General features: G+C 70.1%; 97 protein-coding genes and 1 pseudogene (2 of these 98 only partly in view). 47 read left to right on the top strand and 51 right to left on the bottom strand.

Annotation, left to right across the window (positions count from 1 at the left end):
• The 4 genes in view from ASF94_RS00240 to ASF94_RS00255 are tightly spaced (at most 3 nt apart) and all read left to right on the top strand, a layout consistent with a single transcriptional unit that may run on beyond the window.
• Positions 1-558: the 3' end of a hypothetical protein gene (locus tag ASF94_RS00240; RefSeq protein ID WP_056659851.1), read on the top strand. The gene continues 1737 nt to the left of window position 1, outside the view; only the last 558 of its 2295 coding nucleotides appear in the window; its start codon lies off the left edge, out of view; the stop codon is at positions 556-558.
• Complete coding sequence (locus ASF94_RS00245) at positions 555-1655, top strand: type II secretion system protein (protein WP_056659853.1); 1101 nt, start codon at positions 555-557, stop codon at positions 1653-1655. Before ASF94_RS00240 ends, ASF94_RS00245 begins: the two co-directional genes overlap by 4 nt.
• Positions 1652-2857, top strand: a complete 1206-nt coding sequence (locus tag ASF94_RS00250) for a type II secretion system protein (protein ID WP_056659856.1) — start codon at positions 1652-1654, stop codon at positions 2855-2857. Before ASF94_RS00245 ends, ASF94_RS00250 begins: the two co-directional genes overlap by 4 nt.
• A 3-nt stretch (positions 2858-2860) precedes the next feature.
• Positions 2861-3592: a type II secretion system protein gene (locus ASF94_RS00255; RefSeq protein ID WP_056659859.1), complete on the top strand. Its 732-nt coding sequence runs from the start codon at positions 2861-2863 to the stop codon at positions 3590-3592.
• Positions 3593-3723: 131 nt separating this feature from the next.
• Here the strand turns inward: ASF94_RS00255 and ASF94_RS00260 are convergent, their stop codons facing one another.
• Positions 3724-5874 (bottom strand): molybdopterin-dependent oxidoreductase, encoded by a 2151-nt coding sequence (locus ASF94_RS00260; RefSeq protein ID WP_056660699.1) that lies wholly within the window; start codon positions 5872-5874, stop codon positions 3724-3726.
• A gap of 148 nt (positions 5875-6022) precedes the next feature.
• On the opposite strand from ASF94_RS00260, the gene ASF94_RS00265 reads away from it, so the two are divergent.
• The 4 genes from ASF94_RS00265 (at position 6023) to ASF94_RS00280 (ending at position 11076) form a co-directional block, all read left to right on the top strand.
• Positions 6023-7159, top strand: coding sequence for an ABC transporter substrate-binding protein (locus ASF94_RS00265; RefSeq protein WP_056659862.1), 1137 nt, complete (start codon positions 6023-6025; stop codon positions 7157-7159).
• Between the two features lie 146 nt (positions 7160-7305).
• Positions 7306-8511 carry a M20 aminoacylase family protein gene (locus tag ASF94_RS00270; protein ID WP_056659864.1) on the top strand — a complete coding sequence of 402 codons (1206 nt, stop codon included), beginning with the start codon at positions 7306-7308 and terminating at the stop codon, positions 8509-8511.
• Positions 8512-8814: 303 nt separating this feature from the next.
• On the top strand, positions 8815-10668 hold the full coding sequence (locus tag ASF94_RS21905; protein WP_056659867.1) for a methyl-accepting chemotaxis protein: 1854 nt from the start codon (positions 8815-8817) through the stop codon (positions 10666-10668).
• Between the two features lie 153 nt (positions 10669-10821).
• Positions 10822-11076 (top strand): acyl-CoA-binding protein, encoded by a 255-nt coding sequence (locus ASF94_RS00280; RefSeq protein WP_056659870.1) that lies wholly within the window; start codon positions 10822-10824, stop codon positions 11074-11076.
• A 184-nt stretch (positions 11077-11260) separates the two neighbouring features.
• On the opposite strand, the gene ASF94_RS00285 is transcribed toward ASF94_RS00280, so the two are convergent.
• Together ASF94_RS00285 and ASF94_RS00290 are read right to left on the bottom strand one after the other, a co-directional pair.
• On the bottom strand, positions 11261-11584 hold the full coding sequence (locus ASF94_RS00285; RefSeq protein WP_056659873.1) for a polyhydroxyalkanoic acid system family protein: 324 nt from the start codon (positions 11582-11584) through the stop codon (positions 11261-11263).
• Entirely contained in the window at positions 11577-12812 is a 1236-nt protein-coding gene (locus ASF94_RS00290; protein ID WP_082492912.1) for an aminopeptidase, read from the bottom strand. Before ASF94_RS00290 ends, ASF94_RS00285 begins: the two co-directional genes overlap by 8 nt.
• A gap of 136 nt (positions 12813-12948) precedes the next feature.
• Here ASF94_RS00290 and ASF94_RS00295 point away from each other — a divergent pair, with 136 nt between their 5' ends.
• Entirely contained in the window at positions 12949-13647 is a 699-nt protein-coding gene (locus ASF94_RS00295; protein ID WP_082492864.1) for a DNA-3-methyladenine glycosylase I, read from the top strand.
• 100 nt (positions 13648-13747) lie between these two features.
• On the opposite strand, the gene ASF94_RS00300 is transcribed toward ASF94_RS00295, so the two are convergent.
• Positions 13748-14308, bottom strand: coding sequence for a hypothetical protein (locus tag ASF94_RS00300; RefSeq protein WP_056659876.1), 561 nt, complete (start codon positions 14306-14308; stop codon positions 13748-13750).
• A gap of 309 nt (positions 14309-14617) precedes the next feature.
• Positions 14618-14788, bottom strand: coding sequence for a hypothetical protein (locus tag ASF94_RS21490; RefSeq protein WP_200932990.1), 171 nt, complete (start codon positions 14786-14788; stop codon positions 14618-14620).
• A 226-nt stretch (positions 14789-15014) separates the two neighbouring features.
• Here ASF94_RS21490 and ASF94_RS00305 point away from each other — a divergent pair, with 226 nt between their 5' ends.
• Positions 15015-15344: a DUF1840 domain-containing protein gene (locus ASF94_RS00305; RefSeq protein ID WP_056659879.1), complete on the top strand. Its 330-nt coding sequence runs from the start codon at positions 15015-15017 to the stop codon at positions 15342-15344.
• A gap of 102 nt (positions 15345-15446) precedes the next feature.
• Here the strand turns inward: ASF94_RS00305 and ASF94_RS00310 are convergent, their stop codons facing one another.
• The 10 genes from ASF94_RS00310 to ASF94_RS00350 form a co-directional block, all read right to left on the bottom strand.
• Positions 15447-16529 (bottom strand): tripartite tricarboxylate transporter substrate binding protein, encoded by a 1083-nt coding sequence (locus tag ASF94_RS00310; protein WP_082492865.1) that lies wholly within the window; start codon positions 16527-16529, stop codon positions 15447-15449.
• A gap of 206 nt (positions 16530-16735) precedes the next feature.
• Complete coding sequence (locus ASF94_RS00315; protein WP_056659882.1) at positions 16736-17725, bottom strand: tripartite tricarboxylate transporter substrate-binding protein; 990 nt, start codon at positions 17723-17725, stop codon at positions 16736-16738.
• 214 nt (positions 17726-17939) lie between these two features.
• The gene (locus ASF94_RS00320) at positions 17940-19193 is read right to left on the bottom strand and encodes a phenylacetate--CoA ligase family protein (RefSeq protein WP_056659884.1); all 1254 of its coding nucleotides are present in this window, start codon (positions 19191-19193) and stop codon (positions 17940-17942) included.
• Positions 19194-19453: 260 nt separating this feature from the next.
• Entirely contained in the window at positions 19454-20278 is an 825-nt protein-coding gene (locus tag ASF94_RS00325) for an ABC transporter ATP-binding protein (protein ID WP_156382373.1), read from the bottom strand.
• Between the two features lie 179 nt (positions 20279-20457).
• On the bottom strand, positions 20458-21783 hold the full coding sequence (locus ASF94_RS00330) for an ABC transporter substrate-binding protein (RefSeq protein WP_056659891.1): 1326 nt from the start codon (positions 21781-21783) through the stop codon (positions 20458-20460).
• A gap of 101 nt (positions 21784-21884) precedes the next feature.
• The gene (locus tag ASF94_RS00335) at positions 21885-22949 is read right to left on the bottom strand and encodes a branched-chain amino acid ABC transporter permease (protein ID WP_056659895.1); all 1065 of its coding nucleotides are present in this window, start codon (positions 22947-22949) and stop codon (positions 21885-21887) included.
• 24 nt (positions 22950-22973) lie between these two features.
• Complete coding sequence (locus ASF94_RS21850; RefSeq protein ID WP_255355187.1) at positions 22974-23105, bottom strand: hypothetical protein; 132 nt, start codon at positions 23103-23105, stop codon at positions 22974-22976.
• Positions 23102-24031 (bottom strand): branched-chain amino acid ABC transporter permease, encoded by a 930-nt coding sequence (locus tag ASF94_RS00340; RefSeq protein ID WP_056659899.1) that lies wholly within the window; start codon positions 24029-24031, stop codon positions 23102-23104. Before ASF94_RS00340 ends, ASF94_RS21850 begins: the two co-directional genes overlap by 4 nt.
• Positions 24032-24041: 10 nt before the next feature.
• Positions 24042-24827, bottom strand: a complete 786-nt coding sequence (locus ASF94_RS00345; RefSeq protein ID WP_056659902.1) for an ABC transporter ATP-binding protein — start codon at positions 24825-24827, stop codon at positions 24042-24044.
• Positions 24828-24847: 20 nt separating this feature from the next.
• A complete protein-coding gene (locus ASF94_RS00350; protein ID WP_056659905.1) occupies positions 24848-26794 on the bottom strand; it encodes a long-chain fatty acid--CoA ligase in 1947 nt (648 codons plus the stop codon).
• Between the two features lie 266 nt (positions 26795-27060).
• Here ASF94_RS00350 and ASF94_RS00355 point away from each other — a divergent pair, with 266 nt between their 5' ends.
• From ASF94_RS00355 to ASF94_RS00365, 3 genes are all read left to right on the top strand, one after another.
• Positions 27061-28809, top strand: coding sequence for an AAA family ATPase (locus ASF94_RS00355; protein ID WP_056659908.1), 1749 nt, complete (start codon positions 27061-27063; stop codon positions 28807-28809).
• Between the two features lie 5 nt (positions 28810-28814).
• On the top strand, positions 28815-29648 hold the full coding sequence (locus ASF94_RS00360) for a general secretion pathway protein GspB (protein WP_056659911.1): 834 nt from the start codon (positions 28815-28817) through the stop codon (positions 29646-29648).
• Positions 29649-29848: 200 nt separating this feature from the next.
• Positions 29849-30688, top strand: a complete 840-nt coding sequence (locus ASF94_RS00365) for a Crp/Fnr family transcriptional regulator (protein ID WP_056660703.1) — start codon at positions 29849-29851, stop codon at positions 30686-30688.
• On the opposite strand, the gene ASF94_RS00370 is transcribed toward ASF94_RS00365, so the two are convergent.
• Positions 30678-32420, bottom strand: a complete 1743-nt coding sequence (locus ASF94_RS00370; protein ID WP_056659914.1) for a methyl-accepting chemotaxis protein — start codon at positions 32418-32420, stop codon at positions 30678-30680. The two genes, ASF94_RS00365 and ASF94_RS00370, sit on opposite strands and share 11 nt — an antisense overlap.
• Before the next feature lie 246 nt (positions 32421-32666).
• On the opposite strand from ASF94_RS00370, the gene ASF94_RS00375 reads away from it, so the two are divergent.
• The 3 genes from ASF94_RS00375 to ASF94_RS00385 all read left to right on the top strand — a co-directional run bounded on the left by ASF94_RS00375 (position 32667) and on the right by ASF94_RS00385 (position 37109).
• Entirely contained in the window at positions 32667-33332 is a 666-nt protein-coding gene (locus ASF94_RS00375) for a methylamine utilization protein (RefSeq protein WP_235505184.1), read from the top strand.
• Positions 33332-35893 (top strand): bifunctional diguanylate cyclase/phosphodiesterase, encoded by a 2562-nt coding sequence (locus ASF94_RS00380; protein WP_082492867.1) that lies wholly within the window; start codon positions 33332-33334, stop codon positions 35891-35893. Before ASF94_RS00375 ends, ASF94_RS00380 begins: the two co-directional genes overlap by 1 nt.
• 61 nt (positions 35894-35954) lie before the next feature.
• Positions 35955-37109: a pseudouridine synthase gene (locus ASF94_RS00385; RefSeq protein ID WP_235505185.1), complete on the top strand. Its 1155-nt coding sequence runs from the start codon at positions 35955-35957 to the stop codon at positions 37107-37109.
• A gap of 285 nt (positions 37110-37394) precedes the next feature.
• On the opposite strand, the gene aqpZ is transcribed toward ASF94_RS00385, so the two are convergent.
• A complete protein-coding gene (gene aqpZ, locus ASF94_RS00390; RefSeq protein ID WP_056659917.1) occupies positions 37395-38096 on the bottom strand; it encodes an aquaporin Z in 702 nt (233 codons plus the stop codon).
• 265 nt (positions 38097-38361) lie between these two features.
• Between aqpZ and htpG the strand changes: the two genes are divergently transcribed.
• Positions 38362-40320, top strand: a complete 1959-nt coding sequence (htpG, locus tag ASF94_RS00395; protein ID WP_056659921.1) for a molecular chaperone HtpG — start codon at positions 38362-38364, stop codon at positions 40318-40320.
• A gap of 178 nt (positions 40321-40498) precedes the next feature.
• On the opposite strand, the gene ASF94_RS21910 is transcribed toward htpG, so the two are convergent.
• The gene (locus tag ASF94_RS21910) at positions 40499-41716 is read right to left on the bottom strand and encodes an IPTL-CTERM sorting domain-containing protein (RefSeq protein ID WP_056659924.1); all 1218 of its coding nucleotides are present in this window, start codon (positions 41714-41716) and stop codon (positions 40499-40501) included.
• 490 nt (positions 41717-42206) lie between these two features.
• Between ASF94_RS21910 and xrtH the strand changes: the two genes are divergently transcribed.
• Positions 42207-42824 (top strand): exosortase H, encoded by a 618-nt coding sequence (gene xrtH / locus ASF94_RS00405; protein ID WP_056659927.1) that lies wholly within the window; start codon positions 42207-42209, stop codon positions 42822-42824.
• Positions 42825-42963: 139 nt separating this feature from the next.
• A complete protein-coding gene (locus ASF94_RS00410) occupies positions 42964-43581 on the top strand; it encodes an exosortase H-associated membrane protein (protein WP_056659930.1) in 618 nt (205 codons plus the stop codon).
• 42 nt (positions 43582-43623) lie between these two features.
• Here ASF94_RS00410 and ASF94_RS00415 read toward each other — a convergent pair whose 3' ends face one another.
• The 4 genes from ASF94_RS00415 to ASF94_RS00430 form a co-directional block, all read right to left on the bottom strand.
• Positions 43624-44712 carry a serine/threonine protein kinase gene (locus ASF94_RS00415; RefSeq protein WP_082492868.1) on the bottom strand — a complete coding sequence of 363 codons (1089 nt, stop codon included), beginning with the start codon at positions 44710-44712 and terminating at the stop codon, positions 43624-43626.
• Positions 44713-44878: 166 nt separating this feature from the next.
• The gene (locus ASF94_RS00420; RefSeq protein ID WP_056659933.1) at positions 44879-45295 is read right to left on the bottom strand and encodes an organic hydroperoxide resistance protein; all 417 of its coding nucleotides are present in this window, start codon (positions 45293-45295) and stop codon (positions 44879-44881) included.
• Positions 45296-45365: 70 nt separating this feature from the next.
• A complete protein-coding gene (locus ASF94_RS00425) occupies positions 45366-45854 on the bottom strand; it encodes a MarR family winged helix-turn-helix transcriptional regulator (RefSeq protein ID WP_056659936.1) in 489 nt (162 codons plus the stop codon).
• Positions 45855-46007: 153 nt separating this feature from the next.
• Positions 46008-46856 (bottom strand): 3-hydroxybutyryl-CoA dehydrogenase, encoded by an 849-nt coding sequence (locus tag ASF94_RS00430; RefSeq protein WP_056659939.1) that lies wholly within the window; start codon positions 46854-46856, stop codon positions 46008-46010.
• 123 nt (positions 46857-46979) lie between these two features.
• Between ASF94_RS00430 and ASF94_RS00435 the strand changes: the two are divergent.
• The 3 genes and pseudogenes from ASF94_RS00435 (at position 46980) to purT (ending at position 50699) form a co-directional block, all read left to right on the top strand.
• A pseudogene (locus ASF94_RS00435) lies at positions 46980-48580 on the top strand (GMC family oxidoreductase).
• A gap of 108 nt (positions 48581-48688) precedes the next feature.
• Positions 48689-49132: a cyanase gene (gene cynS / locus ASF94_RS00440; protein ID WP_056659942.1), complete on the top strand. Its 444-nt coding sequence runs from the start codon at positions 48689-48691 to the stop codon at positions 49130-49132.
• 325 nt (positions 49133-49457) lie between these two features.
• The gene (gene purT / locus ASF94_RS00445) at positions 49458-50699 is read left to right on the top strand and encodes a formate-dependent phosphoribosylglycinamide formyltransferase (RefSeq protein WP_056659945.1); all 1242 of its coding nucleotides are present in this window, start codon (positions 49458-49460) and stop codon (positions 50697-50699) included.
• Positions 50700-50809: 110 nt separating this feature from the next.
• Here purT and ASF94_RS00450 read toward each other — a convergent pair whose 3' ends face one another.
• From ASF94_RS00450 to ASF94_RS00475, 6 genes are all read right to left on the bottom strand, one after another.
• The gene (locus ASF94_RS00450; protein WP_082492869.1) at positions 50810-52282 is read right to left on the bottom strand and encodes a methyl-accepting chemotaxis protein; all 1473 of its coding nucleotides are present in this window, start codon (positions 52280-52282) and stop codon (positions 50810-50812) included.
• 161 nt (positions 52283-52443) lie between these two features.
• Positions 52444-53214, bottom strand: a complete 771-nt coding sequence (locus tag ASF94_RS00455) for an SDR family NAD(P)-dependent oxidoreductase (protein ID WP_056659951.1) — start codon at positions 53212-53214, stop codon at positions 52444-52446.
• Between the two features lie 40 nt (positions 53215-53254).
• Positions 53255-54307, bottom strand: a complete 1053-nt coding sequence (locus ASF94_RS00460; RefSeq protein WP_056659953.1) for an alpha/beta fold hydrolase — start codon at positions 54305-54307, stop codon at positions 53255-53257.
• A gap of 27 nt (positions 54308-54334) precedes the next feature.
• Positions 54335-55996, bottom strand: a complete 1662-nt coding sequence (locus ASF94_RS00465; RefSeq protein ID WP_056659956.1) for an NAD(P)/FAD-dependent oxidoreductase — start codon at positions 55994-55996, stop codon at positions 54335-54337.
• Between the two features lie 221 nt (positions 55997-56217).
• Entirely contained in the window at positions 56218-57123 is a 906-nt protein-coding gene (locus tag ASF94_RS00470; RefSeq protein ID WP_056659959.1) for an AraC family transcriptional regulator, read from the bottom strand.
• A 101-nt stretch (positions 57124-57224) separates the two neighbouring features.
• Positions 57225-58211, bottom strand: a complete 987-nt coding sequence (locus ASF94_RS00475; protein ID WP_369818610.1) for a LacI family DNA-binding transcriptional regulator — start codon at positions 58209-58211, stop codon at positions 57225-57227.
• A 232-nt stretch (positions 58212-58443) separates the two neighbouring features.
• Here ASF94_RS00475 and ptsP point away from each other — a divergent pair, with 232 nt between their 5' ends.
• The 4 genes from ptsP (at position 58444) to ASF94_RS00495 (ending at position 64820) form a co-directional block, all read left to right on the top strand.
• The gene (ptsP, locus tag ASF94_RS00480; RefSeq protein WP_056659965.1) at positions 58444-61026 is read left to right on the top strand and encodes a phosphoenolpyruvate--protein phosphotransferase; all 2583 of its coding nucleotides are present in this window, start codon (positions 58444-58446) and stop codon (positions 61024-61026) included.
• Positions 61027-61160: 134 nt separating this feature from the next.
• Complete coding sequence (locus ASF94_RS00485) at positions 61161-62150, top strand: 1-phosphofructokinase family hexose kinase (protein ID WP_235505186.1); 990 nt, start codon at positions 61161-61163, stop codon at positions 62148-62150.
• A 31-nt stretch (positions 62151-62181) separates the two neighbouring features.
• Positions 62182-64002 (top strand): fructose-specific PTS transporter subunit EIIC, encoded by a 1821-nt coding sequence (locus ASF94_RS00490; RefSeq protein WP_255355195.1) that lies wholly within the window; start codon positions 62182-62184, stop codon positions 64000-64002.
• Positions 63999-64820 carry a shikimate 5-dehydrogenase gene (locus ASF94_RS00495; RefSeq protein ID WP_056659971.1) on the top strand — a complete coding sequence of 274 codons (822 nt, stop codon included), beginning with the start codon at positions 63999-64001 and terminating at the stop codon, positions 64818-64820. The genes ASF94_RS00490 and ASF94_RS00495 overlap by 4 nt, the downstream gene beginning before the upstream one ends.
• Positions 64821-64878: 58 nt before the next feature.
• Here ASF94_RS00495 and ASF94_RS00500 read toward each other — a convergent pair whose 3' ends face one another.
• Entirely contained in the window at positions 64879-65436 is a 558-nt protein-coding gene (locus ASF94_RS00500; protein ID WP_056659974.1) for a flavin reductase family protein, read from the bottom strand.
• 25 nt (positions 65437-65461) lie between these two features.
• The gene (locus ASF94_RS00505) at positions 65462-66730 is read right to left on the bottom strand and encodes an acyl-CoA dehydrogenase family protein (protein WP_056659977.1); all 1269 of its coding nucleotides are present in this window, start codon (positions 66728-66730) and stop codon (positions 65462-65464) included.
• A 250-nt stretch (positions 66731-66980) separates the two neighbouring features.
• On the opposite strand from ASF94_RS00505, the gene ASF94_RS00510 reads away from it, so the two are divergent.
• Positions 66981-67451 (top strand): MarR family winged helix-turn-helix transcriptional regulator, encoded by a 471-nt coding sequence (locus ASF94_RS00510; protein WP_369818611.1) that lies wholly within the window; start codon positions 66981-66983, stop codon positions 67449-67451.
• A 31-nt stretch (positions 67452-67482) separates the two neighbouring features.
• Positions 67483-68445, top strand: coding sequence for a LysR family transcriptional regulator (locus ASF94_RS00515; RefSeq protein WP_056659980.1), 963 nt, complete (start codon positions 67483-67485; stop codon positions 68443-68445).
• Here the strand turns inward: ASF94_RS00515 and ASF94_RS00520 are convergent.
• Genes ASF94_RS00520 through ASF94_RS00535 form a run of 4 tightly spaced genes read right to left on the bottom strand, consistent with a single transcriptional unit; the run spans position 68442 to position 71731 of the window.
• Positions 68442-69500 (bottom strand): maleylacetate reductase, encoded by a 1059-nt coding sequence (locus ASF94_RS00520; protein WP_056659983.1) that lies wholly within the window; start codon positions 69498-69500, stop codon positions 68442-68444. The two genes, ASF94_RS00515 and ASF94_RS00520, sit on opposite strands and share 4 nt — an antisense overlap.
• Positions 69500-69844 (bottom strand): Dabb family protein, encoded by a 345-nt coding sequence (locus tag ASF94_RS00525; RefSeq protein WP_056659986.1) that lies wholly within the window; start codon positions 69842-69844, stop codon positions 69500-69502. The genes ASF94_RS00520 and ASF94_RS00525 overlap by 1 nt, the downstream gene beginning before the upstream one ends.
• Positions 69841-70719, bottom strand: a complete 879-nt coding sequence (locus ASF94_RS00530) for an intradiol ring-cleavage dioxygenase (protein ID WP_056659989.1) — start codon at positions 70717-70719, stop codon at positions 69841-69843. The genes ASF94_RS00525 and ASF94_RS00530 overlap by 4 nt, the downstream gene beginning before the upstream one ends.
• 28 nt (positions 70720-70747) lie before the next feature.
• A complete protein-coding gene (locus tag ASF94_RS00535; protein WP_056659992.1) occupies positions 70748-71731 on the bottom strand; it encodes an amidohydrolase family protein in 984 nt (327 codons plus the stop codon).
• Between the two features lie 356 nt (positions 71732-72087).
• On the opposite strand from ASF94_RS00535, the gene ASF94_RS00540 reads away from it, so the two are divergent.
• Together ASF94_RS00540 and ASF94_RS00545 are read left to right on the top strand one after the other, a co-directional pair.
• Entirely contained in the window at positions 72088-73428 is a 1341-nt protein-coding gene (locus ASF94_RS00540; RefSeq protein ID WP_056660719.1) for an MFS transporter, read from the top strand.
• Between the two features lie 41 nt (positions 73429-73469).
• Positions 73470-74543 carry a porin gene (locus ASF94_RS00545; RefSeq protein WP_056659995.1) on the top strand — a complete coding sequence of 358 codons (1074 nt, stop codon included), beginning with the start codon at positions 73470-73472 and terminating at the stop codon, positions 74541-74543.
• Between the two features lie 62 nt (positions 74544-74605).
• On the opposite strand, the gene ASF94_RS00550 is transcribed toward ASF94_RS00545, so the two are convergent.
• From ASF94_RS00550 to ASF94_RS00560, 3 genes are all read right to left on the bottom strand, one after another.
• Complete coding sequence (locus tag ASF94_RS00550) at positions 74606-76321, bottom strand: tannase/feruloyl esterase family alpha/beta hydrolase (protein WP_056659998.1); 1716 nt, start codon at positions 76319-76321, stop codon at positions 74606-74608.
• A 173-nt stretch (positions 76322-76494) separates the two neighbouring features.
• Positions 76495-77976 (bottom strand): AMP nucleosidase, encoded by a 1482-nt coding sequence (locus ASF94_RS00555; protein WP_056660001.1) that lies wholly within the window; start codon positions 77974-77976, stop codon positions 76495-76497.
• Positions 77977-78042: 66 nt separating this feature from the next.
• Positions 78043-80115: a bifunctional diguanylate cyclase/phosphodiesterase gene (locus ASF94_RS00560; protein WP_056660004.1), complete on the bottom strand. Its 2073-nt coding sequence runs from the start codon at positions 80113-80115 to the stop codon at positions 78043-78045.
• Positions 80116-80242: 127 nt separating this feature from the next.
• Here ASF94_RS00560 and dbpA point away from each other — a divergent pair, with 127 nt between their 5' ends.
• The 7 genes from dbpA (at position 80243) to ASF94_RS00595 (ending at position 87346) form a co-directional block, all read left to right on the top strand.
• Positions 80243-81637 carry an ATP-dependent RNA helicase DbpA gene (gene dbpA / locus ASF94_RS00565; protein ID WP_056660007.1) on the top strand — a complete coding sequence of 465 codons (1395 nt, stop codon included), beginning with the start codon at positions 80243-80245 and terminating at the stop codon, positions 81635-81637.
• A gap of 97 nt (positions 81638-81734) precedes the next feature.
• On the top strand, positions 81735-82511 hold the full coding sequence (locus ASF94_RS00570) for a GntR family transcriptional regulator (RefSeq protein ID WP_056660010.1): 777 nt from the start codon (positions 81735-81737) through the stop codon (positions 82509-82511).
• Positions 82512-82560: 49 nt separating this feature from the next.
• Positions 82561-83565 carry a tripartite tricarboxylate transporter substrate binding protein gene (locus tag ASF94_RS00575; protein WP_056660013.1) on the top strand — a complete coding sequence of 335 codons (1005 nt, stop codon included), beginning with the start codon at positions 82561-82563 and terminating at the stop codon, positions 83563-83565.
• A gap of 4 nt (positions 83566-83569) precedes the next feature.
• Positions 83570-84388 (top strand): amidohydrolase, encoded by an 819-nt coding sequence (locus ASF94_RS00580; RefSeq protein WP_056660016.1) that lies wholly within the window; start codon positions 83570-83572, stop codon positions 84386-84388.
• An 80-nt stretch (positions 84389-84468) separates the two neighbouring features.
• Positions 84469-85470, top strand: a complete 1002-nt coding sequence (locus tag ASF94_RS00585) for a cation diffusion facilitator family transporter (RefSeq protein ID WP_056660019.1) — start codon at positions 84469-84471, stop codon at positions 85468-85470.
• A complete protein-coding gene (gene dtd, locus ASF94_RS00590; protein ID WP_056660022.1) occupies positions 85467-85922 on the top strand; it encodes a D-aminoacyl-tRNA deacylase in 456 nt (151 codons plus the stop codon). The genes ASF94_RS00585 and dtd overlap by 4 nt, the downstream gene beginning before the upstream one ends.
• A 200-nt stretch (positions 85923-86122) precedes the next feature.
• Positions 86123-87346 carry an MFS transporter gene (locus tag ASF94_RS00595; protein WP_082492871.1) on the top strand — a complete coding sequence of 408 codons (1224 nt, stop codon included), beginning with the start codon at positions 86123-86125 and terminating at the stop codon, positions 87344-87346.
• A 48-nt stretch (positions 87347-87394) separates the two neighbouring features.
• Here ASF94_RS00595 and ASF94_RS00600 read toward each other — a convergent pair whose 3' ends face one another.
• The 3 genes from ASF94_RS00600 to ASF94_RS00610 form a co-directional block, all read right to left on the bottom strand.
• A complete protein-coding gene (locus ASF94_RS00600) occupies positions 87395-88135 on the bottom strand; it encodes a sulfite exporter TauE/SafE family protein (RefSeq protein ID WP_056660027.1) in 741 nt (246 codons plus the stop codon).
• Between the two features lie 219 nt (positions 88136-88354).
• Positions 88355-88813, bottom strand: coding sequence for an rRNA maturation RNase YbeY (ybeY, locus tag ASF94_RS00605; protein ID WP_056660030.1), 459 nt, complete (start codon positions 88811-88813; stop codon positions 88355-88357).
• Between the two features lie 202 nt (positions 88814-89015).
• Positions 89016-89960: a PhoH family protein gene (locus tag ASF94_RS00610; protein WP_056660033.1), complete on the bottom strand. Its 945-nt coding sequence runs from the start codon at positions 89958-89960 to the stop codon at positions 89016-89018.
• A gap of 49 nt (positions 89961-90009) precedes the next feature.
• Here ASF94_RS00610 and ruvA point away from each other — a divergent pair, with 49 nt between their 5' ends.
• The 5 genes from ruvA (at position 90010) to ASF94_RS20565 (ending at position 96467) form a co-directional block, all read left to right on the top strand.
• Positions 90010-90582 carry a Holliday junction branch migration protein RuvA gene (gene ruvA, locus ASF94_RS00615; protein WP_056660036.1) on the top strand — a complete coding sequence of 191 codons (573 nt, stop codon included), beginning with the start codon at positions 90010-90012 and terminating at the stop codon, positions 90580-90582.
• A gap of 102 nt (positions 90583-90684) precedes the next feature.
• Complete coding sequence (locus tag ASF94_RS00620) at positions 90685-92208, top strand: serine protease (protein ID WP_056660039.1); 1524 nt, start codon at positions 90685-90687, stop codon at positions 92206-92208.
• A 97-nt stretch (positions 92209-92305) separates the two neighbouring features.
• Positions 92306-94297, top strand: coding sequence for a serine protease (locus ASF94_RS00625; protein WP_235505193.1), 1992 nt, complete (start codon positions 92306-92308; stop codon positions 94295-94297).
• 61 nt (positions 94298-94358) lie between these two features.
• Positions 94359-95429, top strand: coding sequence for a Holliday junction branch migration DNA helicase RuvB (gene ruvB, locus ASF94_RS00630; RefSeq protein WP_056660045.1), 1071 nt, complete (start codon positions 94359-94361; stop codon positions 95427-95429).
• A gap of 213 nt (positions 95430-95642) precedes the next feature.
• Positions 95643-96467 (top strand): CRISPR-associated endonuclease Cas3'', encoded by an 825-nt coding sequence (locus ASF94_RS20565; protein ID WP_082492872.1) that lies wholly within the window; start codon positions 95643-95645, stop codon positions 96465-96467.
• Positions 96468-96702: 235 nt separating this feature from the next.
• Here ASF94_RS20565 and ASF94_RS00640 read toward each other — a convergent pair whose 3' ends face one another.
• The 5 genes from ASF94_RS00640 to ASF94_RS00660 all read right to left on the bottom strand — a co-directional run bounded on the left by ASF94_RS00640 (position 96703) and on the right by ASF94_RS00660 (position 100740).
• Positions 96703-97341, bottom strand: a complete 639-nt coding sequence (locus tag ASF94_RS00640; RefSeq protein ID WP_056660051.1) for a histidine phosphatase family protein — start codon at positions 97339-97341, stop codon at positions 96703-96705.
• Positions 97342-97409: 68 nt separating this feature from the next.
• A complete protein-coding gene (locus ASF94_RS00645; RefSeq protein WP_056660054.1) occupies positions 97410-98126 on the bottom strand; it encodes a DUF4136 domain-containing protein in 717 nt (238 codons plus the stop codon).
• 136 nt (positions 98127-98262) lie between these two features.
• Positions 98263-99249 carry a tRNA 2-thiocytidine(32) synthetase TtcA gene (ttcA, locus tag ASF94_RS00650; RefSeq protein ID WP_056660057.1) on the bottom strand — a complete coding sequence of 329 codons (987 nt, stop codon included), beginning with the start codon at positions 99247-99249 and terminating at the stop codon, positions 98263-98265.
• Positions 99250-99450: 201 nt separating this feature from the next.
• The gene (locus tag ASF94_RS00655) at positions 99451-99822 is read right to left on the bottom strand and encodes a dihydroneopterin aldolase (RefSeq protein WP_056660722.1); all 372 of its coding nucleotides are present in this window, start codon (positions 99820-99822) and stop codon (positions 99451-99453) included.
• A gap of 57 nt (positions 99823-99879) precedes the next feature.
• Entirely contained in the window at positions 99880-100740 is an 861-nt protein-coding gene (locus ASF94_RS00660; RefSeq protein ID WP_082492873.1) for an SDR family oxidoreductase, read from the bottom strand.
• A 100-nt stretch (positions 100741-100840) separates the two neighbouring features.
• Between ASF94_RS00660 and ASF94_RS00665 the strand changes: the two genes are divergently transcribed.
• The gene (locus ASF94_RS00665; protein ID WP_056660063.1) at positions 100841-101968 is read left to right on the top strand and encodes a class I SAM-dependent methyltransferase; all 1128 of its coding nucleotides are present in this window, start codon (positions 100841-100843) and stop codon (positions 101966-101968) included.
• Positions 101969-102137: 169 nt separating this feature from the next.
• On the opposite strand, the gene ASF94_RS00670 is transcribed toward ASF94_RS00665, so the two are convergent.
• From ASF94_RS00670 to ASF94_RS00690, 5 genes are all read right to left on the bottom strand, one after another.
• Positions 102138-103226, bottom strand: a complete 1089-nt coding sequence (locus tag ASF94_RS00670) for an ABC transporter ATP-binding protein (RefSeq protein ID WP_056660066.1) — start codon at positions 103224-103226, stop codon at positions 102138-102140.
• Between the two features lie 61 nt (positions 103227-103287).
• Positions 103288-104166, bottom strand: coding sequence for a carbohydrate ABC transporter permease (locus tag ASF94_RS00675; protein ID WP_156382374.1), 879 nt, complete (start codon positions 104164-104166; stop codon positions 103288-103290).
• Positions 104153-105103 carry a carbohydrate ABC transporter permease gene (locus ASF94_RS00680; RefSeq protein WP_056660069.1) on the bottom strand — a complete coding sequence of 317 codons (951 nt, stop codon included), beginning with the start codon at positions 105101-105103 and terminating at the stop codon, positions 104153-104155. Before ASF94_RS00680 ends, ASF94_RS00675 begins: the two co-directional genes overlap by 14 nt.
• A gap of 3 nt (positions 105104-105106) precedes the next feature.
• Positions 105107-106444 (bottom strand): ABC transporter substrate-binding protein, encoded by a 1338-nt coding sequence (locus ASF94_RS00685; protein WP_056660072.1) that lies wholly within the window; start codon positions 106442-106444, stop codon positions 105107-105109.
• A 61-nt stretch (positions 106445-106505) separates the two neighbouring features.
• The gene (locus tag ASF94_RS00690) at positions 106506-107462 is read right to left on the bottom strand and encodes a TauD/TfdA family dioxygenase (RefSeq protein ID WP_056660075.1); all 957 of its coding nucleotides are present in this window, start codon (positions 107460-107462) and stop codon (positions 106506-106508) included.
• Between the two features lie 295 nt (positions 107463-107757).
• Between ASF94_RS00690 and ASF94_RS00695 the strand changes: the two genes are divergently transcribed.
• The 4 genes from ASF94_RS00695 (at position 107758) to ASF94_RS00710 (ending at position 111988) form a co-directional block, all read left to right on the top strand.
• Positions 107758-108678 (top strand): TauD/TfdA family dioxygenase, encoded by a 921-nt coding sequence (locus tag ASF94_RS00695; RefSeq protein ID WP_056660078.1) that lies wholly within the window; start codon positions 107758-107760, stop codon positions 108676-108678.
• A gap of 349 nt (positions 108679-109027) precedes the next feature.
• Complete coding sequence (locus tag ASF94_RS00700; protein WP_235505224.1) at positions 109028-110014, top strand: ABC transporter substrate-binding protein; 987 nt, start codon at positions 109028-109030, stop codon at positions 110012-110014.
• Positions 110015-110069: 55 nt separating this feature from the next.
• On the top strand, positions 110070-111068 hold the full coding sequence (locus ASF94_RS00705; RefSeq protein ID WP_056660729.1) for an ABC transporter ATP-binding protein: 999 nt from the start codon (positions 110070-110072) through the stop codon (positions 111066-111068).
• A complete protein-coding gene (locus tag ASF94_RS00710) occupies positions 111065-111988 on the top strand; it encodes an ABC transporter permease (protein WP_056660083.1) in 924 nt (307 codons plus the stop codon). Before ASF94_RS00705 ends, ASF94_RS00710 begins: the two co-directional genes overlap by 4 nt.
• A gap of 95 nt (positions 111989-112083) precedes the next feature.
• Here ASF94_RS00710 and ASF94_RS00715 read toward each other — a convergent pair whose 3' ends face one another.
• On the bottom strand, positions 112084-112186 hold the end of the coding sequence (locus ASF94_RS00715) for a 6,7-dimethyl-8-ribityllumazine synthase (protein WP_056660086.1). The gene runs 434 nt beyond the window's last position; 103 of the gene's 537 nt are visible here — the last part of the coding sequence; its start codon lies beyond the right edge, outside the window — the gene reads right to left on this strand; the stop codon is at positions 112084-112086.

Consider the following 112186-nt stretch of genomic DNA (forward strand, 5'->3'; position numbering starts at 1 on the left):
GACCCCACCGCCCGTGCGGATCTGGTGAACCGGCGCGACACCCTGCTGTCTCAGAGGGATTCGCTGAACGCCCAGCTCGCCAGCCTGTCGCTGACGGTGGCCTCCGCCCAGGCCACCAAGGACGCCGCGCAGACGGCGCTCAACGACGCCCAGACGGCTCTGGACACGGCCAAGAACAGCGCCGCCGACAAGTTCCAGGCGCTGCCGTACGTGGTGAAGGAATGCACCACGCAGGTCATCGACAAGAAGGACGTCACCACCTGCCGGGACGTCACCTACTACTTCAACGGCCGGCAGCGGGTGCTCGACAAGCTCAATGCCCTCTACGACCTGCGCAGTGGCAAGTACCTCGTCTGGTGGACCCGCAACGAGAACGTGAAGTCCGCGCAGCAGCTCTATGACAACGCGGTCGGCCAGGAAGCCAGCGCCAAGACCCAGTACGAGCGGCTGGCCGCCATGTCCACCGGCGGTTCCAGCGGGGCGGCCTTGCCCAACGAGGTATGGAAGGGCGCGGCAACGATCCTGCAGCAGGTGGATCGGCGCGGAGGTATTCGATGAAACATTGCGCACGGCGCCACAGCGCCGGCTTTTCCGTGGTGGAGTTGTCCGTGGCCCTGGCCCTGGCCGGGGTGGTGGGTCTGGTCGCCTGGCAGATGCTGCCGGCCAGCCGCGGCGTGGCCGAGGGGGATACGCCGCAGCTGCGGTTGCGCCAGGCCCAGGATGCGGTGGAAGGCTTCGTGCTGCGCACCCATCGCCTGCCGTGCCCCGCGACAGTGGGCGGCACGGGCAGCGAGGTCTGCGGTTCGGACTCCTTCGGCGAGCTGCCCTGGCGCACCCTGGGCCTGCCCCGCTTCGACGTGCCCTTGCGCTATGGCGTCTACCGCACGCCCACGGCGGATCTGGCCATGGCCAGCGCGAAGTACAGCCCGACGCTGCCGCCCTCGCCGGTGCTGGCCCCGGCCGCCTACAACCCCTCCCAGGTCAATGGCCTCGACTTGTGCCAGTCGCTGCGCCTGGCGACGGCCGCGCCCGCCGGCCTGCTGGCCGGCGGCGTGCCGGTCGCCTACGCGGTGGCCGATGCCGGCGCCGACCGCGTGTTCAACCTGCCCTACACGGCCACCTTCCCGTTGCCCGGGACGCCCTCCACGCCCACGTTCGACGACCGCATCGCCGCCACCGGCCTGGGCGAGCTGTCCGCGCGGCTGTCCTGCGTCACCCGGATGGGCGAGGCCCAGGCGGCGGCCCGGTCGGCGTATGCGGCATTCGACATCTACCGCGATGCCGACATGTTCGACCGCTTCCGCGGCTTCGCCTACCAGGTGCGCATCTCCGACCGCAAGCTGGCGGAGGCCACCGTCGCGCTGGCGTCGCTCGACATGCTGATCGCCATCGGCACCACGGCCAGCGCCGTGTCCCTGGCGGCCAACAGCGTCGGGGTCGGTGCCGGAACCGTGGCCGCGGCGGTGCTGGGCATCGGCGCCGCTTCGGCCGCGCTGGTGGTGTCCAGCGTTCAGCTGGCGTCTGCCGTGGCGGCCGAAGCCAAGGCCGGCAAGCAGGCCGCCGATGCCACGACCGTCAAGGCGCGCATGCTGGTCGCCCGCGATGCCGCGGTCCGGAACGCTGCGGCGGTCGACACCAAGGGGCTGCTGCCATGAGGCGACTTCACCGTGTGCGGCCCGGCCGCGATCAGGCCGGCTTCAGCTTGGTGGAGATGGGCGTGGCGCTGGGCATTCTGGGGCTGCTGGTGCTGGCCTTCGCGGTCTACTGGCGCATGTCCGCCCAGGAAAAGACGGCAGCCCAGGAGCGTGACCTGCTGGAGATCGCCGAGCGCGCGGCCGTGGGCTTCGTGCATGCCAACTTCCGCCTGCCGTGCCCTGCCGCCGATGCGTCGGGCAACGAGGACTGCAGCGCGGCGCGGCAGGTCGGCTTTCTGCCCTGGCGGACCCTGGGTGTGCCCGACGCGCGCGCAGGCCAGCTGCGCTACGGCGTCCACCGGGCCCCCGACGCCACCCAACCCTGGCTCGACATGGACCTGACGCAGTCCAAGGACCGGCTGCGTCCGGCCTTCACGGTCGGCCTGCCGCCGATCCTGCCGCAGGTGCCGCTGGCGCTCGATCCCGCGAATGCGAACCTGCTCGACTTCTGCTATGCCGCCACGCTCGCCTCCAACGCGGCGGCCAACCCTGCCGCGCTGGGCGTGATGGACACGAGCGGCGTGCGCCGCGCGGTGGCGTTCACCGTGGCGGCGCCCGGCATGCTGGACGCAGATGGCGACGGCAATCCGTTCGACGGCCGGCAGGCCTCTGCGACGAGCGCCTCGCCGACCTTCGACGCGGCCAACCGGCCCGCCTCGAATGGCTACGACGACCGCGTGGTGGCCGTGCCCTTCAACGCCTTGTTCGCGCAGCTGCAGTGCGGGCAGGCGCTGTCGGCCGTCAGCCACTCGCACGTGAATGCGGCCACCGCCGCGGCTTTCATGCAGCGGGCATTGATCGACTACCAGCGCCAGCTCGAGATCGCGGCGCTGCTGGCGGGTGCGGGCGTGGCCTCCGGCACCGCCGGCGTGCTCAGCGCCTCCGCCGGACTGTCCTCGGCCGTCGCGGGGTCTGCCAACGCCGTGGCGTTCACCATCCTGACCTATGGCAGCGCGGCGGGCGTGATGGCGCCCGCCATCGCGGCCATCGTCGCCAACACCGCCGCCGTCGCGGCATCGGCTGCCACGCTGGCCAAGGCGGTCGTCGCCAAGCAGGAGGCCGACCGCCGCGTCACCGAAGTCGTCCCGCTGGTCACCGACAGCGCCGCTCAGGCCATCGCGATCGACACCGACGCCCGCACCGCCGACAACCTGGGTTTCTGACACATGCGCATTCTTTCTCTCGACCGCCGCACCTCGGCAGGCATCTGGGCACCGGCGGCCCGCCAACGCGGCTTCAGCATGCTGGAGCTGTCGATCGCGCTGGTGGTGATCGGCCTCATCGTCGGCGCCATCGCCATCGGGCGCGACCTGCAGCGCAACGCCAGCTATCAGCGCATTTCCTCCAGCTTCGTCCAGGGCTGGCTGATGGCCTACGACGCCTATGTCGCGGGCACCGGCATCGTTCCCGGCGACTCGGCCGCGGCACCCACCGGGCGGGTCAACGGCAACACCAGCGAGCTGTGCGGCAATGCGATGCTCAACGTGTTCCAGGCCGCCGGCATCCGCCTGCCGCAGGGCCGCGCCGAGGGCCAGGCGGACCGCTACGCCTACCTGGATTCCAACGGCAACCCGCAGGAGGTGCAGGTCTGCTTCCAGAACGTGAGCTGGGCCGAGCCCGGCGCGGCGGTCGGCACCTACGTATCGCGGCCGCGCAACGTGATGGTGCTCCGGCAGATGACGCCGGCGCTCGCTTCGCTGCTGGATGCGCAGATCGACGGCAATGCGGATGCGCGCTTCGGCCGCCTGCGGGAAAACTCGCAGGCCAACCAGGTGGCCGTGGTCAATGGCGTGGCCTGGAGCGTGGACGAGCGCATGGCGTTCGGCAGCGCGAACGCCACCACGCTCGACGAAAGCCAGGTGGCCGTGGTGACCGGCTGGCTGGTGATGAACCGCTGAGAGGCAGGTTTTGGAGGTCAAATGTGCCTCCAGCGCTTGATATTGCTAGGTTTTTAGCTATAAAGAAAATAGCAAAATGACAGGGCGGGCCTTGGCCTGCCCGGGCCCGGGCCGGCGCGCTGCCGGCTCCGTCATCCACCCGCGGGCTGCGTTGCCCCGCCTGCGTCGCCAGCCCCGCCAGCCCCTCCCGCCGCCTCCACCTGCACCACACAGTCATAGAACGTCGGCGCGGCCCCCAGGTCGGTCAGCGCCTGGCCCGTCACCTCGTTCACGTTGGTGCCGTTCACGCCGAACTTGCGCCACCAGATCCCCAGCCCGTTGACCACGCCCGGCCGCGCGCGCTGGCTGACGGCGGCGTGGCACTCGTAGCTGCCGCGGTCGTTGAACACGCGCACCACGGCGCCGTCGGCGATGCCGCGTGGGGCGGCGTCCTCGGGGTGGATCTCCAGCACCGGCTGCGTCTCGATGTTGCGCAGGCTCTTGACGTTCACGAAGGTGGAGTTGAGGAAGTTGCGCGCCGGCGGCGAGATCATGGCCAGCGGGTAGGCGGCCGACATGCCCGGCCGCTCGCGGTTGGGCAGGTGGTCGGGCAGCGGGTCCATGCCTTGCGCCGACAGGCGTTCGCTGTGGAACTCGCACTGGCCCGAGGGGGTGGGAAAGCCGCCTTCGGCATACGGCGCATCGGGCACGGGCAGGCTGGCGAAGCCCTGGTCCAGCAGCTGCTGGAAGTCCACGTGGCTGCCGTAGGCCTGGCGGCACAGGTCTTCGTCGCTGTCGGCGAAGCAGGCATCCTGCAGGCCCATGCGCGCGGCCAGGTCGCGGAAGACCTGCGTGTTGGGCCGGGCCTGGCCCACGGGCGCGATGGCCGGGCGGTTGAGCAGCACATCGGTGTGGCCGTAGGACACGTGCACGTCCCAGTGCTCCAGCTGCGTGGTGGCGGGCAGCACGTAGTCGGCGTAGTCGGCCGTGTCGGTCTGGAAATGCTCCAGCACCACGGTGAACAGGTCTTCGCGGGCGAAGCCGACCGCCACCTTGGCCGATTCCGGCGCCACCGCCACCGGGTTGCTGTTGTAGACCACCAGGGCCTCGATGCGCGGGCCGAAGTCGGCCGATGCGGGCCGCAGCAGGTCGTCACCGATGGTGGACATGTTCACCGTGCGCGGCGCGATGCCTGCGGGCACCAGGTCGGGCCGCTGCAGCGCGGCGCGCTGGATGGGAAACATGCCCGAGCTGGACATGAGCAGGCCGCCCGCGCGGTGCCGCCAGGCGCCCACCAGCGCCGGCAGGCAGGCGACGGCGCGGGTGGCGTTGCCGCCGCCGCGCACGCGCTGCATGCCGTAGTTGAGGCGGATGGCGGCCGGGCCGGTGGTGCCGTAGTCGCGCGCCAGGCGGCGGATCTGCTCCACCGGCAGGCCGCAGACCTCGGCGGCGCGTTCGGGCGGCCATTGCAGCGCGCGGGCGCGCAGGCCCTCCCAGCCCAGGGTGTGGCGGGCGATGTAGTCGTGGTCCAGCCAGTCGTTGGCGATGAGTTCGTGCATCAGCGCCAGCGCCAGCGCGCCGTCGGTGCCGGGCAGCAGCTGCAGGTGTTCGTGGCACTTGTCGGCCGTCTCGCTCTTGCGCGGGTCGATGCACACCAGCCGCGCGCCGTCCCTCTTGGCCTGCTGGGCGTAGCGCCAGAAGTGCAAATTGCTGCCGATGGAGTTGCTGCCCCAGATCAGGATGAGCTTCGACTCCGCGAACCACTCGACCTTCATGCCCACCTTGCCGCCGAGGGTCTGCGTCAGGCCCTCGCCGCCCGCCGACGCGCAGATGGTGCGGCCCAGCAGCGAGGCGCCCAGGCGGTGGAAGAAGCGCCGGTCCATGCTTTCGCCCTGCACCAGGCCCATGGTGCCGGCGTAGCTGTAGGGCAGGATGGCCTGCGGGTCGCGCGCGGCGATGGCGCCCATGCGCCGGGCGATGTCGTCCAGCGCCTCGTCCCAGCTCACCGGGGTGAACTGCCCGCTGCCCTTGGGGCCGCTGCGCTTCAGGGGCGTCAGCAGGCGTTCGGGGTGGTGGGTGCGCTCGGCGTACCTGGACACCTTGGCGCACAGCACGCCGTCGGTGTGGCCATGCGCCGGGTTGCCCTGCACGCGGATGGCGATGCCGTTCTCCACGGTGGTCAGCAGCGCGCAGGTGTCGGGGCAGTCGTGCGGGCAGGCGCCGCGCACCTGGTGGGTGGCGGGGGCGGCGTCAGCAGCGGCTTCGGGGGCTTCGGTGGCGGCGTCAGGGGTGGCGGCAGGCATCGCGGTCATGGTGGGCGGCAGGGCAGGGGTGGGTGGGGCGCTCGTTAAACTCGAAACCGGGTGGGGGAGGCTTCGTGCGCAGCAGGGATTCGGCGCGCGCGTGCATCTCTCGGTCAGCCAAAACGATTCGGGATCAGGACATTTCATCATGAAGCAGAACCAGCGGTGGAACCGCCGTCAGTTTTCCCTCGGCATGGGGGCGGCGGCGCTGGCCGGTTTTCCGGCCGTGCATGCGCAGGGCGACTCGCCGCTGGTGCTCGGCCAGTCGGCGGCTCTGTCGGGCCCGGCGGGCCAGCTGGGCACGCAGTACCAGCAGGGCGCCAAGCTGTGCTTCGACCAGTACAACGCCCAGGGCGGCCGCCGCCCGATCGAGCTGCGCACGCTGGACGACGGCTACGAGCCCGAGCGCTGCGCCGCCAACACCCGCAAGTTCATCGCCGACGACGTGTTCGCGCTCTTCGGCTACGTGGGCACGCCCACCAGCCTGGCGGCGCTGCCGCTCGCCACCCAGGCGCGGCTGCCGTTCTTCGCGCCGCTGACGGGCGCCGAATCGTTGCGCCAGCCCTTCAACCGGCTGGTGTTCCATGTGCGCGCCTCGTACAACGACGAGACGGCGCTGATCACCCGCCAGCTCACCAACCTCCACCTGCGCAAGATCGCCGTGCTGCACCAGAACGATGCCTATGGCCGTGCGGGCCTGGACGGCATGACCCGCGCGCTGGCCGAGCAGCAGCTGGCCCCGGTGGCGCAGGCCACGGTGGAGCGCAACTCGGTCGATGTGGAGGCCGCCGTGAAGACGCTGGTCGCCGCCCAGCCCGAGGCGATGGTCATGGTGTGCACCTACGCGGCGGCGGCGGCCTTCATCCGGGCCGCGCGCAAGGCGGGCTACGGCGGCACCTTCTACAACCTGTCGTTCGTGGGCACCCAGGCGCTGGCCGATGCGCTGGGCAAGGAGGCCGCGGGCGTGGTGGTGTCGCAGGTCGTGCCCTCGCCGTTCCAGACCACGCGGCAGATCACCCGCGAATTCCACGAGGCGCTGAAGAAGGACGGCAAGGTGCAGGCCAACTATTCCAGCCTGGAGGGCTACCTGGCCGCCCGCGTGTTCACCGAGGGGCTGCGCCGCGCGGGCGACCGGCCCACGCGCGATGCGCTGGTCACCGCGCTCGAAGGCATCTCCCCGCAAGGCGTGGGCGGCTTCGCGCTGGCCTACGGGGCCGGCAGCCATGCGGGCTCGCGCTTCGTCGAGATGTCGATGCTGACCGGCGACGGTCGCATTCGCGTCTGAGCCCTTCACGGCCGCTGGCGTGATGCGTGCTTGCCCTGCCTGGCGCAGCGCCAGACCGGGGCACCCCTGCCGGTACGAATAACCCCGCATGGCGTGCAGCCGGTCCGGCGCCTAGACTCAAACCTTCAAGCCAAGGAACCTCGCCCATGAAAGTCATCGACTCCATCGTCACCGAAGCGGCCTCCATCGCGGCGCTGCGGCGCGACATCCACGCCCACCCCGAACTCTGCTTCCAGGAGGTGCGCACCGCCGACCTGGTGGCCGCCAAGCTCACCGAATGGGGCATCCCGATCCACCGCGGCATGGGCACGACCGGCGTGGTCGGCATCGTCCACGGGCGCGATGGCGGCGCCTCGGGCCACGGCATCGGCCTCAGGGCCGACATCGACGCCCTGCCGATCACCGAGTTCAACACCTTCGAGCACGCCAGCAAGCATGCCGGCAAGATGCACGCCTGCGGCCACGACGGCCACACCGCCATGCTGCTGGCGGCGGCGCAGCACTTCGCCCGGCACCGCGATTTCGACGGCACCGTGTACCTCATCTTCCAGCCGGCGGAAGAGGGCGGCGGCGGCGCGCGCGAGATGATCAAGGACGGTCTGTTCGAGCAGTTCCCGATGCAGGCCGTGTTCGGCATGCACAACTGGCCCGGCATGAAGGCCGGCCAGTTCGCCGTCAGTCCCGGCCCGGTGATGGCGTCGAGCAACGAATTCAAGATCACCATCCGCGGCAAGGGCAGCCATGCGGCCATGCCGCACATGGGGATCGACCCCGTGCCGGTGGCCTGCCTGATGGTGCAGGCGTTCCAGAACATCATCAGCCGCAACAAGAAGCCGGTGGACGCGGGCGTGATCTCGGTCACCATGATCCACACCGGCGAGGCCACCAACGTCGTGCCCGACAGCTGCGAGCTGCAAGGCACCGTGCGCACCTTCAGCATCGAGGTGCTGGACATGATCGAGCGCCGCATGAAGCAGGTGGCCGAGCACACCTGCGCCGCGCACGACGCCACCTGCGAATTCGAGTTCGTGCGCAACTACCCGCCCACGGTCAATTCGCCGGCCGAGGCCGACTTCGCCCGCAAGGTCATGCAGGGCATCGTGGGCGAGGGCAACGTGGTGCCGCAGGAGCCCACCATGGGCGCGGAAGACTTCGCCTTCATGCTGCAGGCCAAGCCCGGGGCGTATTGCTTCATCGCCAACGGCGACGGCGACCACCGCGCCATGGGCCACGGCGGCGGCCCCTGCACGCTGCACAACCCCAGCTATGACTTCAACGACGACCTGATCCCGCTGGGCGGGACGTTCTGGGTGCAGCTGGCGCAGGAGTGGCTGGCTTCCCGGAAGGGCTGATTTACGTCCGAAGTCGCCCAGGCGACAGCGAAGGGGCGGTGGCGCAAGGCGTCACCGCCCCTTTTCTTTTGACACGCGCTCTACAAGATTCGCGGTTTCCGGTCTGCGGTTACCTACCCCCTCGGAGGGGGATGGATTTTTCCAGCCACCCCTCCAACAATGTGAGCCATATGTAAACCAAGCCGACAAGACGACCGGCAGACTGGCCGGGCGTTGACAGGAGACGGCGCGGAGCGGCCCTGAACCCGATACATGGCTGCCCGCTGAGGCCCCTCGCCGGCAGAGACCACGGAGAGGACGCCCATGACCCCGGTTCCGCCCCGCGCGACGCTGGCTCGCCGGCTTGCCGCGATCAACATCGCCCTGCTGCTGCTGCTGGCAGCGATGACGGTCGCCATCTGGTGGATGATGGGCCGCCTCATCAGCGATGCCGAGATCGTCCGTTCGTCCAACGTGCCGCAGCTGCAGCGCATTGCGGCCATGGAGCTCAACGTCACCCGGGTCTCGCTGCAGGTGCGCCACGCCATCCTGGCGCGCAACCCGCAGGAGCTGGACGCCACCCTCGCCGACATCGCCGAAAAGCGCCAGCTGCTGCAAAGCACGCTGCAATCGCTGGGCGAGAGCATGACCTCCGAGGAGGGCCGCCGTGCCTACGCGCCGCTGCCCGGCCTGCTTGAGGCCTTCTGGGCGGCTGGGGAGCGCAACCTCCAGCTGATCCGCGAAGGCCGCAAGGACGACGCGTTCGCCTATCTGGTCTCCGACACCATTCCGGCGCGCAACCGCTTGCTGGCGCCGCTGGGCGCCGAAAAGGACCGCCAGGGCGAGCGCCTGTCGGCCCGCATCAACGAGGTGAAGGAGCTGGCAGGCGACAACCGCGCGCTCACGGCCGGCGCCATGCTGCTGCTGGCCGCCTGCCTGATCGGGCTGGCGGTCTATCTGCGCTCGGTGGTGCGCCAGCTGGGCGGCGACCCGTCGCAGCTGCGCCACGCCGCCGATGCCGTGGCGGCGGGCGACCTGTCGGCCCGCATTCCGCTGCGGGCGGGCGACAGCAGCAGCATCATGGCCGCCATGTCCACGATGAGCGCGCAGCTGTCGGAGGTGGTGCGCACGGTGCGCACCAGCGCGCACGGCGTGTCGGGCGCCAGCAGCGAGATCGATGCCGGCAACCACGACCTTTCCGTGCGCACCGAACGGCAGGCCGCCGCGCTCCAGCAGACCGCCGCGTCGATGGAGGAAATGGGCTCCACCGTGCGCCAGAATGCCGACACCGCCCGCCGCGCCAACGAACTGGCGCGCAACGCGTCCGAGGTGGCGGAGCAGGGCGGCGCGGTGGTGTCCGAGGTGGTGCAGACCATGCGCGGCATCCAGGACAGCAGCAACCGCATCGGCGAAATCATCGGCGTGATCGACGGCATCGCCTTCCAGACCAACATCCTGGCGCTCAACGCGGCGGTCGAAGCAGCCCGTGCCGGTGAACAGGGCCGGGGTTTCGCCGTGGTGGCATCGGAGGTGCGCAGCCTGGCGCAGCGCAGCGCCGACGCCGCCAAGGAGATCAAGCAGCTCATCAACGACAGCGTGCAGCGCGTGGATCGCGGCAGCGAACTGGTGGACAAGGCCGGCCGCACCATGGACGACGTGGTGGCGTCCATCCGCCGCGCCACCGACCTGATGGGCGAGATCAGCGCCTCCAGCGCCGAGCAGAGCGCGGGCGTGGACCAGATCAGCGAAGCCATCGTGCATGTGGACCAGGCCACGCAGCAGAACGCGGCGCTGGTCGAGGAAATGGCCGCCGCCGCCAGCAGCCTGAGCGCACAGGCGCGGGAGATGGTGCGGGCCACCGCCGTGTTCCGGCTGGGCGACGACGACGCCGCGGCGCTGCCGCCGTCAGCGCCCCCTGCTGCGCGGGCAGCGCCTGCGGCACCCTTGTCCGCGCCCGCGCCGGCGCCCGTGCCCGCCGCGGCCGCGCGTGCAGCGATTCCCGTGCGGGCGGCGTCCGGCGGAGGCGGGGCGGCCCGCGCCGCGCAGTCGGCTGCGGCACCGGCGCATGCGCCCGCGCCCGCGCACAAGCCCTCGCTGTCGCTGGTCGCACGCCCGGCGGCGGCGCCGGCGCCACCGGGCCCGCGCAGCCAGGCCGAGTCCGAGTGGGAAAGCTTCTGAGGCGGGCGTGGTGAGGTGAGGCCGGGGCCGGGGCCGGGGCGGGTGGCTGGCCTTTACACACGCATCGGCGGATCTTCCGGCACGAAGGGCGTGAAGCGGCTCAGGACGCTCTAAGATTTGCGTCCGTCCTCACCAACTTGCAAAGACCGTTGTATGTCCGACCTGAATGCCGCTTTCGAAGCCTCCGTCGCGCAGTCGAAGAACCTGAGCGAGCGCCCCGACAACCCCACGCTGCTGAAGATCTACGCGCTCTACAAGCAGGCCACGGTGGGCGACAACAGCGAGAAAAAGCCGAGCTTTTCCGACGTGGTGGGCCGCGCGAAGTGGGACGCCTGGGAAAAGCTCAAGGGCACCGACAGCGATGCGGCGCGCCAGCAGTACATCGACCTGATCGAATCCCTGAGTTGAGTTGAGTTGAGTTGAGTTGAGTTGAGTGGATTTGATTTGAGTTGAGCTGCGCCGGCCGGGTCGCGCCGACCCCGCCGGCACGGAACGAAGCAGGCCCCGCCACCCTCGACCGGTGCGGGGCCTGCTTCTTTTCGGCGCGGCCTGGGGGGTGGGCTGGCTCCCCGGCAGCCGCCGCCCACGCAGCTCACGCCGCCCGCGGGGCCAGCAGCTTGTCGAACTGGCCCTCGATCTCGGCCGTGATGCGGTCCTTGAAGGCGGAAAACAGGAAGCCGAGTTCGGCCTGCAGTGCGAAGCGGTCGGCCGTCACCTGCATCGTGCCTTCGATGCCCGGGCGCTGGAAGTGCAGCACGTCGGGCGCGGGCGTTCCGTCCGGCTGCACCGTGTCTGCCGGCACGTAGCGGCATTCCATGTCGAATTTTGCTTCGGCTTTCTGCGCCCACAGGCCCGCAATGCGGCGCGCTTCGGGCAGGCCCAGCGTGTGGGCACGGTCGATCTGGATGTCAGGCAATCGGGGTCTCCGGTGGGGTGGGGGCTGCAGGGGGTGCCGCAGGCCCGGCGGGCGGGCCTGCGGCGGACGTGCGGGGGGCTGCCGGCGGAGCTGCTGCCGGCAGGGCGGGTTGCAGCGCCCGCAGGGCGGCTTCGCGGTCGGCGGTAGGCCGGGCGGCCAGCGCCCGCACGGCGGCGTAGAAGCGCGGCCAGTCGCCACCCTCGCGCTCGAACAGCGCGGTGAAGGCCGGCACCCAGTCGTCATAGGCCGCCTGGGCGCCGAAGCTGGCGTTGTTGGCGGTGGCCACCCACTGGTCGAGGCCGCTCAGCTGCGCCGGCGTGGCGCCGTCTGCCAGCCAGCGGGCACGCAGCGCGGCGTAATCGTCGCGGAACTGCTGCATTGCTGCGCTTTTCATCGCTGCCAGCGCTGTACCGGCGGCCGCCTGATCCGCTGGCGATGCATAAACGCCGGCCAGCCGGGCGCGGGCGTCGCGGGTCAGCATGCGGAAGGCGGCGCGGCGGGCCTCGCTGGCAGCGAAGTCGGCGCGCGCCCGGGGCGTGGAGCGCTCGCTGAGCCAGCGCTCCACGCCGAGCCGTTCGACGGCGGTGGCGAACGATTCGTTGAAACGCGTGTCGCCCTGCACGTAGACCACCTGGTGCGCCAGCTCGTGGAACAGCAGGCGCACGAAGTCGCCCTCGGGCCAGGCGATGAAGGTGTTGAGCAGCGGGTCGCCGCCGGCCCAGTTCAGGTAGCCCAGCGTGGAATAGGCGGGCACGCCGTACACGCTGGTTTCCAGGCCGTCCGCCGACAGCCGGGCGGCTTCGGCGCGCGCGTCGGCCTCGTCGAAGTAGCCCCGGTAGCCGATGCAGCCCGTGACCGGGAAGCACCAGGTGTGCAGCGTGAGCGAATAGGGGCCTGCAGCCACCACGTTCCACACGGCCGCGCGCCGGCCCAGGTCGGCATAGCGGCGGTAGCTGGCGTTGTCGGGCAGGCCGAGTTCGCTGCTGGCGAAGCTGCGGGCCTGCCGCGCCAGTTCCAGCCGCTCGCGCAACGCGGCGCTGGTGCCGGGCCGGTCCATCCAGTCGCCGATGGGTTCGGCCGCGCCCATCATCTGCAGGTGGCCGCGCACCGACTGCCAGTAATAGGCCAGCGACTGGCCGGTGCCCGCGCAGCCGGCCAGCAGCGGCAGCCCCAGGCAGAGGGCGATGGCTCTGGCGGCACCCCACCCGCGGGCTTGCAGGCCGGGCATGCGCGTGTTTTTTGACAGCGAGAGGGGGCGCGAGGTGAAGGGCGTCGAGACCATGGTGCAGCCCGCAAGGATAACGAAAGCGGCGCCGCCGCCGGCCCGGCGCCCGGGCGCTGCCGGCCGCGCGAGAATCACGGGCATGTCCGACCTGTCCTCCCCCCAAGTGCCGGCCGCCGCAGCCGATTCGCTGCCCCCCGTCGACCCCGCCACCGGCCTTTTCACCCTGGCCGATGCTTGCCCGCGCTGCGGCTGGTGCCGCGCCACGCCGCTCTACCGGCACTACCACGACCACGAATGGGGCTTTCCGGTGGCGGACGACCGGCGGCTGTTCGAGAAGCTCTGCCTGGAAGGCTTCCAGGCGGGCCTGAGCTGGATCACCATCCTGAACAAGCGCGAGGCGTTCCGGGCCGGGTTCGCGCAGTTCGACGCGGAGGCCCTGTCACGCTTCGGCCCGGCCGAGGTGACGCGGCTGCTGGCCGACGCCGGCATCGTGCGGCATCGCGGCAAGATTGAATCGGCCATCCACAACGCGGGCCGGGTGCTGGAGCTGCGCCGCGAGTTCGGTTCGCTGGCGCACTACGTCTGGCGCTTCGAGCCGCTGGCCGCCGAGGGACGGCCCGGCCGTTGCACGCCGGACGCCGTCCGCGCGCTGACCCGGTCGGCCGCATCGGTGGCGCTGTCGAAAGACCTGAAGCGACGCGGCTGGAGCTTCGTGGGCCCGACCACCATGTACGCCTTCATGCAGGCCATGGGGCTGGTCAATGACCATTTCGAGGGCTGCCACACGCGCGAGAAGGCGCTGGCCGCGCGCGCGACGTTCACGGTGCCCACGGCCTGACGCGAGGGGGAGCCTGACGGGGTTCGGAGCGCAAGGCCTGCGCTGCGCCTTGGAGAATCGGCCACGCCGCAGCCGGCGTGGTGACGCTGGCGGAGCCTGCCTAGACCACCGCGTCGGAGCGCACCACCACGGCGCTGAAGCCCAGGTGCTGCATCGTCTCGCGCAGGATCAGCAGGGTGGCGGCGAAGGCCGGCTCCTGCGGTAGGTCGTCCTCGCCCGCCAGCCGGCCCTCCGTCCACGCCACCAGCCGCTCGAACGTGCGCTCCACGGCATCGAGGGTGAGCTGCATTTCCGGCTGTGCTTCCAGCCCGGCGGCCAGTGCCACCTGGCGGATGCCGGCATCGGCCGTGAACAGCATCGATGCCTCGGGCAGCAGTGCACGCACCGGCATGACCGCGTCTTCCACCCGGGCGATGGCCGCTTCCAGTTCGGCGCTGGTGGGCGGCTGCTGTGCGAAGCACAGTGCCGCCGTGGCCCGCGCACCGATGGGCAGCGACCGCAGCAGGCGGGCCTGCGGGCCGTCGCCGCTGGCCAGCGTGGTCTGGGTGCTGCCGATGCGCAGCGTGGTCACGGGCGTGCCTGCCAGCGGCCCGGCCTGCAAGGCGGCATAGAGCGCGCCGGCATCGTCGGCGGACAGGGGGGCGGGTGCGGTGGTGGGCATGGTGCGGTCCGTCGGCGGCGAAATCCGGTGGGCGGTGGGGTGTCGGGCGGGCCCCAGCGCATGGGGCCACCTGCCGCATTGTGCCGCGCCGAACGCCGCCGGGCACCGCCAGCGTGTCCCGAGCCTGTCAGCATTTGTCGCGGCCGCCAGTACGCAGCAGCCGGGCCCGGCCCTGGGCCCGCGCCGACGATCTCCCGGCTGCCGGCAGCGCCCCATGAAAAAAGCCCTCTGCGAAGAGGGCTCGCGAAGAGGGCTCGTTCACGGCGCTGGCACGCGGCCGCAGGGCGATGCGCCAGCGGCGCGGGGGCTTCAGCCGCCCTTCTTGGAGCGCTTGCCGGGGTTCTTCTTGCTGCGCGTGGCCACGCCACGTTCCAGGCTCACGCGCTGGCCGCGGCCGGGCGTGGGCAGGCTGACGCCGGCGGGGGTGGCGGGACGGGGGGTGCGCTTGCGGTCGGCTTCGGTAACGATCTTGTTGCCCATGATGGCGGCTCCTGCAGAAAAAAATGGGAAAAAGGGAAAACACGCTATTAGGCCATAGCCGGCGCCGTGTGCCATGCAGCCGGGCTCCGGTGCGCTGCACGGCGGGTGCGGGGCGCTGCCCGCCGTGCCCGGCGCGGTTGCGGTGCAGTCCGACTGCGGGCTGCGGGGCAGATGTCTATATTCGAAGCCCTCAGCACTCACTTGCGTCGTCCAGGCGCTCCGCTCCATGCTCTACAAATTCAAATCCCGAGCCACTGCCGATGTGATCATGCTGGAGGCCAACGGCCGGCAGCTGCTGCAGATCATGGGCAAGTCGCCCGACCCGCACGGCATCGTGACCGTCGCGCAGATCCCCGCCGCCATCGCGGCGCTGGAAGCCGCCATCGCCGCCGACGAGAAGCGGGACCCCGCAGCCGCCGGGGCAAACGGGCGTGGCGCCGAAGAGGAAGAGCGCGATGCCGAGCGCGCCAACACCGTGCGCCTGCACCAGCGCGCGGCCCCGCTGATCGACATGCTGCGCCGCAGCGCCGCCGAGGAGGCCGACGTCACCTGGTGAGCCGCCGGGGGCGGCAAGCGCGACAGGCGCGGCAGGCGCGACAGGGGCGACAGGGGCGGCCAGCGGGGAGGCCCGGTGCCGCTCCGGGCCGCGTCCTGCCCGTCAGTCGACCTTGGCGCCCGATGCCTTGACCACCGCCGCCCACTTGCGGTGCTCGGCATCGATGTGGCGGGCGAAATCCGCCGGTGCATTGCCGCCGGGCAGCGCGCCTTGCGCCAGCAGGCGCTCCTTCACGGCCGGCGTGGCCAGCGCCTTGGCCGTTTCCTGCTGGATGCGCTGCACCACGTCCGCCGGCGTGCCGGCCGGCGCCAGCAGGCCGAACCACGAGCTGGCCTCGAAGCCTTTCAGTGCCGGGCCACCGGCTTCCTCCACCGTCGGCACGTCGGGCAGGGCCGCCGACCGCTCGGCGCTCGTCACCGCCAGGGCCACCAGCTTGCCGGCCTTGATCTGCGCCATCGACGAAGGCAGGTTGTCGAACATCACGTCCATGTTGCCGCCCACCATGTCCAGCAGCGCCGGGCCGGAGCCGCGATAGGGCATGTGCAGCATGTAGGTGCCGGTCATGCTCTTGAACAGCTCGCCGGCCAGGTGGATGGAGGTGCCGTTGCCGCTCGAAGCCATGTTGAGCTTGCCCGGGTTCGCCTTCGCGTAGCGGATGAAGTCCTGCACGTTGGCGATGCCCAGGGACCGGGCCTTGTCGGCGTTCATCTCCATCACGTTGGGCACGGCGGCCACCAGGGTGATGGGAACGAAGTCCTTGATCGGGTCGTAGGGCAGCTTGGCGTAGAGCGCCCGGTTGATGCCGTGCGTGCCCACGGTGCCCATCAGCAGCGTGTAGCCGTCGGCAGGCGACTTGGCGACCACTTCGGCGCCGATGTTGCCGCCCGCGCCGCCCCGGTTGTCCACGATGAACTGCTGGCCGAAGGCCTTGGACAGCTCGGGCGCGACCGCGCGGGCCAGGATGTCGGTGGTGCCGCCGGGCGCGAAGGGCACGACGATGCGCACCGGCTTGGTCGGCCAGGCGGGGGCCTGCGCCCAGGCCGGGGCGCCGCAAAAAGCCGCCGCCAGCGCGGCGGCCGACAACGACGCCAGGGCGTGCCGGCGCCCGCCGCCGGGCGTGGGCGGCGTAGGGTCGGCTGGGCGTGCGGGGTGAGTCCTGGAGTGGCTTGGGAGGGGGCGGGGCATGCGGTTCCTTCACGAAGGCATCCGGCGGGTGACCGGTTGCCGCGGGTTGCCATGGGTTGCTGGGGTGTGGCCCTTTGTACCGGCTGCGCCCTGGTCCCGGCGCTGGTGGAAACCCGCCAGGCGCCGCGCCCGCCCAAAGAAAAAGCCACCGGGCGCAGGGCACCCGGTGGCTGGGTCGACGTGTGGCAGTTGCGTTGGGGCCGTGATCAGTCCGCGTAGGTGCCGGCCGCCTTGATGACCGCGCCCCACTTGTCCATTTCGGCCTGCACGAACTTCTTGTGTTCGGCCGGCTCGATGCGCTTGTCGGCCGCCACCACGGCGCCCAGGCCTTCCTGCTTCTTGATGAATTCAGGGTCCTTCAACGCGGCCTTCACGGCTTCGTTGATCTTGGCCAGCACCGGGGCGGGCGTGCCCTTGGGGGCGTAGAGGCCGTGCCAGATGGTCACCTCGAAGTTCGGCACGCCGGCTTCGGCCAGCGTCGGCAGGTCTTTCAGCGACGGGGTGGTCAGGCGCTTGGCGGTGGTCACGGCGAAAGCCTTCACCTTCTTGCCCTCGATCTGCGAGGTGGTGTTGGTCGTCTGGTCGCACATCAGGTCGATCTGGCCGCCGATCAGGTCGGTCATGGCCGGTGCCGTGCCCTTGTACGCGATGGTGGTCATCTCGGTCTTGATGGCGTTCTGGAACATCAGGCCGCACAGGTGCGAGGCGGCGCCCAGGCCGGCGTTGCCCAGGTTGACCTTGCCCTTGTTCTGCGCGATCCAGGCCGTGAGTTCCTTGTAGTTGTTGGCCGGAAGCGTGGGGCGCGCGATCAGCGTCATCGGCACGTCGTTGAGGATGCCCAGGTACTCGAAGTCGTTCGCCACGTTGAACGACAGCTTGCGGTAGAGCGCCGGCATCGTCGCCATGGCGATGTGGTTGAGCAGCAGCGTGTAGCCGTCCGGCGTGGCGCGGGCCACTTTGGCGGTGCCGATGGAGCTGCCTGCGCCCACGGCGTTGTCGATCACCACGTTGGCGCCGCCCATCGGCTTGCGCAGGGCTTCGGCCAGGTCGCGGGCCACGCGGTCGGTGGGGCCGCCGGCCGCGAAGGGCACGACGATGGTGATGGGACGGTCCTTGGCGGGGAAGTCTTGCGCGAAGGCGCCGCAGGCGAGGGTGGCAGCGACGGCGGCGACGGCGAACTTGAACGAGTTTTTCATGATGCTCCTGGAAATGACGGGCCATGATAGGCAGCGCTTCCGGCGCCCCGTATTCAGGTAATCACTAGCTTTGGCGGATTCCGTTTTTAAGCCTTTTATGCTGGTGGCGCTTGATTTCAAAGGCTATGCTGCTATTGAAATATGAGCGTTGGATCGATTAATGCTTTGGTATTAGTTGTTGCCCAGGTGGTTGCTGTGGCGCCGTGTGGTGGCATCAGCGGTAGCTGCGCGCGTCCTCGATGACGCGGCCGTCGTTGGCCAGAGTGCCGGGCGCCACCAGCTGCACGTCGGCGCGCAGCTTGGTCACCTCGCGCACGGCAGCCTCCAGCTGCTGCGCCAGGCCGCCGGCGGTTTCGCGCGTTTCCACCTGCAGAACCATCTGGTCGTTGGCCATCTCGCCGCTCACCACCAGCCGCGCGCGCAGCACCTGCGGAAAGCGCTTGGCGACGGTGGCGATCTGGCCGGGGTGCACGAACATGCCGCGCACCTTGGTGGTCTGGTCGGCGCGGCCCATCCACCCCTTGATGCGGGTATGGGTGCGGCCGGTGGGGCAGGGGCCGGGCAGCACGGCCGACAGGTCTCCCGTGCCGAAGCGGATCAGCGGGTAGTCGGTGTTGAGCGTGGTCACCACCACCTCGCCCACCTCGCCCTCAGGCACCGGGTCGCCGGTGCCGGGGCGCACGATCTCCACGATCACGCCCTCGTCCAGCACCAGGCCTTCGCGGGCGCTGGTCTCGTAGGCGATCAGGCCCAGGTCGGCCGTGGCGTAGCACTGGTAGCCCGCCACGCCGCGCGCGGCGAACCAGTCGCGCAGCGAAGGCGGAAAAGCCTCGCCCGACACCAGCGCCTTGCCCACGCTGGGCAGCTTCGTGCCCAGCGCGTCGGCCTTCTCCAGAATGAGTTTCAGAAAGCTCGGCGTGCCGATGTAGCCGGCCGGCCGCAGCTCAGCCATGGCCTGCACCTGCTGCTCGGTCTGGCCCGTGCCGCCCGGAAAGACGCTGCAGCCCAGGGCGTGCGCGCCGCTTTCCATCATCGAGCCGGCGGGCACGAAGTGGTAGCTGAAACCGTTGTGCACCAGGTCGCCCGGGCGAAAGCCTGCCGCGTGGATCGCCCGCGCCATGCGCCAGTAGTCGCGCCGCGTGCCCTCGGGCTCGTAGATCGGCCCGGGGCTGGCGAACACGCGCGGCATGCCCGCGCCGAACCCCACCGCGCTGAAGCCGCCGAACACATCGCCGCCGGCCGCGCGCCGCGCCTGCTGGCGCTCCAGCAGCTCGTGCTTGCGCGTGACGGGCAGCCGCGCCAGCGCCGCCCGGCTGGTGACCTGCGACGCATCGACGCCCGCCAGGATCTCGGCGAACGCCGCGGACCGCTTCTGCGCATGCGCCACCTGCCCCGGCAGCGCCGCCATCACCGCCGCCTCCCGCTCCTCAGGGCTGCGGGTTTCCAGGGCGTCGTAGAACGTGTTCATGCCTGGGTTCCTCTGGGTTTTGAATGAAATCTGCCGCTAGCGCTCATGAATCAAGCGCAGCTAGCTATGAATTTAGGAGTGACGCTCTGCTCGCCAGCTGCAAATACTTGTGAGCGCACCGCTCCGGACTGGCGCGGCCCAAGGCCAGAGCCACCGTGGAACTGGCTTTGCCAGGCCACCGGTGGCGTCCCCCTTCCCGGATCGCGAAGCGAGCCGAGAGAAGGGGGAAGCGGCGCAGCCGCTCAGGGGGTTGTCCATCTCTAGGCCAGCCAGCGCTTGCGCCGCTTGTAGCTCTTGACGTCCTTGAAGCTGCGCCGCTCGCCGCCGCCCATGCCCAGGTAGAACTCCTTGACGTCCTCGTTCGTCGCCAGGTCGGCCGCCGCGCCGTCCATCACCACGCGGCCGTTCTCCAGGATGTAGCCGTAGTCGGCATTGCGCAGCGCCATCGAGGTGTTCTGCTCGGCCAGCAAAAAGGTTACGCGCTCCTTGGCGTTCAGGTCCTTCACGATGGCGAAGACCTCGTCCACGATCTGCGGCGCCAGGCCCATCGAGGGCTCGTCCAGCAGCACCATCTTCGGGCTGGCCATCAGCGCGCGGCCGATGGCGCACATCTGCTGCTCGCCGCCCGAGGTGTAGGCCGCCTGGCTGGTGCGGCGCGTCTTCAGGCGGGGGAAATAGTTGTAGACCTTCTCCAGGTTGGCCGCCACCTCGCCGCGGTCGCGCCGCGTGTAGGCGCCGGTCAGCAGGTTTTCCTCGATGGTCAGGTGGGCGAAGCAGTGCCGGCCTTCCATCACCTGCACCACGCCCCGGTCCACCAGCCCGGCGGGCGAGAGCTGCTCGATGCGTTCGCCGCGCAGCGTGATGCTGCCCTTGGTGACCTCGCCGCGCTCGCCCGCCAGCAGGTTGGAGATGGCGCGCAGCGTGGTCGTCTTGCCCGCCCCGTTGCCGCCCAGCAGGGCGACGATGGAGCCTTCGGGCACCGTCAGCGACACGCCCTTGAGCACCAGGATCACATGGTTGTAGATGACCTCGATGCCGTTGACGACAAGCAGCGGGTCGCTGGTGGAAGGCGGTGAGGTGGTCATGGCGTGTTCCATGGGCGTTGAGGAGGGCAGGCAGTTCGGCTTCAGAGGCGTGGCGCTGGCGTGGATCGGTGGCGCGGCCTGTGGCATGGGGGGCGCGGGACACCGAGGAAGGGCCGCCCCGCACCGAGGGTGTCGTCCCCCTCCCGCGTAGCGAGAGAGGGGGAAGGCGCGTCAGCGACTCAGGGGGTGCAAGTTCTGGGCTTCACGTTCTTGTCCTTGGCGTACTTGGCGGCGTACTCCTTGACCAGCGGGTCGATGTGCATCTTGTCGGCCTGGTACCAGTCGGACTTGATGTCCCACTTGCCGCCGTCCCACTGCACGATGCGCGCCCAGTCGGTGCCCATGTGGTTCTGGCACGAGGTCTTCACCGGCCGCATCACTTCGCCGAAGCCCAGGGCCTTGAGCTTGTCGGCCGTCAGGTCCAGGTTCTCGAAGCCCCAGCGCACCTGCTCGGGCGTCAGCACCTTGCCCTTGCCGTACTTCTCCTGCGCGGCGCGGATCGCCTCCACCTGCAGCATCGAGATCATCATCCCGCGGGTGTGCGCCAGCGTGCCCACGCCCGTGGCGGCGCCGGTGCCCTGGCCCTTGTCGTAGACGAACTTCTTCAGGTCGTCATGCACCTTGTCCTTGGCCGCGCTGTTGTGGATGGTGATGGCGTTGTAGCCCTTGGCGCCCGCGCCGATGTCCTTCACGTCGTGGTCGGAGCCGGCCCACCAGATCGCGTAGATCTTCTCGCGCGGGTAGCCGCTGGCCTGGGCCTCGCGGATGCCGGCGGGCGTCATGACGCCGGCCGACCAGAACAGCACGTAGTCGGGCTTTTGCTGGCGGATCTGCAGCCAGGTCGACTTCTGTTCCACGCCGGGCGGCGTGACCGGGAAGGTGCTGAACGTGAAGCCGTCGGCCTCGGCACGCTTTTGCAGCAGCGGAATGGGTTCCTTGCCGTAGGGGCTGTCGTGGTAGACCAGCGCGATCTTCTTGCCCTTCAGGCTGCCGCCTTCCTTCTTGGCGATGTCCTGCAGCATCACGTCGGCGGCGGTCCAGTAGGTGCCCAGCAGCGGGAAGTTCCATTCGAACACCGTGCCGTCGGCCGACTGCGACAGGCCGTAGCCGGGCGTCTCGACCGGGATTTTGTCCACGAAGGCCTTGTCGGTCACCGCGAAGGTGATGCCGGTGGACTGCGTGTCGAAGCCCGAGGCGCCGCTGCCCTTGCCCTTCAGGCGCTCATAGCATTCCACGCCCTTGGCGGCGTCGTACGCCGTCTCGCATTCCTCGAAGGCGATCTTCACGCCGTTCACGCCGCCGTCGCGCGCGTTCACCAGCTTCAGGTAGTCCTGCTTGCCGTCGGCCCATGGAATGCCCAGCGGCGCGAACTGGCCGGTGCGATAGACCATCAGCGGCACGAACTGCTCGGTGGCAGCCTGCGCCTGCGCGGCCACCGGCAGATACGCCGCGATGGCGGTGGCGCCGGCAGCGGCGGCCAGCGCGATTCTTTGCTTGAGTTGCATGGCTAGAGTCTCCTGGAGTGATGGCACCTGAAGTGCGCTTGTGGTGAAGGAAGGCCGGAACACGGACGCAGGGAGCAAGAAGCGCAATGACCCGCGGGCGGTCAGTGCGGGAAAGGCCACAGCCGCAGCTTCTGCCGGGCGGTGGACCACAGCCGCGCCAGGCCGTGGGGTTCGACGATCAGGAAGAAGACGATCAGCGCGCCGAAGATCATGTGTTCCACATGGGTCGCGGTCGCGGTGGAGATCGGCAGGCCCAGCCAGTGCGGCACGTAGTTCAAGAGCAGCGGCAGCAGCACGATGAAGGCGGCGCCGAAGAACGCGCCCGAGATGGAGCCCAGCCCGCCGATGATGACCATGAAGAGCAGCTGGAAGGAACGCTCGATGCCGAAGGCCGCCGGCTCCCACGAGCCCAGGTGCACGAAGCCCCAGAGGCCGCCGGCCACGCCCACGATGAAGCTGCTGACGGCGAAGGCGCTGAGCTTGGCGTAGACCGGGCAGATGCCGATCACCGCCGCTGCCACGTCCATGTCGCGCATGGCCATCCACTCGCGGCCGATGGCGCCACGCACCAGGTTCTTGGCCAGCAGGGCGAACACGGCCACGAAGCCCAGGCACAGCAGGTACTTCTGCACGGGCGTCTGGATGGCATAGCCCAGGATGTCCAGCCCGCCCACGCTCACCGAGCCGGAGGACGAGTCGTTGGTGACCCACTTCACGCGGTTGGTGAACCAGTCGGTGAAGAACTGCGCGGCCAGCGTGGCCACCGCCAGGTAGAGGCCCCGGATGCGCAGGCTCGGGATGCCGAAGAGCACGCCGAACACCGTGGCGAACAGCCCGCCGCCCAGCAGCGCCAGCAAGAGCGGCATGCCGTCGATGCGCGCCTGCAGGTTGTAGGCCGCATAGGCGCCCACCGCCATGAAGGCGCCCGTGCCCAGCGAGATCTGCCCGCAGTAGCCCACCAGGACGTTCAGCCCGATGGCCGCCAGCGACAGGATGAGGAAGGGAATGGCGATGGCGCGGAAGAAATAGTCGCTGCCCACCATCGGCACCAGCACGAAGGCCACGGCCAGCAGGCCGAGGATGGCCCACCGGTCCTGCGCGACGGGGAAGAGCCCCATGTCGGCGCGGTAGCTGCTCTTAAATTGACCGTTTTCGCGATAGAACATCTGCTTAGCTCCTGTGCTTGAGGTTCAGACGCGATCGATGATCTTGTCCACGTGGGCACGGCCTGCGGCCGCACAGTGCAGCCCCTGGCCCCACTGACCGGATTCGCGGTGCGAATCCGGCGCCGACTTCGCAAAATTATTGATGGCGTACTTCATACGCGATCAATAATTTTGTCGCCGAACAGGCCCTGCGGACGCACCAGCAGGAAGCCCAGCGCCAGCACGTAGGCGAACCAGTTCTCGATGCCGCCGCCCAGGTAGGGCCCCAGGTAGATCTCGGAGAGCTTCTCGCCCACGCCGATCACCAGGCCGCCGACGATGGCGCCCGGCACCGAGGTGAGGCCGCCCAGGATCACCACCGGAAACGCCTTCAGCGCCACCAGCGAGATGGAGAACTGCACGCCCAGCTTGCTGCCCCAGATGATGCCGGCCACCAGCGCGACGATGCCGCCTACCGACCAGACGATCACCCAGATGCGCGAGAGCGGAATGCCGATCGACTGCGCCGCCTGGTGGTCGTCCGCCACGGCGCGCAGGGCGCGGCCGGTGCGCGTCTTCTGGAAGAAGAGCGACAGCAGGGCCACCAGCAGGGCGGCCACCAGCGCGGCATAGAGGTCTTCCTTGGACAGCAGCAGGCCGCCCTCGAAGACGTTCTCCAGCACGATCATCGGGTCCTTGGGCATGCCCACGTCGATCTTGTAGGTGGCGCTGCCGAAGATGAGCTGACCCGCGCCGTCGAGGAAGTAGGTGATGCCCAGCGTGGCCATCAGCAGCGTGATGCCTTCCTGGTTCACCAGCCGGCGCAGCGCCAGCCGCTCCACCAGCCATGCCACCGCCACCATGCACAGCACGGCCGCGCAGAAGGCCATCAGGTTGGCCAGCAGCAGGCTGCTGAAGCCCAGCCACTTCGGGAACCATTCGGCAAAGCGCGCCATGGCCAGCGCCGCGAACAGCACCATCGCCCCTTGCGCGAAGTTGAAGACGCCGGAGGCCTTGAAGATCAGCACGAAGCCCAGCGCCACCAGCGCGTAGAGCATGCCGGCCATCAGGCCGCCGAATACGGTTTCGAGAAAGAATCCCATGGCTTGCCTCTCAGTGTCCAGCGCCCAGATAGGCGCGGATGACGTCTTCGTTTTCTCTGACCGATTGCGGCGTGCCGTCGCCGATCTTCTTGCCGTAGTCGAGCACCACCACGCGGTCGGAGATGTCCATCACCACGCCCATGTCGTGCTCGATCAGCACGATGGTGGTGCCGAACTCGTCGTTCACGTCGAGGATGAAGCGGCACATGTCCTGCTTTTCCTCCACGTTCATGCCGGCCATGGGTTCGTCCAGCAGCAGCACCTGCGGCTCCATCGCCAGCGCGCGGCCCAGGTCCACGCGCTTTTGCAGGCCGTAGGGCAGCTGGCCCACGGGCGCCTTGCGCCAGGCCTGGATCTCCAGGAAGTCGATGATGCGTTCGACCACCTCGCGGTGGCGGATCTCCTCGTCCACCGCCGGGCCGATGCGCAGGGCCTGCATCAGCAGGTTGCTTCTGATCTTCAGGTTGCGGCCGGACATGATGTTGTCCAGCACGCTCATGCCCTTGAAGAGGGCCAGGTTCTGGAAGGTGCGTGCCACGCCCATCTCGGCCACCTGGCGGCTGTTCATGTGGTCGAAGGTCTTGCCGCGGAAGGTGATGGAGCCCTCGGATGGTGTGTAGACGCCGTTGATGCAGTTGAGCATCGAGCTCTTGCCGGCGCCGTTCGGGCCGATGATGGAGCGGATCTCGTGCTCGCGCACATCGAACGAGATGTCGGTCAGCGCCTTCACCCCGCCGAATCGCAGGCTGATGTTGCGGACGTCGAGGATGACGTCGCCGATCTTCTTGGTGGTCATCTGCAGGTTCTTCCCTGGTTTCAGGCGGCCCGGCGGGCGGGGGCGAAGGTCTTGGCGTCCATCAGCACCAGGTCGGCGCTGACGCGGCCCGTGCGGCCGTCCTCGAACTTCACCTGCGTCTCGATGAACTGCGTGGTGCGGCCGGCGTAGAGCGCATCCACCAGCACGCCGTACTTGTCGGCGATGAAGCCGCGGCGGACCTTGTTGGTGCGGGTGAGTTCGCCGTCGTCGGCGTCCAGCTCCTTGTGCAGCACCAGGAACCGGCTCACCTGGCTGCCGGCCAGCAGCTCGTCGGTGGCGAGGTCGGCGTTCACCTTCTCCACGCAGTCGCGGATCAGGCCGTACACCTCGGGCTTGGCGGCCAGGTCGGTGTAGCCGGCGTAGGGCAGGTTGCGGCGCTCGGCCCAGTTGCCCACGGCGTCGAAGTCGATGTTGATCAGCGCGCAGGCCTTGTCGCGGCCGTTGCCCAGCGCCACCACTTCCTTGATGTAGGGAAAGAACTTGAGCTTGTTCTCCACGTACTTGGGCGCGAACATGGCGCCGTCGTTGGCACCGCCCGAAAGACGCCCCACGTCCTTGATGCGGTCGATGATCTTGAGGTGGCCCTGCGCGTCGAGGAAGCCCGCGTCGCTGGTGCGGTACCAGCCGTCTTCGGTCAGCACCTCGGCCGTGGCGGCGGGGTTCTTGTAGTACTCGCGCAGCAGGCCGGCCGACTTGACCAGGATCTCGCCGTTGTCGGCCACCTTGATCTCCACCCCGCGGATGGGCACGCCCACCGTGTCGGCGCGGGCCTGGTTGTCGGGCTGCAGGCAGACGAACACGGCGGTCTCGGTGGAGCCGTAGAGCTGCTTCAGGTTGATGCCGATGGAGCGGTAGAAGGTGAACAGGTCCGGCCCGATGGCCTCGCCCGCCGTGTAGGCCACGCGCACCCGCGAGAAACCCAGCGTGTTGCGCAGCGGGCCGTAGACCAGCAGGTCGCCCAGCGCGTAGAGCGCGCGGTCCCAGGCGCCCACCGGCTGGCCGTCCTGCAGCGCGGGGCCCACGCGGCGGGCCAGGGCCATGCAGGCGTGGAACATGCGGCGCTTGAGCGCGCCCGCGTCTTCCATGCGGATCATCACGCTGGTCAAGAGGCCCTCGAACACGCGGGGCGGGGCGAAGTAGTAGGTGGGGCCGACTTCCTTCAGGTCGATGGTCACCGTGGCCGCCGACTCGGGGCAGTTCACCACGTAGCCGCAGGCCAGCCACTGCGCGTAGCTGAAGATGTTCTGGCCGATCCAGGCGGGCGGCAGGTAGGCCAGCACTTCTTCGCTGCTGGTCAGGCGGTCGAACTCGGCGCCGGCCGTGGCGCGGTCCAGCAGCGTGGCGTGGGTGTGCACCACGCCCTTGGGGTTGCCGGTGGTGCCGGAGGTGAAGAACATCGCGGCCACGTCCTCGGGCCGCGTGGCAGCGACCTGCTCGGCGAACCAGCCGGGCTGGCGCGCCGCGGCGGCCTGGCCGGCCTGGGCCAGCGTGTCCATCGACTCCAGGCCGGGCTCGTCATAGTTGCGCAGGCCGCGCGGGTCGTCGAAGAAGATGCGGCTGATGGCCGGGCACTGCTCGCGGATCTCCAGCAGCTTGTCCACCTGCTCCTGGTCCTCGACGATGCAGAAGCGCACTTCGGCGTTGTTCAGCGGATAGACGCACTCGGCGGCCACCGCGTCCTGATAGAGCGGCACCGGAATGGCGCCCAGCGACTGCGCGGCCAGCATGGTGGCGTAGAGGCGCGGGCGGTTGGCGCCGATCACCACCAGATGCTCGCCGCGCGCCAGGCCGGCCTCGTGCAGGCCGGCGGCCAGGGCTTCCACCATGCGCGCCAGGTCCGCCCAGCTGTGGGTCTGCCAGATGCCGTATTCCTTCTCGCGCAATGCAGCGGCGGTGGGGCGCTCGGCGGCGTGGCGCAGCAGCAGTTGGGGGAATGTGGTGCTCATACCTCTCCTGTCAGGACGGTGTGGCGTCGTCGGCGGCGCGGGGAGTGCGGCGCGATCGTTCGGTCAACAGCCCGATTGATCGTGCGGCCCGCGGCGAGAACGCCCTTGCAATGCCTTGCATGGTAGGAATCACTTTGACGTCCATATGTCTTTGTGACGACAATTTGCGGGAAACTCCTGACGGGTCTAACCCTGCGCTGCGCTGCAGCAAACGCGCGGCTGCCGCGCCCCGGGCCCACGCAGGCGGGGCGGTATCCTCCCGGCCCATGTACGCACCGTTCTTCGGTCTGGAGCACGCTCCGTTTTCCATCGCGCCCGACCCGCGCTACCTCTTCATGAGCGACCGCCACCGCGAGGCGCTGGCCCACCTGCTCTACGGGCTGGACGCGGGCGGCGGCTTCGTGCTGCTGACGGGCGAGATCGGCACCGGCAAGACCACCGTCTGCCGCTGCTTCCTGGAGCAGATTCCGGCGCACTGCAACGTCGCCTACATCTTCAACCCCAAGCTCACCGTGGGCGAGCTGCTGCGCTCCATCTGCGACGAGTTCGGCGTGGCGCACGCGCCCGCCGCGCCGGGGGCCGAGACCGTCAAGGACTGCCTGGACCCGCTGAACGCCTTCCTGCTGGCGCAGCACGCAGCGGGGCGCAACAACGTGCTCATCATCGACGAGGCGCAGAACCTGGCGCCCGACGTGCTGGAGCAGCTGCGCCTGCTCACCAACCTGGAAACCAGCGAACGCAAGCTGCTGCAGATCATCCTGATCGGCCAGCCCGAGCTGCGCGGCATGGTCGCCAGCGCCGCGCTGGAGCCGCTGGCCCAGCGCGTGATCGCCCGCTTCCACCTGGACGCCCTCACCGCGCAGGAGACCGCGCAGTACGTGGACCACCGCCTGCGCGTGGCCGGCCTGTCCGGCCCGCTGCCCTTCGACCGGCGCGCGCTGCAGCGCGTGCACCGCCTGGCGCGTGGCGTGCCGCGCCGCATCAACCTGCTGTGCGACCGCGCGCTGCTGGGCGCCTACGCAGCCGGCACGCACCAGGTGGGCGACGCCATCGTGCGCCGCGCGGCGCGCGAGGTGTTCGGCAGCGCCGGCAGCGCGGGTGCCGCTGGCGGCGCTGCGCAGGCCGGCGCAGGCTCCGCGTCCCGCTGGCGCACCGGTGCCGCCGGCGCCCTGGGCGCGCTGGCCGGCGCCGCCGTGGTGGCCGCCGGCGTGTGGGCCTGGCCCGGCGGGCGCATGGCCGGGCCGGAGGCGGCGCATCCGTCCCGCGCCGCGCAGCGGGCCCTGGACAGGGCAGAGGCCGCTTCGGCGCCTTCCCCCGCCGCCAGCGCCGTGCCCTCGGCCGATGCGCTGGCGCCGTTCCTGGCCGCGCAACCCGCCGACGACGCGGCGGCCTGGCAGGCGCTGGCCGCCGCCTGGGGCGCCACCCCAGCCGGCCGCGAGGGCAGCGCGGCCGATGCCTGCGGCGCCTGGCTGCCGCAGGCGGGCCTGCGCTGCTGGCGCAACCCCCGCGCCAGCCTGAACCTGGTGCGCCAGCTCGACCGGCCGGTGCTGCTGACCCTCTACCCCGGTGGCGACGCCGCCCCTGTGGCCGCCGTGCTGCGCGTGCTGCAGGGCGAGGTCGCCACGCTGCAGGGCGCGCAAGGCCGCAGCGTGCGCCTGCCGGTGAGCGCGCTGGCGCAGGTCTGGCGCGGCGAGCTGGCGACGCTCTGGCGCATGCCGCCCGGCCTGGCCGGCAAGACCGACAAGGGCGACAAGGGTGACCCCTCCGAAGTCAGCGACGTGGCCACCCAACCGGCCGGCGCCGCCTGGCTCGACCAGCATCTGCCCGCCGCCGCCGACGCGGCTACCTCGGCCGGCGCGACCCGCACCGTCACGCTGGCCGAGCGGCGTGCCCGCATCCACCGCTTCCAGCTGGCCCAGGGCCTCACGCCCGACGGGCGGGCCGGCCCGCTCACCCTCATGCAGCTGAACCGCGCCGCTGGCGTCGAAGAACCGCGCCTGCGCACCGGAGTCTGAACACCATGTCGTACATCCTGGAAGCGCTGCGGCGCGCCGAAGCCGAACGCGGGCGGGGCGCCGTGCCCGGCCTGCACACGCCGGGGCCTGCCGCCACCGGCCACCCCGCTGCCGACCCGCCCGGCCGGCCCCGGGCGGCCACCGCCCTGGTGGTGACGGGCGCGGCGCTGGCCGCCGCCGCCGTCGCCGCAGGCGGCATGTGGTGGTGGCAGCAGTCGCGCGGCGGCGGGGTGGTGGTTGCGGCGGCACCTTCTGCGGCACCTCCGGCGGCTGCCTCGGAGGCCACTTCCTCGGTCAGTGCAGCGGCCACCGCCGTGGGCGCGTCGCCGGCCAGCGTGGCGGCTCCTGTGAAGGAGCCGCCGCCTGCACCCGCCAAGACGGCGCCGGCGGCAGAGGCGCGGCCCGAGCGCCGCAATCCATCGACGCCCCCGGCCTCCGCAGAGGCGCCCCCGCCCGCCCCGGCGACGCCGCGCGCCGCCAAGGCAGAGACGCCCCGGACGGCGCCGGCAGCGCCAGCGGCGACCGCTGTGGCTCGCCCGTCCGCACCCGCCCCGGCACCCACCCCGGCACCCGCTCCTCCCGCGCCCAAGGCCACGGCATCCGCCGGCACGGTCTTCGCACCGGGCGACCTGCCCGCATCGGTGCGCGACCAGCTGCCCATGCTGCAGATCGCGGGCGTCACCTACTCGTCCAACCCGCTCTACCGCATGGCCATCGTCAACGGCCAGGTGCTGCACGAAGGCGACGCGGCGGCGCCCGGCCTGACGCTGGAGCGCGTGGAGCAGGGCCGGACGGTCTGGGCGTTCCAGGGCTACCGGTATGCCGTGCCGTCCAAGTAGCCGCCCCTGGGGCGCACACGGCGGGCCGCCCCTGATGTTTTGATGCCTGACCGGCCTTGGGCGCCCGTTTTCATTGGCTCATATGCTATAAAAAACATAGCATTGCGTGACCGCATCCGGCCGCATGGCGCGCGGGCGCCGGCCCCGGTCGTGGTATTCCCCCATCCGTGCCGGCCGCCTCCTGGGCCATGCTCGGGCGCATGAACCAGGACGTCACCCTGCACCAGCGCCGCAGGCCGCCCACCGCGCAGGAGCTGGCCGGCATTCCGTGGCTGGCCGCGCTGCAGCCGGCCGAGCGCGAGCGCGCCGTGGCGGCGTTGCGGGTGGGCGATGCGCTGGTGGGCGACCATGTCTGCCGGCTGGGCCGCCCGGTCACCTACTGGTTCGGCGTGGTCGAGGGCCTGCTCAAGATGAGCACCGACAACGAGCAGGGCCAGACCATGACCTTCGCCGGCCTGCCGCCGGGCGGCTGGTTCGGCGAGGGCACGGTGGTCAAGCGCGAACCCTACCGCTACAACGTGCGGGCGCTGCGCAAGAGCGTGGTGGCCGGCCTGCCGCTGGAGACCTTCCACTGGCTGCTGGACCACTCCATCGGCTTCAACCGCTTCGTAATGGGGCAGCTCAACGAGCGGCTGGGCCAGTTCATCGGCGCACTGGAGATCGACCGCATGGCCAACACCGACCTGCGGGTGGCGCGCAGCCTGGCGGCGCTCTTCAACCCGGTGCTCTACCCCAACGTGGGCGAGGTGCTGCGCATCACCCAGCAGGAGCTGGCGTACCTGGTGGGGCTGTCGCGCCAGCGGGTGAACGAGGCGCTCACCACGCTCGATGCGCAGGGCGCCATCCGGGTCGAATACGGGGGCTTGCGGGTGCTCGACCTGGCGGCGCTGCGCAGCGGCAGCTTCGCGCCGCAGGGCGCCGCCGCCGCCGGCCGCGACCCGAAGGACAGCACCGCCGCGCCGACGACCGCGCCGCGCCGCCGCGCACGGCGGGCCGTGCCGCCCGCGCCAACCGCTGCGGCAGGCCCGCTCAGCGGGTGAGCGCGCGGGGCGCGGGCGCCGCCGCCGCGCGCAGGGCAGGGCGGCGCGGGGCCGCCACCGCAGCCTGGGGCGCAGGCACGGGCGATGCGGCGCCCAGCGCAGCCGGCTGCCAGTCGCGGCCATCGCTGCCGGCGCCGTCACCCGGCTGGCGCGACAGGCGGAACTGGCCCACCACGTGCGTCAGCCGGGCGGCCTGCTCGCGCAGGCTGTCGGCGGCGGCCGAGCTTTCCTCCACCAGCGCGGCGTTCTGCTGCGTCATGGAATCCAGCTCGCCCACCGACTGGCTGACCTGGCCGATGCGCTCGCTCTGCGACTGCGCGGAGGCGGTGATCTCGCCCATGATGTCCGACACGCGGCGCACCGACTCCACCAGCTCGCGGATCGTGGAGCCCGCCTGGCCCACCAGCGTGCTGCCCTGGCTCACATGCGTGCCGCTGGCCTGGATCAGCGCCTTGATCTCCCGCGCCGCATCGGCCGAACGGCCGGCCAGCGCCCGCACTTCCGACGCCACCACGGCGAAGCCCCGGCCCTGCTCGCCGGCCCGCGCGGCTTCCACGGCGGCGTTCAGCGCCAGGATGTTGGTCTGGAAGGCGATGCCGTCGATCACGCTGATGATGTCGCCGATCTTGTGCGAGCTGGCGCTGATCGTGTCCATCGTGTTCACCACCTGCGACACCACGTCGCCGCTGCGCGTGGCCACGTCGGACGCGGAAGAGGTGAGGCCGTGCGCCTGGCGCGAGGCGTCGGCGCTCTGGGTCACGGTGTGGGTGATGTCGCCCAGGGCCGACGCGGCCTCCTGCAGGTTGCGCGAGGTGTGCTCGGTGCGCTGGCTCAGGTCGAGGTTGCCGGAGGCCACTTCGGCGCTGGCGACCAGGATGGAATCGGCCGCGGTGCTGATCTCGCCCACCAGCGTGCGCAGGCGCTCCTGCATGGCGGCAATGGCTTCCAGCAGCCGGCCGGTCTCGTCGTGCTGGCGCACCTCGACCTGCGAGGTCAGGTCGCCCCGGGCGATGCGCTCGGCCACCACCACGGCGCGGCCCAGCGGCTGCGTGATGCTGCGCGTGGCCCGCCAGGCGATCAGCAGGCCGGCGGCAATCGCCAGCACCACCAGCAGGATGCTCAGGTAGCGCGCCCGTTGCTGCGTGGCCTCGGCCGTGGCGACCACTTCGGTGTTCAGCTGCTCCTGCAGCTCCAGCATCTTGCCCAGCTGGGCGCGCCAGGCGGCCTCCAGCGGCGCCACGCGGGTCATCAGGCCGAGCGACGCGCTCACGGTGTCGCCGTCGGTGATGGCCTTGAGGGCCGACTCGATCTCCGGCCGGGCCTTGCGGGCCTGCGCCTGGATGTCGGCGGCCAGCTGCTGCTCGGCCGGCGTGGCGGGTGCGGAGCCGGCCCCGCCCAGCAGTTGCTGCAGGCTGGCCTCGTCGCGGGCATAGCGCTCCAGCACCTGGCCGGCCCGGCCCACCTGTTCGGTCGACTGCCGCGGATCGATCTCGGTCAGCATGGCGGCGGAGCGGCTGTGCAGGCCCACGGCGCTCACGCTGTCGAGCAGGCTGTTGACCAGCCGCGTCTTGCTGGCGCTGGTCGAGGCGATGTACTGCAGCTGGCCCTGCACGGTGGCCAGCGACCACTGGCCCACCAGCGCGATCGCCAGCACCAGCAGCAGGATGCAGCCGAAGCCCCAGCCCAGGCGGGTGGAGATCGATAGCGAGTTGAGACGGGTTCTGGCAGCCATGGAAGGTTCCTGGAAAGATCAAAGGCAGCCGTGCAGCAAGATGAATGCCTGCGTTCGGTTGCGGTTGTTACAAGTAATGCCTGCGAGAAAATCCAAAATGGCGAAGACTACTTCGGCCTGAGTGCCGCCATCATGCCTATCAAATTCCGCTTTCGGTTCCTCTTTACAGCGGTCGAAGCTCCTGTTTTGATAGCATTCCGTGGGTCTTCCGACCCTTCCTCACGATCCCAACGTGGTCCATTGTCCATGTCATTGTTACAAGATCGTGCCTTTTTCCTGCACCGCACCCGCCGCTGGAAGCAGCCGGTTGCGGGCTTTTTGGCTGCCGGAATCGTGGCCCTGTGCGCGCCGCTCGCCCGGGCTGCCACGGTGCAGGTCACGGTGCAGGACGCGGCGGGCAAGCCTTTGTCCGGCGCGGTGGTGTTTCTCGATTCGGCCGACGCACGGCGCCTGGTGCGCCCGCTGGCCGACGCGGAAATGGGCCAGCAGAACCTGAAGTTCGTGCCCGACGTGCTGGTGGTGCCGGTGGGCACGGCGGTGCGCTTTCCCAACCACGACACGGTGCGCCACCACGTCTATTCGTTCTCGCCGGCCAAGAAGTTCGAGCTGAAGCTGTATGCCGGTGTGCCCGCCAACCCGGTGGTGTTCGACCAGGCGGGCGTGGCCGTGCTGGGCTGCAACATCCATGACCACATGGTGGGCTGGGTGCTGGTGGTCGATACGCCGTACTACACCCAGAGTGCCGCACCCTCCGGCAGCGCCCGCATCGACAAGGTGCCCGCCGGCAGCTACCAGCTGCGGGTGTGGCACACCAGCCTGCCGGTGGGCGCGCCCGCCCACACGCAGGCGCTCACGGTGGCCGAGCCGGGCGGCGCCCCGGTCGTGGTGCAACTGACGGCAGCGAAACCCTGATGGCGCCGCTCCTGTCCCGGCCCCTGCCGCCCCTGTCGCGGTCGCTCTCCCGGCTGCGCCTGGCGCTGCCGCGCAGCCTGATCGGCCGGCTGGTGGGGCTGTCGCTGCTGCTGCTCTTTGCCGTGCAGCTGGCAGGATTCGCCGTGGTGCGCGCCACCATCGACCGCAACGCGCGCATCCAGATCGAGGGCGCCCTCGACGGCGACGCGCGCGCCTGGCAGCGGGTGCTGGGCTACAACGCCGAGCGGCTGCAGCAGGCTGCGGCGCTGCTGGCGGCCGACTACGGCTTCCGGTCGGCGGTGCTGTCCGGCGACGTGGACACCATGCAGTCGGTGCTGGACAACCACGGCCGGCGCATCGGCGCGGCGGTGTCGGCGCTGCTGGACGACCGCATGTCGCTGGTGTCGGCCAGCGTGAAGGGGGGCGCCAGCGCCTACGAAGTCGCGCTGGGCCAGGCCGTGCCGCTGCTGGCCTCGGGCGAGAAGAAGGACAGCCGCATCGTGGTGGTGGGCGGCACGCCCTACCAGTTCGTCATGGTGCCCATGCGTGCGCCGCTGGTCATCGGCTGGGTGGTGATGGGCTTTCCGATCAGCCAGGCCCAGGCGCTGGAGCTGCAGCAGCTGCGCTCGGCCGAGGTCGCGCTGCTGGTGACCGCCGCCGACGGCAGCCTGTCGGTGCCCGTCAGCAGCCTGACCGGCGAGGTGGTCGAGCGCCTGCGCCGCGCCGGGCCCGTCGGCGAGCTGCACACCGAGCACGGCGACCTGCTGGCGCGCACCGTGCGCATGGAGAGCCTGGGCGGGCAGGTGCAGGCGGTGATCCTGCGGTCGGTGAACGAGGTGGTGGCGCCGTACCGGCGGCTGCAGGTGATGCTGGGCATCGTCACGCTGATCGGCGTGCTGCTGTTCGCCGCGGCCAATGGCTGGATGGCGCACCGCCTCACGGTGCCGCTGCGCTCGCTGATCGCCGCCACGCTCCGCATGGCCGATGGCGACTATGCGGTGCCCATGGGCTACACGCGCCGGCGCGACGAGATCGGCAACCTGGCGCGCGCGTTCGACCGCATGCGGCTCGATATCGCCGAGCAGCAGGTCGAGATCCAGCGCATGGCGCTCACCGACCGGCTGACGGGGCTGCCCAACCGGGAGCATTTCCGCGCGCTGCTGGTGAAGGCCATGGCGCCGGGGCCGGGCGGCGACACGTCGCTGGCCGTGCTGTCGCTGGACCTGGACCGCTTCAAGCACGTCAACGGCGTGCTGGGCTACGGCATGGGCGACCAGCTGCTGCAGGCCGTGGCCGACCGCATCGGCCACCAGGTGCGCTCGGGGCGCGATGTGCTGGCGCGCCTGGGCGGCAATGCCTTTGCCCTGCTGCTGCCCGGCGCGACGGCCGAGGAGGCCAGCGCCGTCGCCCAGCGCATCGCGCGCGCTTTCGAGACCCCGCTGGCCCTGGGCGACCAGACGCTGGACGTGAGCGCCGGCATCGGCATTGCCTGCTGGCCCGGGCCCGCCAGCGATGCCGACACGCTGCTGAGCCATGCGGAGATCGCCATGTACGCGGCCAAGCAGCGCCTGAGCGGCGCCATGCACTACGACACCGCGATGGACTCGTCGAGCCCGGAGAGTTTGTCGATGCTGACCGATCTGCGCCATGCCATCGACCATGGGGAGCTGCGCCTCTATCTGCAGCCCAAGGTGGCGCTGAATGGCTGGAAGGGCTGCGCCGCCGAGGCGCTGCTGCGCTGGCAGCACCCCGAACGCGGCCTGGTGCCGCCGATGCAGTTCATTCCCTTTGCCGAGCAGACCGGCTTCGTGCGCCACCTGACGCTCTGGGTCTTCGCCGAGACGGCGCGCCTGCTGGCCCGCCCCGAGGTGCGGGCAACGGGGCTGCGGGTGTCGGTGAACCTGTCCACCCGCGACCTGCTGGACCCGGAACTGCATCAGAAGCTGGGCGACCTGCTGTCCCAGCACGGCGTGGCGGCCGAGTCGTTCTGCCTGGAGATCACCGAGAGCGCCATCATGGACGACCCGCAGCGCGCCGAGGCCATGCTGAACCGCCTGTCCGGCCTGGGCTTTCGCCTGTCCATCGACGACTTCGGCACCGGCTATTCGTCGCTGGGCTACCTGCGGCGCCTGCCGGTGGACGAGCTGAAGATCGACAAGTCGTTCGTGCTGGGCATGGTGGCTGAGGGGGAGGGAGCCGCCACGGCCACCGTCGGCGGCACGGGCGCGGGCCCGGGCCCTGGCCCGGGCCCTGGCCCGGGCCCGGGCCCGGGCCCGGGCCAGGGCGGTGGGCAGGGCCATGGGGACGTGCAGATCGTGCGCTCCACCATCGACCTGGCGCACAACCTGGGGCTGACGGTGGTGGCCGAGGGCGTGGAAACCGAGGCGGTGATGCAACGCCTGAAGGACCTGGGCTGCGACGATGCGCAGGGCTACTTCATCAGCCGGCCGCTGCCGCTCGCGGATTTCCTGGCCTGGCTGCGGCGCCCGCGGGAGGCCGCTGCGGCCCCCTGCGCCACGCCGCCCATCGCGGACGCGCAGACCCCGCTGGCTGCCTGCTGAACCGGCTGCCGATCCGGCGGCTGATCTGCCGGCCGAGCCGCCGGCGCGAGACAATGGCGGCATGTCCGACACGCCGCCCTCCCGTCCTCCAGTTCCTCCCGCTTCCGGCGCTGTGCCCGAGGGGCCCGCCACCCGGCCCACGCTGCGCCGGCCCGAGGGCGCCGCGCCCGTCAGGCCGCCGGTGCGCCGCGGGGCCACGCCGGCGCCGCGTCCGGCCCAGCCGCCGCGTCCGCCTTCCGGACCGCGCCCGGCGTCGGGGCCCGGCGCCTACGCCGGCCCGCGCCCTGGCACCGGCGGCCGCCCTCCGGCCGGCGGGCGGCCCAACCCGTCGCAGCCGCCGCAGCCCGGCTGGCGCGCCGGGGCCGCCGCACCGGCGCCCCACACCGCCCAGGGCCCGCAACGCAGCCCCGGCCCCCGTTCCCTGGCGGCCGCGCAGGGCGCCCCGCGCACGTCGCAGCCGGGTGACACCCAGCGGCTGAACAAGCGCATGGCGGAGCTGGGCCTGTGCTCGCGGCGCGAGGCCGACGACTGGGTGGCCATGGGCTGGGTCCGCGTGAACGGCGAAGTCGCCGTGATGGGCCAGCAGGTGACGGCCGCCGACCGCATCGAGGTGGACGCGCAGGCGCACGGCCAGCAGGAGCGGCAGGTCACCATCCTCATGCACAAGCCCATGGGCTACGTCAGCGGCCAGGCGGAAGATGGCCACACGCCCGCCGTGGCGCTGATCAACCCCCGCACCCACTGGCGCGAAGACCCGAGCGGGCTGCGCTTCACGCCGCCGCACCTGCGGGGCCTGGCGCCCTGCGGCCGGCTCGACATCGATTCCGTCGGTCTGCTGGTGCTGACGCAGGACGGCCGCGTGGCCCGCCAGTTGATCGGCGAGAACTCCGAAGTGGACAAGGAATACCTGGTGCGCGTGCAGTACGGCGACGTTGCCACCGACGTGCAGCGCGCCTTTCCGGCCGACCGGCTGGCGCTGCTCTGCCACGGGCTGTCGCTGGACGGCCAGGCCCTCAAGCCGGCAGAGGTGGAGTGGCAGAACCCCGAACAGCTGCGCTTTGTGCTGACCGAGGGCAAGAAGCGCCAGATCCGCCGCATGTGCGAGCAGGTCGGCCTGAAGGTGGTGGGCCTCAAGCGCATCCGCATCGGCCGCGTGGTGCTCGGCAACCTGCCCGTGGGGCAGTGGCGCTATCTGGGAGCGAACGAGCGGTTCTGACCGGGCTTGCCGTCGAAAACGATAGCGTGGGGTCGAGGTTTCTCGGGTGTTCCGGAGCGGTTCGCATCTGGAAGGCCCGCAGCCCCAAGACCTGCTGCTATGGAAGAAGGAGCGGTGGGTCAGTGGGGCCGTCGGTCGGTAGGTCGGTGCCGATTCCCGGGGTGGCGCGCCACACAGCGTGCGGCACGAAGTCTGCTGGCGCGCCAGGATGTTCGCGGGCCCGGGCGGGCGCGCCGGCCGGGCCCGCTGCGCCGTGTCGCCCGGCGCGGCGGCGCGGCGGCGCTGTCAGTCGTCCGACAGCAGTAGCTGGTAGATCGCTGCGCCGATGATGGCGCCCGCGACGGGCGCGACCCAGAAGAGCCAGAGCTGCGAGACGGCGATCTCGGGGCCGAAGAGGGCCGGGCCGGTGCTGCGGGCCGGGTTGACGGAGGTGTTCGTCACGGGAATGGAGATCAGGTGGATCAGCGTGAGCGCCAGTCCGATGGCCATGCCGGCGAAGCCTTCGGCAGCGCGCCGGTCGGTCGCGCCCAGGATCACCAGCAGGAAGACGGCCGTGAGCACCACCTCGGTGACCAGTGCCGCCATCAGGCCGTAGCCCCCGGGCGAATGCGGCCCGTAGCCGTTGGTGGCGAAGCCGCCGATCTCGGCGCCGGGTTTGCCGGTGGCGATCAGATAGAGCAGGCCCGCCGCCGCGATGGCGCCCAGCACCTGCGCGATGATGTAGCCGGGCAGCTCGCCCGCGCGGAACCGGCCGCCCACTGCCAGCCCGATCGACACCGCCGGGTTGAAATGGCCGCCCGAGACGGGGCCGAAGGCGTAGGCGCCGGTCAGCACCGTGAGGCCGAAGGCGAGCGACACGCCCAGCAGGCCGATGCCCAGCTGCGGGAAGGCCGCCGCCAGCACCGCGCTGCCGCAGCCGCCGAACGTCAGCCAGAAAGTGCCGAGGAATTCGGCGGACCATTTTTTGATGTTGCTGTGGCTGCCCATGGCGCGCCCTCCCTTGCCTGATGGTTCGGCTGTTGAATGAATCGGGTGAAATGCATGAACCGGTGAACGGATGCAAAAAGCCCGCGACGGAGACGTCGGCGGGCTTTCGGGAATCTTAGGCAGGCAGGCGCGGCCGGGGCGGCCGGCAATGTGAACAATGTGTCGCTCGGCGGGAAGCCACAACACTTCTTGATAATTGCGGCCCCGTCCCGATCTGTGCGGGCGTCGTATTTTTCGTGAACCTCGTTTCAGTCACACATTCACCATGAGCAAGCAAACCCATTCCTTCCAGGCCGAAGTGGCGCAACTGCTGCACCTGGTCACCCACTCGCTGTATTCCAATCAGGAAATCTTCCTGCGCGAGCTGATCTCCAACGCCTCCGATGCCTGCGACAAGCTGCGCTTCGAGGCGCTCAACAACGCCGGGCTGTATGAAGACGCGCCCAACCTGGAAGTGCGCGTGGCCTTCGACAAGGCGGCCAAGACCCTCACCATCACCGACAACGGCATCGGGATGAGCGAGCAGGAAGCGATCGACCACCTGGGCACTATCGCCAAGAGCGGCACGAAGGACTTCATGAGCCGCCTGTCGGGCGACCAGAAGCAGACCGCCAGCGAGCAGGGCCAGCTGATCGGCCAGTTCGGCGTGGGCTTCTACTCTGGCTTCATCGTGGCCGACCGGATCACGGTGGAATCGCGCCGCGCCGGCCTGCCGGCCGAGCAGGGCGTGCGCTGGGTGAGCGGCGGCACCGGCGACTTCGAGGTCGAGTCGATCAACCGCCCCCAGCGCGGCACCAGCGTGATCCTGCACCTGCGCGACGACGCCGAAGAGTTCCTGAACGCCTGGAAGCTCAAGTCGGTCATCGCCAAGTATTCCGACCACATCAGCCTGCCCATCCTGATGGAAAAGGAAGAGTGGAAGGACGGGGAGAACGACCAGCCCGGCGAGATGGTCAAGACGGGCGAGTGGGAGGCCGTGAACAAGGCCAGCGCCCTCTGGACCCGGCCGAAGAAGGACATCACTGCCGAGCAGTACCAGGACTTCTACAAGGCCATCAGCCACGACCACGAGAACCCGCTGACCTGGAGCCACAACCGCGTGGAAGGCAACACCGAGTACACGCAGCTGCTCTACATCCCTGCCAAGGCGCCGTTCGATCTGTGGAACCGCGACAAGAAGGCGGGCGTGAAGCTGTACGTGAAGCGCGTCTTCATCATGGACGACGCCGAGGCGCTGATGCCCACCTACCTGCGCTTCGTGAAGGGCGTGATCGATTCCAGCGATCTGCCGCTGAACGTGAGCCGCGAGCTGCTGCAGGAAAGCCGGGACGTGCGTTCCATCCGCGAGGGCTCGACCAAGCGCGTGCTGTCGATGCTGGAAGACCTGGCCAAGCACGATTCCCATGCCGCCGGCGAGGGTGCCGACGGTGTGACCGACGTGGTGAGCGAGGAAGACAAGGCCCGGGAAGGCAAGTACAGCCAGTTCTACGCCGAGTTCGGCGCGGTGCTCAAGGAAGGCCTGGGCGAGGACTTCGGCAACCGCGAGCGCATCGCCAAGCTGCTGCGCTTCCCGTCCACCACCACCGACACGGTCACCATCTCGCTGGCCGACTACAAGGCCCGCATGAAGGAAGGCCAGGAAGCGATCTACTACATCACGGCCGATACGCTGGCCGCCGCGAAGAACAGCCCGCAGCTTGAAGTCTTCAAGAAAAAGGGCATCGAAGTGCTGCTGATGGCCGACCGCGTGGACGAGTGGGCGCTGAACTACCTGCACGACTTCGACGGCACGCCGCTGCAGTCGGTCGCCAAGGGCGCGGTCGATCTGGGCAAGCTGCAGGACGAGGCCGAGAAGAAGGCGGCCGAGGAGGCGGCGGAAAGCTTCAAGCCCGTGCTGGCGAAGCTGAAGGAAGCGCTGAAGGACAAGGCCGAGGACGTGCGCGTCACCACCCGCCTGGTGGATTCACCCGCCTGTCTGGTCACCTCCGACGATGGCATGAGCACCCAGCTGGCGCGCCTGCTCAAGCAGGCGGGCCAGCAGGCGCCGGACACCAAGCCGGTGCTGGAGGTGAACCCCGAGCACGCCCTGGTGAAGAAGCTGGAGGGCAGCGTGCACTTCCACGACCTGGCCCACATCCTGTTCGACCAGGCGCTGCTGGCCGAGGGCGGCCTGCCGGAAGACCCGGCCGCTTACGTGAAGCGGGTGAACGCCCTGCTGATGTGATCGGCTGACCGGGCAGGCAGCGTGCCGCGCGGGTGGGCCTGCCCGGCACGCTGCGTGCGGTTTGCGCCGGAGCTGCACACGCTGCCTTCGCTGCGCCGGCCAGGCTCCGCTGCCGCTATGCGGGGTGGAGAGGGCGGCACGGCCGCCCCGGCCTGGAATGGGGTCCGCCCGGCCGCGATCAGAACCACTTCTTGCGGCGGCTGAGGAATCCGGCCAGCCCCATCGTCAACCCGGACAGCATCAGCAGGCCCATGTCGGAAAGCGTGGGGATCGGCTGCTTGGTGGTGGGGCCGGGAGTGGGGTCGGGAGTAGGGTCGGGAGTAGGGTCCGGGTCGGGGGTTGGGTCGGGCGTCGGGTCGGGGGGTGCCGTGTACGTGCAGGCCAGATCGGCCTTGGCCTGCCCGTTGAACTGGCCCAATGCCGTGGTGAACTGCGCTGGCGAGGTGATGGTGTTGCGCGCCGCGTTGCCGGAGCGGCACGCCTCGATGCCGGCCGCGTCGTCGGGCCAGCGCACCTGGGCGGTGATGGTGCAGCCGTCCACGGGCATGGTCGTGCCGCGCAGTGAAATCGTTCCGCTGTCGGTGTCCGTGGTCAGGGTGCCACCGGTGCAGCTGTGGCGGGCGCTCACCAGCTTCAGCGGAGCGGGCAGCACATCGGCCACGTTGACGTCCGGCACTACGCCGTTCAAATCGGGATTCTTGAGCTCGATGGTCAGCGTGCTGGTGCCGCCGGGCGTGGTGCTGGCCGGCGCGAAAGACTTGCTGACGCTCGGCGCGTCGGCCATGAAGACGTCGCCGAAGGAGGAGTCTGGGCCCCCGGAGCCATAGGCCGTCATCGTGATTTCCCGCACATATGGCGGCAGGTCGATGTAGCCACCGGTGCTCTGGATGTTCCTGTCCGGGGTATAGACGCGCAACGACCGGGAGTTGGTGTCCCACTCGAACTGGGTCTGGGACGGGTAGTTGGGCGTCGTGCTGGGGGCGTAGCGCGTGCGGGGGAACTGCGTCTCGTCGCCGAGGTTGCAGGGCTCGATCGCCTGCGTCGCAGGGTTCAGGCATTTCGCGCTGATGTAGCGCTCGGTGGAGGAGCGCTGGTCACGGACGCTGATGCGGCTGGGCACCTTGCTCGAGCTCGGGGTCACGACGATGGTCACGCCATTGCCCGGCGTGTTGACGAAACTGGTGTGGTCCGACATCAGCTTGAAGCCCCCGCCGCCTGGCGGGGTCACGGTCATCTTGCCGGCGCTGTTTTCATAGCTGGGGGAATCGTCGGGCAACCTCGGATCATCGAAGTAGTGGGTGAGGAGCTCGCTGTTCTGGTAGCCCCACGCTGGGGCGAAAGGCAGAGCACTGGTCAAGACCAGGATGGCGACGCTGGAACGTGAGAGCTTGGGCATGCGGTTGGGTTTTGTTACATGGAGGCTCCAAAGCTAACATTCGATAAATCTATTAACCAGCCAAAATTGATTGCGTTGACCGTCGTTAACGATGCAGGGGGTGTTCCGGATCGTCTTCGTCGCTGCTTGGTCGATGATGTCGGCCATGTGATGGCGACCTGCAGGGCAGCGCACGCGAGATGCCGAGGCGCCCTGCCAAAATGCAGGCCTCCGGTCGCGGCCCTGCAGGTCGACGGTCTTGCGGAGGGGGTGCAGATGGTGTGTTCACGTTTGACATGCGCGCGAAGCAGGGTCCCGGCTCCACGGGACGTCCGGGATCGCCCGCTCGAGAGCGTCTGCCCACGCGCTGGTCCCGCTGCCCGTCCCGTCCCTTGTTGAGCTATCGTCGGCCCGCAATTCACCTGCCCGCTTCACCAGCTTCACCAGCTTCACCAGCTTCACGCGCTTCACCCGCTTCACCCGCTGCCCTGCTGCCTTAACGCCCCAAGCCATGCTGCGCTTCTTCGCACTTTTCCTCTTCCTGCAGCTCTCGCTGTTCGGATTGAACATCCTGAACTGGGTGCAGGAGCACATCGTGTTGCCCTGGACGGCGCTGCTCGCGCACATCTGCGCGACGTTGGTCACCACCTTCGACAGCACCGCGGCGTCGGAAGGCAAGGTGCTCTGGAACCAGGCGACCGGGTTCGGCGTGTCGATCGAGGCGGGCTGCAATGGCATCGAGGCCTGCATCGTGCTGTTCGCCGCGATCATGGCGTTCCCGTCCACCTGGCGGCACAAGCTGGTCGGCATCGTGGCGGGGTTCGCCGCCGTGCAGGCGCTCAACGTGGTGCGCGTGATCAGCCTGTTCTACCTGGGCCAGTGGAACACGGCGGTGTTCGACTTCGCGCACGAGTTCCTCTGGCAGGGCTTGATCATGCTGGACGTGCTGGTGGTCTGGCTGCTCTGGGTGCGAGCGGGGGCACGCAAGGCGCGGCTGAACGCGCCGCCGCCGCCCGATGAGCCGCCTGCGCCGCCGCTCGCTCCTCGCGCGCCGGTCCGGCCGTCCGGTGGCCCGGGGCAGGTCAGCTCATCGCTGGATCTTTCGCCGCACGCCAAGCCGTCCGTCTGATTCCGTGAGCCGCGACCCGTGGGAACGCATCACGAAGCGGGTCGCTCGTTCGCTCTTTCGCTCATTCATTCATTCATCGACTCATCCGGGCGCGGGCCCTCTCTCCCCACCCACTCCTGCCTGAACACAAGGAACTGCCATGCGACGCCCTTCGGTGCTGGTGACTTTCGCGCTGTCCGCCTTCGTGGGCGTGCTGGCGCTGACCCTGCTGTGGACCAAGGTCTCGCCATGGACGTCGTATCCGGTGGCCGCGATCTCGCACATGGTGCTCGAGCGGGTGACCCCGATGTGGGTGCGCACGGTGCGTATCGCGCCGGGCCGCATCGAGGTGGACACCACCGTGGAAGTGCCGGTGGAGCAGGCGGGCGGGCGGCGTGCAGAAGTCACGCTCGACGCCGACCCCGGCCGCTATGCCTACGGTCTGCCGATCTTCCTGGCGCTGCTGGTCGCGGCGCGCGTCTCCGCCAAGGCCGGGGGCCGGCTGCGCCGGGCGGTGATGGGTTACCTGCTGCTGTTGCCGGCGCAGGCGGCCAGTCTGGTGATGTTTTTGCTCATGCAGCTGGCACTCACGGCCCGCATGGACATGGCCGCGCTGCGCGTGGTGGGCTGGGAGCTGAACGTCATCGTCTATGGCTACCAGCTCGGCGTGCTGGTGCTGCCCACGCTGATGCCGGTGCTGGTGTGGCTCTGGCTGGACCGCCAGTTCTTCAGCACCGTGATCGTGCAGGGCTGGAAGGATTCGATGGCGCGGCGCTGACGCGCTCCGGCCGGCCCTGGGCCGCGCCCGGGGTCCATCTCGCTACGCCGCCAGCGGCTCCTCACCCATCGCCTCGATCTGCTCCTGCAGCTGATGGACCTGGCCGCGCCAGTAGTCGCTGCTGCCGAACCAGGGAAAGTTGATCGGGAAGATCGGGTCGGCCCAGCGGCGGGCCAGCCAGGCGCTGTAGTGGATGAGCCGCAGCGTGCGCAGCGGCTCGATCAGCGCCAGCTCGCGCCGGTCGAAGCTGCGGAACTGCTCGTAGCCGTCCAGCAGGGCGGACAGCTGCTGGGTGCGCTGGCGGCGGTCGCCCGAGAGCATCATCCAGAGATCCTGCACCGCCGGACCGGTGCGCGCGTCGTCCAGGTCGACGAAGTGCGGGCCGCCCCGGCCGTATTCGTCCAGCGGCGTCCACAGCACGTTGCCGGGGTGGCAGTCACCGTGCAGGCGGATCGGGGTCGCCGTCTGGAGGCTGAATTTTGAGTCAAAACCGCCTCCGGCGATTGATGCATAAGCGTTTGATGCTATTAATTCGATAGCATGTGTGCAGGCATCGCGCCAAGCCGATTGCTGGTCCAGCGGAATGATGCCCGCACCCAGCAGCCAGTCGAAAGGCTCCCCCGCCAGCGTCCGTACGTCGATGGCGGGGCGGTGCACGAAGGGGCGGGCCGCGCCCACGGTGTGGATGCGCGCAAGGAAGCGGCCGATCCACTCCAGCACCTCGAAGTCGTCCAGCTCCGGCGTGCGGCCGCCGCGCCAGGGGCTGACGGAAAAGGCAAAACCGGCATGCGTGTGCAGCGTGCGCCCGTCGATGGCCAAGGGCGCCACCATGGGCACCTCGGCGGCCGCCAGCTCGGCCGCGAAGGCGTGTTCTTCCAGGATCTGCGCCTCGCTCCAGCGGCCGGGACGGTAGAACTTGGCCACCACCCGGGCGCCGTCGTTCTCCAGCGTGGCCTGGTAGACCCGGTTCTCGTACGAACCCAGCGCCATCAGCCGGCCATCGCCATGGAGGCCCACGCTGGCCAGGGCGTCCAGCACCAGATCGGGCGTGAGCGTGGCGTAGGCGTGGGCGCCTGCCGGCGCGTCGCTGCCGAAGGGGGAAGGAAAGGAAGGGGCTGAGGGCGTCTGCATGCGTGCATTGTCGGTGACCGGCCGTGCCCGCCCGTGTTGCCGTCCAGGTCGTCCTGGCCACCCGGAGTCCCATGAAAAAAGCCGCCGGCGCTGATCGAATCAGCGCGGGCAGCTATGGTTTCGATAGCTGCCGCAGAGCGGAAGCCTCGAAACGAGGGGGGCGGGATCAAGCCAGCGTGATCGTCACGTCGATGTTGCCGCGCGTGGCGTTGGAGTAGGGGCAGACCTGGTGGGCAGCGTCCACCAGCTGCTGTGCCTTGTCCTTTTCCAGGCCCGGCAGCGACACCTTCAGGCGCGCGGCGATGCCGTAGGCGTTCGGGATCTGGCCCAGGTCCACTTCGGCGTCCACCGACACGTCTTGCGGCACGGCGATGCCCAGCTTGCCGCCGACGGCCTTCAGGGCGCCAATGAAGCAGGCAGAGTAGCCGGCGGCGAAGAGCTGCTCGGGGTTGGTGCCCGTGCCGCTGGTGCCGGGGGCCGACAGCTTCACGTCCAGGCGGCCATCGTCGGTGCGCGAGGCGCCGTCACGGCCGCCGGTGGTGTGGGCGCGGGCGGTGTAGAGAACTTTGTCGAGCGTGGTCATGGTGCGTTCCTTCGGTGGTGGTAGTTGCAGGAAAAATGGCCGGAGCCAGGGTGAAAGCGGTGCGGCCGAGTCAACCTGCCGGGGCAGGCGGTCGGGTCAACCGGTCGCGCAAAGTGGTGAGTTGCCGGGTGATGGCCGTGAGTTCGGGCACCGTGCACTGCGCGCTTTCCAGCACGCACTGCGGAATCGGTTCAGCCTGCTGGCGCAGCGCCCGGCCCTGCGGGGTGAGGGTGATGCGCACGCGGCGCTCGTCCTGCACATCGCGCAGGCGGGACACATGGCCCGAAGCCTCCAGCCGCTTGAGCAGCGGAGTCAGCGTGCCGGAATCGAGGAACAGCCGCTCACCCAGCTCGGACACGGTGACGCCGTCGCGTTCCCACAGCGTGAGCATCACCACGTACTGCGGGTAGGTGAGGCCGAGGGCTGCAAGCAAGGGCGCATAGAGCTTGGTCATCGCCAGCGATGCGGAATACAGCGCGAAGCAGACCTGGTTGTCCAGCCGCAGCAACTCGTCGGCGGCCAGGCCGGCGGAAGGGTGGGTGGAGGGGTGCGCTGTCATGGTTTGAATTATTGCTGACAATTAAATTGCGTGCAATTCAATCGATAAAACCACTGTGTTCTGAATGGTTTCCGGGGTGAGGAAGGTTTCGCTCCGGAAATCGAGCGCTGCAGGCCATTTGGGCGGGAATGGAGTGCAGCGCCGTCGCCTCCCTCAGTAGCTGTACACGCCCTGGCCCGTCTTGCGGCCCAGGCGTCCGGCAGCCACCATTTCCTTGAGCAGCGGGCAGGGGCGGTACTTGCTGTCGCCGAACTCGTCCAGATAGACGTTCATCACGGCCAGGCACACGTCCAGACCGATCATGTCGGCCAGCGCCAGCGGGCCGATGGGCTGGTTGCAGCCGAGCTTCATGCCCGCGTCGATGTCTTCCGGCGTGGCCAGGCCCTCGGCCAGCACGAAGAAAGCCTCATTGATCATCGGCACCAGGATGCGGTTGACCACGAAGCCCGGCGCGTTCTTCACCGTGATGGGGCTCTTGCCCAGCGCCTCGGCCAGCGCCTTGACGGCGTCGTGCGTGGCGTCGCTGGTCTGCAGGCCGCGGATGATCTCCACCAGCGCCATCATCGGCACCGGGTTGAAGAAGTGCATGCCGATGAAGCGGTCGGGCCGCGAGGTGGCGGCGGCCAGCTGCGTGATGGAGATCGACGAGGTGTTCGAGGCGATGATGACCTCGGGCGCCACGGCGGCGTCCACCTGTTTCAGGATCTTCACCTTCAGTTCCTGGTTCTCGGTGGCGGCCTCGATGATCAGTTGCGCGGCCTTCAGGTCGTCGTAGTTCGTCGATGTCTTGATGCGCGCCAGCGCCGCGTCCTTGTCGGCCGCGGTGATCTTTTCCTTCTTGATGAGCCGGTCCAGGCTGCCGGCCACGGTGGCCCGGCCCTTCTGCACGGCAGCGTCGGAAATATCGACCATCACCGCGTCGATGCCCGCCACCGCGCAGGCCTGCGCGATGCCGTTGCCCATGGTGCCCGCGCCGATGATGCCGACGGTCTTGATCGTCATGTGATGTCCCTTGCAATGAGTGGAAGTGGCTGGAAAAAAGCTGCTGCGATGGTATCGGCAATCACCGCGCAAGCCGTCGCGCGGGCGGTTGGCTCGGCGGGCGGCCGGTGGTACAAGCGGGCCATGTTCGACTACATCGTCATCGGTGGCGGGTCGGCCGGCTGCGTGCTGGCCGGGCGCCTGAGCGCAGACCCCGCCGTGCGCGTGTGCCTGCTGGAGGCAGGCCCGGCGGACACCAGTGCGCTCATCCACTGCCCCGCCGGCCTGGCGGGCTTGGGCCGTGCCAAGGCGCTCAACTGGGACCAGCACACCACGCCCCAGCCCGGCCTGGACGGGCGCCGGGGCCTGCAGCCGCGCGGGCGGGTGCTGGGCGGCTCCAGCTCCATCAACGCGATGATCTACGTGCGCGGCCAGCCGGCCGACTACGACCACTGGGCGCAGGAGGCCGGCAACCCGGGATGGGGCTGGGCCGACGTGCTGCCGTACTTCCTGCGCGCTGAACACAACGAGCGCGGCGCGAACGCATGGCAGCCACCGGCGGTCCGCTGAACGTGGCCGATCTGCAGTCGCCCCACCGCGTGGCGCGCGCCTTCGTGGAAGCCGGCGTGCAGGCCGGCCACCCGCGCAACGCCGACTTCAACGGCGCGTCGCAGGAAGGCGTGGGGCTCTACCAGGTCACGCACCGGGGCGGCGAGCGCTTCAGCGCCGCCAAGGCGTACCTGACGCCGCACCGGGGCCGGCCCAACCTGCGCGTGGAGACGGGCGCACGCGCGACCCGCATCCTCTTCGATGGGGCTGGCGGCCGCCGCGCCGTGGGCGTGGAGTTTCTGCAGGGCGGCGCCCTGCACACCGTGCGGGCCCGGCGCGAGGTGCTGCTGTCGGCAGGTGCGCTGCTGTCGCCGCAGCTGCTGATGCTCTCCGGCATCGGCCCGGCGGCGCAACTGCAGCGCCACGGCATCGCCGTGCGGCACGACCTGCCCGGCGTGGGCGAGCACCTGCACGACCACCCCGACGTGGTGCAGGTGATGGACACCCCCGCGCTCACCGACCTCTTTGGCCTCTCCCTCGCCGGGGCGCGCAACCTGCTCGGCGGCGTGCGCGAGTGGCGGGCCCGCCGCACCGGCCTGCTGACCACCAACTTCGCCGAGGCCGGCGGCTTCATCAAGAGCCGCCCGGAAGAGGCCGCGCCCGATCTGCAGCTGCACTTCGTCATCGCCAAGCTGCTGGACCACGGGCGCGAATGGAGCTGGGGCCACGGCTATTCGTGCCACGTCTGCCTGCTGCAGCCGCGCAGCCGTGGCCGCGTGACGCTGGCGAGCGCCGACCCGCAGGCGCTGCCACTGGTGGACCCGGCCTTCTTCGCCGATGCCGATGACCTGCGCCGCATGGTGCAGGGCGTGCGCCGCATGCGCGAGATCCTCGTGCAGCCCGCCCTGTCCGCCCTGGGCGGGCGCGAGCTGGCCCGCAGTGCCGGCGCGCAGAGCGATGAGCAGATCGCGCAATTCATCGCCCGCCATGCCGACACCGTCTACCACCCGGTGGGCAGCTGCCGCATGGGGCCGGGCCCGCTGGACGTGGTGGATGCGCAGTTGCGTGTGCACGGCGTGCAGGGCCTGCGGGTGGTGGACGCCTCCGTCATGCCGCGCATCGTGAGCGGCAACACCAACGCGCCGACGATCATGATCGCGGAGAAGGCGGTCGATGGGCTGCGCGCTGGCGGCTGAAGCGTGTAGAGCGCGGCGTTGCCGACTGGCCACGCCCCGCGGTGGGGCGTGTCGTGGCACGCACGTTGCTTGCGCTGTGGGCTTTCTCTACACGCGAACTTTCAGCCCATGAACCGCAACGACGTGACCGAAAAAATCATTGGCACCAAGGTATCGAAGGGCCTGCAATGGCATGACATCGCCACCCAGGTCGGCCAGTCGAAGGAGTGGACGACGGCACTGTGCCTGGGACAGATGACCGCCTCGCCCGAACAGGCCCAGGTGCTGGGCCGCATCTTCGATCTGACCGACGAGGAGCAGAAATGGCTGCAGGTGGTGCCGTACAAGGGCTCGCTGCCCACGCCCGTGCCCACCGACCCGCTCATCTACCGCTGGTACGAGATCGTCAGCGTGTACGGCAGCACCATCAAGGAGCTGATCCACGAGGAGTTCGGCGACGGCATCATGAGCGCCATCGACTTCAGCATGGATATCCAGCGCCAGGCCGATCCCAAGGGCGACCGCGTCAACGTGGTGCTGTCGGGCAAGTTCCTGCCGTACAAGCAGTATTGATTCGGTACACCTCCTGAGGCCCTTCGGGCCTTCCCCCCGCTCTCTACGCGCTGCGCGCTCCGGGCGAGGGCGACGCCAGCGGCCTGGCAAAGCCAGTTCCGCGGCGTCTGCTGGCATGGCCTGCTCCGCGGCCTTCGGACGGGTGACGCCGTGCCGGCTCGACCCGCCGGGGCGTGGGCGGCGATGGAGGGAGCCGAGCGTCGTGGTCCGGGTGCGTGAGTGTGAGCGTGAGCGTGCAGCTGCGCGCAGTCGCTCTATCATCGCCGGCTGCAGTGCCTGATCGCCAGGCGCTTCCACGCACACCCCATTTCTTGACGTTTTCCCCATGACCACTCTCGGCACCCCCCTCTCGCCTTCCGCCACCAAAGTCATGCTGCTCGGCAGCGGCGAGCTGGGCAAGGAAGTCCTCATCGCCCTGCAGCGCCTGGGCGTCGAAACCATCGCCGTGGACCGCTATGAGAACGCGCCCGGCCAGCAGGTGGCGCACCATGCGCGCACCATCACCATGAGCGACCCGGCGCAGCTCAAGAGCCTGATCGAAGCCGAGCGCCCGCACCTGGTCGTGCCCGAGATCGAGGCCATCGCCACGCCCATGCTCGAAGCGCTGGAAGCCGCCGGCACCGTGCGCGTCATTCCTACGGCCCGCGCCGCGCGCCTGACCATGGACCGCGAAGGCATCCGCCGCCTGGCCGCCGAAACCCTGGGCCTGCCCACCAGCCCGTATCGCTTCTGCGATTCGGCGGAGGAACTGCAGGCCGCCATCGACGGCACCGATGGCCAGCCCGCCATCGGCTTTCCGTGCGTGGTCAAGCCGGTGATGAGCAGCTCCGGCAAGGGCCAGAGCAAGCTGGACGGCCCGGCCGACGTGCAAAAGGCGTGGGACTACGCCATGGCCGGCGGCCGCGTGAGCCATGGCCGCGTCATCGTCGAAGGCTTCATCGACTTCGAGTACGAGATCACCCTGCTCACGGTGCGCGCCAAGGCCGCTGACGGCAGCATCCAGACCTCGTTCTGCGAACCCATCGGCCACAAGCAGGTCAGCGGCGACTACGTGGAAAGCTGGCAGCCCCAGCCCATGCCGTCCCTGGCGCTGCAACGCGCCCAGGACATCGCCCGGGCCGTGACCGACGACCTGGGCCGCGGCCTGGACGGCCAGCCCTCGGGCCTGGGCCTCTTCGGCGTGGAACTGTTCGTGAAGGGCGACGAAGTGTGGTTCAGCGAAGTGAGCCCGCGCCCGCACGACACCGGCCTGGTCACCCTGGCCACGCAGCACCAGAGCGAATTCGAGCTGCATGCCCGCGCCATCCTGGGCCTGCCGGTGGACACCACCCTGCGCAACCCGGGCGCCAGCGCCGTGATCTACGGCGGCGTCGATGCGCAGGGCATCGTCTTCGACGGCGTGGAAGAAGCGCTGGCCGTGCCGGGCACCGACCTGCGCCTGTTCGGCAAGCCGGAGAGCTTCACCAAGCGGCGCATGGGCGTGGCAGTGGCCCGCGCGGACGACGTGGATACCGCCCGCGCCAACGCCAAGCTGGCGGCGGGCAAGGTGAAGCCGCGCCAGGGCTGACCCGGCCGTGCTGGCGGTGCAGTCAGGCCCCGCCAACGTGACTTGGGTCCGGGCCTGGACCTGGATCGGCAGGGCTCGGCTCTGCCTCCCGGCCCACGTCCCGCAGCACCCTATATCTTGAAGAAGCCCACCGCCTCGCTGAGCTGATGGGCCTGCCGGCTCAGGCTTTGGGTGGCTGCGGCGCTTTCCTCGGCCATGGCGGCGTTCTGCTGGGTCGAACCATCCAGGTGCGCGATGGCCTGGGAGATTTCCGCGATGCCCGATGACTGATGGGCCAGCGTGGACGAAATGTCGCCGATCAGTTGCTGCACCCGGTCCACCTGGGATTCGATGCGCTGCACCGCGCCCACGGCGTTGTCCACCAGCCTCGCGCCCGCTTCGACCTTCTCGACGCTGGCGCTGATCAACGCCTTGATCTCGCGCGCCGACTCGGCGGCCCGGCCGGCCAGCGTGCGCACTTCGGTCGCCACCACGGCGAAGCCCCGGCCTTGCTCGCCCGCGCGGGCGGCTTCCACGGCAGCGTTCAGAGCCAGGATGTTGGTCTGGAACGCGATGCCGTCGATCACGCCGATGATGCTGGCGATGCGGCCCGAATCGGCGGCGATGGCCTTCATCGTCTCCATGGTGTGCTTCATGACCTTGCCCCCCTGGTGGGCCGCGTCGTTGGCTTCGTGGGCCACCCGGGTGGCGGAGGTGGCGGTCTCCGCGCTCTGCTGCACGGTCTGCACGATCTCCGCCATGGCCGCCGACGCCTGCTGCAGGCGGCTGGCCTGCTCTTCGGTGCGGTAGCTCAGGTCGGTGCTGCCGCTGGCGATCTGCCCGCTGCCGGCCACCACGGCCTGGCTGGCGTCGGTCATCCGGGTGACCACGTCCTGGAAGGTGGTCTGCATGGTGTGCAGGGCGGCCAGCAGTTCGCCCGCTTCATGGGTCTGCGAGCGCTCGTCCCGCCCGATGCGCACCGAGAGGTCGCCCCGGGCGAGGGCCTGGGCCGCGTCGCGGGCATGCTCCAGCGGACCGAGGATGGCGCGCCCCATCCGCCAGATGATGGCGCCCAGCAGGATCAGGCAGCCGGCCGTCAGCACGCGGACCGCGACGGCCACGAAGCTGACGGTGGCCGCCACCTCCTTGGCGAACGCATCGCCATAGCGAATGAGCTCATCGATGTCGGGCTGCAACGATCGGGCCAGCGCTGCAGGCAGCTGGGCCGCAGGCTCGCCCGCCAGCTTCGAGAGCATGCCGTCCACGCGCCGGATGCTGTCATGGGGCAGATCGACCACCGCGCCGAAGCCCAGCAGCCGGAACGACAGCAGTTCGAAGCCGAAAAGCTCCGTGTCCACGTGGCGGGAGAGCCACTGCGAGTATTCGAGTTTTTTGACGATGTCCGCCTTGTCCTGGGCCGTCCCGGCGGCTGCACTGTCGAGCGCCTTGGCGGCGTGCTGCAGATTCACTGCGTATTCACGCTCCAGGTAATGGAACTGCGCGCCCTTGGCCATCAGGCGCAGGCCGTAGAAGGAAGTGGCCGCTGATACCAGCAGCACGATCAAGAGGAGTGTCAGCCACTGGCGAATGGAGCGTTGGGACATAGTGGGGCGTCCGGGGAGGCCTGGAACTTTTAAAGTTTGGTTTCTGAATATACGTATTGTTGCAATGATTAGATTGGTTTCGGACCGAAATTAGTCCATGCGGATGAACTGGATGCGCGGCCGGGGCGCCCACAGGTGCTGAGCGCCCGGCAGCCGGCGGCTCAGCCGACGGACATCCCGCCATCGACGCTGTAGCGCCCGCCGGTGCAGAAGGCGCTGTCGTCGCTGGCGAGGAACAGCGCGGTGCGCGCCACCTCTTCGGGCAGGCCGTAGCGGCCGGCGGGGATGGCCGCCGCGAACTGCGCCTTCGCCGCCGTCGCGGCGCCGGGGGCCGCGCCCTCTTCGATGGAGCGCATCATCCGCGTCTCGATGGGCGAGGGGTGGATGGTGTTGACCCGCACGCCGGAGCTTCCGGCCTCCAGCACGGCCGAGCGCATCAGGCCCACCAGTGCATGCTTGCTCGTCACATAGGCCGACAGGCCGGCGAAGCCCTTCAGGCCCGCGATGGACGAGGTGAGCAGGATGCTGCCGCCACCCTGCTTCTGCATGATGGGCATGGCGTGCTTGAGGCCCAGGTAAACGCCGCGCACGTTCACGGCCATCACGCGGTCGAAGGCGTCCATGGGATAGTCGGCGATGGGCGCGATGCGGCCTTCGGTGCCGGCGTTGCAGAAGAGCACGTCGATGCGGCCATGGCGCTCCAGCGCAGCCTGCAGATAGGCCTGGGTCTGCGCCTCGTCGCTCACGTCTGCCGCCACGGCGCTCGCGGCGTCGCTGCCGAGTTCCGCCAGCGCGGCGTCCAGGGCCTGCTGCTGCAGATCGACCAGCACGACCTGGGCGCCTTCGCCGATGAACAGCCGGGCGCTGGCCAGGCCGATGCCGCCCGCGCCGCCGGTGATGACGACGCATTTGCCTTGCAGTCTTTGGGACATGGTGTTTCCTTGAACGGATTGATGAAGGGGGAAGGGCGGATCAGGCCGGCTGGGCCAGCAGGTCCTGGAGGTGGGCATCGACCTGGGCGAGGAACTGCGGGTCGGTGCCGAACAGCCCCAGGTGCCCGTCGATGCTGGCGATGGGCCGGGACTCGCTGCCCGGGATGAGCCGCTGCTCGGCCTGGCAGTCGGCGGGCGGGAAGAACATGTCGTGGCTGATCGGCATCACGAAGGTCTTCGCCCGAATGCGGCCCAGCGCCGCCGCCAGGTCGCCGCCGGTGTGGCGGCTGACGTCGCCGCGCTGCCATTTCCAGGCCATGGCCAGCAGGGCGTTCGGGTCCATGGGCGCGAAATAGCCGGTCATGAAGTGGTCCACGAACGCCTGCAGGGAGTCGAAGCCCAGCGCCTTGTGGCGGTCCTCCCGGAAGAAGTCGGTGCTCCAGCCCATCACCGTCCACAGCTGGGCGTGGCGCTTCAGGCCGGCGGCCACGTCGGCCGGCGAGGCGTAGCGGCCGCCCTGGAAGCCCGGGTCGGTGGTGATGGCGTCGACCAGGGTCTGGGCGAAGAGGACGTCGTGCTCGGTGTTCTTCGCGGTGCCGGCGATGGGCGCGGCGCGGCGCACCATCTCGGGGTAGCGCACGGCCCATTCGTAGGTCTGCTGCGCGCCCATGGAGCCGCCCACCACCAGGGCCAGTTCGCGCAGGCCGTAGTGCCCGGTGAGCAAGCGGTGCTGCGCGCGCACGTCGTCGCCGATGCGCACCTTGGGAAAGCCCGGCCCGGCCAGGTCGCCCCCTGCGTCGTGCGGCGAGGTGGACAGGCCGTTGCCGATCTGGTTGACCACGATGATGAAGTAGCGCGACGGGTCCAGCGCCCGGCCCGCGCCGATGTAGGCCTGCTCCATGATCTTGCTGGTGCCCGAATACCAGGTGGGCACGAGGATGGCGTTGTCCCGGGCGGCGTTGAGCGTGCCGTGCGTGGCTACGGCCAGCTGGCAGTCGGGCAGCACGCCGCCGTCTTCCAATTCCAGCGCGCCGATGCCGATGCGCTCGTAGGGGCCGTGGGCTTCCTGGGTGTAGTAGGTGTGGGCGGTCATGGTGTTGTCTCCTTCGTGCCGTGTGATTCAGTTCATCGAGAAGCCGGGGTAGCCCTGCGCGGCCAGTTCGTCGCACTGGCGGTGGTAGTTGCCCACGCCGCCGATATAGGACAACAGCCGGCGCGGCTTGCCATCGACGTTCGAGCCCATGTACCAGGAGTCGGTCTTGACCACCAGCGTGGCGGCGGCGGTCTCGTCGTGGTGCTGGACCCAGCGGTCCTCGAATTCCCGGGTCGCCTCGATCGTCTGCTTGCCCTGGCTGCGCGCGTGGGCCAGGCAGCCGGTGATCCAGTCCACCTGCTGCTGCAGGCAGGTGGGCATGTTGCAGAGCGCGGCCGAGGGGGCCAGGGGCGCGCCGGTGGTGAAGAGGTTCGGGTAGCCGTGGATCTGCAGGCCCATGGCGGTGCGGATCTCCTGCGACCACTGCTCCTTGAGCGAGCGGCCGCTGCGGCCCCGGATGTCGATGCGGCTGAGCGCGCCCGAGCCGGCGTCGAAGCCCACGGCCAGGATGATCACGTCCACCTCGTGGACCTTACCGTCGGCGGTCTGGATGCCCTCGGGCACGATGCGTTCGATGGGCGTGGCGCGGCAGTCGATGGGCTCGACGTTGTCCTGCAGATAGACCTCCAGGTAGCCGTTTTCCAGTGGCACGCGGTGGGTGCCGAAGCCGTAGTCGCCCGGGCCGGGGATGAGGATCTGGCACAGCCGCGGGTCGTCGCGCAGCCGCGCGCGCATCTTGCCGCGCACGAACTCGGACACCACTTCGTTGACGGCCCCGTCGAAGAACATCTCGGGGAAGGTCGCCAGCCACATCGCCAGCGAACCGTCGCTCCAGTACTTCTCCATGATCTCGGTGCGTTCGGCGGGCGAGAGCTCGGCCCAGGGCTTGTTCTCGAAGTTGTAGTCGAAGCCGGCGAAGGTGCTGCGCACGCGCGCCTTGAGTTCATGGAAGCGCTCGCCCCAGCGCTGCCAGTCGGCCGCGCTGTACTTCGGGTTCTTCATCGGCACCACGTACTGCGGCACGCGCGAGAAGACCTTGAGCGAGCCGACTTCGCGCGCGATGGTCTGGATCACCTGGATGCCGGTCGCGCCCGTGCCGACCACGGCCACCCGCTTGCCCTTCAGGTCGATGCCTTCCTTGGGCCACAGGCCGGTGTGCGTGATGGGGCCGCGAAAGCTCGACTGGCCCGGAAAGCGGTCCACCAGCGGCGCCGACAGCATGCCGCAGCAGGCCAGCAGGTACTGGGTGTCGATGCGCTCGCCGGCCGCCGTGGTGACCAGCCAGCGGCCGGTGTCTTCCTGGTAGTGGGCCGAGGCGATGCGGGTGTCGAACTGGATGTCCTTCTTCAGGTCCAGCCGGTCGGCCACGAAGTTCAGCCACTGCTCGGTTTCGGGCTGGGCGGGAAAACGCTCGCTGGGCTGCCAGGCCTTGTACAGCTCCTCGGAGAACCAGTACTGGTAGATCTCGGCCTGCGAGTCGAAGCGCGCGCCGGGGTAGCGGTTCCAGTACCAGGTGCCGCCGACGCCGGAGGCGGTGTCGTAGGCCCGCACCTTCAGGCCCATCTCGCGCAGGCGGTGCAACTGGTAGAGGCCGGCCACGCCGGCACCGATGACCAGCGCGTCGAGCCGGGTGGGCTGGGAGGCGCCTGCCTGCGTGGCGGCGCCGCGTTCCAGAACGGTGTCGTTCATCTGTGTGTCTCCTGGTGTGCATGGATGGGATGCAGGCGCGGGCCGAAGGTCCGTGGCTTGCATTTCCGGGTCATGGCTGCGTTGGCCATGGAGTGCACGATAGGCAGGGCGCCGCGGCCGGACTTGAAGGATCCGGTGGGCGCTTTGAAGAATGCTGTGAGGCCCGGGCCGCTGCAGGGCGCTTGCAGGGCGGCTGCGCGGGGGACCGGAAGGCGTGCGTTTCAGTGCGCCTGGGCGTCCCGTCCCTGGCGCAGCGCCGCCGGGGTGCAGCCCAGGCGGGCGCGCAGGGCCCGCGTCAGGTGGGCCTGGTCGGAGAAGCCGCATTCGGCGGCCACGGCCTTGACCGCCAGCGTGCTGTGCGTGAGCAGGCGCTGGGCGCGCTCCACCCGGCGATCGACGACGTAGCAGTGCGGCGAGGTGTTGAACGAGGCGCGGAACCGCTTGCAGAACGACCACACGCCCATGCCCGCGACGGCGGCCAGCTCTTCCAGCGACAGGGGCTGTTCCAGCCGGGCCTCCACGAACTCCTCCAGCCGGCGGCGCACCACCGGGGGCAACTGGCCGTCTTCGGCATGGTCGATGAAGTCCACCGCGGCGTAGTGCCGCAGCAGATGCACGGCCAGCTGCGTGCCCAGCGCCTCGGCATAGAGCTTGCCGCCGACGGCGCTGCCGCCCGCCTCGCGCGCCATCGCCTCGGCGATGCCGCTGAGGGCGGGGTCCTGCGTGCGCAGCAGATCGTGCAGCCGCACCTCGGCGATGGGCTTGCCCAGCACGTCGGCCGCCACGCTGGAGAGCAGGTCCGCGGACAGGTAGACGTGGGTCACGTCGATGGGCTCGGTCCAGTGCCAATGCGACTGCTGCGAACGGGTCAGCAGCGAGATGTCGCCCGGCCGGCACTCGGTGCGGGTCCAGCGGCCCTCGAAGCGCCGCTCCATGCGCGTGGCGCCCCGCTGGTAGGCCACGAGCATGAAGTCCGCCAGCGGCGGCACCTGCACGTCCAGGCCGTCGTAGCGGTAGGTGCGCAGCGCCAGGTTCTTCCAGGCGCAGCGGCCGCTGGCGCGCAGCACCTCGCCGGGGACCCAGCGCGGCAGGTCTTCGGAGGCAATGGGTCGGGCAAGCAGAGCCATGGCTCCGATTTCAAACGAGCGCGGGCGGCGTGGTGCCTGGGGGAAACCCATCCATTCCCCGCCGCGCCCGGCCCGTCCCGTGGCCGGGCCCGCTCCAGGCCCTAGCCCGGCCCGGCGCTCGACCCCCGCACCACCAGCGTGCCTTCCAGCACCACCTGCCGCACCGGCCGCTCCGCATCCTGCATGCGCTGCAGCAGCAGCTCGGCCGCCGTGCGGCCGATGTCGTAGGTGGGCTGGGCGATGGTGGTCACGTCCAGCGCGGGCAGCGAAGTCCAGTCGTTGTTGTCGAAGCCGGCGATGCCGATGTCGCGCGGCGGGCGCAGGCCGGCGGCCTGCACGGCCTGCAGGGCGCCCAGCAGCAGCAGGCCGTTGGTGGCCAGCAGCGCGTCGGGCCGGTCGGGGCCGGACAGCAGCCGGGCCGTGGCGCGCTCGCCGGCCTCGCGCGTCGGGTCCATCCACAGGGGCCGCGGCGCCAGGCCGTGGGCGGCCAGCGCTTCGGCATAGCCGGCGTGGCGCTGCTGGCCGGTGGTGCTGTGGGTGCCCGCCAGCAGGGCGATGCGGCGGTAGCCGTTGGCCAGCAAATGGTCGGTGGCGCGGCGGGCGGCGGCGTGGTTGTCGAGCACCACGCGGTCGGCTCGGGTCGAGTCCAGCGCCCGGTCCACCAGCACCAGCGGGAAGGGCCAGGCCTGCGGGCGCAGCTGCTTCAGGCCCGCCATGGTGGGCGACAGGATCACGCCGCTGGCCTGTTCGTCGGCCATCAGTTCCAGGTACGACTGTTCCTTGGCCGGGTCTTCGTCGCTGTTGCAGAGGATGAGCCGCAGGCCGTGGCGGTAGGCCATGTCTTCCACGGCCCGGCCCACGTCGGTGAAGAAGGCGCTGCGGATGTCCGAGACGATCAGGCCCACCAGCGAGGCGCGGCGCTGGCGCAGGCGGCGTGCCGCCAGGTTGGGGCGGTAGGCCAGTTCGGCGATGGCGCGCTCCACCTGCTCGCGCAGCGGCGCGCGCACCGCCTCCGGCGTGCTGAGCACGCGCGAGACGGTGGTGGTGGATACGCCGGCGCGCAGCGCCACGTCCTTGATGCTGGCCAAACGAAAACCTCCTGCAGTTCGTTTGAAGGATGGTATCGATTCCATAAAAGATTGCAATTCGGCAGCGGTGAGGTCGTCCACACCGGCCGCGCTGCGGTGTCAAAGTGGCTGAATAACTCGGTGTTTTCCCTAGTTTCAAGGCCCTTCTGCGCCCTTTCCGTCTTGCGGGGTGATGGAACTGGGGCAGATAATCCGGCTTGGAATCGATACCAAATTTCTCAGGAGACATTGCATGTCCACCATTCCGGTCGAAGTGCGCCTGGGCGCCTCCCCGCACAACCGCGAAGACGCCGTGCGCGCCGCGGGCGCCTTGCTGGCCCAGGCTGGCCACATCCAGCCCGCCTACGTCGACAGCCTGCTGCAGCGCGAGAAGGTCGCCAACACCTTCCTGGGCGAAGGCCTGGCCATTCCCCACGGCATGGTGGAAGACAAGCACCTGGTGCGCCGCACGGGTCTGGCCGTGCTGCAGGTTCCGGGAGGTGTGCGCTGGGGCGACGATGCCAAGCAGGCCCATCTGGTGGTCGCCATCGCCGCCGCCTCGGACGAGCACATCCAGGTGCTGCGCCGCCTGACCCGCCTGATGCGCGATGGCGCGCTGATGCAGCGGCTGGCGACCACCACCGATGCGCACGAGATCGTGCGCGCGCTCACCAGCGATGGCCCGGCAGCGGCAGCGGGTGGCGCGGGCGGTGCGGCCAGCACTCCGGCGCTGGAGGACTTTCCGCTCGGCCGCGAGGTGTCCCTGAACTACCCCAACGGCCTGCATGCCCGGCCGGCGGGAGAGTGGGCGCGCGTCGCCGGCCGTTTCGGCGCGCGGGTGCACGTGCGCTGCGGCGACACGGTGGCCGATGCCAAGAGCGTGGCCGCGCTGCTGGGCCTGGGCGCGGGGCGGGGCGCGCAGCTGCGCCTGTCGGCCCAGGGCAGCGACGCAGCGGCGGCGCTGTCCACGCTGAATGCCACCATCCAGCGGCTGGGCGAGGAGGAAAGCCGGCAGGCCGAGCTGTCCGCCGCCCGCCAGGCGCAGGCGCAAGGCCTGGGCAGCGAGCTGGGCGACTGGCAGCCCACCGCCCGCCACACCTTCACCGGCATCGCCGCCAGCCCCGGGCTAGTGGTGGGCACGCTGGTGCAGGCCGAGGGCGTGGCGCTGGAGGTGGACGACCGCTTCACCACCATCGCCGCAGAAGCCGCCCAGCTGGACCGGGCCCTGGCCGCGGCGCTAGCCCAGCTGCAGCAACTGGCGGGCGATGCCGAGGCCGCCGGTCGTGCCGAGCAGGCCGCCATCTTCACTGCGCACCAGGCCCTGCTGCAGGACGCGGGCGTGCTGCAGGCCGTGAGCCGCAGCGTGGTGCAGCGCCACGGCGCCGCCTGGTCGTGGCGCCATGCCATGGCCGAGCGGGTGGCCGCGCAGCGGGCGCTGCCCGACGCGACGCTTGCCGCCCGCGCCGCCGACCTGCAGGATGTGGGCGAGCGCGTGCTGCGCCACCTGCTGGGCCGGGGCGACGAGGACGCCGCCGTGCCTGCCTGGCCGCAGGACGCCATCCTGCTGGCCGACGATCTCTCGCCCTCGGTCACTGCACAGATCGACACCAGCCGCGTGCGGGGCTTTTGCACCGCGCGCGGCGGCCCCACGGCGCACACCGCCATCCTGGCGCGTGCCCTGGGGCTGCCCGCCGTGGTGGCGGCGGGCCCGGGCGTGCTGCCGAGCGGCCAGGGCCCTGCCGGTGGCGACGCGGCCGCGCCCGTGCTGGCCGGCGCCGTGGCCATCCTCGACGGCTATCGTGGGCGCCTGTACGTGGGGCCCAGCGAAACCGCGCTGATCGAAGCGCGCGAGCGCATGGAGCGGCTGGCGCGCCGCCAGGAAGAAGAAGCCCGCACCCGCCAGCAGCCCGCCACCACCACCGATGGGCACACGGTGGAGATTGCCGCCAACGCCAACCGCGCCGACCAGGCTGTCAAGGCCCTGCAGGCCGGTGCCGAAGGCGTGGGCCTGATGCGAACGGAGTTCCTCTTCCTGGAGCGCGACACCGTGCCGGACGAAGACGACCAGTACGAGGTCTACCGCGCCATGGCCGAGGCCCTGCAGGGCAAGCCGCTGGTGGTGCGCACGCTGGACATCGGCGGTGACAAGCAGGTGCCGCACCTGGATCTGCCGGTGGAAGAGAACCCCTTCCTGGGCGTGCGCGGGGCGCGGCTGGCGCTGCGGCGCGACGACCTGATGGTGCCGCAGCTGCGGGCGCTCTACCGCGCTGCCCGCCACGGCCCGCTGCAGGTGATGTTCCCCATGATCAGCACGGTGGAGGAGGTGCTGGCGCTGCGCCGCCGCATGGAAGCCGTGCGCGCCGAGCTGAACGCCCCGGCCGTGCCGGTGGGCATCATGATCGAGGTGCCTTCGGCCGCGCTCATCGCCGACCGGCTGGCCGCCCATGTCGATTTCTTCTCCATCGGCACCAACGACCTGACGCAATACACGCTGGCCGTGGACCGCCAGCATCCCGAGCTGGCCGGCATGGCCGACAGCCTGCACCCGGCCGTGCTGCGCCTGATCGAGCGCACCGTGGCCGGCGCACGCCAGCACTGCCGCTGGGTGGGCGTGTGCGGGGGCCTCGCCGGCGAGCCCCTGGGCGCCGCCCTGCTGGTGGGCCTGGGCGTGGACGAGCTGAGCATGAGCACCGGCGACATCGGCACCGTCAAGGCCCTGCTGCGCCGCCACAGCCTGGCCGAGCTGCAGGCCCTGGCGCGGCGCGCGCTGCAGGTGGACACGGCCGACGAAGTGCGCGCGCTGGGCGCGGAACTGCGCCCGGCCAGCGCGGCATGACGACGCGCACCTCCGCAAAGAAAGGTTGGCAATGATTGATGCTATCAAATCAATAGCTGAATACCCAGATGGATCAAGCGCGGGAGGCCGATTTGGCTTCAAGAATGGGCGGGTTTCCTCCGCAGGAGAGCGCCGTGGCTGACGCTGCCCGCATCTTCACCATCACGCTCAACCCGGCCATCGACCACACCGTGCGCGTCGCCGCGCTGGTTCCGGGCGAAGTGCATCGCGCCCAGGGCGACCAGCGCGAGGCCGGCGGCAAGGGCGTGGGCGTGGCGGCCGTGCTGGCCGCGCTCGGCGTGCCCGTCACGGCCACCGGCTGGCTGGGCGCGGACAACGACGCCGTGTTCGCGGACGCCTTCGCCGCGCGCGGCATCGGTGACGCCATGCTGCGCCTGCCCGGCGCCACCCGCACCAATATCAAGATCGCCGACGCGACGCGGGGCGACTCCACCGACATCAACCTGCCCGGCCTGGCGCTGCCGCCCGATGCCCTGGCCCGCGCGGAAGCCGGCCTGCTGGGCGCGCTGGCCGAGCGCGTGCGCCCGGGCGACTGGTGCGAGCTGGCCGGCAGCCTGCCGCCCGGCGCCGACGCCGGCGTGTGGGAACGCATCGCCCGCGCGGTGCATGCGCAGGGCGCCCACGTCGCCATCGACACGGGCGGCGCCGTGCTGCTGCAGCTGCTGCAAGACCTGGCCGACCCGGTGCGCGGCGCCGTGGTGCCCGTCGCTTTCATCAAGCCCAACCAGGCCGAGCTGGAAGAACTGGCCGGCCGCGCCCTGCCCACGCGGGCCGACGTGGCCGCCGCCGCGCGGGGCCTGTGCCACGACCACGGCGTGCGCCAGCTGGCCGTGTCGCTGGGCGGCCAGGGCGCCGTCATCGCCACCGCAAACGGCTGCTGGCACGCCGCCGCGCCGAGCGTGCCCGTCGCCACCACCGTGGGCGCGGGCGACGCGCTGGTGGCCGGCACGCTGGCCGCGCTGTCGCAAGGCCAGGCCATGCCCGGCGCCGCCACCTTCGGCATGGCCTGCGCGGCCGCGCGCATCCAGCGCATCGCGCCCGGCCTGCCGCCGCGCGCCGAGGTCGATGCCCTGGCCGCCGCCATCACGGCGCAGCCCCTCTAAAGACACAGGAGAGACAACCATGGCCTAACTCATCGCCATCGCCGCGAGCCAGGCCGGCCCGGCCCACAGCTTCATGGTGGCCGAGGCGCTGCGCGCCGCCGCCGAATCGGCCGGCCACCGGCTGGCCCTCAGCGTGCACAGCAGCCTGGGCACGCAGGGTGCTTTCAGCGACGCCGAACTCGCCGCCGCCGAGGCCGTCATCGTGGCCGCGGACATGCCGGTGGACCGGCATGACCTGCTGGGCCAGCTCACCGCACCCGTGCATGAGGCCTCGCCCCAGGCGGTGCTGGACGACGCGGCCCGCGTGGTGCGCGAGGCCCTCGCCCGCTCCAACGCCAGCGCTGCGGGCGCTGCGGGCGCTGCGGCCCCTGCAGCCGCTGCGGCACCGCTCGCCGCGCCCGAGGCTGCCGCCCCGGCATCCACCGGTCCGCTGAACATCGTCGCCATCACCTCGTGCCCCACCGGCGTGGCCCACACCTTCATGGCGGCCGAGGCGCTGGAGCAGGGCGCGCGCGCACTGGGCCACAGCATCAAGGTGGAAACGCAGGGCTCGGTCGGCGCGCAGAACGCGCTCACCGCCGCCGAGATCGCCGCCGCCGACCTGGTGGTGATCGCGGCCGACACCCAGGTCAACCGCGACCGCTTCGCCGGCAAGCGTCTCTACGCCACCGGCACCAAGGCCGCCATTCACGACGCGGCGGCGGTCTTCGCCCAGGCGCGGGCGCAAGGCCAGGTGTGGGGCGGCGCGGCGGCGGCACCGACCGCCGGGGGCGCGGCTGCGACTACGGCCGCGGCAGCGCCGGCTGCGGCCCAGCGCGAATCCGCCGGTGCCTACAAGCACCTGATGACCGGGGTCTCGTTCATGCTGCCCTTCGTGGTGGCGGGCGGCCTGCTGATCGCGCTGGCCTTCGCGCTGGGCGGCATCTATGTCTATGACGACGCGCACAAGGGCACGCTGGGCTGGGTGCTGTTCCAGGTCGGCGCCAAGGCGGGCTTCGCGCTCATGCTGCCGGCGCTGGCGGGCTACATCGCCTATTCCATCGCCGACCGACCCGGCATCGCGCCCGGCATGATCGGCGGCATGCTGGCCGGCACCGTGGGCGCCGGTTTCCTGGGTGCCATCGCCGCTGGTTTCATCGCAGGTTACGCCGTGCACTGGCTCAACCGCCTCATCCGCCTGCCGCGCGGGCTCGACGGGTTGAAGCCCGTGCTGATCCTGCCGCTCCTGGGCGCGGCCATCGTCGGCGTGCTGATGCTGATGGTGATCGGCACGCCCATCGCCGCCGTGATGGGCGCCCTCACCGACTGGCTCAAGGGCCTGCAGACCGGCAGCGCCGTGCTGCTGGGCATCATCCTGGGCGCCATGATGGCCTTCGACATGGGCGGCCCGGTGAACAAGGCAGCCTATGTGTTCGCCACCACCCTCATCGCCAGCGGCGTGGCCAACCCCATGGCCGCTGCGATGGCTGCCGGCATGACGCCGCCGCTGGGCATCGCCCTGGCGTGCTGGCTGTTCAAGAGCCGCTTCACGGCCGAAGAGCGCGAAGCCTCCAAGGCCGCCGCCGTGCTCGGGCTGGCCTTCATCACCGAAGGCGCGATTCCCTTCGTGGCGCGCGACCCGCTGCGCGTGATCCCGGCCTGCGTGCTGGGATCGGCGGTGGCGGGTGGGCTGTCCATGGCCTGGAACATCGGCCTGCAGGCCCCGCACGGCGGCATCTTCGTGCTGGCCATTCCGAACGCGGTGAACCACGTGCTGCTGTACGCCGCCGCCATCGCGGCCGGCGCCGTGGTCACGGGCGTGGCGCTGGGCCTCTTCAAGAAGCGCGTGACGGCGCCAGGAGCCGCCGTATGACGCTGCGGCTGACCCGGGACACGCAGCTGTGCATGTCCCTGGCCGCGCGGCCGAGCAACATCGGCACGCGGTTCCACAACTTTCTGTATGAAGAGCTGGGCCTGGACTACGTCTACAAGGCCTTCACCACCACCGACCTGCCGGCCGCCATCGCCGGCGTGCGCGCCCTGGGCGTGCGCGGCTGCGCCATCTCCATGCCGTTCAAGGAAGCGGTGATTTCGCTGGCCGACGCGCTCGACCCATCCGCCGCCCGGCTGCAATCGGTGAACACGCTGGTGAACGACGGCGGGCGCCTGACGGCCTACAACACTGACTACCTGGCCGTGCGCGCGCTGCTGGAGCGGCATGCGGTGCCGCCCGGCCTGCGCGTGGCGCTGCGCGGCAGCGGTGGCATGGCGCGGGCGGTGCAGGCGGCCCTGGTCGACGCGGGGTTGGTGCAGGGGGTCGTCATCGCGCGCAACGAACCTGCAGGCCGCGCACTGGCTGCCGCCGGCGGCTACCGCTGGCAGGATGAAACGGACCCCGTCGAGGCCGATGTGCTGGTCAATGCCACGCCCATCGGCATGGCGGGGGGTACTGCCGCCGAGGCCCTGGCGTTCACGCCGGCCCAGGTGGCGGCTGCGGCATGGGTATTCGACGTGGTGGCGATGCCGGCCGAAACCCCGCTGATCGCCGAGGCGCGTCGCCAGGGCCGCCCGGTCATCACGGGCGCCGAGGTGATCGCGCTGCAGGCGGCGGAGCAGTTCGCGCTGTATACCGGGGTGCGTCTGATGGATGCGCAGGTAGAGCGCGCCTCGGCCTTCGCTCGGGGTAGTTGAGCCGCGCGGCCGTTCCGGGCCGCGGGCGCATGGCGGCGACGTGTGCCGTAAGTTCCCGTCAGTGGCCGGCGCAGGTGGGCTGCGCCAGGGTGCTGGCCAGCTCCCACAGCGACCCCATCTGCCCCGAATGGAACAGCAGCGGCGCCACTTCGCTGCGCGTGAACCGTTCGATGCGGCCCAGCAGCACGGTGTGGTCGCCCTCCTGGTGGCGTGAGTAGGTGCTGCATTCGAACGTCGCCACGCTCTCGCGCAGGCGGAGGCAACCGTTGGCGGCGCTATCGAAATCACCCTCGAAGCGCTCGAACTTGTCCGGCGCGGGCTTGGCGAAGTGCCAGGCGAGTTCGCGCTGCGAAGCCGCCAGCACGCTCAGGTTGAAGGCCCGGGCCGTCAGGAAGGCGTCGGCGCTGCGCGCGTCGTCGCGGATGCTCCAGAGCAGCAGGGGCGGGTCGAGGGAGACGGACGCGAAGGAATTGATGGTCATGCCTTCGCGCTTGCCATCCGGCGTGGCGGTGGTGACCAGGCACACGCCCGTGGGGAATGCGCCGAGCGCCTGCCGCAGCGCGCGCGCATCGACCGTATCGGCTGCGTCGCCGGTGATGAAGGCCCAGGAATACATGCGTGGCTCCGTGCTCGTGTTGTTCTCAATACTGGCCCTTGGGCTCTAGGCCCAGGAGGTATTGGCCGACCATCGAGGACACGGCGTCCCAATTCAGGCTGATGTGCCGAGAAATGGCGTTCGCGTCGCGCCACATGCGCTGGATGGGCTGGTCCAGCGCCAGGCCTGCGCCGCCCACGCTGGCGAAAACTGCTTCCACCGCATCGCGCGAGAGGCGCGCGGCGAAGGCGTGGTCGCGCCGGTTGCGGATGCGCTGCGCGACGTCGATGGCCCGGCCGTCCATGGCCATCTGCTCGACCTGCGCGGTATCGCGGTAGATCAGCAGGCGGGCAGCGTCCACGCTGGCCGATGCCTCTGCCAGGCGTGACTGCACCGGGAAGAATTCGCTCAGCCGGTTGCCGCCGCCCGAGACCGCGCCGCGCGTCACCCGCACGCCCGCCAGCTCGATCAGCGCGTCCACCGCGCCCTGGGCGGTGCCCAGGATCGGCGAGGTCAGGCACACCGGCACGGCCGACAGGAATGGGATGCGGTAGATCGGATTGGTGTTCACCCGCGCGCCGGGCGGCTGGTTGGATGACGCCTCGGCGAAGGTCAGCTTGCGGTGGGCGGGAATGAAGAGCGGCTGGTCGATGACGATGGCCTTGGAGCCGGTGCCTGCCTGGCCGGCGACGTGCCAGTTGTCCATGATCTGCCAGTCCGCACGCGGCGCCAGCAGGAAGCCGGCGGACGACGGAGCGCCCTTGTCTTCGGGCGGGAACTGCACGCCCAGCAGCGCCCACTGCGAGTTGTCCACGTTGGAGGCGAAGAGCCACTTGCCTTGCACGAGGTAGCCGCCATCGACCTTCTGCGCCATCGTGGCCGGCGCATACGATCCGCACACGATGGCCGACGGGTCGCTGCGCCACACGTCGTCCTGCGCCTCCTCGGGGAACGTGCCCACCAGCCACTGGTGGATGGCGCCCAGCGAGCAGCCCCAGGCCGACGACGTGCAACCACGCGCCAGTTCGCTCACCACGTCGATGAAGGCGGTGAAGCCGTATTCGTAGCCGCCGTAGCGCGCTGGCTGCATGAGCTTGAAGAAGCCCGCGTCGTGGAAGGCGCGGGTCGTTTCCTCGGAGACGCGGCGGTCCCGCTCCGTCTGCTCGGCCCGCGCCCGCAGCACTGGGACCAGATTGCTTGCGGATGCAACGATCGAGGCCAGGGGTGGTGCGCCCTCGAAGGGCGACCGGCGACCAGGGGCGGGCAGATCCACATGGTTGAACTCGGCGAAGGGATGGGCGGCTGCGCGGGTCATGGGTGTCTCCGATGAAATGATCAGAACCGGTGTTCTGTGGGGTAATTGGAGGCCTTTTTATTTGCGTTTGCAAGTAAATAAATCTCGGGGTTTTCACGCATGACGGCGGGGTCTTCGGTCGCAGGTGTGTGTCGCCATGCCGGTAAGATGGGGCATGGTTACTGGAAAAGAGACTCCCGCGGCCCCCAAGACTGCTTCCCCTCCGACTTCCAAGGCACCTGGGCGCATGGTGGGGGACCCGGACACCGTCGTGAAATCACTTGCAAATGCAGGCAAGGAGACGCAGCTCGATCTCGAGCGCGCCATCCCGTACCTGCTGGCGCGTGCGGGTTCGCGCATGGGCCAATCCTTCAGCCGCGAGCTGCGGCAGTTCGAGCTGTCGCTGACGGACTGGCGGGTGTGCGTGGCGCTGCACCACCAGCCCCGTCAGCGGCTTTCCGACCTGGCGCTGCACACCTCGACGGAGCCTTCCACGCTGTCGCGCGTCGTCGACGGGCTGCTGCAGCGCGGCCTGGTGGTGCGAGGCCGCTCGGGCAAGGATGCCCGCGCGCTGGCGCTGAGCCTGACCCCGGCGGGGCACGACCTGACGCTGCGCATCATTCCGCTGGCCCAGCTCTACGAGCGCGTTTCCCTGGGCGGGCTGACCCATGCGCAGGCCGAGTCGCTGCGCGACATGTTGCGCCTGCTCTACGACAACCTCGCCGCGCTGGACCGGGAATGAGCGGCGTCGGCGCCGGCAAGGAGGCTTCGCAGTGAACATCCAGTCGATCGACCTGAACCTGTTCCTGGTCTTCCAGGCCATCTACGCAACCCGCAGCGTCACGCTGGCGGGCGAGCGGCTGGGCATGACGCAGTCGGCGGTGAGCAATGCGCTCAAGCGCATGCGCGAGCGTTTCAACGACGTGCTGTTCGTGCGCTCGGCGGAGGGCATGGTGCCCACGCCGCTGGCCGAGCGACTCATCGGCCCGGTGGAGGAGGGGCTCGCCTGCTTCGGGCAGGCCGTGGACCAGGGCCGCACTTTCGAGGCGGGCACCTCCGGGCGCCTGTTCCGCATCGCGGTCAACGACATCGGCCAGCTGGTGATGATGCCCCGGCTGCTCCTGTTGGCGCGAGGCCTGGCGCCGGGCGTGCGCTTCGAGACGGTGGACGTGCCGCGCACCGAGGCCCGCCAGCGCATGCTGCACGGGCAGATCGACGTCGCGCTGGGCAGCTGGGAGCCCATGGGCCCGTCGTTCTACCAGCAGCGGCTGTTCGACGAGACCTTCGTGGTGCTCGTGTCCCGCGCGTCGCCGCTGGGCGCGCGGCGAGCCATCACGCTGGACGACTATCTGGAGGCCGAGCACATCGCCTACCGGCCGCGCGGCACCACCGACCACCAACTGCAGCAGGCGCTGGAACGGGTGGGCGCGCTCGACCGCCGCCGCGTGGTGCTCACCGCAGCGCATTCGCTGGGCCTGTCGTCCATCGTCGCCACCACCGGCCTGGTGCTGACGGCTCCGCAGCGGCTCGCGCAGGCCATGGTCGCCTCCCGCTCGGACCTGCACATCCTGGGGGCGCCGTTCGAGGTGGCGCCGTTTGAGATCAGCCAGCAGTGGCACGAGCGCTTCCACCAGGACAGCGGCAACCGGTGGCTGCGCGAAATGATGTTCGGCCTGTTCCACGAGAAGTCCCGGCGGGCGCTGGACCCCGGGGCCGAGGCAGCGCCGGGCGCCTAGGCGGGAGGCCTGCCGTGGAAGGCGGCCTCCAGCAGTGCCCGCAGCGCGGCCCGCTGCAGGGGCCGTGGATTGGGGTAGGGCTGGGACGCGGCCAGTTCCGCCGCTCGGTCCAAGCCCGACTCGGGCATGCCGATCTCCCGCAGCGACAGCGGCGCGCCGTGCTCTGCGGCGAGGCGGTGCAGGCCCAGGGGCGCGTCGTCCACGCCCAGCGCGCGCGCGATGCGTTCCATGGCCTGCGGTGCGGCGGCTGCGTTGTAGCGCATCGCATGGGGCAGGATCACGGCATGCACTTCGGCATGCGGCAGGCCGAAGCTGCCGCCCAGGGTGTGGCAGAGCTTGTGGTGCAGCCCCATGGAGACGGCCCCGAGCACCGTGCCGCAGAGCCAGGCGCCGTACAGGGCCTGGCTGCGCGCGGGCAGGTCCCGCAGGTCGGCGCGCAGGGGCCGCAGCGCGGCGGAGCAGGCCCGGATGCCTTCCTCGGCCATCAGGGCGGTGACCGGGTTGCCGTCGTGGGCGTACAGGCCCTCGCAGGCGTGGGCGATGGCGTTGAGCGTGCTGGTCACCGTGAGCGGCAGCGGCAGGGTGAGCGAGAGCGCGGCGTCGTACACCACCGTGCGCGGCAGCACGCGGGCGTCGCGCCCGGTCTTCTTCAGACCGGACTCGGTGATGCCGTAGATCGGCGTCGCCTCGCTGCCGGCGTAGGTGGTGGGCACGGCGACGATGGGCAGGCCGCTTTCCAGGGCGATGGCCTTGCCCAGGCCGATGGTCGATCCGCCGCCCACGGCGAGCGCGCAGTCGGCTCCCAGCGCCGCGGCTTCCGCCCGGGCGCGGCGGGCCACTTCGATGGGCACGTGCATCTCGGCGCCGTCGAAGAGGCCGGCTACCCGGCCGGGCAGACGCTGCGCGACGACTTCGGCCTGGGCGCGCTGATTCGGGGTGCACATCACCAGGGCGCGCCGCACGCCCAGGCGGTCCAGTTCCTCGGGCAGGCGGTCGAGGCTGCCGGCGCCGAAGACGATGCGCGACGGGCTGGCGGCATAGGAGAAGGGAGTCATCATTGATCCGGATCGAGGAAGTAGTCCACCTGGTGGCGCGCGGTGCGCAGGTCGCCCAGCTCCTGGCGCACGCGCAGGTGTTCCGGGTGCGCGGCGTACCGCTCCAGGCTGGCGGCGTCCTCGAAGCGCATGGTCATCGCCACGTCGCAGGCATAGTCCACGCCGCTGACGTCGATGCCGATCTCCAGGTCGAGTAGCCCTGGAATGCGGCCCCGCAACCCTTCGAATGCAGCGGACACGGTCTGGGCATTGCAGTGGCGTACTTGCGGCGTCTCGCCCGCCACCCGCCAGAGGACGATGTGGCGCACCTGCGGCGGGCGCGTTCCGGCGGTGTGCGCCGTCATGGCGTGGCCGCCTGGCTGGCCGGGTTCAATACGAAGTCGTAGTCCAGCGTGTAGAAGGGCGCGTCCATGCGGCTGCCGTCGGGGGCCGTGCCGGGATCCCGGGGCTTCCAGTCGGCTACCAGAGACGAACGCACGCCGAACACCGCGTCCGATTCCAGGTATTCGCCGCCCTCGCGGAACACATGGGTGATCAGCGTCTCGTAGCCTGGCGCCTGGATCATGAAGTGCAGGTGCGCGGGCCGCCACGGGTGCCGCCCCGTGCGCTCCAGTAACTGGCCCACGGGGCCGTCGTGCGGGATGGGGTAGGGCACCGCGAGGATGGAGCGGAAGCGGTAGCGCCCATCCGCCTCGCTGGCCAGGCGGGCCCGGCCCTGGGCGTGGTCCAGGCCGGGGCGCTGCACGTCGTAGGTGCCGTCCTCGTCCGACTGCCATACGTCGATGGTGGCGCCGGCCACCGGCTCGCCGCCGATGCCGCGCACCGTGCCGCTCACGAAACAGGGCTGCCCATGCGCGCCATGGGCGATGTCGTCGCCGTTGCGCACGACGGGCGCATCGGGCACGTAGAACGGGCCGAAGACGGTGGCCTCCGTGCAGCCAGCGGGGCGGCTGTTGTTCTGCGCCGTGACCAGCGTGGACAGGCCCAGCACGTCGGAGAGCAGGATGAATTCCTGCCGCCGGTCGTCGGTGATGTGCCCCACGCGCGTGAGGAAGTCGATGCCCTGAGCCCACTCGGCCTCGGTCAGTTCCACCTCGCGCGCGAAGTCGTGCAGGTGCCGCACCAGGGCGTCGAGCACGCGGCGCAGCCGCGCGTCCTGCGCGCCGGCCTGCGCCTTCAGCACGGCCTGGGTGATGGTCCATCCGTCGATGTCGATCATGGGCGCTTTCCTCGCTGGGCGTCGTCGTTCAGCCTTGCGGCAGCTTGAAGAGCGACAGGGCGTTGGTGCGGCCGATCTTCAGGCGGTCGGCCTCGCTGATGGCGGCGTCGTCGAACCAGTGCGCGGCATGGTCCACGTTCTCGAAGGGCCAGTCGGTGGAGAACAGGATGCGGTCCGCGCCCACTTCGAGCAGCGCGTCGATCAGCGTCTGCGTGCGGAAGTTGCCCGAGGTGGTCAGGTAGAAGTTCTGGTGGAAGTAATCGCACAGCTTGCGCTGCGCGGGGTAGCCCTTGGGCATGTCCACCCAGGCGTTGCGGTGGTCCACGCGCCACATGTTGTAGGGCAGGCCCTCGCCGAGGTGGCCCAGGATGATCTTGAGGCCGGGGTGCCGGTCGAACAGGCCGCTGGCCATGAGGCGCAGCGCATGCACGGCGGTTTCCTGCGCGAACGCCCAGGTGGGGCCCATCAGCCATGGGTGGCCCTGGTAGATCTGTGCCCAGCTGGCGATGGGGTTGCGCGGGTGCAGATAGAAGGGCGCATCGAGCCGCTCCACGGCCGCCCAGAAATCGCCGTACTGCGGGGCGTCGTAATAGACCACGTTCTCGGGCGTGCCGACCTGCGAGAAGCCGTTGACCAGCGCGCCGCGAAAGCCCAGGTCCTGCATGCAGCGCTCCAGCTCGCGCGTGGCCAGATCCGGGTCTTGCATGGGCAGCGCCGCGAAGGCCTGGAAGCGGTCCGGCCTGCGGGCTACCTGTTCGGCCAGGAAGTCGTTGGCGCGCACGGCGACTTCCACGGCCTGCTTCGTGTCGGGAATGGCCTGCACGGCGGGCGCGTTGAGCGACAGGATCATCATCTCCATGCCGTTCTCGTCCATCTCGCGCAGCCGCCGCTCATGGATGTCCAGCAGGCGCAGGCTCAATTCCTTCCAGTAGTCGCCAGGTACGAAGCCGGCCGAGTCCTGAAGCGTCTCCGGAATGGCGAAGTGTTCTTCCAGTCCGATCTTTCCCTGCATGTGCTGTCTCCTTTGCTGCGCAGCGCGCGCCCTGTGGTTGATGAATGGCGATCCTCTGCGGTACCCGCCTCGCTGTGCAATGTACGGAGCGCCATCCCACCGGTCGAACGAAATTCCGTGATAGCACGCATTCACCAATCGCATGGTCCGCCAGGCGCCGGACAGGGCCGCGGCCACCATGGGAAGACCCGCCCCATCATTTCGCAAGCGCATAAAAGACATCCAGAAAATGCGTTGGACCCGGGGACCGGCCGTCACGATCATCGGCGGGCAATGCGCTGGCCCTGCCGCCGGCGGCATGCGGGGCGGGGTCGATCCGCCGCCCGCTCTACTTAAAAACCATGGAGACAACGGACGTGCGTCACATCGATCTGCATCAATTGGCGGATACCGCCCGCTTCAACCGCTTCCACCGCCTCGTGCTGTTCTGGTGCGCGCTCATCATCGTGTTCGACGGCTACGACCTGGCGGTCGTCGGCATCGCCTTGCCTGCGATCATGGAGAAGATGGGCGTGGACGCCACGCATGCGGGCTTCATGGTGAGTTCGGCACTGTTCGGCATGATGTTTGGCGCCATCCTGCTTGGAACGGTGGCCGATCGCATCGGGCGCCGCTTGTCCATCGTCATCTGCCTTGCGCTGTTCAGCGTCTTCACCGCTGCGGCGGGCCTGGCCGAGGGCCCGGTGTCGTTCAGTGTGATGCGTTTTCTCGCGGGCCTGGGCATCGGGGGCGTGATGCCCAGCGTCGTGGCGCACATGACGGAATACGCGCCGAAGAAGATGCGCGCGACGCTCGTCACGCTGATGTTCAGCGGCTATGCGGTCGGCGGCATGCTGGCGGCGCTGCTGGGCAAGGGCCTGCTGGAGAGCCACGGCTGGCAGTCGGTGTTTTTCGCCGCGGGGATGCCGCTGCTGCTCGTGCCCTTCATCCTGAAATCGCTACCGGAATCCATGCCGTTCCTGCTGGCCCAGGGCCGCACCGACGAACTCAGGCAGATCGCCATGCGGCTCGATCCGGCCTACGCGCCGCAGGCTACCGACCGCTTCACCATCCCCGCTCACGAAAAGTCCGCCACCGCGCCCATCCGCCAGCTGTTCAGCGGCGGCCGTGGGTTCAGCACGGTCATGTTCTGGATCGCCTTCTTCATGTGTCTTTTCATGGTGTTCGCGCTGAGCTCCTGGCTCACCAAGCTCATGGCCGGCGCCGGCTACAGCCTGGGCTCCGCGCTGAACTTCGTGCTGGTGATGAACATCGGCGCGGTGGTGGGTGCCATCGGCGGCGGCTGGCTGGCCGACCGGTTCCACATCAAGTACGTGCTGGCGGGCATGTACGCGCTGGCTGCGGTGTCGCTCACGCTGCTGGGGCAGCCGGCCTCCACGCCCGTGCTGTTCCTGCTGCTCGGCCTGGCGGGCGCCTCCACCATCGGCACGCAGATCGTCGCCAATGCCTATGCCGGCCAGTTCTACCCCATGGCGGTGCGCGCCACGGGCCTGGGCTGGGCGCTGGGCATCGGCCGCAGTGGCGCCATCCTGGCGCCCATCCTGATCGGGACGCTGGTGGGCATGCGCCTGCCGCTGCAGCAAAACTTTGTCGCCATCGCAATTCCCGCAGTCATCGGCATGGTGGCCGTGCTGCTGATCCAGCATGGCCGGTCCGCTGTGGGCTCTCTTCTCCGTGAAGCGGTGCTGTCGAAGTGAGCGCTTCGCCGATCTGAATACCCCCTACAGGAAAAAACGATATGAAGCACTCCGTTCTTGTCGCCGCCGCACTCGCAGCGCTGCAGTGCGCTGCCGCGCATGCCCAGTCGAACGTCACGCTGTATGGCACCGTCGACGCCGCAGTCACGCGCAGGCAACTGGCCGGCGAGCAGGCTGTAAACGGCGTTACCAGCGGGGGGCTGTCCACCTCGCGCTGGGGCATCACTGGCAACGAAGACCTCGGTGGGGGACTGCGCGCGCAGTTCGACCTCAGCTCCTTCATTCGCGTGGATACCGGCGAGGCCGGACGTTCTTCGACCGAGCCCTATTGGGCGCGCGCCGCTTGGGTGGGCCTGTCGTCGGCCACAGGCGGTGCCGTCCGTCTCGGCCGTATCCCCACCACGGGTTTCCAGCAGGCCGTGCGGTTCAACCCGTTCGGCGATTCAGGGCTGCTGAGTCCATTCTTGCTCCACAACTACCTGCCCAGCCCGTCGCAGTCCTTGATGACGTCCGACGGCTTTCTAGATTCCGGCTGGGACAATTCGGTCGCCTATACCAGCCCGGGCTTTGCCGGCGTCACCGCCAGCGTGCAGTACGCGGCCCGCGAAGGAACGGCCGCGGGCCGGCGCCTGGGCCTGGCGGCCCTCTACGGCACGCCCGCATCCAAATTTTCCGCAGGCATCAGCTACGAGAAGACCGGCGGGGCTGCAGCCGCGTTCCCGCGCCGCAATCCCGTCTCCGATCGGTCCGCGGGCGTGGTCGCGTTGCGCGACTTCACGAATGCCACCATAGGCGCCAGCTACGACTTCGGCACCGTCAAGCTGTTCGGCCAGTACCGCCATGCCCGCATGGAAGGCACGGCTGCCAACGTGCGGCTGCAGACGGCGCAGCTGGGCGCTGCCGTGCCCCTGGGCGGCGGCCGCGTGCTCGCCAGCCTGGCGCGCACCGGGAAGACGGAAGCGGCGATGGAGGAGCAGAACCGCACCACGTTTGCGCTGGGCTACGACCATGACCTTTCCAAGCGCACGGACGTGTACGTGGTGACGTTGCTGGACAAGGCCAGTGGCCTGGGCCGCGGCACCTCGCTGGCCTTGGGCATCCGCCACCGGTTCTGAACCAGCACGGATAGGGCCGGCCCGAAAGGCCCGAGCCTCCGTGGCGCGGGCCAGAAAGCTGCCTACTGGGTCACGCAGCTGAAGCTCTCGGCCTTGTTCGCGTCACCCACACCTGCATACCGTGGCCAGCTGGGGTATTCGCACAGCGGCCGGGTGCGGCCGGGCACACCGGCCGTGTCGGTCACCACCTGGGCGGTGGGGGCGGTGCCGCCGGTCACCCACTGGTCCAGCGCCTTGAGGGAATCCCAGTTGGCGTTGAAAGCCGTGCTGGCCGCGTGGCCGTAGCCGGGCACTTCGTAGTAGCGCGCGAAGCCGCGCACCGCCGTGGCGCCCATCGTCTGCTCCAGGCGCTGCCAGTACTGCGCCGTGGCGCGGGTGCTGACCAACGCGTCGGCCGAGCCGTGCGCCATCATCAGCTTGCCGCCGCGCTTCTGGAAGGCGGACAGGTCGGTGCTGTTGATGTCCTGCAGCCTGGCCAGGGTGTTGATGCGCTCGCTCCACGGGCCGGGGTTCTGCGGGTCCAGCGCCAGGCTGTTGTAGTTCGGGTCGCGCGTCACGAAGTAGCGCACCCACTGGTCCCAGAACACCGCCCAGTACGGCGCGGTGAGCGGCGCGGGGCTGGCCGGCGCGGTGGTGTTCATCGCCAGCAGGTTGACGGTGGGCTGCAGCGGGCTGCTGCTTTGCTCGCCCAACTCGGTGCCCCAGACGTTGAAGCCGGGGTACTGGGTCTCGCCGCTGCCCAGGGGCGCGCTGAACTGGATCGCCGTGGCGTAGGTCTTGAGCGCCGAGATCATGGCGTCGGACAGGCATTGATCGCCCTCGTTGCCGCCGCTGGCGCAGCGCAGCGGCTGGCCGTTGAAGCGTGCCGTGGCCGGGTCGAACTGCGCGTTGCAGGCCGCCACGTTGCTGACCACGCCGTCCTGCAGGCCGTCGAGCGCGTCGCACTGCGCCAGCGCCGCCTGGCGCAGCAGCTTGCGCTGGCCCAGGCTTGGATAGGCATTGGGCTGGGCGAAGGCGCGGCTGATGCGGCCGAACTGCAGGTCGAGGCTGGCGGCGTTCCAGGCGGGGTACCAGGCGACCACGCCGTCCCAGTCGGCCGGCCACTTCTGGGCCACGGCCAGGGCTTCACGCCCGCCGGTCGAGCCGCCGAGGAAATAGCGCTTGCCGGGCTTTTCGCCGTAGAAGCGGGTGACCAGCACGTCGGCCACGTCGCTCACCTTTTTCAGCGCCGCGCCGGAGAAGTTGGCCACCGCCTCGTCGTTGGTGCCGAAGCTGCCGTCACGGCTGCCCGCGGCGCCGGCCTGGTGGCCGGAGTCGCTGGCGAACACGGCGTAGCCCTGGCTCAGCAGCGGATAGGCGCCCTGGCTGGCGGGTGCCGCAGGGTAGGTGTAGAGGCTGGGCAGCACGCCGTTGTAGCCCCCGCCGCCCAGCATGACGACCTTGCCGTTCCAATCCTTGGGCAGCAGCAGTCCCATCTTGATGGCCGGCGCCGCCGGGTCCACCGGCTGGATGGACACGTTGGCGCGCACCGAGGCGGGTGGCTGCGCGCCGCTGGCGGCGGTGGGCGTCTCCACCGACGTGACCGACGCGCCGCCCGTGGGCAGGCCGATCTGGCTGGCCGCCACCTGCTGCTGGGCGAGCTGGCGGCTGGCGTCGTCGAAGTTGAAGCCGTGCGAGCCGCCGCTGCCGCAGGCTGTCAGGGCGGCGGCCGCGCCGGCCGTGGCCAGCAGGCGCCAGGCAGGCCGGGCGAGGGGCGTGGTGGTGAGGGTGCGCGTCACGTTGTCTCCTGGTGGTGGATGGGAGCGAAGGTCCACCAACCATTGTGGAAGTGACGCGGCGCCTGTCACTCGGCGTTTGCAGCTAGGTAGTAGTCCATACGTGAAAAAGCCAGCACGGCGGTGCTGGCTTTGGTGTAGGCGGAGCGGCCCGGCCGCGCGGGCACTGCGGCCGCTTACTGGAACGCCACTTCGGCGAAGCTGCGCAGCTTGCGGCTGTGCAGCCGGCTGACGCCGCCCTCGCGCAGGATGTCGATGGCCCGCATACCGATGCGCAGATGCTGGTCCACCCGTTCGCGGTAGAAATGGTTGGCCATGCCAGGCAGCTTGATCTCGCCGTGCAGCGGCTTGTCGGACACGCACAGCAGCGTGCCGTAGGGCACCCGGAAGCGAAAGCCGTTGGCGGCGATGGTGGCGCTTTCCATGTCCAGCGCCACAGCGCGGCTCTGGCTGAAGCGGCGCTGGGGCATGTTGTCCGGCAGCAGCTCCCAGTTGCGGTTGTCGGTGCTGGCGACGGTGCCCGTGCGCATGATGCGCTTCAGGTCGGCTTCGGGTACCTGGCTTACGTCGGCCACGGCCTGCTGCAGCGCCAGCTGGATCTCGGCCAGCGCCGGAATGGGCACCCAGAGCGGCAGTTCCTCGTCCAGCACATGGTCTTCGCGCACGTAGGCGTGGGCCAGCACGTAGTCGCCCAGCTGCTGGCTGTTGCGCAGCCCCGCGCAGTGGCCCAGCATCATCCAGGCATGGGGCCGCAGCACCGCAATGTGGTCGGTGATGGTCTTGGCGTTCGACGGGCCCACGCCGATGTTGACCATGGTGGTGCCGCTGCGGTCGGCGCGCACCAGGTGGTAGGCGGGCATCTGCGGCAGGCGGGGGGGCGGCACGCCCAGGTCGTCGCCGGCCTCGGCCGCCAGGCCGGTGCGGCGGGTGACCACGTTGCCGGGCTCGATGAAGGCGATGTATTCGCTGTCGGGGTTGGCCATTTCGGCATGGCCCAGGCGCACGAACTCGTCGATGTAGAACTGGTAGTTGGTGAACAGCACGAAGTTCTGGAACCACTCGGGCGCCGTGCCGGTGTAGTGGCGCAGGCGGTGCAGCGAATAGTCCACCCGGGGGCCGGTGAAGAGCGACAGCGGCTGCGCTTCGCCCGGCCGTGCCGTCCAGGTGCCGTTGGCGATGCCGTCGTCCATGGCAGCCAGGTCGGGCAGGTCGAACACGTCGCGCATCAGCATGCGGCGCTCGGGCGTCAGCGAGCCTTCGATGTGGTCGTGCTCGGCGAACGAGAAGTGGATGGGAATCGGCTGGTTGCTGATGCCCACTTCCAGCTCCACGTTGTGGCTGGCGCGCAGCAGGCGGAACTGCTCGGCGTAATAGCGCGCGAACAGGTCGGGCCGGGTCAGCGTGGTTTCATAGCGGCCCGGGCCTTCGACGAAGCCGTAGGCCAGCTGGGTCGCGGCGCGGGCCACGGTCAGGGTCTGCACCCGCACGAACGGGTAGAACGCCCGCACATGGGAGGGCGGCGTCTCCCCGCCGACGAAGCGCTGCATGGCGTCGCGCAGGTGGCCGATCTGCTGCTGGTAGATGCGCTGGACCTGTGCCAGCGCCTCGGCGGGATCGGTGTGGAACGTGGGTTCGGTGAAGTCGGGAATCTGGGCCATGGCGCTATTGTCACGCAGCGCCGGGGCGCCGGCAGGATCGGGCCGCACCCGCCCGGGGCGCATCGGTCAGGCCGGCAGATCCTGCATCCAGCGGCGCGCGCGGGCACCGTCCATGGGCCGCGAGATGCCGTAACCCTGCGCCAGATCGCAGCCCAGCTGGCGCAGCAGGGCCAGCTGCTCGGGTGTTTCCACGCCTTCGGCCACCGTCCTGAGCTGCAGGCTGCGCCCCAGCTGCACGATGGCGGTGACGATCGCCACGTCGTCGTCGCTGCCGGGCGTGTCCATCACGAACGAGCGGTCGATCTTGAGCTTGTCGATCGGGTAGCGCTTGAGGTAGGCCAGCGAGGAATACCCGGTGCCGAAGTCGTCGATGGAAATGCCCACGCCCAGCGCCCGCAGCGCGCCCAGCGTTTCCCGGGCCTGGTCGGCGTCCTGCATCAGCACCGACTCGGTGATCTCGATTTCCAGGAAGCGCGGCTCCAGCCCGGTCTGCAGCAGCACGTTGGCGATTTCGCGGGCCACGTCGCGCTGGCGGAACTCCAGCGCCGACAGGTTGACGGCCACCGGCACGGCGTGCAGGCCGGCATCGTGCCAGGCCTTCAGCTGCCGGCAGGCCTCGTGCATCACCCAGCGGCCGATCGGTGCGATGAGCCCGCGCGACTCGGCGATGCCGATGAAGTCGGCTGGCCCGACCAGGCCGCGTTCGGGGTGCTTCCAGCGCACCAGGGCCTCGAAGCCCACCAGGCTGCCGTCGTCCACCCGCACCTGGGGCTGGTAGTGCAGCTCGAACGCGCCGGCAAAAATGGCGTCGCGCAGCAGGCGCTCCTGCTGCAGGATCTCGGTGGCGCGCACTTCCATGCCGGGGGCATAGAACTGCCGGTTGCCGCGCCCGCTGTTCTTGGCCGCATGCATGGCCGCATCGGCCCGGCGCATGAGCTCGTCGGCGCCTCGGCCGTCTTCGGGAAAAACGCTGATGCCGATCGATGGCGACAGCGAAAGCGGCGTGCCGTCCACATGGAACACGGCACGCATGTCGGCCAGCAGCTTGTCCGCCACGGTGGCGGCGTCGCCGCGGTTGTGGATGTCGGGCAGCACCACCGCGAACTGGTCGCCCCCCACCCGTGCCACCAGGTCGGAGGTGCGCACCGTGCCCAGCATGCGGCGGGCCATCTCGCACAGCAGCAGATCGCCCGCCTGGTGGCCGAGCGAGTCGTTCACCGTCTTGAAGTGGTCGAGGTCCAGGAACAGCACGGCTGCGCGCGCGTGGCGGCGCTGCGCGGTGTCGAGCGTCTTGCCCAGCTGGGCCATCAGGTGCCGGCGGTTGGGCAGCTGGGTCAGGGTGTCGTGCTGCGACATGAATTCCAGCCGCGCCTGGGCCTGCTTGCGCGCCGTGATGTCGCGCAGCACCGCGATGCGGTAGTCGCCGCCGGGCTCCGGCATGTTCTTGCCGACGATCTCCACCGGAATGCGCCGGCCGTCCTTGTGCAGCACCGTCGCTTCGTACAAATGCTCGCGGCCGGCCAGCACGTATTCCTCGGCCTGCGCGCGGTACTCCTCGCTCACGAAGCCGAGGATGCCGCGGCCCTGCACCTCGGGCAGGGTGTAGCCCATCAGCCTCGTCACGGCGTCGTTCATGTCCACCACCCGCCCGTCGCGGTGAAAGACGATGGCCTCCTCGGTGGCGAGCGAGAACTTGCGCATCCGCTCCTCGCTCAGCAGCACCGCCTGTTCCGACAGCCAGTGATGGGTGATGTCGTTGACCAGCACCAGCACGACCTGCTGCCCGCCCGGCCGGAGGTGGGGCGTGAGCGTGACCTCCACCATGCAGCTGTCTCGTCCCGGCGGACTCAGCCGCCGCGTGTACTGCACCCGCTCGCCGCTGGCCACCCGGCGTGCGTTCACCTGCACGTCGGCCCAGGCGTCGTCGCCGACGATGTCCTGCGCCGTGCGGCCGATGATGCCTTCCACGGTGAAGCCGTGCGCGGCCGCATACCCGGTGTTGGCGAACACGCAGCGCAGCTCGGGCAGGGTGTAGCAGGCCAGCAGCGCGGGAACGGCGTCGGCGACCATGCGCAGCATCGACTCGTCGGTCCAGCTCTGCCAATCGGCGGTCGTGTCAGCGTGGGTGGTGTCTGGCATGGGTGGTTCGGTCTGCCGGACTTATAGCCCATCGCCATGCGGCTGTGCAGCGTGCAAGCCCTCGAATCGGCCCGGCAACGGGCCGGCAGGCCCGGACGGCATCGCCTCCGCGCCGGATAATCGGCATATGACTACCCCTTCCGCCGATTTCGGCACCTTGCCCCTGGCTCCTGCCACCCTCGCCAACCTGCAGCAGCTGGGTTACACGCAGATGACGGCCATCCAGGCGGCTGCCCTGCCAGCTGCGTTGCAGGGGCGCGACCTGATCGCGCAATCCAGCACCGGCAGCGGCAAGACCGCCGCTTTCGGCCTGGCCCTGCTGGACCGGCTCAACCCGCGCCACTTCGGCGTGCAGGCGCTGGTGCTGTGCCCCACGCGCGAGCTGGCCGACCAGGTCACCACCGAGATCCGCCGCCTGGCCCGCGCCCAGGACAACATCAAGGTCGTCACCCTGTGCGGCGGCGTGCCGCTGCGCGGGCAGATCGCCAGCCTGGAGCACGGCGCGCATGTCGTCGTCGGCACGCCCGGCCGGGTGATGGACCACCTGGACCGCAGCACGCTGGACGTGCAGGGCCTGAAGACCCTGGTGCTGGACGAGGCCGACCGCATGCTGGACATGGGCTTCTTCGACGACATCGCCAAGGTGGCGCGCCAGTGCCCGGCCGATCGGCAGACGCTGCTGTTTTCGGCCACCTACCCGGAAGGCATCGAGCGCATCGCCCGCCAGTTCATGAAGTCGCCCCAGCAGATCACGGTGCAGGCGCAGCACAGCGCCGGCAAGATCGCCCAGCGCTGGTACGAGGTCAAGGAAGGCGAGCGCCTGCATGCCGTGTCGCAGCTGCTCAACCACTTCCGGCCCGAATCGGCCATCGCCTTCTGCAACACCAAGCAGCAGTGCCGCGACCTGGTGGACGTGCTGCGCGGGCAGGGCTTCAGCGCCCTCGCGCTCTACGGCGACCTGGAGCAGCGCGACCGCGACCAGGTGCTGGTGCAGTTCGCCAACCGCAGCGCCACGGTGCTGGTGGCCACGGACGTGGCCGCGCGCGGTCTCGACATCGCCCAACTGCAGGCCGTCATCAACGTGGACGTGACGCCCGACCCGGAAATCCACATCCACCGCATCGGCCGCACCGGCCGGGCCGACGCCGAGGGCCTGGCGCTGAGCCTGGCAAGCCTGCCCGAGATGGGCAGCGTGGGCAAGATCGAGCAGCTGCAGGGCCGGGAATCCGAATGGCATCCGCTGTCCGAACTGACCGCTGCGCCCGGCGGCCCGCTGCTGCCGCCCATGGCCACGGTGCAGATCGTGGGCGGGCGCAAGGAGAAGATCCGCGCGGGCGACGTGCTGGGCGCGCTGACCGGCGAGATGGGCTTCACGCGCGAGCAGGTCGGCAAGATCAACGTGAACGAGTTTTCCACCTACGTGGCGGTGCAGCGCGACATCGCCGCCGAGGTGGCGCGGCGCCTGTCGGCCGGCCGGGTCAAGGGCAAGCTGGTGCGGGCCCGGCTGGTGGGCGACGACTGATCTGACGGCCGGGGCGCCGGGCCACCCCCAGGGTTAGCCCGGAGGCCCTCGACGGGCGCCCCGGTCTAGACTGCAACTCATCTAGAGGAGTAGATGAATGCAGCAAACCAGCGACCCAGCCGGAGTGGTCGATCATCCCGGCCTGGCCCGTTACGCCGCACTGGCCGCCGCGCTGCGCCAACGCGTGGTGCGCGGCGAATGGCTGCCCGGCAGCGCCTTGCCCGCCGAGCAGGCCCTGGCTGCGGAGCACGGCGTGGCGCTGGGCACGCTGCGCCGGGCGCTGGAGCTGCTGGTGGAGCAGGGGCTGATCGAGCGCATCCACGGCAAGGGCACCTTCGTGCGCAGCGGCATCGCGGGCGCATCCACGCTGCGCTTCTTCCGCTTCGGCGAAGGCGTGGCGGGGCAGCTGCCGGCATCGCGCATCCTGTCGCGCACCGTGCTGGCTGCGCCCGCCGACGCCGCCCGCGCGCTGGGCCTGGCGCCGGGCGAAACCGCGCTGCGCCTGCAGCGGCTGCGGCTCATCGATGGAGAGCCCTGCCTGCTGGAGCACATCTGGCTGCCGCTGGATCTCTTCGACGCGCTGGCGCCCCGGGAGGACGCTCCTGCCGCCGCCGATGCCGACGCTCCCCACGACTGGCCCGCGCTGCTCTACCCCTTCTATGCCAGCCGCTGCGGCGTGCATGTGCAGCGCGCGGTGGACGACATCGGCTTTGGCGTGCTGACGGCGCCCCAGGCCCGCAGCCTGGGGCTGGCAGCCGGCCACCCCTGCGCCGTCGTCACCCGCCGGGCCACCGACCTGGCCGGGCGCTGCGTCGAGTGGCGCGTCACGCGCGGCGACGCCCACGCCTTCCATTACAGCGTCACGCTGACCTGAATCGCCATCCCGCCCCCTTGCCAGCATCCGCATTCCCAGGAGCCCTGCCATGCCCGTTCCATCCCGTCTTCCCACCCGCCGCCTGATGCTGGGCGGGGCCGGGGCCGCGCTCGCCGCCCCCTGGATCGCCGCCCGCGCGCAGCCTGCGCAGTCCATCGCGGGCGGTCGGCCGATCACCCTGGTGGTGTCCTACCCCGCCGGTGGCGGCGCCGATCTGATGGCACGCATCCTCGCCCCCAAGCTCGGGGAAGCACTGGGCCAGAGCGTCGTGGTGGACAACAAGCCCGGTGCCAGCGGCCAGATCGCCGCCGCCCAGGTGGCCCGCGCCACGCCGGATGGCGCCACGCTGCTGCTGGATGCGTCCTCCTTCGCCGTCAACCCGTCGCTCTACCCCAAGATGGCGTACGACTCCGCCAAGGCGTTCACGCCGCTGGCGGTGCTGGCCACCTTTCCGAACGTGCTCGTGTGCTCGGCCGGCTTCCAGGCGCGCAGCGTGCAGGACGTGATCGCCCTGGCGCGCGCCCAGCCGGGCAGCGTGGCCTATGCGTCGTCGGGCAACGGCTCGGCCCAGCACCTGGCGGGCGCGCTGTTCGAGGAGCGGGCCGCCGTGCAGCTCTCCCACATTCCCTACCGGGGCGGCGGCCCGGCCATGAACGACGTGATGGCCGGCCAGGTGCCGCTGTTCTTCGCCAACGTGGCGTCCGCGCTCGGCCACATCCGCGCGGGCAAGATGCGGGCGCTGGCCGTCACCTCCGCGCTGCGCGCCCGCTCGCTGCCCGACGTGCCGACCATGGCCGAAGTGGGCGTGCGCAAGTACGAGGTGCTGGAGTGGAATCCGGTGCTGGCCCCGGCGGGGCTGCCGGCCGACGTGCAGGCCAGGCTGGCGGACGCGATCCGCCGGGCACTGGCCGACCCGGAGGTGCTGTCGCGCATCCGCTCGCTGGGCGGCGACGTGTTCCCCGATGCCTCGCCCGCTGCCGCGGCACGCTTCATCCAGGGGCAACGCGCGCTGTGGGCCGACGTGGTGCTCGACCGCAAGATCTCCGTCGGGTGATTCGATGGAGGAAGCAGCGCGAGATTTGACGCCTTCGCCGGACGGGGGCTGCTGGGATGCCCATGTCCACGTCTTCCGCGCCGATGCGCCCGTGCAGGCCGGCCACTACCGGCCCGGGCACTTTCCGCTCGAGCGCTTCGAAGCCGAAGCCGCCGCCTGCGGCGTGCGGCACCTGGTGCTGGTGCAGCCCAGCGTCTACGGCACCGACAACACCGTCATGCTCGAGGCGCTGGCCGCGCGGCCCGGCCGCCACCGCGGCGTGGCGGTGGTCGATGCCGGCGTGACCGATGCCGAACTGGACCGCATGCACGCGCTGGGTGTGCGCGGCGTGCGCTTCAACCGCGTCTCGCCGGTGGGCAACGGGCAGGCCGCGTTCCTGGCCCTGGCGCCCCGCCTGCGGCAACGCGGCTGGCATGTGCAGTGGTACGCCGGGCCGCAGCACCTGGCGGAGATCTCCGCGCTGCACGAGACCGCCGGCATCACCTGCGTGCTGGACCATCTGGCCGGCATGCACGCCGGGTTGGCGCAGGACGATCCAGCCTGGGGCGACCTGGCCGCGCTGGCCGGGCAGGGCGCCTGGATCAAGCTGTCGGGCTGGTACCGGCTCGGCTGCCAGGCGCCCTACGCCGCGCTGCACGCCGCCCTCCGCCGCGTGGCGGCGCTGGCGCCGGGGCGGCTGGTCTGGGGCTCGGACTGGCCGCACACCGCATTCGCGCCCGATGCGCTGCCGGCCTATGCCTCGGTCTGGCAGCCGGTGGCCGAGGCGCTGGCGGCGCCCGAAGCCGCGGCGGCCCGCCGGGACGCGGCACGGCTCTACGCCTGACGGGCCGGCCGTCCGGGTGGGCGGCGGGCCCGGTGGCGCAGGCAGAATGACGGCCACTGCCGATGCCCCCAGAACCGTCCATGCCCCCACCTGCCCCTTCCGCATCACCGGCCGCGGTGTCCGCCATCGCACCGCGCACGCTGCTCTGGGCGTCGGTCGGCGTGGCGCTGGTCACCATCGTGATGAAGACGATGGCCTGGCACCTCACCGGGTCGGTCGGCCTGCTGTCCGATGCGCTCGAATCCTTCGTCAACCTGGCGGGGGCGGTGTTCGCCCTGGCCATGGTGACGGTGGCCGCGCGCCCGGCCGATGACGACCATCCGTATGGCCACCACAAGGCCGAATATTTCTCGTCAGGCTTCGAGGGCATCCTGATCGTCGGCGCCTCGGCCGCCATCTTCTGGGCGGCGGCGCACCGCATCACCGAGCCGCAGCCGCTGGAGCAGGTCGGCTGGGGGCTGGCCCTCTCGGTCGCCAGCTCGGCGCTCAACGGGCTGCTGGCCTGGCTCATGTTCCGCTCGGCGCGGGTGTACCGATCGGTCGCGCTGGAGGGCGACGCCCGCCACCTGGTCACCGATGTGTGGACGTCCGCCGGCGTGGTGATCGGCATTGGCGCGGCCAGCCTGACCGGCTGGCTGTGGCTGGACCCGCTGGTGGCCATGGCGGTGGCGCTGAACATTCTGAAAGAGGGCATGCACATGGTCTGGCGCGCTTCGCAGGGGCTGATGGACGCCGCCATCGAGCCCGAGGCGCAAGCCGCCATCGACGCCGCGCTGCAGACCTTCGCGCAGCGCGAGCCGGCCCTGCGTTTCGACCACCTCGTCACCCGCCAGGCGGGCCAGCGGCGCTTCGCCGGCATGCACCTGCATGTGCCGGCCGACTGGAGCCTGGGCCGCGCGGCGCAGTTGCGTGGCGCCGTCGAAGCCGCGCTGATGCGCGCCGTGCCCGGTTTGCGCGTGACCATCGAGCTGCTGCCCGTGGGGGTGGAGGCCTACCGGGACGGCGACACCGTCCAGAGCAGCCAGAACGACCGGAACGACCGGAACGACCGCAACAATCACAACCATCAGGAGGGTTCATGATCAGTGTGCTGCAACGCGTGCGCGAAGCGCGGGTGGACGTGGAAGGGGTCACCATCGGCCAGATCGGCCCCGGCCTGCTGGTGCTGGTGTGTGCCGAGCGGGGCGACAGCGAAGCCGAGGCCGACCGCCTGCTGGCCAAGCTGCTGAAGCTGCGCATCTTCAGCGACGCCGCTGGCAAGATGAACCGCAGCGTGCAGGACGAGGCCGGCGGCCTGCTGCTGGTGAGCCAGTTCACCCTGGCGGCAGACACGGGCGGCGGCAACCGCCCCAGCTTCACCCAGGCCGCCGCGCCGGACGAGGGCCGCCGGCTGTACGAGTACTTCGTGGACCGCGCCCGCGCGTCGCACCCCCTGGTGGAAACCGGCCGATTCGCTGCCGACATGCAGGTGCACCTGGTCAATGATGGGCCGGTGACGATTCCGCTGCGCATCGCGCCGTCCTCGGTGGCTTAATCAAAATTGATAGCAGCAGGCCCAGCAGAATCAAGCGCTGCGGCCGTTTTTTCTTCAGCAGGGGTGCGCGGCTGCCGCCCGATGCTTCTCGACATGGTGCTTGCTTGACTGATACCGCCGCCCCAGCCCATCCGACCACCGGGCCCACCGCGCCCACCGGATCCACCGCGCCCGCCTCGCCATCGCGCGCGCTCTGGGTCATGTTCCTCTGCCTGCTCTCGGGCTTCGCGCTCAGCCAGGCGTTTCGCACGGTGACCAGCATCATCGCGTCCGGCCTGCGGTCGGACTTCGGCATCTCGCCCGACTCGCTGGGCGCCTTCGCCGGGCTGTTCGGGCTGTCGTTCGGGGTCACGCAGCTGTTCATGGGCATCGGCATGGACCTGTACGGGCTGCGCCGCACGGTGCTGACGGCGTTCCCGCTGGCCGTGCTCGGGTCGGCCGTTTCCGCACTGGCGCCCAGCTACGGCTGGCTGATGCTCGGGCAGCTGCTGATCGGCGTGGGCTGTTCGCCGGCCTTCCTGGCATGCACGGTGTTCATCGCGCGGCACTTTCCGGCGCAGCGGTTCGCCTTCTTCTCGGGCGTGGGCATGGGCGTCGGCGGGCTGGGCCTGCTCTTCACCGGCACGCCGCTGGCCTGGCTGGTCCAGCACGGCGGCTGGCGCCTGGGCTTCGGCGTGCTGGCCGTGCTGTCGCTGCTGTCGTGGCTGCTGATCTACCTGCGCGTGCACGAGCCGGCGCTGCCTGAGGTCGCACCCCGCCCGCGCGAATCCTGGGCCCAGGCGGCCAGCCGCTTCGGCGACCTGTTCCGCGTGCCGCATACCTGGGGCATCCTGATTCTGGGCATGTGCTGCTACGCGGCGTTCCTATCGATGCGGGGGCTCTGGCTCGGGCCGATGCTGATGGGGCGCTACGGCTTTTCGCTGGTGGACAGCGGCAACGTGGCCCTGGTGCTGTCGCTGATCGCGCTGTTCGTGCCGGCGTTCTTCGGCCGGCTCGACCCGGGCCCCGCGCGCCGGCGCCGCTGGATCACCACCTTCTCGCTGCTGATGGGCGGGCTTTTCGTGGCGCTGGCGTTCGTGCACCACGCCGCCGCCAATGTGCTGCTAATCTTCCTGATGGGGCTGCTCTCCGGCTACGGCGTGCTGCAGTATGCCGACGTGCGTTCGTCCTACCCGGGCGAGATGACCGGCCGGGCCCTGTCGCTCTACACCATGTCGATGTTCATGGGCGTGGCCCTGATGCAGTGGCTTACCGGCGTGATCGCGGCCTGGGCGCAGCACCACGGGCACGAGCCCTACCAGGCGGTCATGCTCTGCATCGCCGCGCTGCTGTGCGCTGCCTCGACCGCCTTCCGCTGGCTGCCGAGTTCGCCGCTGCTGCGCCAGCCGCCAGCGGCGCCGCCTGCGCCGCCCAGCGCTCCTTGATCCCGGCCTTCGCCGCAGGGCGGGGCGGCTGCGGCGGCTTCAACCGCTTCAGCCGCGCAGGAAGAAGAGCACCGCCATCACCAGGCCCGTCACCACGATGCCCCAGCGCAGCCAGGTGCCCGGAATGCGCCGGGCCACGCGGGCGCCGCCGTAGCCGCCGGCCGTGGCCGCCACCATCATCAGCAGCGCCTGGGGCCACAGCACCACGCCGCCGGCCGCATACAGCGCGACCGCGATGCAGGTGAGCACTGCCGACACCCAGTTCTTCAGACCGTTCATCGCGTGCAGCTGGGTCTGCCCCAGCAGGCCGAACAGCGCCAGCAGCAGAATGCCCAGCCCGCCGTTGAAATAGCCGCCATAAGCGGCGACTGCCAGCAGGCCGGCGGTGGCCCGGGCGGTGGACGGCGCCTGGCCCGCCAGCGCGCGGCGCAGCTGCGGCCCGAAGGCGAACAGGGCCGTCGCAGCCAGCAGCAGCCAGGGCACCACGCGGCGGAAGGTGGCCTCGGGTGTGACCAGCAGCAGCATCGCCCCGGCGGCGCCGCCCACGACCGACAGCACCACCACCCGCCGCATCGTCAGCCCGGGCGGCGGCGCCGTGTCTTCGCGGAAGCCCCAGGCGCCCGCCAGGTAGCCGGGCAGCAGCGCGACCGTGCCGGTGGCATTGGCCATCACGGGCGGCACGCCGGTGAAGACGAGGGCCGGCAGGGTCAGGAAGCTGCCGCCTCCGGCGACGGCATTGAGCGCGCCGGCCACGAAGGCGGCGCAAAGCAGCAGGGCGGTGTCGAACATGGGGTCTCCTGGGCCGGCATGGTAGGGGCGAAGGCGGCGGCCATTACCCGCATGGGGCGCGGAAGTGTTGTGTGCGCGACGCGCCAGGCGGCCAGGGCGAGCGCCGCAAGGCAGGCAGGCACGGTGACGGGGACCGCCTTTCGACACGCCCGAGGCGAACGCGTCAGATCATCCGCAGTGCCTGGATCGGGCGGCGTGCCGGCGCCGGTGCCGTTGCCGTCAAGCCGCGTAGGGGTCGGCGAAGCCCAGCTCCTGCATGATGGCCGTCTCGTAGTCTTCCATCTCGTCGGCGTCCTCCGGGCTGGTTTCGTGGTCCCAGCCCTGGGCGTGCAGGGTGCCATGCACCAGCAGGTGGGCGTAGTACTCGCGCAGCGGCTTGTTCTGCTCGCGCGCCTCGCGCTCCACCACGGGGGCGCACAGCACCAGGTCGGCCACCACCACGGGCTCCTGGGCATAGTCGAAGGTCAGCACGTTGGTGGCGTAGTCCTTCTTGCGGTATTCGCGGTTCAGGGCCTGGCCTTCTTCCGCGCCGACGATGCGCACGGTGATCTCCGCGTCGCTGGACAGCGCATGGCGGATGAAGCGGGCAGCGGCGTGCCGGGGCAGGGCGGCGCGGTGTTCGGCCACGCCGTCGAAGCGGGCGAATTGCAGCGACAGGTGGAGTTGGTTCAGTGCCATTTTGGCCTCCAGCGCTAGTCCAGCATGGGCTGGCAGCTATGAATTTTGTAGTGAATGACGGGCCGGCGCGGCAGTGCGTCCAGGCAGCGCCTCCCTCTGGCGCGGCCCTTGCCGGCAGACGCCGTGGAACGGGCTTCTCCCGGCCACCGGCGTCGTTCCCCTTCCCGGCGCAGCCGGGAGGAGCGGGAAGCCGCGCAGCGGCTCAGGGGGTCGTTCCCCTCCGGGCGTCATAGGCGTCCACGATGCGGGCGATGAGCGGGTGGCGCACCACGTCCGCCGTGGTGAAGCGCGTGACGGCGATGCCCTTGACGCGCTTGAGCACGCGCTCGGCGTCGATCAGCCCGCTCAGGGCCCCCTTGGGCAGGTCGATCTGGCTCACGTCGCCCGTCACCACCGCGCGCGAGCCGAAGCCGATGCGGGTGAGGAACATCTTCATCTGCTCGGGCGTGGTGTTCTGCGCCTCGTCCAGGATGATGAAGGCATTGTTCAGCGTGCGCCCGCGCATGAAGGCCAGCGGCGCGATCTCCAGCGCATTGCGCTCGAAGGCCTTCTGCACCTTCTCATAGCCCATCAGGTCGTAGAGCGCGTCGTAGAGCGGGCGCAGGTAGGGGTCCACCTTCTGCGTCAGGTCGCCGGGCAGGAAGCCCAGGCGCTCGCCGGCCTCGACCGCCGGGCGGGTCAGCACGATGCGCTGCACGTTGCTGCGCTCAAGCGCATCGACCGCGCAGGCCACGGCCAGGTAAGTCTTACCGGTGCCGGCCGGGCCGATGCCGAAGGTGATGTCGTGGCTGGCGATGTTGTCCAGGTAAGCGCCCTGCGTGGCCGTGCGGGCGCGCAGGTCGGCGCGGCGGGTGGTCAGCTGGGTGGCGGTGCCTTCCGGCGCGGCCACCAGTTCGCTGTCGCCGGCCAGCATCAGCTGGATGTGGTCTTCGGCGATGGGGCGCTCGGCCATCTCGTAGAGCGCCTGCAGCAGCTCCATGGCCTGGGTGGCGCGCGCCTTGGTGCCGTCCACCTTGAACTGCTCGTGCCGGTGGGCGATGCGTACCTCCAGCGCGGTCTCGATCTGGCGCAGGTGGGCATCGGCCGGGCCGCACAGGTGGGTCAGGCGGTTGTTGTTGTGGGGGGTGAAGGTGTGTCGCAGGATCACGCGGATAATTCCGATCAGAAGGCCGGCAGACGCGCGGCGAAGGACACCCATGATAGGCAAATTGACCGGCACGCTGCTGGAGAAGAACCCCCCGGAGGTGCTGCTGGACTGCCACGGCGTGGGCTACGAGGTGCAGGTGCCGATGAGCACCTTCTACCACCTGCCGGCCACCGGCGAACGGGTGGCCCTGCTCACGCACTTTATCGTGCGCGAGGACGCGCAGCTGCTGTATGGCTTTTCCACCCACGAAGAGCGCCAGGCGTTCCGCGAGATCATCAAGATCAGCGGCGTCGGCCCGCGCACGGCGCTGGCCATCCTGTCGGGCCTGGGCGTGACCGATCTGGCCCAGGCCGTCACCCTGCAGGAAGCCGGCCGGCTGGTGAAGGTGCCCGGCATCGGCAAGAAGACGGCCGAGCGGCTGCTGCTGGAGCTCAAGGGCAAGCTGGGCGCCGACATGGGCGCCGCCCTGCATGCCAGGAACGACGCCCAGGCGGATATCCTGCAGGCCCTGCTGGCGCTGGGTTACAACGACAAGGAAGCCGCCGCCGCCCTGAAGGCGCTGCCCGCCGACGTGGGCGTGAGCGACGGCATCAAGCTGGCGCTGAAGGCGCTGGCCAAATAGGTCGCCCGCCCCGCCCCGCGCCCGCGCCCGACGCCTGCCGCGCCGCAGCGTTTTCCAGGAATTCATACCGTTTGAGGTTGTAGATCAATGAGGACCAATCGCATGAACGCCATCACATCCTGGGTGCCCGCCACGGCCGCCCTGCTCATTCTTTCCGCCTGCGGTGGCGGCGGTGGCGACAGCTCGACCCCCGCGCCTGCGCCCGCACCGGCACCAGCGCCTGCGCCGAGCGCCTCCGACCGGATCGAGCCCTACGACCCGGGCGCGGTGGCTGCCGCTTCCACCACTGCCAAGGACGCTGCCGCGCCTGCCGCATCCACCACCGCCGGGCAGGGCATTGCGCCCGCACCCGCCGTGCGCCGCGTGGCCCTCGGCGCACTGGCGCAGGGGGTGGTCAACAAGACGGCGGCTGCCGCGAAGGCCTCCGCGCCGGGCGAGCCGCGCCAGATCGGCGTGGCCCGCAGCGTGGCAGACACCGCGACCGTCGCCGCCACCCAGGCCCTGCTGCGCTGGAGCCCCACCGACCGCGGCACCCAGGTGGCCGCGCTGGCCTTCGACTCCGCCGGCGCCTACGGCGTCCGCCTCGGGGTGCTGGTGCGCAGCCTGCCGCAGGGGGCGGTGCTGCGCTTCTACGGCGCCGACGCATCGGCCGCCGTGCAAATCTCGGCCCAGGAGCTGGCCGCCGTCGCCGCGCGCAACGCCCAGGGCGGCGCCGACGCCGATACGGCCCGCACCTACTGGAGCCCCGATTTCGGCGGCACGACCGCCACGGTGGAGGTCGAGATCCCGGCCACCGCTCCTGCCGCGGCCGTGCAGATCGCCTTGCCGCGCCTGTCGCACTTCACCATCGCGCCCGACGCGGTGGAGGGCGCCTTCACCACCAAGGTGGGCGAATCCGGCAGCTGCAACATCGACGCCACCTGCCGGCCCGAGTTCAACAGCGAAGGCCGCTCCGTGGCGCGCATGATCTTCGTGCGCGACGACGGCAAGGCCTACCTTTGCACCGGCACGCTGCTCAACGACGCGCGCTCGTCCACCACGCCGTATTTCCTGAGCGCCAACCACTGCCTGTCCTCGCAGTCGGTGGCGTCCACGCTGACGACCGACTGGTTCTACCGCTCCAGCGCCTGCAACGGCAGCAACGTCAACCCGGGCGCCACCCGGCTGACGGGCGGCGCGACGCTGCTGTACGCGGCGGCCACCACCGACACCGCCTTCATGCGGCTGAACAACCCCGCGCCGGCCGGCGTGGTCTATGCCGGCTCGTACTTCGGCGGCGTTGCCGTGCAGTCGCCGGTGCTGGGTGTGCACCACCCGGCCGGCGATCTGCAGAAGATCAGCGAGGGCACCGTGCAGCGCTACAGCACCTGCGCCGACGAAACCTGCCAGACCAGCACGTCCGACAACGGCACCTTCCTGACCACCACCTGGCAGCAGGGCACGACCGAAGGCGGCAGCAGCGGATCGGCGCTGTTCCTGGGCATCGGCAGCCGCCGCTACGTGGTCGGCCAGCTGCTGGGCGGCAGCGCCAGCTGCCAGAACCGGGGCGGTGCCGACCAGTACGGCCGCTTCGACCAGCCGTACCGGTCCACGCTGCGGCAGTGGCTGAACCCGGGCAGCCAGTAACCGGCAAGGCCCGTCGCAACCGCCTGCATGGCGCCCACAGAGGCGCCGGCGGCCGACCGGGCCTGGAATCATTCGACAACCAAAGAGGGCGAGCATCGTGAATAGACTTCGTGCGTGGAGGCGCGGCAGCGCAGGCATTTCTCTGGCGGCCAGCCTGTTGCTGCTGGCGGCCTGCGGTGGAGGGGGTGGCGACAGCGGCGTGTCCGGATCAGGGGCATCGGCATCGGCATCCGCGTCCCCGGTCACGCAGTCGGCGCAGGTGCTGAAGGTGGAATCGCGCGAGCAGCCCGCTTCCGCCGTGCAGGACGTGGCCCGCACCAAGCTGCGCCCGCTGTCCGCCGCCGACGCGGTCGCTCCCGCCCGCATCGCCCTCGGGCCGCTGGTGCAGCCCAAGAACGCCGAGCGCGAGGCAGACGGCTCCTTCGCCCCGCTGCAGATCGGCGCGGCCCGTCCGGTCGCCGCCACCCGCACCGCCGCCGGCCTGCAGCGCCAGCTGCAGTGGCGCCCCTCCGCCAGCGGCGGGCTGGTGGCGGCCGTCAGCGTGGATGCCGAGGGCGCGCATGGCCTGCGCCTGGGCCTGCTGGTGACCCAGCTGCCCGGCAGCGCCACGCTGCGCGTCTACAGCCAGTTCAAGCCCGACGCCGTGTACGAGGTGTCGGGGCAGGAGGTGCTGCAGCTGATCGACCGCAACCTGCAGGCGGGCGACAGCAGCGACGCCGCCCGCACCTGGTGGACGCCCGACACCGGCGGCAGCGAAGCCACGCTGGAAATCGAGCTGCCTCGGGGCACGCCGGCCAGCGCCTTGCAGGTCGCCATTCCGCAGGTGTCGCATGTGTTCGTGGATCTGTCGCTGCCGGTGGAAGGCGCCCTGGCGGCCAAGGCCGTCGGCGATTCCAGCACCTGCCAGCTCGACGCGGTGTGCGAGCCCGAAACCGCCTCGGTCCGCAACGCCGTGGCGCGCATGGTCTACCTGAAAGATGGCGGCGCCTACCTGTGCACCGGCACGCTGCTCAACGACAGCGGCTCCACCGGCACGCCGTACTTCATCACCGCCAACCACTGCATCTCGACGCAGACGGTGGCCTCCACGCTGCAGACCGACTGGTTCTTCCGCGCGCCTTCGTGCAACAGCCGCACGCTGTCGTCCAGCACCGTGAAGCGCACGGGCGGCGCCACGCTGCTGTATGCGACGGGCGACACGGACACCTCGTTCATGCGCCTGAACGACACCCCGCCGGCCGGCGCGACGTTCTCGGGCTGGGACGCCAGCGCGCGGGTGCTCAACTCCACCGCCATGGGCGTGCACCACCCCCGTGGCGACCTGCTGAAGGCGAGCTTCGGCCCGCTCGTCGCCACGGCCAACTGCACATCCACCGGCGGCACCAGCATGGCCTGCTCGCAGGCCTCTGGCACCTCCGGCAGCTACTACGCGGTGGAATGGAGCCGGGGCCTGACGGAAGGCGGCAGCAGCGGTTCCGGCATGTTCCAGTCCGGCTACCTGGTCGGCACGCTCTATGGCGGCAGCGCGGCCAGCAGCACCTCGTGCAGCGCCACGTCGCTGTCGATCTTCGGCCGCTTCGACCGGCCCTACCAGGCCGCCCTCAGGCAATGGCTGTCGCCCGCTGCCGTCGCCACGTCCGATCGCACGGCGGTGTACCGCTTCTTCAACACCGCCACCGGCGCGCACTTCTTCACGGCCAATGCCGGCGAGCGCGACTACGTGATCCAGACCTACCCCACGTTCAAGTACGAGGGCACGGCGTTCTACGCCTACGGCAACGCCACCACGGGCCAGAACCCGGTGTTCCGCTTCTTCAACCGCAGCACCGGCGCGCACTTCTACACCATCGACCAGGGCGAGCGCGACTTCGTCAATGCCAACTACCCGGTGTTCCAGTACGAAGGGCCCATCTGGTATGCCCAGACCACGTCCGGCAACGGGTCGATTCCCATCTACCGCTTCTTCAACCGGAGAACCGGGGCACACTTCTACACCGTGAGCGCCGCGGAGCGTGACTTCGTCATCGCCACCTATACCGACTTCCAGTTCGAAGGCACCGCCTACAACGTGTGGTCCAGCGTCCGGTGACGGCGGGGGCGGCGCCCGCCGAACCGCCCGCGCCGCCCGCACCCGCCCCTTCCGTATTTCCATGAGCATCCAGACCGACGATTTCGCCCCCGTACCACCACCGAAGCGCGTGGTGTCCGCCGCCCCGGCATCGCCGCAGGAAGAGGCGCTCGAGCGTGCCCTGCGCCCCAAGCTGCTGCAGGAATACGTCGGCCAGGCCAAGGCCCGCGAGCAGCTGGAAATCTTCATCGGCGCCGCCCGCAAGCGAGAAGAGGCGCTCGACCACGTGCTGCTGTTCGGCCCGCCGGGCCTGGGCAAGACCACGCTCAGCCACATCATCGCGGCCGAGCTGGGCGTGAACCTGCGCCAGACCAGCGGCCCGGTGCTGGAAAAGCCCAAAGACCTGGCGGCGCTGCTGACCAACCTGGAAAAGAACGACGTTCTCTTCATCGACGAGATCCACCGCCTCTCGCCCGTGGTCGAGGAAATCCTCTACCCCGCGCTGGAGGACTACCAGATCGACATCATGATCGGCGAAGGGCCGGCCGCGCGGAGTATCAAGCTCGACCTGCAGCCCTTCACCCTGATCGGCGCCACCACCCGCGCCGGCATGCTCACCAACCCGCTGCGCGACCGCTTCGGCATCGTCGCCCGGCTGGAGTTCTACACGCCCGAAGAGCTGGCCCGCATCGTCATGCGCAGCGCGGGGCTGCTCAACGCCCCCATCGATGCCGAAGGCGGCTTCGAGATCGCCCGCCGCTCGCGCGGCACGCCCCGCATCGCCAACCGCCTGCTGCGCCGCGTGCGCGACTACGCCGACGTGAAGGGCGACGGCCGCATCACCCTCGACATCGCCCAGCGCGCGCTGACCATGCTCGACGTGGACCCGCAGGGCTTCGACGTGATGGACCGCAAGCTGCTCGAAGCCGTCATCCACCGCTTCGACGGCGGCCCGGTCGGGCTGGACAACATCGCCGCCAGCATCGGCGAGGAATCCGGCACCATCGAAGACGTGATCGAGCCCTACCTCATCCAGCAGGGCTACCTGCAGCGCACGCCGCGGGGGCGGGTGGCCACGCTGGCGGCCTTCCGGCACCTGGGGGTGACGCCGCCGAAGGCGGGGGCGGGGCTGGATTTGTTTGGGGCTTCGTGAACTTGGCTTCGAAACGCCGCAGCGGGGCATCGCATCGCGCGGTAAATCCCTTCAGTGGTGTGGCTGGGATCAAAACGCCTGCACAGCGATGAGTCAGGCTGGCCTCACGGGCCAGCTGTAAACGTGGCGCGCTCTGCGCAGCCTGTCTTTTCGACCGAGACAGACGTATCCAGGGTTATCCGGGTTTGATGCAGCTCAATATCGCAGTAGCGTATGGTGCTTGAATGGCAGCTTGTGCTGCGCCTGTTCCGCAGGCCAAGCGATCAAAAAAAACTGAGGGGGAGGGCAGGCATCACGGTTTTTTATGCCCATTCATTAGAGGGGCGGCCTGGGTCGGACTGGCAATTGTTGTCTGAACACCTGATTCAGGTCAGCCGAGGTGCTTCTGAGCGCGCTTCGGTGTTCGGGGCGGCCGAATTGGGCGCGTTGGCTGGTTTGCTGCATGACCTGGGCAAATACACGCTACCTTTTCAGGAGCGACTGCGCGGCAATCCGATGCGCGTGGACCATTCCACATGGGGGGCGCGCATTGCTCAGCAGCGCTTGGGTACGATGGGCCAGTTGCTGGCATACGGCATAGCGGGACACCATGCGGGCCTGGCGAACGGGCAGGGTGAAGGGGAGCGTACGGCCCTGACCGATCGGCTGGCGACGCAAGACTTGCCGGCGTTGGATGCAGCGTGGGAAAAAGAAGTTGCCCTGCCTGAGAAGCTGGGTCCGCCTGCAGACTTCAAACCCTACGGCGAGAGCCGCCAGCAGGCCAAAGATCGGCAGCCCTTCCAACTGGCGTTCCTTTCGCGCATGCTCTTTTCCTGCCTGGTGGATGCCGACTTCATCGACACGGAACGCTTCTACCTGCAGGCCCAAGGCGGCCCCGACCACCGCGGCGCTGGCCCCGCCCATCCATCGCTGGCTGCGTTGCGTGAGCAGCTCGATGCCTATCTGGGCCAATTCAAGGCCGACAGCGACGTGAACCGCCTGCGCAACAGCGGCGGCGGCGTGGTGCCAGGTCGCGCCTCGCGTGTGCAAGTGGGTTGAAACGTTGTGCTGCTTCAGTTGCTCGATCTCGGTCGCCAGTTGCGCCCCGCGTGGCGGGTGGCCGCGCGGGTTGGAATCTTCAGGCGCGTCTGGTCAAAGAGTTTTTCGAGGTCGCGCAGAACGTGTGCGCGTTGGGCGAAATCCCGCGAAAGTGCCCGCCCCGGTCGTTTCGAAGCACGGCGAGGCGCGCGTGGGAACGGGCGTGACCAGCCCCTGAGCAGGCGCCAAGGGTATGTCAGGAATGCAACTCGTCCCGCACCCCCGCCTCCAGATGCCCCACATCCCCCCATCCCACCAGCGTCAACCCGTCAGGCGTCCACAGCAGCCGGTTGATGGCGGCGTTGCCCAGGTACCAGGTGCGCGGGGATTGGGTGTCCTGCCCGGTAGCCAAGCGGTAGAGGGCGTCCAGCACGCCGCCGTGGGCCACCAGCACCATCTGCTCGCCGGTGTGGCGGGCGGCCAGGCGGTGCACCGTCTGGGCGATTCGGGTGCGCACGGTGGTCAGCGATTCGCCGCCAGCGGGGGCGTAGTCGGGCTCGCGCTGGCGCCAGCGTCTCGCTTCGTCGGGGAGTTCGGCCTCGATCTCGACGAACGTGCGGCCCTCGAAGTGCCCGAACCCCCGCTCGCGCAACCCCGTCTCCAGCGTCAGCGGCGCGCCCGTGGTGTCCGCCACGGCCTGCGCGGTGGTGCGGGCGCGTTGCAGGTCGCTGGTGTAGATGGCGGCCAGGGGCTCGTCGGCCAGCGCGGCGCCCAGGCGGCGCGCCTGCCAGAGGCCGGTGTCGTTGAGTGGAATGTCCAGGTGGCCCTGGATGCGGGTGTCGACGTTCCAGGCGGTTTCGCCGTGGCGGATGGCGATGATGCGGGTGGCTTGCATGCGGGCTGTGCGGTCGGGCGCTGGAGGCGAAGGGGCCGGGCGGGCAGGGCGGACGAGCGGGCGCTCGGTCAGGGCCGCACCACCACACCGGGCGTGACGGCGGGGCCGGCCGGGTACGCGGCGGGAGCGACCGTGATGGTGGACGTGGCCGCCCCGCCCGCCGAGCCTGCCGCGCCCGGCGTGATGGTGGTGCGCACCTGGCGCGTGCCGGCCGGCGGTGTCGGGAAGCCCGTCAGCGCGGCGTCGAACAGCAGGCCGAAGATGGCGGGGTCGTCGGTCCACACGTCTTCATAGACGGCAGAGGTTTCATAGACGACCTGCTGCGTGGTCGCGTCGCGCAGCACCAGGCTGACCGAACGGCGGTGCAGGGTGGGTGGCCGGTCCATCATCCAGCCGCCGCCCAGGCCCCAGCCGTAGCGCCCGCCATAGCGGAGGCCCCAGCCGAAACGGCCGTAGAACGGGTCGGCGTAGTACGGTGCCCAGGCGGGCGTCACGTAGCTGCCCTGCGCGCCGATCTGCAGCACCAGGCGCGCGTTGGCGTCGTCGCGCTGCAGGCCCACGCGGGCCAGCGACTGCTGGGCCAGCGCCTCGATGGCGTTGAACGAGGCCGCGTGCGCGGCCTGCGAGGGCAGGCGCTCCAGCCGGTAGGTGGCCGGTTGCGGGATGCCGGGCAGGGTGGAATAGCTGCGCACGTCGCTGTCCACCACGCGGGTGGAGGCACAGCCTGCCAGCACGGCAGCCGCCGCGCACAGCACAAGGGGTCGAAGCCAGCGCATGATCGTCATGGAAATCTCCTCGTCAGGAATGAGGGTGAGGGCACAAGCACACGGGCAAAAAAGGCCAACGCATGGCTGACGGATCGGGCTGGCGAAGACGGCGGCGCCGGAGTTCGGCGCGCCGCCCGGGCTGGCGGCGGCCTGCTCAGGACGACAGGTTCACCACCTGCAGGCCCGGCAGGCCCGACGCGGGGCTGGCGGCCGGGAATGCCTCGGGGTCGAATGCCTTGTCGCCGTCTTCGCTGGCCACGCCCGTGGCCTTCAGACCCTGGAAGTCGTGCAGCGTTCCATCGAGCAGGTGCGAAGGCACCACGTTCTGCAGGGCGTTGAACATGTTGTCGACCCGGCCGGGGAAGCGCTTGTCCCAGTCGCGCAGCATTTCGCCGACCTGCTGGCGCTGCAGGTTCTCCTGACTGCCGCACAGGTTGCACGGAATGATCGGAAAGTTCTGCTGCTGCGCCCAGCGGGTGGTGTCTTTCTCGGTCACGAAGGCCAGCGGGCGGATCACCACGTGGCGGCCGTCGTCGCTGACCAGCTTCGGCGGCATGGTCTTGAGCTTGCCGCCGAAGAACATGTTCAGCAGCAGCGTCTGCATGATGTCGTCGCGGTGGTGGCCCAGCGCGATCTTGGTGCAGCCCAGCTCGTCGGCCACGCGGTAGAGAATGCCGCGGCGCAGCCGGCTGCACAGGCCGCAGGTGGTCTTGCCCTCGGGCACCACGCGGCGGACGATGCTGTAGGTGTCCTGGTTCTCGATGTGGAAGGGCACGCCGGTGGTGGCCAGGTACTCGGGCAGGACGTGCTCGGGAAAGCCGGGCTGCTTCTGGTCCAGGTTGACGGCCACCAGGTCGAAGTGGATGGGCGCGCGCTTTCGCAGCTTGATGAGGATGTCCAGCAGGGTGTAGCTGTCCTTGCCGCCGGACATGCACACCATGACCTTGTCGCCTTCCTCGATCATGTTGTATTGCACGATCGCCCGGCCGGTTTCGCGGCAGAGGCGCTTTTCCAGCTTGTGGGCCTCGCGCTCGATCTTGGCGGAGGCGGCGGCAACGGCGGAACCCCCGCCGGCCGGGCCGGCAGCGGTTGCGGCGTCGGCGGTCCAGTCGGTGGCGATGGAAGAGGGCAGGGCGGTCATGAGCGAGGGCGCAACGGTGCGGACAGGGACAGGGGCAGGGGCGGGATCGGGGCGGCGGGCAGGCGGGCGAAAAGATCGGCGTGGCCGGCGCGCGGAAGGGGCCGCAATTTTAGGGGCACCGCCATTTCCGCGCCTTTCGCTGCCTTTGCGTGGGTGGCCTGGGTCGCCCGGGGTGCGTGGGGCGCGTGGGGCGCCGGGCCCTCACCAGTCGCCGCATTCCATGCGGATGGCGACCTCGCAGTCCTCGAAGATCTCCAGCTTGGCGATCTTCACGCGCACGCCGATCACGCCGGGCAGCTGCATCAGCCGCCGCGTGAGCTTGCCGATCAGGCTCTCCAGCAGGTTGACGTGCTCGGCGGTGCATTCGTCGATGATGATCTGGCGCACCTTGCGGTAGTCCAGCACGTGGCTGATGTCGTCGTCGTGCGGCAGCAGCGGCTGGCGGCCCTGGTTGAGTTCGGCGTCCACCTGGATGGGCTGGGGCGCGGTCTTCTCGTGGTCGAGGATGCCCAGGTTGGCGTCGAAGCGCAAACCGGAGAGGGTGAGGATCTGCAGGCCGCCGTCGTGTTGCATGGGCATTGCGTCAGGTCAGTGGAAGGAACGGGAAAGGATCAGGCGAAGGCCGCCCGGTCACATGAGCGAGAAGTCGCGCTCGAAGCGCATCAGGTGCTGGCCGCCATCGACCAGCAGCGTGGTGCCGGTGATCGACGGGTTCTCCAGCGCGAACTTCACGGTGGCGGCCACGTCGGCAGGGGTGGACGAGCGGCCCAGCGGGCTCAGCGTGTGCAGGCGGCGGAACTGCGCGTCGTCCAGCAGATGGCTGGTGAGCGTGAGCCCGGGCGCCACGCCCACCACGCGCACGCGCGGCGCCAGGGCCAGCGCCAGCATGGTGCCGGCGGCTTCCAGCGCGGCCTTCGACAGGGTGTAGCTCAGGAAGTCGGGGTTCTGGTTCCACAGCTTCTGGTCCAGCAGGTTGACCACCGCGCCGCGCGGGTCGGCCTCGCCACTGTCGGCGCGGGCCTGCAGGTGATCGTGCAGCGCCTGCGCCAGCAGCACGGGCGCGGCGGTGTTGCTGCGCAGGTGCTTTTCCAGCGCGGCGAAGCCGAAGCTCGCGGCGTCGTCGTGCTCGAACAGCGATGCGCTGTTGACCACCGCATCCACGCCGCCGAAGTGCGCCGTCACGCGCGGCAGCAGTCCGCGCACCTGGGCCTCGTCCTCGAAATCGGCATCGAAATGGGCGCTCGCGCCCGCCAGATCGGCACATGCAGCTACGGTTTCCATAGCATCCTGCGCAGACTGACGGTAGTGCACCGCCACCTGCCAGCCGCCGGCCGCCAGCGCCAGCGCGATCTCGCGGCCCAGGCGCTTGGCTGCGCCGGTGACCAGCACGGTCCGGGGACGCTGGGCAGAGGGCGCGGGCGGCCGGTCGGGCGAGGCAGGCGAGGCAAGAGACGCTGGAGAAGCAGAAGGGGCGGAGGAGGCAGGGGGCATGGGGGACAATCGGCGGGTGACCAAGACAGACAACCAGACGCAAGCAGCCAGCACGGAAACGCCCAGTGTAACGAGCGTCCCCGCGCCGTCCGGCTCCTCCATGGGCGACCAGCACAGCATCCATCCCCCGGCGGAAACCGCGTCGGAACCGTTGGCCGACCGCATCGCCCGCGCCATCGATTCGGCCGGCGGCTGGATCGGCTTCGACCGCTTCATGGAGATGGCCCTCTACACCCCGGGGCTGGGCTACTACGCCAACGAATCGCCCAAGTTCGGCAGCCTGCCGGGCTCGGGCAGCGACTTCGTCACCGCGCCCGAGCTCTCCCCCGTTTTCGGCCAGGCCCTCGCCGCGCAGGTGCGAGAAGCGCTGGACGCCACCGGCACCGACGAGGTGTGGGAATTCGGCGCGGGCTCCGGCGCCCTGGCCGCACAGCTGCTGCAGGCGCTGGGCGACCGGGTGCGGCGCTACACCATCGTCGATCTGTCGGGCAGCCTGCGCAGGCGCCAGCAATCGGCCCTGGCAGCGTGGGAAGGGCGGGTCATCTGGGCCGACCGCCTGCCCGAGCGCTTCGAGGGCGTCGTCGTCGGCAACGAGGTGCTGGACGCCATGCCCGTGCAGCTGCTGGCCCGCCACGGCGGTGCGGTGGGCGGCGTGTGGCACGAGCGCGGCGTGGCGGCCGCTGCGGGCGGGCGCTTCGCCTGGGCCGACCGCCCCACCGCACTGCGCCCGCCAGTGGAGCCCGACGGCCCGCAGGACTACCTGACCGAGATCCATGCCCAGGGCGAAGGCTTCCTGCGCATGTTGGCCCAGCGCCTGGCGCGCGGTGCGGCCTTCCTCATCGACTACGGCTTTCCCGAAGGCGAGTACTACCATCCCCAGCGCCACATGGGCACGCTGGTCTGCCACCAGGCGCACCAGGTCGATTCCGACCCGCTGGCCGATGTGGGCGCCAAGGACATCACCGCGCACGTCAACTTCACCGCCATGGCGCTGGCGGCGCAGGACGCAGGGCTGAACGTGCTGGGCTACACCACCCAGGCCCACTTCCTCATCAACTGCGGTTTGCTATCGATTCTGGAGCAGCTGCCCCAGGCGGAACGTGCGCAAGCGGCCAAATTGATGATGGAGCACGAAATGGGCGAGCTGTTCAAGGTGCTGGCCGTGGGGGCGGGAGAGCCGTGGGAGCCGATGGGCTTCACCCAGGGCGACCGCACGCACCGGCTCTAGGGCGGCGGGCAAGCCCTGCGGGCGTCGTCACCGCATCTCCTCGCACTGCCGTATTGCCGTGCTGCCGCACTGCCCTCGGCGCGGCGCCCGGCCGGCACCGCTGGGCGAGGTTCTGTCAGCCGCTCCTGGCGCGAACTGCGCAACCCGGTCGCCGCAGCCACCGCTGGCTTCAGTTCAGCCGCGCGCCGCTGGCGGCATCGAACAGGTGCGCCTGCGCCGCCTGCGGTCGCAGCCAGAGCGGCTCGCCGGGCCGCAGCGCGATGCGGTCGCGGAAAGCGGCCAGCACGTCGTGGCCGCCGTCGCCCACCGACAGCGCCACCTGCGTCTCGGCGCCCGTGGGTTCCACCACCACCACGCGGGCGGGCAGGGCGCCGTGTGCATCGTCCGCGCCGCTCGCCAGCGCGAAGTGCTCGGGCCGCGCGCCGTACAGCACGCGGTCGCCCTGGCGCGCGCGCGGCGCCCGGGGCAGCGGCAGCTGCAGGCCGTCGTCGGTCACCACGCGGGGGCTGCCGTCCAGCTCCAGCCGGCCGGGGATGAAGTTCATCGAGGGCGAGCCGATGAACCGCGCGACGAAGGCGTTGGCCGGGCGGTCGTAGAGTTCCAGCGGCGCGCCGGCCTGCTCCACGCGGCCGTCCTTCAGCACCACGATACGGTCGGCCAGCGTCATGGCCTCGACCTGGTCGTGCGTCACATAGACCGTGGTGGTGCCCAGGCGCTGGTGCAGCGCCTTGATCTCGGTGCGCACCTGCACACGCAATTGCGCATCCAGGTTGGAGAGCGGTTCGTCGAACAGGAAGGCGTCGGGCTGGCGCACGATGGCGCGGCCCATGGCCACGCGCTGGCGCTGGCCACCCGAAAGTTGCCGCGGGGTGCGGCCGAGCAGTGCTTCCAGCCCCAGGATGGCCGCCACCTCGCCCACGCGGCGCTGGATGGCATCGCGCGTCTGGCCTTGCAGCCTCAGCGCGAAACCGAGGTTCTCGGCGACCGTCATGTGCGGGTAGAGCGCGTAGTTCTGGAACACCATCGCGATGTTGCGGTCGCGCGGCGGCGTGTCGTTGACCAGGCGCCCGCCCAGGCGGATCTCGCCGCCGGTCACGGATTCGAGCCCCGCGATCATGCGCAGCAGCGTCGATTTGCCGCAGCCGGATGGGCCGACGAGGGCCACGAATTCGCCATCGCGGATGCCGATGTCCACGCCGTGGATGACCGGCGTGTCGCCGTAGTGCTTGGTGATCTGATGCAGCGTGAGCGCAGCCATGAAGGGTCCTTCTTTCTTTCTTTGTTTTTTTCTTTTTCGCTCTCTGTGCGAGGGAAGGGGTTCAGTCCTTGACCCCGCCCGCCGTGAGCCCCTGCACGAGGTACTTGCGCACCAGCACGGTGAACACTACCACCGGGAACATCACCAGCGTGCCGCCCGCGGCGATCTTGGACCACTCCCAGCCCTCGTACTGCAGGAAGTTGACGATGGCCACGGGGGCCGTCACCGCCTGCGTGCGGGTCAGGATGAGGGCGTAGAAGAAGTCGTTCCACGCGAAGATGAAGCACAGCACCGCAGTGGCCGCCACGCCCGGCGCGGCCAGCGGCAGGGTGATGCGCCAGAAGGCCTGCCACACGCCGCAGCCGTCGATGTAGGCGGCTTCCTCCAGCGCGGTGGGCACGGCCTCGAAGAAGGTCTGCATGAGCCAGATGACGATGGCGAGGTTGAAGGTGAGATAGACCAGCGCCAGCCCGAAGAGGGTGTCCTGCAGCCCGAGCCAGCGGTAGGCGAGGAAGAACGGGATGGTGAAGGCGATGGGCGGGGCCATGCGCGTCACCAGGATCCACAGCGCCACGTGGCGGCGGCCCGGGAACTGCCAGCGCGTGAGCGCATAGGCCGCCGGCACGCCGATGGCGAGCGACATCGCGGTCGAGAGCGTGCTCACGGCCAGGCTGTTGAGGAACGAGCGGAGGAAGCTGCCCTGCAGCAGCGCCCGGAAGCCGTCCAGCGTGGGCACGAACAGCAGGCGGTCCTCGAACAGGTCGGCGGCCGGCTTGAAGGCCAGGTGCACCAGCCAGAGGAAGGGGAACAGCGCCACCGCCAGCAGCACCAGCGCGGCGGCAGCGCGGCCGTGGCGGCGCAGCCAGCCCGCGCGCGCGCCGCTCCCGGCCGGCGCGTCTTCGAGGTGCCGGTGGGGCAGGGCGATTTCAGTGCTTGCCATGGTCGTTCCACCCCAGTCGCCCCACCAGCCAGCTCAGTGCGAACACGCCCGCCAGGATCACGGTGGCGATGGCGCTGGCATAGCCCCAGTACGAGAAGTTGAAGGCCTGGATGAAGCCGTAGTAGTTGGTCACCTCGGTCACCGTGCCGGGGCCGCCGTCGGTCAGCACGAAGATCAGCGGGAACGCCTTGAAGCTGTCGATCAGCCGGAACAGGCCGCACACCACCAGCACCGGGCGGATGTGCGGGAACACGATGTAGCGGAACAGCTGCCAGCGGTTGGCGCCGTCCAGGCTCGCGGCCTCCAGCGGGTCGGCGGGCATCATCTGCAGCGCCGCCAGCACCATCAGCATGGTGAAGGGAAACCACTGCCAGGTCTCGGCGAAGGCGATGGCCCAGAGGGCGGTGTCCGGGTTGGCGATGAGCGAGCGCACCGGCCAGCCAATGGCCTCCAGCGCACGGTGCAGCGGACTCACGTCGGGCGTGAACAGGATCTTCCAGATCAGCGCCACCACGATCGGCGGCAGCACCATGGGAATCAGGAAGGCCCCGCGCACGGCGCCCAGCACGCGGGCAGGGGCGTTCAGCAGCAGCGCCAGCCCCAGGCCCACGGCCAGCTGCAGCACCACGCTGGCGGCCGAGAGCTTGAGCTGCGTGGCGATGGAGCCGAGGAAGCGCGCGTCTTCCAGCAGATGCCGGTAGTTGCCCAGCGGATCGCGGAAGTGGAAGGTGCCTGCCGGGTCGGTGAGGCTCAGCGGCGTGAGGCTGGCCACCACCAGCGCCCCGGCCGGCACCAGGGTGATGGCCAGCAGCACGATGAGCGCCGGCGCCAGCCCGAACGCGAAGGCGCGCCGGCGCGTGGCCTGCCAGCCCCGGGGAGCGGACGATGCCGGGGCCCTCGGCGTTGCCGGGGCGGCGAGTGCGTTGGCGGCGCCCATGGCTCAGATCTTCTGGCCCGCGCGGCGCAGCTCGGCAATGGACTGCGCCTGCGCCTGCTGCATCGCCTGCCGCGCATTCGCCTGGCCCGAGGCGATGAGCGCGATGGCCTTGTTGAGCTGCTGGTCCACCTGCGGATAGACCGACACGGTACGGTACTTCATGTGGCCGGTGCGCTCGGCCAGGCTGATCGAGTCGAGCGACAGCTGGGCGAGGTCGCTGCCGTTGATGCGCTGGCGGCTGCGGAACTCGGGCGAGTCGATGTCGGAGCGCCGCGCGGGCGAGCCGTAGCCGGCCGCCACGGCGCGCCGCGTGGTCTGCTTGGAGAGCGCCCACTGGATGAAGGCCCAGGCGGCCTCCTTGTTGCGCGACCCGGCCGGTATGCCCAGGCCGTGCACGGCGGTGCCCGGGAACCGCCCGGCCGGGCCCTTCGGCACGAACCCGAACTTCACCGTCTTGAGCGTCTTGCTGGTGGCCGCGTCGCCCAGCTGCGCGAGGTGCAGCTGCCCCGCGTCGGAGAAGTTGACGCGCCCGAGCTTGAGCGCCTGCGTGACCTGGTCCGGCTGGTAGGTGATCGCGCCATCGGGGCCGAATTCGCGGATCAGGTTCGCGTAGTAGTCGGCGGCGGCCACGGCCTCGGGCGTGTCCAGCGTGGGAAAGAGATCGTCGGGCGCCTTGCGGAACACGTCGCCGCCGAAGGCGTGCAGGTAGGGCACGAAGGTCCAGCCGTAGTGGCTGTCGGAGACGAAGCCGGCCACCCGCTCCTTCTTGTTCACGGCGCGCAGCACCTTCACGAGGTCGTCGGTGGTGTCGGGGAACGCCAGGCCCGCCTGCTGAACGAGGTCGAACCGCGACGAGACCGACAGCAGCGCCTCGGCCGTCCAGGGAATGCCGTAGAGCTTGCCGTCGCGTCCCGTTTCCGGCGCGCGCGCTCCGCTCAGGAAGTCGTTCAGGTCCCAGTCGGGCGGCGTGTGCTGCGGGCTGGCGATGAACTCGTCCAGCGGCGTGAGCCAGCCCGAATCGATCCAGCGGCTGGAGTAGATGAAGGTCACGTTCACCACGTCGTACGCCGAGCCCTTGGTGGACAGCTCCAGGTCCGCGCGCTGGTTGTAGACCGGGAACGAGGGCGCGTCGAAATTCACCTTCGCTCCCGACAGCGCCTCGAACTCCGGCAGCCACTGCTGCAGCAGCTTGGGGTAGGCGGCGCTGAAGGTGGAGACGTTCAGCGTCGTGCCCTGGAAGCGGCGCGCGCCGCCGGGCTGGGCATGGGCAGCGAGGGCCGGCAGCAGAAGGGAGGCCCCGATGCCGGTGGCGGCTTGCAGAAGGTGGCGGCGTTGCGTCATGGGTGGGATGCGGGTACGGGTGCGAAGGAAGGCGTGCGGGCGTGGCGGGCTGGCGGCAGGGTCAGGCGGTGGTCGCGATCAGCGTGTCGATGTGCGCGTCGTTCGTCGCCTCGGGGCGGCGGCGCGTGCGGCTCTTGCGGCCGTCCACCGCCACGGCAGGGTCGCCGTGCACGGTCACGCGGCGCACCACGCGCGGCTGGCGGCCGTAGTCGTTGACGGCGATGTGCTGCGTGGCGCGGTTGTCCCAGATGGCCACGTCGTTCTGCTGCCAGCTCCAGCGCACGGTGTTCTCCAGCCGCGTCACGCGGTTCTGCAGCAGCTCGAAGAGCCGCGCCGATTCGGTGGACGAGAAGCCCTGGATGCGCTGGATGAAGTGGCCCAGCAGCAGCGCGCGCTCGCCCGACACCGGGTGCACATGCACCAGCGGATGCTCGGCCTCGTACACCTCCGAGGCGAACACGTCGCGGTGGTGGCGCAGGCGCGTTTCGTCGACCACCAGGCGGTCGGCGCCGTAGTCGTAGTTGTTGCTGTGCACGGCCCAGAGGCTGTCGGCCAGGCGCTTGAGGTCTTCAGGCAGGCGCTCGTAGGCCGCGGCGGTGTTGGCCCAGACGGTGTCGCCGCCATAGGCCGGCACGGTCACGGCGCGCAGGATGCCGTACTTGGGGAACGCGTCGAGGAAGGTCACGTCGGTGTGCCAGGAATCGGCGCGGCCGCCGCCCTTGGAAGCGTCCAGCTCGAAGATGCGCGTGCCTTCGCGCGCCGGCACCGTGGGATGCGCCACGGTGCGGCCCAGGCGCTCGCCGAACGCCTGGTGGCGGGCGTCGCCCAGCTGGTGCTGGCCCCGGAAGAACAGCACCTTGTGGCGCACGAGCGCCGCCGTGAGGTGGCCGATGGTGGTGTCGTCCAGGCTGGCGGACAGCTCCAGGTCCAGCACCTCGCCGCCCAGTGCGCCCGCCACGCGTCGGATGCGCAGGTCGCCGAAGGAAGTGTCGATCGAATCGTCGGAAACAAGGCTCACGGAAGGCTCCAGAAGAAGAGGGAATGGACGGATTCTGGAAGTGGCTGCAGGCGGCGCGAAGCGCGTTTTCCGATCAAGCAAACGCGGAAAAAAGGGGCTTCCAAGCTCATGCGTTTCTTGTCTGAAGCAGCCCGGGGCCGGCAGGGCCGATCGGCTCGCTTAGCTGTTTTCGTAGTAAACAACTGACGAACCATTCGTTCCAGATAGGAAGGCCGGCGCCTAAAGTGGCCTCCAAGTCACTCGCCGCCCTGCTCCACGAAGTGTTGTGGGCGCGGCGCTACCTGGAGATCCCCCCATGTCCGCAGTCCTGTCCCGTGCCTTCCAGGCATTCCAGCCCCCGGCGACCCCTTCGCCTTCGGGAAGCTTCGAGATCCGCCCCTTGGCCGGCGCGCCGCTGGGTGCCGAGGTGCTGGGCCTGGACCTCTCCCGTCCGCTCGACCCTGCGGATTTCGCCCGGCTGCAGCGCGCGCACCTGGACCACCACGTGGTCGTGTTCCGCGACCAGCGCATCACCCCGCGCCAGCACATCGACTTCAGCCGGCGCTTCGGGCCGCTGCAGATCCACGTGCTGAAGAATTTCCAGCTGGCGGACCACCCCGAGATCCTCATCGTCTCCAACATCAAGGACGAGGCCGGCCAGCCCCTCGGCCTGGGCGATGCCGGCCACTACTGGCATTCCGACCTGTCGTACAAGGAGCGGCCCAGCCTGGGTTCGCTGCTGCACGCGCAGGAGCTGCCCGGCGAGGGGGGCGACACGCTGTTTGCCGACCAGCATGCCGCCTACGACGCTTTGCCCGAGGCACTCAAGCGCGCCATCGCGCCGCTGCGGGCCGAACACAGCTATCTGGCCAAGTACGAAGAACTGCGGGCCAGGAGCCCCTGGCGCCCCAAGCTCACGCCCGAGCAGATCGCCGAGGTGGCGCCTGCCGTGCACCCGGTGGTGCGCACGCACCCGGAGACGGGCCGCCGCGCGCTGTTCGTCAACGAGCACTTCACCACGCGCATCGTCGGCTGGCCCGAGGACGAAAGCCGCGATCTGCTGAACCTGCTGTTCGCCGCTGCCGTGAGGCCCGAATTCGTCTATCGCCACGCGTGGCAGCCGCACGACTTGGTGTTCTGGGACAACCGCTCGGTGCAGCACCTGGCGGCCGGCACACCCGACAGCCAGCGCCGCAAGCTCTACCGCACCACGGTCGAGGGCGACCTGCCGTTGTAGATGGGAGCACCCCCCTGAAGGCGCTGCGCGCCTTCCCCCCGCTCTCACCCCGCGCGTGGGAGGGGGCGCCGCCGGTGGCCGGGCTAGGCCCGTTCCACGGCGTCTGCTGGCTTGGCCTGCGTCGCAGCCTTTCCAACGATGAGGCCGCGGGCGTGCCAGCCATGGCTCCCCACGGGGGAAATGAGTGATTGCTATTGAATTCGTAGCTGCTGATGCTTGACAGATAAGCGCTGCAGGCACTTTTGACTTGGAAATCTTTCGAAGGAGCTTTGATATGTCACCCACCACTGCCGCCACGGCTTCTGCACTGCGCCGCATCTTCCTGGGCAAGGCCGCCGCCATCGCCACGATGGCCGGCCTGCTGGCCACCGGGCTGGCCACGCCGCTGGCCGCCCACGCCGAAGAAGGCAAGCTGCGCATCGCCCAGCAGTTCGGCATCGTCTATCTGCTGCTGAACGTGGCGCAGGACCAGAAGCTGATCGAAAAGCACGGCAAGGCCGCCGGACTCGATATCCAGGTGGATTTCCTGCAGCTGTCGGGCGGCTCGGCGGTGAACGATGCGCTGCTTTCGGGCAACATCGACATCGCGGGCGCCGGCGTGGGCCCGCTCTTCACGCTGTGGGACCGCACGCGGGGCCGGCAGAACGTCAAGGGCGTGGCATCGCTGGGCAACTTTCCGTATTACTTGGTCAGCAACAACCCGGCGGTGAAGACGATTGCCGACTTCACCGAGAAGGACCGCATCGCCCTGCCGGCGGTGGGCGTGTCGGTGCAGTCGCGCGTGCTGCAGTTCGCCTCCGCCAAGCTCTGGGGCGACAAGGAATTCAACCGGCTCGACAGGCTGCAGGTGGCCGTGCCGCACCCGGATGCGGCGGCAGCCATCATCAAGGGCGGCACCGAGATCACCGGCCACTTCGGCAACCCGCCGTTCCAGGAACAGGAGCTGGCCGGCAATCCCAAGGCCCGCATCGTGCTCAATTCCTACGACGTGCTGGGCGGCCCCGCTTCGGCCACGGTGCTCTACGCCACCGAGAAATTCCGCAAGGAGAGCCCCAGGACCTACCAGGCCTTCCTGGCCGGGTTGAACGAGGCGGCCCAGTTCGTATCGGCGAATCCCGAGAAGGCGGCTGACATCTACCTGAAGGTGACCGGCGCCAAGACCGACCGCGCCCTGCTGCTCAAGATCATCCAGAACCCCGAGGTGCAGTTCAAGGTGGAGCCCCAGAACACGCTGGGCCTGGGCCAGTTCCTGCAGCGCGTGGGCGCCATCAAGCACAAGCCCGAATCGCTCAAGGACTACTTCTTCGACGACCCGCTCACCGCGCGCGGCAGTTGAGACCTGAAGAACGACCAACCGAACGACCGAACGAACGGAGGCAGCCATGCTGACGATGCAACGACTCGCGCCCATGTCCGCCGGCCTGCTGGAGCGGGTGCAGGAAGAAGTGGGGCCCTATGCCGGCTGGCCGGACGACGCCGCGGCCCTGCCTGCCCCGGCGGCCGCGGGCCTGCCGGTCGGCGCGGCCCAGCCCCTCTTGCGCGTGGACGGCGTCAGCATCGACTACCGCACGCCCCGGCGCGCCGTGCGCGCCACGCACCGCGTCAGCTTCGACGTGCACCCCGCCGACCGGCTGGTGCTGCTGGGCGCATCGGGCTGCGGCAAATCGACGCTGCTCAAGGCCATCGCCGGATTCATCGCACCCAGCGAAGGGCGCATCCTGCTGGACGGCCAGTCGGTGACGAAGCCCGGGCCCGACCGGGTCGTGGTGTTCCAGGAATTCGACCAGTTGCCGCCCTGGAAGACCGTGCGCGACAACGTCATGTTCCCGCTGCTGGCCTCGCGCCGCGTGGGGCGGGCCGAAGCCGCCGAGCGGGCGGCGCTGTACCTGGAGAAAGTGGGGCTGGCGCCCTTTGCCGACGTGCACCCCCACCAGCTCTCGGGCGGCATGAAGCAGCGCGTGGCGATCGCCCGGGCGCTGGCCATGCAGCCCCAGGTGCTGCTGATGGACGAGCCCTTCGCCGCGCTGGACGCGCTCACGCGGCGGCGCATGCAGGAAGAGCTGCTGGCGCTGTGGGACGAGTTCCGTTTCACGCTGATCTTCGTCACGCACTCGATCGAAGAGGCGCTGGTGGTGGGCAACCGCGTGGCCATCCTCTCGCCCCACCCGGGGCGGCTGCGGGCCGAGATCAACAGCCACCAGTTCGGCCTGCACAGCCTGGGCGGCGCCGAATTCCAGTCCACCGCGCAGCGCATCCACCGCCTGTTGTTCGACGAGCCTGCGGGCGAGGGCGGCCACGGCGCGGGTGCGCCCGGCTCGGTCGCGGCCGATGCCGCGCAGCTGGCGCAGCGCCCGTCCGCCGCCTCGCTGCCTTTCCGGATCGCCATATGAGCCGCACCACCTTGCCTTCTTCCTATGCAACGGCCCCGGCAGGTGCCGCGCCCGCCGCCCGCGTGCCGCCGGTGCGGCCCGAGGTGGAGCACACGCTGCCGCCGCTCACTGGCGTCGCGCCCGAACGCCCGCTGCCCTGGGCCACCCGCGTCTGGCAGCAGGGCACCGTGCGGCGCCTTGCCATCCTCGTCGTGCTGGCCGCGCTCTGGGAAGTGGCGGCCCGCTGGCAGAACAACGACCTGCTGCTGCCCACCTTCCTGCAGACCGCACGGGCGCTGGGCGAAGGCATCGCGTCGGGTGAGCTGCTGGGCAAGGCCGCCATCTCGCTCGGCGTGCTGCTCAAGGGCTACCTCGCCGGCATCGCGGGCGCCTTCGTACTGACCACGCTGGCCGTCTCCACCCGGTTCGGGCGCGATTTGCTCTCCACCCTCACCTCCATGTTCAACCCGCTGCCGGCCATCGCCCTGCTGCCGCTGGCGCTGCTGTGGTTCGGGCTGGGGCAGGGCAGCCTGGTGTTCGTGCTGATCCATTCGGTGCTGTGGCCGCTGGCGCTCAACACCTACGCCGGGTTCCAGGCAGTACCCGAGACCCTGCGCATGGCCGGGCGCAACTACGGGCTCACCGGCATCCGCTACGTGCTGCAGATCCTTGTGCCGGCCGCGCTGCCGTCCATTCTCTCGGGCCTGAAGATCGGCTGGGCCTTCGCCTGGCGCACCCTCATCGCGGCCGAGCTGGTGTTCGGTGCCTCGTCGGGCCAGGGCGGCCTTGGTTGGTACATCTTCCAGAACCGCAACGAGCTCTACACCGACAAGGTGTTCGCCGGCCTGGCGCTGGTCATCATCATCGGCCTGCTGGTGGAGAGCCTGGGCTTCCAGACGCTGGAACGGCTGACGGTGCGGCGCTGGGGCGTGCAGCGCTGAGAACGCCGCGCGGTTGCCCGGTCGGTCAGGGCTGCGCGAGCAGCCGCTGGCCCGTCCCGCAGGCGGCTGGCCGGGGCTGCGCCGCCGCGCTGCTCTCAGTGACCGGCCGCGAGTGCCGCGTCCAGCTGCTGCAGGCTCTGGACGGTCTGCACCGCTGCGCGTGCGGCTTCGGCGCCCTTCTGGACGAAATGGCGCCGG

The organism is Acidovorax sp. Leaf160 (genome assembly GCF_001424265.1).
Lineage (GTDB): Bacteria > Pseudomonadota > Gammaproteobacteria > Burkholderiales > Burkholderiaceae_C > Paracidovorax.

Excerpts from the sequence above, each read along its gene's own strand:
- ASF94_RS00385 (WP_235505185.1), top strand. The coding sequence starts at position 35,955 with ATGTCCGACACGCCGCCCTCCCGTCCTCCAGTTCCTCCCGCTTCCGGC.
- ASF94_RS00450 (WP_082492869.1), bottom strand. The coding sequence starts at position 52,282 with ATGTCCCAACGCTCCATTCGCCAGTGGCTGACACTCCTCTTGATCGTG.
- ASF94_RS00695 (WP_056660078.1), top strand. The coding sequence starts at position 107,758 with ATGTCCGCAGTCCTGTCCCGTGCCTTCCAGGCATTCCAGCCCCCGGCG.
- ASF94_RS00545 (WP_056659995.1), top strand. The coding sequence starts at position 73,470 with ATGAAGCACTCCGTTCTTGTCGCCGCCGCACTCGCAGCGCTGCAGTGC.
- ASF94_RS00575 (WP_056660013.1), top strand. The coding sequence starts at position 82,561 with ATGCCCGTTCCATCCCGTCTTCCCACCCGCCGCCTGATGCTGGGCGGG.
- ASF94_RS00295 (WP_082492864.1), top strand. The coding sequence starts at position 12,949 with ATGTCCGACCTGTCCTCCCCCCAAGTGCCGGCCGCCGCAGCCGATTCG.
- ASF94_RS00380 (WP_082492867.1), top strand. The coding sequence starts at position 33,332 with ATGGCGCCGCTCCTGTCCCGGCCCCTGCCGCCCCTGTCGCGGTCGCTC.
- ASF94_RS00525 (WP_056659986.1), bottom strand. The coding sequence starts at position 69,844 with ATGACGGCGCACACCGCCGGAACGCGCCCGCCGCAGGTGCGCCACATC.
- ASF94_RS00570 (WP_056660010.1), top strand. The coding sequence starts at position 81,735 with ATGCAGCAAACCAGCGACCCAGCCGGAGTGGTCGATCATCCCGGCCTG.
- ASF94_RS21850 (WP_255355187.1), bottom strand. The coding sequence starts at position 23,105 with ATGAAGTACGCCATCAATAATTTTGCGAAGTCGGCGCCGGATTCGCAC.
- ASF94_RS00255 (WP_056659859.1), top strand. The coding sequence starts at position 2,861 with ATGCGCATTCTTTCTCTCGACCGCCGCACCTCGGCAGGCATCTGGGCA.
- aqpZ (WP_056659917.1), bottom strand. The coding sequence starts at position 38,096 with ATGGGCAGCCACAGCAACATCAAAAAATGGTCCGCCGAATTCCTCGGC.
- ttcA (WP_056660057.1), bottom strand. The coding sequence starts at position 99,249 with ATGACCGCCCTGCCCTCTTCCATCGCCACCGACTGGACCGCCGACGCC.
- ASF94_RS00620 (WP_056660039.1), top strand. The coding sequence starts at position 90,685 with ATGAACGCCATCACATCCTGGGTGCCCGCCACGGCCGCCCTGCTCATT.
- ASF94_RS00700 (WP_235505224.1), top strand. The coding sequence starts at position 109,028 with ATGGCCGGCCTGCTGGCCACCGGGCTGGCCACGCCGCTGGCCGCCCAC.
- ybeY (WP_056660030.1), bottom strand. The coding sequence starts at position 88,813 with ATGGCACTGAACCAACTCCACCTGTCGCTGCAATTCGCCCGCTTCGAC.
- ASF94_RS00670 (WP_056660066.1), bottom strand. The coding sequence starts at position 103,226 with ATGGCTGCGCTCACGCTGCATCAGATCACCAAGCACTACGGCGACACG.
- ASF94_RS00315 (WP_056659882.1), bottom strand. The coding sequence starts at position 17,725 with ATGAAAAACTCGTTCAAGTTCGCCGTCGCCGCCGTCGCTGCCACCCTC.
- ASF94_RS00585 (WP_056660019.1), top strand. The coding sequence starts at position 84,469 with ATGCCCCCACCTGCCCCTTCCGCATCACCGGCCGCGGTGTCCGCCATC.
- ASF94_RS00685 (WP_056660072.1), bottom strand. The coding sequence starts at position 106,444 with ATGACGCAACGCCGCCACCTTCTGCAAGCCGCCACCGGCATCGGGGCC.
- ASF94_RS00345 (WP_056659902.1), bottom strand. The coding sequence starts at position 24,827 with ATGACCACCAAGAAGATCGGCGACGTCATCCTCGACGTCCGCAACATC.
- ASF94_RS00370 (WP_056659914.1), bottom strand. The coding sequence starts at position 32,420 with ATGGCTGCCAGAACCCGTCTCAACTCGCTATCGATCTCCACCCGCCTG.
- ASF94_RS00595 (WP_082492871.1), top strand. The coding sequence starts at position 86,123 with ATGTTCCTCTGCCTGCTCTCGGGCTTCGCGCTCAGCCAGGCGTTTCGC.
- ASF94_RS00415 (WP_082492868.1), bottom strand. The coding sequence starts at position 44,712 with ATGCAGACGCCCTCAGCCCCTTCCTTTCCTTCCCCCTTCGGCAGCGAC.
- ASF94_RS00335 (WP_056659895.1), bottom strand. The coding sequence starts at position 22,949 with ATGTTCTATCGCGAAAACGGTCAATTTAAGAGCAGCTACCGCGCCGAC.
- ASF94_RS00280 (WP_056659870.1), top strand. The coding sequence starts at position 10,822 with ATGTCCGACCTGAATGCCGCTTTCGAAGCCTCCGTCGCGCAGTCGAAG.
- ASF94_RS21905 (WP_056659867.1), top strand. The coding sequence starts at position 8,815 with ATGACCCCGGTTCCGCCCCGCGCGACGCTGGCTCGCCGGCTTGCCGCG.
- ASF94_RS00350 (WP_056659905.1), bottom strand. The coding sequence starts at position 26,794 with ATGAGCACCACATTCCCCCAACTGCTGCTGCGCCACGCCGCCGAGCGC.
- ASF94_RS00260 (WP_056660699.1), bottom strand. The coding sequence starts at position 5,874 with ATGCCTGCCGCCACCCCTGACGCCGCCACCGAAGCCCCCGAAGCCGCT.
- ruvB (WP_056660045.1), top strand. The coding sequence starts at position 94,359 with ATGAGCATCCAGACCGACGATTTCGCCCCCGTACCACCACCGAAGCGC.
- ASF94_RS00320 (WP_056659884.1), bottom strand. The coding sequence starts at position 19,193 with ATGAACACGTTCTACGACGCCCTGGAAACCCGCAGCCCTGAGGAGCGG.
- ASF94_RS00580 (WP_056660016.1), top strand. The coding sequence starts at position 83,570 with ATGGAGGAAGCAGCGCGAGATTTGACGCCTTCGCCGGACGGGGGCTGC.
- ptsP (WP_056659965.1), top strand. The coding sequence starts at position 58,444 with ATGTCCACCATTCCGGTCGAAGTGCGCCTGGGCGCCTCCCCGCACAAC.
- ASF94_RS00680 (WP_056660069.1), bottom strand. The coding sequence starts at position 105,103 with ATGGGCGCCGCCAACGCACTCGCCGCCCCGGCAACGCCGAGGGCCCCG.
- ASF94_RS00465 (WP_056659956.1), bottom strand. The coding sequence starts at position 55,996 with ATGAACGACACCGTTCTGGAACGCGGCGCCGCCACGCAGGCAGGCGCC.
- ASF94_RS00410 (WP_056659930.1), top strand. The coding sequence starts at position 42,964 with ATGCGACGCCCTTCGGTGCTGGTGACTTTCGCGCTGTCCGCCTTCGTG.
- ASF94_RS00330 (WP_056659891.1), bottom strand. The coding sequence starts at position 21,783 with ATGCAACTCAAGCAAAGAATCGCGCTGGCCGCCGCTGCCGGCGCCACC.
- ASF94_RS00455 (WP_056659951.1), bottom strand. The coding sequence starts at position 53,214 with ATGTCCCAAAGACTGCAAGGCAAATGCGTCGTCATCACCGGCGGCGCG.
- ASF94_RS00530 (WP_056659989.1), bottom strand. The coding sequence starts at position 70,719 with ATGATCGACATCGACGGATGGACCATCACCCAGGCCGTGCTGAAGGCG.
- htpG (WP_056659921.1), top strand. The coding sequence starts at position 38,362 with ATGAGCAAGCAAACCCATTCCTTCCAGGCCGAAGTGGCGCAACTGCTG.
- ASF94_RS00710 (WP_056660083.1), top strand. The coding sequence starts at position 111,065 with ATGAGCCGCACCACCTTGCCTTCTTCCTATGCAACGGCCCCGGCAGGT.
- ASF94_RS00495 (WP_056659971.1), top strand. The coding sequence starts at position 63,999 with ATGACGCTGCGGCTGACCCGGGACACGCAGCTGTGCATGTCCCTGGCC.
- xrtH (WP_056659927.1), top strand. The coding sequence starts at position 42,207 with ATGCTGCGCTTCTTCGCACTTTTCCTCTTCCTGCAGCTCTCGCTGTTC.
- ASF94_RS00365 (WP_056660703.1), top strand. The coding sequence starts at position 29,849 with ATGAACCAGGACGTCACCCTGCACCAGCGCCGCAGGCCGCCCACCGCG.
- ASF94_RS00600 (WP_056660027.1), bottom strand. The coding sequence starts at position 88,135 with ATGTTCGACACCGCCCTGCTGCTTTGCGCCGCCTTCGTGGCCGGCGCG.
- ASF94_RS00290 (WP_082492912.1), bottom strand. The coding sequence starts at position 12,812 with ATGCCCGGCCTGCAAGCCCGCGGGTGGGGTGCCGCCAGAGCCATCGCC.
- ASF94_RS21910 (WP_056659924.1), bottom strand. The coding sequence starts at position 41,716 with ATGCCCAAGCTCTCACGTTCCAGCGTCGCCATCCTGGTCTTGACCAGT.
- ASF94_RS00500 (WP_056659974.1), bottom strand. The coding sequence starts at position 65,436 with ATGTATTCCTGGGCCTTCATCACCGGCGACGCAGCCGATACGGTCGAT.
- ASF94_RS00355 (WP_056659908.1), top strand. The coding sequence starts at position 27,061 with ATGTACGCACCGTTCTTCGGTCTGGAGCACGCTCCGTTTTCCATCGCG.
- ASF94_RS00265 (WP_056659862.1), top strand. The coding sequence starts at position 6,023 with ATGAAGCAGAACCAGCGGTGGAACCGCCGTCAGTTTTCCCTCGGCATG.
- ASF94_RS00645 (WP_056660054.1), bottom strand. The coding sequence starts at position 98,126 with ATGACGATCATGCGCTGGCTTCGACCCCTTGTGCTGTGCGCGGCGGCT.
- ruvA (WP_056660036.1), top strand. The coding sequence starts at position 90,010 with ATGATAGGCAAATTGACCGGCACGCTGCTGGAGAAGAACCCCCCGGAG.
- ASF94_RS00665 (WP_056660063.1), top strand. The coding sequence starts at position 100,841 with ATGGGCGACCAGCACAGCATCCATCCCCCGGCGGAAACCGCGTCGGAA.
- ASF94_RS00305 (WP_056659879.1), top strand. The coding sequence starts at position 15,015 with ATGCTCTACAAATTCAAATCCCGAGCCACTGCCGATGTGATCATGCTG.
- ASF94_RS00420 (WP_056659933.1), bottom strand. The coding sequence starts at position 45,295 with ATGACCACGCTCGACAAAGTTCTCTACACCGCCCGCGCCCACACCACC.
- ASF94_RS00555 (WP_056660001.1), bottom strand. The coding sequence starts at position 77,976 with ATGGCCCAGATTCCCGACTTCACCGAACCCACGTTCCACACCGATCCC.
- ASF94_RS00340 (WP_056659899.1), bottom strand. The coding sequence starts at position 24,031 with ATGGGATTCTTTCTCGAAACCGTATTCGGCGGCCTGATGGCCGGCATG.
- ASF94_RS21490 (WP_200932990.1), bottom strand. The coding sequence starts at position 14,788 with ATGGGCAACAAGATCGTTACCGAAGCCGACCGCAAGCGCACCCCCCGT.
- purT (WP_056659945.1), top strand. The coding sequence starts at position 49,458 with ATGACCACTCTCGGCACCCCCCTCTCGCCTTCCGCCACCAAAGTCATG.
- ASF94_RS00250 (WP_056659856.1), top strand. The coding sequence starts at position 1,652 with ATGAGGCGACTTCACCGTGTGCGGCCCGGCCGCGATCAGGCCGGCTTC.
- ASF94_RS00560 (WP_056660004.1), bottom strand. The coding sequence starts at position 80,115 with ATGCCAGACACCACCCACGCTGACACGACCGCCGATTGGCAGAGCTGG.
- ASF94_RS00245 (WP_056659853.1), top strand. The coding sequence starts at position 555 with ATGAAACATTGCGCACGGCGCCACAGCGCCGGCTTTTCCGTGGTGGAG.
- ASF94_RS00655 (WP_056660722.1), bottom strand. The coding sequence starts at position 99,822 with ATGCAACACGACGGCGGCCTGCAGATCCTCACCCTCTCCGGTTTGCGC.
- ASF94_RS00310 (WP_082492865.1), bottom strand. The coding sequence starts at position 16,529 with ATGCCCCGCCCCCTCCCAAGCCACTCCAGGACTCACCCCGCACGCCCA.
- ASF94_RS00270 (WP_056659864.1), top strand. The coding sequence starts at position 7,306 with ATGAAAGTCATCGACTCCATCGTCACCGAAGCGGCCTCCATCGCGGCG.
- ASF94_RS00360 (WP_056659911.1), top strand. The coding sequence starts at position 28,815 with ATGTCGTACATCCTGGAAGCGCTGCGGCGCGCCGAAGCCGAACGCGGG.
- ASF94_RS00325 (WP_156382373.1), bottom strand. The coding sequence starts at position 20,278 with ATGACCACCTCACCGCCTTCCACCAGCGACCCGCTGCTTGTCGTCAAC.
- dtd (WP_056660022.1), top strand. The coding sequence starts at position 85,467 with ATGATCAGTGTGCTGCAACGCGTGCGCGAAGCGCGGGTGGACGTGGAA.
- ASF94_RS00660 (WP_082492873.1), bottom strand. The coding sequence starts at position 100,740 with ATGCCCCCTGCCTCCTCCGCCCCTTCTGCTTCTCCAGCGTCTCTTGCC.
- ASF94_RS00425 (WP_056659936.1), bottom strand. The coding sequence starts at position 45,854 with ATGACAGCGCACCCCTCCACCCACCCTTCCGCCGGCCTGGCCGCCGAC.
- ASF94_RS00675 (WP_156382374.1), bottom strand. The coding sequence starts at position 104,166 with ATGGCAAGCACTGAAATCGCCCTGCCCCACCGGCACCTCGAAGACGCG.
- ASF94_RS00505 (WP_056659977.1), bottom strand. The coding sequence starts at position 66,730 with ATGACCCGCGCAGCCGCCCATCCCTTCGCCGAGTTCAACCATGTGGAT.
- ASF94_RS00640 (WP_056660051.1), bottom strand. The coding sequence starts at position 97,341 with ATGCAAGCCACCCGCATCATCGCCATCCGCCACGGCGAAACCGCCTGG.
- cynS (WP_056659942.1), top strand. The coding sequence starts at position 48,689 with ATGAACCGCAACGACGTGACCGAAAAAATCATTGGCACCAAGGTATCG.
- ASF94_RS00300 (WP_056659876.1), bottom strand. The coding sequence starts at position 14,308 with ATGCCCACCACCGCACCCGCCCCCCTGTCCGCCGACGATGCCGGCGCG.
- ASF94_RS00470 (WP_056659959.1), bottom strand. The coding sequence starts at position 57,123 with ATGGCTCTGCTTGCCCGACCCATTGCCTCCGAAGACCTGCCGCGCTGG.
- ASF94_RS00520 (WP_056659983.1), bottom strand. The coding sequence starts at position 69,500 with ATGACTCCCTTCTCCTATGCCGCCAGCCCGTCGCGCATCGTCTTCGGC.
- ASF94_RS00430 (WP_056659939.1), bottom strand. The coding sequence starts at position 46,856 with ATGACGATCAAGACCGTCGGCATCATCGGCGCGGGCACCATGGGCAAC.
- dbpA (WP_056660007.1), top strand. The coding sequence starts at position 80,243 with ATGACTACCCCTTCCGCCGATTTCGGCACCTTGCCCCTGGCTCCTGCC.
- ASF94_RS00705 (WP_056660729.1), top strand. The coding sequence starts at position 110,070 with ATGCAACGACTCGCGCCCATGTCCGCCGGCCTGCTGGAGCGGGTGCAG.
- ASF94_RS00375 (WP_235505184.1), top strand. The coding sequence starts at position 32,667 with ATGTCATTGTTACAAGATCGTGCCTTTTTCCTGCACCGCACCCGCCGC.
- ASF94_RS00535 (WP_056659992.1), bottom strand. The coding sequence starts at position 71,731 with ATGCAGGGAAAGATCGGACTGGAAGAACACTTCGCCATTCCGGAGACG.
- ASF94_RS00460 (WP_056659953.1), bottom strand. The coding sequence starts at position 54,307 with ATGACCGCCCACACCTACTACACCCAGGAAGCCCACGGCCCCTACGAG.
- ASF94_RS20565 (WP_082492872.1), top strand. The coding sequence starts at position 95,643 with ATGGTGCTTGAATGGCAGCTTGTGCTGCGCCTGTTCCGCAGGCCAAGC.